Source organism: Pseudomonas sp. PSE14 (assembly GCF_029203285.1).
Lineage (GTDB): Bacteria > Pseudomonadota > Gammaproteobacteria > Pseudomonadales > Pseudomonadaceae > Pseudomonas.
Genome location: NZ_CP115669.1, coordinates 1,632,614 through 1,744,892, shown reverse-complemented (window position 1 = coordinate 1,744,892; position 112,279 = coordinate 1,632,614). Strand labels below are relative to the sequence as shown.

Here is a 112,279-nt window from a genome sequence, read left to right as displayed (position 1 = left end):
GCCCAGGCGGTGGCCGAGAACGACGGCCCCGAGGCCTACACCCGGAAGATCTTCAGCAGCACCATCGCCTCGCTGGACAGCGCCTACAAAATGCTCGATCCGAAGGTGATCGACCGCGCCGTGGACCTGCTGATCCAGGCCCGGCAGATCCACTTCTTCGGCCTCGGCGCTTCGAGTTCAGTGGCACTGGATGCGCAACACAAGTTCTTCCGCTTCAACCTGGCGGTATCGGCCCACAGCGACGTGCTGATGCAGCGGATGATCGCCTCGGTGGCGCACACCGGCGACCTGTTCGTGGTGATTTCCTATACCGGGCGTACCCGCGAGCTGGTGGAAGTGGCGCACCTGGCGCGGCAGAACGGCGCCTCGGTGCTCGGCCTGACCGCCGCTGACTCCCCACTGGCCCGCGCCAGCACCCTGAGTCTGGACATCCCGCTGCCGGAAGACACCGACATCTACATGCCGATGACCTCGCGGATCATCCAGCTCACCGTGCTCGACGTACTCGCCACCGGCGTCACCCTGCGCCGCGGCGTGGACTTCCAGCCGCACCTGCGGCGGATCAAGGAGAGCCTGGTGCCAACGCGTTACCAGCTCGATGAGGAAGATTGAGGGAAGCACTGCTTTCGTAGGAGCGGAGCTTCTCCGCAATGCTCTTGTGCAAGGCTGAACGATTCGCGGACAAGGTCCGCCCCTACAAGAGCTGCCGCTGCGAAGTGTCAGGTGCGTAGGGCGTATAACGTTCGACGTTATACGCCGTTTGACCTTGCTCGCCGGGCGCTTCGAATCCGACGCGGGTGCCGAAGACGGGCCGATGTGAATCGGCGTACAACCGCGAACGGTTGTACGCCCTACGCGCGGCTGATCAGACCAGCCCGGCCCGCAGGTTCAGCAACATCCGCTCGCCCTGCGCCAGGATCAGCCCACCGGCGCGATAGCCAGCAGCGCCAATGCACAGGAAGCGATCCGCCTCAGCCGCCGCCACCTGCTCCACCGTGCGGCTGCCGGGGTGCCAGATCACGCTGCCGGCGCCGACGTTCTTGTCGATGCGCAGGCGGCGTTGCCAACCGGCATCTTCCAGCACCAGGGAACCCGTGTTGTAGAGCACCTGCTTGACAGCACCGCGCGGGGCCCAGGTGTTGGGCAGGCCGGTGGCCTTGCCGTCCAGCTCCATGCCATGGACCACCGAGCGGCGCAGCGAGCCCACGCGCCAGTATGGCTGCAGGGCGAAGCTGAACAGGCAGTCGCTGTCATCCTCGTGATAGCTGGAAAGCTCGATATCCAGGTCCTGGCCCAGACGCGCCTCCAGGCGCACGTGCCAATCCTCGACGTCCAGTTGCCAGCTGACCACCACCTTGCTGTCGTCGGCCCAGGCATCGAGCATTCGCCACTCGCGCTGGCGCGCCCAACCGTGCTGGGGCCAGTCGGGCTCGACCGGATGGCTGCCGAACCAGGGCCAGCAGACCGGGATGCCACCACGGATCGGCGCGGTGCTCAGGCTCGGCCATTGGCTGGAACACCACAGCAGCGGGCGCGCGCCACGAGGCTGGAAGTGCAGCAATTGCGCGCCCTGGCGGCTGAACACCGCCTGGCACTGCGGATGGTCGATCAGCAGCAGGTCGCGACGCTGGAAGCGCACCCAGTCGAAGGGGCGCTTGGCCCGCATGGAATGAAAAAAGCGCTGCAGCGGATGCTCGAGCATTATCCGGATGTCCTGATCCAATCCCTGCCCGGACACTCCGGGGCGTAAAGAGGCTGTAGTTTCACTACATTCGATGAAAAGCGGCGATTCTACTCGCAAAGCCTAGTCACGCGTAGCGCCCGCGCCAATGAAAAAAGGCCCGTCGCACGGACGGGCCAGGTTCGCACCAGGAAGCAATCAGAAGCTGGACTGGATCTTCAGGCCCGCCACCACGGCGTTGTTCACCTCGTCAACGCCACCGGGATGCCTGATGTATTGCAGGTTCGGGCGCACGGTGAGCCAATTGGTCACATGCACGCCGTAGTACAGCTCGGCGTTGTACTCGGTTTCCTGGATGGGCTGGTACAGCGGGTTGTCGTAGTCGTCGATGCCGTTGACCTGGTTCACCAGGCGCTGGCGATCCTGTACATCGTCGTTGACATGGATGCGCGCCACGCCGAAGCCGATGTCGTCCTTGGGCCGCGCATCGAGCGGACCTTTGTAGACCACGCCAAGTTGCTGGTAGTTGTCTACCGTGTTGGTCGCCTCGTCATGCACCGTGAAGTTGGCGAACAGGCTGAGGCCGCGTGAGGCGTCGCCGTCATGCGCGGTGACCTGCTGCTGCGCCACCACCCACCAACCGTGCTTGCTGCTGTGGGACTTGAACGGCTCGCCGGTAAGCGGCTGCGGGTTGCCATTAACGTCCTCGAAGACGTCGTCGGCCTTGGCGGTGCTGTAGTAGTAGCCCAGGCGGTACTCGCCCGGCAGCTGCGCGGCGCCGACCTTGGGCATCCACACCAGCTCCACCGGCAGGATAGTGCCTTCGGTGCCGCTGCCGTTGAGCTTGAAGCCGTTGCCGGTTTCCAGGTTCGACGGGTTCTGGTTGTACGCGCCGATCTGGGCATACCACTGGTCGTTGAAGTTCCACTTCACGCGGGCGGCCCACTGGCTGACCGGCCAGTTGTACCAGATGCCGCCGACCCAGTTGCCCACCTGCGAGCCGCAGAAGGCCAGGTTCTGGAAGTCGCAGGGGAAGCTGTTGAAGTCCTCGCCCTCGCCGAAGCGGCCGACCTTCACGTCCAGCGCGCCGTCGAAGTACTGCTGCTTGATCCACATCTGCGTCAGGCGCCAGGTCTGGCCGCGGCCCCAGACTTCCTGCACGGAGCTGAACTGCCCGGCGCGCGGGTCGCTGATGCGGTCGTTGGAGAGGTTGCGGCCGCTACGCTCGGTGACGGTTAGCTGGAATTCAGTGGCATCCCAGCCAAGGATCTTCTGCAGGTCCAGGTGGGTGCCGAGGGCGAACTGGTCGGAGTAGCGCGCGGTGGTGTGCTGGTCGTAGCCGCCGCCCAGGTTGCTCGCGGCTTCGCCGACGTAGTCGAGCTTGAAGTCGTAGCCCTTCTCCAGCAGTTCGGTGCGCTTGCCGCCCCAGTCGCCCAGGCCCCACTTGGACTCAGATGAGAAGGCGTCGGCGGCATGGGCGACGTTGCCCACGCAGCCCAGTGCGAGCAGGCAGCCCAGGGTTCGTGCGGCAGGCCGGTTCTTGTTGTTCTTGTGCATCTCCAGCGTCCTCGTTGTCTTGGTTTCTAGCGTAGTTGCAGGCAGGGGTACTTCAGGAATGCTTCTGGCGGGCCAGCGGCGTCACCTTGTTCGCGCCGTCGCCGCGCGGCTCGGCGCGCAGGCGCTCGCCACTCTGGGCGTCGAACAGCAGCGCACGGACTGGATCGAAGCGCAGCTGCAGGGACGAGCCCGGCTGCGGCGCCTGGTCCGGCGCAAGACGGCAGCAGACCTTGGCGCCATTGAGCGTGACGAAGGCCAGGGTGTCCGGGCCGGTGGGCTCGACCACCTCTACCTCGGCGCGCAGGTCGCTGGGGCCGTTGGCGCCGTCGGTGGCCAGCTGCACCTGTTCCGGACGCACGCCGAGGATCAGCTCGCGGCCCTCGACCAGTCCGGCGTCCAGCTGCAGCGGCAGCTCGCAGCGGTCCTGGCCGCTGTCCAGCAGGCCGACCAGCCGGCCGCCCTGCTGCTGCACCTTGAGCGGGATGAAGTTCATCGGCGGCGAGCCGATGAAGCTGGCAACGAACAGGTTCGCCGGGTCGTTGTAGATCTGCTGCGGCGTGCCGAACTGCTGGACGATGCCGTCCTTCATCACCGCCACCTTGTCGCCCAGGGTCATGGCCTCGATCTGGTCGTGGGTCACGTACACCGTGGTGGTCTTCAGGCGCTGGTGCATCAGCTTGATCTCGGTGCGCATCTCCACGCGCAGCTTGGCGTCGAGGTTCGACAACGGCTCGTCGAACAGGTAGATCTTCGGCCGCCGCGCCAGCGCCCGGCCCATGGCCACACGCTGCTGCTGGCCGCCGGAGAGCTGCGAGGGCTTGCGTTCGAGCAGGTGCTCGATCTGCAACAGCTTGGAGACGCGGGCGACTTCGGCGTCGATATCGCCCCTGGGCAGCTTGCGGATCTTCAGGCCGAAGGCGATGTTCTCGCGCACGCTCATGGTCGGGTACAGCGCGTAGGACTGGAACACCATGGCGATATCACGATCCTTCGGGCTCATGCCGCTGATGTCCTGGCCGTCCACCAGAATGGCGCCGCCGGTGACGTTCTCAAGCCCCGCGATGCAGTTCATCAGGGTGGATTTGCCGCAGCCGGAGGGGCCGACCAGGATCAGAAACTCGCCCGAATCGATCGACAGGTTGATCGACTTCAGCGTGTCGGCCAGGCCGCTGCCGTAGGACTTGTGCAAGTTGCGAAGTTCGAGTGTGGACATCTGGGGGTTACCTCAACCTTTGACAGCGCCGGCGGTGAGCCCGCGCACGAAGTACTTGCCGGCAAGCACGTAGACCACCAGCGTGGGCAGCGCGGCGATCATCGCGGCCGCCATGTCGACGTTGTATTCCTTGACCCCGGTGCTGATGTTCACCAGGTTGTTCAGCGCCACGGTGATGGGCTGGGCATCGCCGCTGGCGAACACCACGCCGAACAGGAAGTCATTCCAGATCTGGGTGAACTGCCAGATCAGACAGACCATCACGATGGGCGTGGACATCGGCATCAGGATGCGCAGGAAGATGGTGAAGAACCCCGCGCCGTCCAGCCGCGCGGCCTTCACCAGCGCATCGGGGATCGCCACGAAGTAGTTGCGGAAGAACAGCGTGGTGAACGCCAGGCCATAGATGCAGTGCACCATCACCAGGCCCGCGGTGGTGTTGGCCAGGCCCAGCTTGCCCAGAGTGAAGGACATCGGCAGGAGGATCACCTGGAACGGCAGGAAGCAGCCGAACAGCAGCGCGCCGAAGAACAGCTGCGAGCCGCGGAAGCGCCACATCGACAGCACGTAGCCGTTCATGGCGCCGATGAAGGTGGAGATCAGCACGCCGGGTACGGTGATCTTCACCGAGTTCCAGAAGTAGTCGCCCACCGCGCCCCAGGCTTTCACCCAGCCGATCAGGGTGAACACATCCGGCAGCGCCAGCAGGTTGCTGTTTCGGATGTCTTCCGGGGTCTTGAAACTGGTCAGCAGCATCACCAGCAGCGGGATCACGTACAGCGCCACGGCGCCCCAGAGGGTCGCGTGCACCGCCAGGCGGCTCAGGCTGAACGACGGTTTCAGGGTCGAGTCATGCATGGCGCTTGCCCCGCAGTTCGGAGTACAGGTACGGCACGACGATGGCCAGCACGGCGCCGAGCATCAGCATCGCGCTGGCGGCGCCCAGGCCCATCTGGCCGCGGGTGAAGGTGTGGGCGTACATGAACATCGCCGGCAGGTCGGAGGAGTAGCCGGGGCCGCCAGCAGTCATCGCGGCGACCAGGTCAAAGCTCTTGATGGCGATGTGCGCGAGGATCATCAGGGCGCTGAAGAACACCGGACGCAGGCTCGGCAGCACAATGCGCAGGTAGATGGTCGGCAGGCTCGCGCCGTCCACCTGGGCGGCGCGCACGATGGCCGGATCGACCCCGCGCAGGCCGGCGAGGAACAGCGCCATGACGAAGCCCGAGGCCTGCCACACGGCGGCGATCACCAGGCAATAGACGACCCGATCGGGGTCCACCAGCCAATCGAAGCGAAAGCCCGTCCAACCCCAGTCGCGCAGCAGCTTGTCCAGCCCCAGGCCGGGGTTGAGCAACCACTTCCAGGCCGTGCCGGTGACGATCATCGACAGCGCCATGGGGTAGAGGTAAACGGTGCGAATGAAGCCTTCGCGGCGGATGCGCTGGTCCAGCAGCACGGCGAGGAAGACCCCGAGCACCAGGCAAACGCCGATGAACAGGCCGCCGAACAGCAGCAGGTTCTTGCTCGCCACCCACCAGCGGTCGTTGTCCCACAGGCGCAGGTACTGGGTCAGCCCGGCCCAGCTGTAGGCCGGCATGAAGCGCGAATTGGTGAAGGACAGCAGCAGCGTCCAACCGATGTAGCCGTACACGCAGACCAGCACCACGAGCATGCTCGGGGCCAGCACCAGCTTGGGCAGCCAGGCCTGCAGGCCGTCGAGCAGCGAAGCGCGCGGGCGGGCTGCAGGAGTGAAAGTCGGAGATTGGGTCGCCATCTGCTTTCTCGAGGATGAGTGAACCCACCCGGGCTGCGACGGCGGCCCGGAGTCGTTCTATTGGAAGAGAAACCGGCTCCGCTACGGAGCCGGCGAGCGCCTTACTGCGCGGCGGCCTGGATGGCGGCGCCCAGTTGCTGCGCGGCCTTCTGCGGATCGGCGGCGGGGTCGTTGAAGAAGTTGGTGACCACGTCGAAGATCGCGCCCTGCACGTAGCTGGAGGCGGCCATGCTGTGGGCCATGCTCGGCACCAGGTTGTTGCTCGCGGAGGCGGCCTTGAAGTCCTTCATCGATTGCTGGGCACAGGCGTCGAAGGGCGTCATGTCGACGTCCAGCCTTACCGGGATCGAGCCCTTGTTCAGGCTGAAGTCCTTCTGGAAGGACGGGTCGAGTACCGCGCGCGCCAGGTCTTCCTGGGCCTTGCGGTTTTCCTCGTTGCTCAGCTTGAACATCACCAGGGAGTCGATGTTGTAGTCGAATGCCTTCTGTGTTCCGGGGAACGGCAGGCACTGATAATCCTTGCCCGCCACCTTGCCGGCGGCGGTGAACTCGCTCTTGGCCCAGTCACCCATGATCTGCATGCCGGCCTTGCCGTTGATGACCATGCCGGTGGCAACGTTCCACTCGCGGCCGGCGGCGTCCGCATCGACATAGCCGTGCAGCTTCTTCAGCGCAGCGAAGACATCGGCCATCTGCGCGCCGGTGAGGGTTTCCTTGTCCAGTTCGACGAAGGCCTTGCGGTAGCCTTCCGGGCCCATCTTGCTCAGGACCAGGTTCTCGAACAGCGTGCCGTCCTGCCACGGCTGGCTGCCGTGGGCCAGCGGCGTGAAGCCGGCGGCCTTGAGCTTGTCGGCGGCGGCGAAGAGTTCGTCCAGGGTGGTCGGCGGCGTGGCGCCGGCCTTCCTGAAGACCTCCGGATTGATGTACAGCCAGTTCACCCGGTGCACGTTGACCGGCACGGCCACATAGTCGCCCTTGTACTTCATGATCTGCGCCACCTGCGGCGGCAGCAGTTGGTCCCACTTGCCTTCGGCGGCGACATCGTCGAGGTCGGCGAGCAGACCGAGCTCACCCCACTCCTGGATGTCCGGCCCCTTGATCTGCGCGGCGGCCGGCGGGTTGCCGGAAACGGCGCGGGTCTTGAGCACGGTCATGGCCGCTTCGCCACCACCGCCGGCGACGGCGAAGTCCTTCCAGGTATGCCCCTTGGCTTCGACGAGTTTCTTCAGGGTTTCGGCGGCGCGCTTCTCGCCAGGGGAAGTCCACCAGTGCAGCACTTCGACTTCACCGGCGTGGGCCAGCATCGGGGATAGACAGAAGGAGGAAAGACAGATGGCGGCCGACAGGCGACGGATCGCATTCATGGGGAGCACCTTGTTCTTGTTATTGGAGGCAAGTCTGCGCTTGCGATGGTCCGAGTCTATCCAAGGCATTCCGGTCTCCGGGTAACGAAGCGATCTTTGATTGTCACGAGGTGGTGACATTTGGGGTCCGTTGGTGGGTTTAGCGTTGGAGGGTGAAGAAGTGCTTTTGGCCGTCTTCTGGGCGTCTGCAGCTCGGCCCACCACCCTCTCCCCAGCCCTGGCTGCGCGCCCCGCTCCGAAGGGAGAGGGAGCTGTCCTCTGCGATGCCAAGTGGGCAGCTCTCCTGATGCCGTCGCAGCTTCAAACATCAACGAGGAGGCCGGCTCACGCCGACATTTCGCTTCACGCCGAGCGGCCCCCTCTCCCTTCAGGGAGAGGGTTGGGGAGAGGGCAAGGAATCCACATCGAGCACCAGGCGTATCGCCTCCAGCACCGAATCCATCTTCAACAACACATCATGATTCCAGAAGCGCAGTATCGTGAACCCCTTGCTCTTGAGCCATGCGTCTCGTTTCAAGTCTGCATTTGAATCCAGATGCTGCCCACCATCCAGCTCGATGATCAACATCCGTTCGTGACAAACGAAATCGATGATGTAAGCCCCGATGATCTTCTGCCGGCGGAACTTGAGGCCGAGGAAGCGGTGGGCGCGCAGATGGTGCCAGAGGGCTCGCTCGGCTTCGGTCTGGTCATGGCGCAGTTGTTTCGAGAATGGGGTGAGGTGGGAGATCATTGAGCTGGCTCCGGCAGGTGTATGCCTGGAGGCTAGTGCCTCGGCCCACCACCCTCTCCCCAGCCCTGGCTGCGCGCCCCGCTCCGAAGGGAGAGGGAGCTTTCCGAGCTACCTGTAGGCTCCTGCGTTTCAGGTGGCCATGGCTTCAGGCGAGCTCCAGATTGGAGCAGCACGCCGATCCAGTCCCCTCTCCCTTCGGAGCGGGGCGCGTAGCCAGGGTTAGGGAGAGGGCAAAACCTCCCCACACACTCCGAAGTAACCGGCAGAAGCCCCCCCTACTCCACCTCCAACCGCGGCAACCTCAACGTCACCCGCAACCCACCCTCCCGGCGATTCTGCAGGCTGACTTCGCCCCCGTGGGTATGCGCGATGTTGCGCGCGATGCCCAACCCGAGGCCGTAGCCCTGCCCCCGTTCAGACAACCGGAAGCGCGGCTCGAAGACTTTCTCCAGGCGCTGCTCCGGAACACCCGGCCCCTGGTCGTCGACATGCAGAACCACCGCATCAGGATCATCCTCGATGCTCAACTGAGCGCGGCCGCCGTATTTGAGGGCGTTATCCAGCAGGTTGCCGATGCAGCGCTTGAGCGCCAGCGGCTTGCCCGGATAGGGCTCGCTCGCGGCGCCGATCACTTCGACCCGGCCATCGGCGAGGTACGGCCCAGCCACGTACTGCAGCAACTGGTTGAGGTCCACCGGCTCGACGTTCTCGTGGATGTCGGTGTCCTTCACGCATTGCAGCGCGCCCTTCACCAGCAGCTCCAGCTCGTCTAGGTCGTGGCTGAACTTGTCCCGCGCCTGCTCGTCGTCCAGCAGCTCGACGCGCAGGCGCAGGCGGGTGATGGGCGTGCGCAGGTCGTGGGAGATGCCGCTGAACAACTGGGAACGCTCGTTGACGTAGCGGTCGATGCGCTCGCGCATGGTGTTGAAGGCGCGGGAGACCTCCACCAGTTCGCTCGCTCCGCTCTCCTCCAGCGGCTGGTCCTGGCCGCCCAGGGCGATGTCACGGGCGGCGCGGGCCAGGCGCTTGAGCGGGCGGCTCTGCCAGTGCACCAGCAGGCCGGTGAACAGCAAGAGCAGCAGGCTGGTGAAGACGATGGAGATGATCTGCTGCGGCGGCAGGCTTTCGGGCTCCAGCGTCACGTAGGGCGCGGGCATCAGGCTGGCGATGTACAACCATTCGCTCTCGCCGATGCGGATCTGCGTGACCAGCACCGGTGGGTTCACCGGCTCCAGCGTCAGCGCATAGTGCGCCCAGGAGCGCGGCAGCTCCTCCAGCTTCAGCTCGCCGTTGAATAGCCGCAGATCGTCCGGGCTGACGAATTCCACCTGCAATTCCACGTCCTTGCCCAGCTTCTGGTGCAGCACGTCCTGCACGATGTCGATCACCGCCTGCTTGTTGGTGGTATCCGGTAGCGGGCGCATCTCCAGCGGGCGTTCATTGAGCGAGACGAAGAAACGCGTGCCGCCCATGCTCCGCAGCTGGTCGAGCACCAGCGGGCGGTAGCCGATGGGCAGCGAGCGAAAGTAGCTGACGCTGGCGGCCATGGAGTAAGCCAGGCTGCGTGAGCTGGTGAGCAGGCCGTCGCGCTGGCTGCTGCGCAGGTGGGAAATCCAGAACAGGCTCGACAGCCCCTGGGCGATCAGCACCGCCAGCAGGGTGAGCAACAGCATGCGGCCGAGCAGCGAGCGCGGCACCAGGGACCAGCGGCGGCGCTCACTCATGGCCGGCAAGGTGCGGGCGAACCTGGGCGGCCAGCAGGTAGCCGCTGCCGCGCACGGTCTGGATCAGCCGCGCCGGTTTCCCGGTGTCGCGCAGGCGCTGGCGCAGACGCGAGACGGCCATGTCGACGATGCGCTCCAGCGGCATCACCTCGCGGCCACGGGTGGCGCTGGCGATGGTGTCGCGATCGAGTATCTGCCGGGGGTTGTCGAGGAACAGCTTGAGCAGGGCGAAGTCGGCGCCGCTGAGGAAGTGCTCCTCGCCATCTTCGTGGAACAGCCGGTGGCTGATGGTATCCAGCCGCCAGTCGTCGAAAGCAATGACCTCGCCGCCGCGCGCCTGGGTGTACTGCGCGCGGCGCAGCAGCGCCTTGATCCGTGCCAGCAGCTCGCGGGGGCTGAAGGGTTTGCCGAGGTAGTCGTCGGCACCCAGTTCCAGGCCCACCACGCGGTCGGCCTCGTCGGAGCTGGCGGTAAGCATGATCACCGGCATGCAGGCGTGGCGCTGGTGCGAGCGAATCCAGCGGCACAGGCTGAAGCCGTCCTCGTCGGGCAGCATCACGTCGAGGATCGCCAGGGCGGCATCCTCCTCGCACAGCGCGCGGCGGAAGCTCTCGCCATCGGCGACGCTGCGCACCTGGAAGCCGGCGCGGCTGAGGTAGGTTTCCAGCAGCTCGCGGATTTCCTGGTCGTCGTCCACCAACAGGATGGATCTGGCAGGCTGGTTCACTTCGGGCGTCCTTTCTTGTTGTTCTAAGGAATGAAGCGGTGACTCAACCTTCGTTGCGCAGGGCCTGTTCCAGGGCGACACCGGCGCCGAACAGACCGGGGTGCTCCGCCGTCATGACCCACACCGGCACCGGATCGAGGTACGGCCCGCTGGTCTTGCCGCGGGTGCGAAACGCCTCGGCGAAACCGCTGCGCTGGAAGCGCTCGAGGAAGCGCGGGACGATGCCGCCGGTGATGTACACGCCACCCAGCGCGCCGACCGTCAGTACGGCGTTGCCGGCGACCCGCGCCAGCCAGAGGAAGAAGTGCTCCAGCACTGCATCGGCGTAGGCATCGCCAGCCATGGCGCGCTCGCCGATCTCGGCGGCGGTGGCGCATTTCGGCTCCACGCCATCGAGCTGGCAGCTCATGCGGTAGAGGTTTTCCAGGCCGCTACCGGAGAGCACGCGCTCGGCCGAGACGTGGCCGTATTTTTCGCGCAGCAGCTGCCAGAGGGCGAAATCACGCTCGGAAGTTATCGGCAGGTCGACGTGGCCACCTTCGCAGGGCAGCACGTCCCAGCCGCCGCCCGGCAGCGGCATCAGGCTGCCGACCCCCAGGCCGGTGCCCGGGCCGATGATCAGCTTGGCGCGGCCTTCGAGCGCCTTGCCCGGGCGCACCTGCACCAGGTGTTCCTCCGACAACCGCGAAGCCGCCCAGGCCATGGTGCTGAAGTCGTTTACCAGCAGCAGGTGGCTCAGGCCCAACTCGGCGCGGAACGCATCGCGCTTGATCACCCAGTGGTTGTTGGTGAACTTGAAGTCGGCGGCGCCGACAGGACCTGCGCAGGCCAGGCAGACGTTCTCGATGGCGGACAGCGGCTGGCCGACGCGCTGCAGGTAGTCGCGCACCGCGTCTTCCGGGCGCGGGTAGTCGGCGCAGGCCAGGACCTGTATGGATTCGAGGACTTCACCACGCCACAGGGCGAAGCGGGCATTGGTTCCGCCAATGTCGCCAACCAGGGCGAAACCGTTGGAGGAGGACTGAGCATTGTTGGAGTTCATTGCGGGCTCGGGCCTGGAAGATGGGTGAAAGGATGCGGCGCGGGATCATGCCAGCATAGGACAGCGCCGAAAATGCCCCGTGCGACGAACAGGCAGTCCGTCACACGGGAGACCGGTAGGGTCAGCTCGGACCGTTCAGCTCGGCCGTAAAGCTGCAGGCGCCCTGCTCCGCCGGGCTGAAGGCGTTGCGCATGAAGGCGAACAGTTCGCGGCCCATGCCAAGGTTATCGATGGCCGGGGTTTCGACCAGGGGACGGGCTTCCCATTCCGCCGCAGCCACCAGCACACGCAGCTCGCCGGTGGTGCCGTCGACGCGCACCACGTCGCCGTCGCGCAGCTTGGCCAGCGGGCCGCCATTGAGCGCCTCCGGGGATACGTGGATCGCCGCCGGCACCTTACCGGAAGCACCGGACATACGCCCATCGGTGACTAGAGCCACCTTGAAGCCACGGTCCTGCAGCACGCCGAGGAACGGCGTGAGCTTGTGCAGCTCGGGCATGCCGTTGGCGCGCGGGCCCTGGAAGCGCACCACGGCGACCAGGTCGCGCTCCAGCTCGCCGGCCTTGAAGGCGGCCGCCAGGCTCGACTGGTCGTGGAAGATGCGCACCGGCGCCTCGACGATCTGGTGCTCCAGCGCCACGGCGGACACCTTCATCACGCCACGGCCGAGGTTGCCTTCCATCAGGCGCAGGCCGCCTTCCGGGGAGAACGGCCTGTCGATCGGACGCAGGATGTTCTCGTCCAGGCTGGCTGCCGGACCTTCGCGCCAGACCAGCTTGCCTTCTTCGAGAAAAGGCTCCTGCACGTAGCGGCGCAGGCCCTTGCCGACCACGGTCTGCACGTCTTCATGGAGCAGGCCGCCGTCCAGCAGCTGGCGGATCAGGAAGGACATGCCGCCTGCCGCCTGGAAGTGGTTGATGTCGGCCTGGCCGTTGGGATAGATGCGCGCCAGGGTCGGCACGACTTCGGAAAGGTCGGCCATGTCCTGCCAGGTCAGCTGGATGCCGGCGGCCTGGGCGATGGCCAGCAGGTGCAGGGTGTGGTTGGTCGAGCCGCCGGTGGCCAGCAGCGCCACCACGGAGTTGACCATGGCCTTCTCATCGACGATCTCAGCCATGGGCACGAACTGGCCATTTTCCGGCGTCAGGCGCGCGGCCTGGCGGGCGGCTTCGCGGGTCAGCTCGTCGCGCAGCGGGGTGTTCGGGTTGACGAAGGACGCGCCCGGCAGGTGCAGGCCCATCACTTCCACCAGCAGTTGGTTGGTGTTGGCGGTGCCATAGAAGGTGCAGGTACCCGGCGCGTGGTAGGAGGCCATCTCCGAGGCCAGCAGCTCCTCGCGGGTCGCCTTGCCCTCGGCGAACAGCTGGCGCACCGCGGCCTTCTCCTTGTTGGAGATGCCAGTCGGCATCGGGCCGGCCGGCACGAACACCACCGGCAGGTGGCCGAAGCGCAGCGAGCCGATCAGCAGGCCGGGGACGATCTTGTCGCACACGCCCAGGCACAGCGCAGCGTCGAACATATTGTGGGACAGGGCGATGGCGGTGCCCATGGCGATCACGTCGCGGCTGGCCAGGGACAGCTCCATGCCCGGCTCGCCCTGGGTCACGCCGTCGCACATGGCGGGCACGCCGCCGGCGAACTGGCCGACCGAGCCAATCTGCCGCAGGGCGTCCTTGATCAGCTCCGGGAAGCGCTCCAGCGGCTGGTGCGCGGAGAGCATGTCGTTGTAGGCGGAAACGATGGCCACGTTGGCCTGGTTCATCAGCCGCAACGCCTGCTTGTCCGACTCGCCGCAGGCCGCGACACCGTGGGCGAGGTTGCCGCAGGGCAGCGTGCCGCGGTGCGGACCCTTGGTGGCGGCTGCCTTGACCAGGTCGAGGTAGCGCTGGCGGGTTGCCGCGCTGCGGGCCTGGATGCGCTGGGTGACTTCGAGCACACGGGGGTGCATGGCAGCATTCTCCTACAGACTATCAGTTGTTGTTTTTACAACATAATCTTCGAATACAAAGCGTTTACTTTTCTTCGAAGCGGAAATTTAATGTTTTTTACCACAACAAAAGAAAAGAGACGACCTCCATGACTATACGCCTGGCTATCAACGGTTTCGGCCGCATCGGTCGGAACGTTCTCCGTGCACTCTACTCGGGCCCCTATCGCCAGCACCTGCAAGTGGTGGCGATCAATGACCTGGGCGATGCGGCGATCAACGCCCATCTGCTGCAGTACGACAGCGTGCACGGGCGCTTCCCCGGCCAGGTGGAACATGACGCGGAAAGCCTCAGCGTAGAGGGCGACCGCATCGCCGTCACGGCCATCCGCAACCCGGCGGAGCTGCCGTGGAAGGTGCTGGAGGTGGACATCGTGCTGGAATGCACCGGTCTCTTCACCAGCCGCGAGAAGGCCGCCGCGCACCTCGACGCCGGCGCGCGCCAGGTGCTGGTCTCCGCGCCGGGCCAGGGCGTCGACGCCACGGTGGTCTACGGCGTCAACGAACACATCCTGCGGCCGACGCACCGGATCGTCTCCAATGCCTCCTGCACCACCAACTGCCTGGCGCCTGTGGCTCAGGTGCTGCACCACGAACTGGGCATCGAGCATGGGCTGATGACCACCATCCATGCCTACACCAACGACCAGAACCTGTCCGACATCCATCACGACGATCCGTACCGGGCGCGCTCGGCCACCCAGTCAATGATCCCGACCCGCACCGGCGCCGCCGATGCAGTGGGCTTGGTGCTGCCGGAACTGGCCGGCAAGCTGACCGGGCTGGCGGTGCGGGTACCGGTGATCAATGTGTCGCTGGTGGACCTCACGGTACAGGTCGCCCGCGCTGCCCATGTCGAGGAGGTCAACGCGCTGTTCGAGCGCGCCAGCCAGGGTTCGCCGATCCTCGGCTTCAACCGCCAGCCGCTGGTTTCGGTGGACTTCAACCATGACTCGCGCTCCGCCATCTTCGACGCCAGCCACACGCGGGTGAGCGGCCGGTTGGTGAAGGTAATGGCCTGGTACGACAACGAGTGGGGATTCTCCAACCGCATGCTGGATACAGCGCGGGCGATGTATTTGGCGCAGGGATGAAGAAGGTTCGCGAGCAAGCTCGCTCCTACAGGTAGGGAGCGCAGGCTCTTCGTAGGAGCGAGCTTGCTCGCGAACAACCACTGCACCGCACTATCAATCAGCTTGCAGGATGGGCAGGAATCAGCGCGAAACCCATGCCGCCAGTGCTCGGGATCGATGGGGTTCGTTGCGCTCCACGCCATCCTGCATACGCGTGTCGGATTTCTCATCGCCGCCATCGAAGCCGCCAATCGCACCCAACCCCGCTCTTGCTAGAATCCGCCGTCACTTCTTGCTCGCCGCCTTCATGCTCGCCCTCAAGCTCACCCTGGTGCCATTGTTCCTCCTGCTGGTATCCCTCTCCGGACGCTGGTGGGGGCCTGCCGTCGCCGGCTGCCTAGCCACCCTGCCCGCCATCACCGGGCCGATCCTTTATCTAATCACCCTTGAGCACGGCCGCGATTTCGGCGCCCAGGCCGCGCTGCTGGCGCTGGCGGCGATCTTCGCCTCGGAGGCGTTCAACTTCACCTATGCCTGGATCTGCCGACGCCACCCGTGGCCGCTGGCGCTGGGCGGCGCGATGCTGGCCTGGCTGGTCGCCGCCTGGGGACTGACGCAACTGCCCACCCTGCCCGCCTGGGCCTTGGGTGCTGCGGCGCTGGGCACTCTGACCAGCCAGTTGTTCATGCCGCGAGTGGAACTGCCGCCCACCCTATCCCCCATCGGACGCTTCGAACTGGGCCTGCGCATGCTCGCAGGCGCCGCGCTGACGCTGGCCGTCACCGCCCTCGCCGGCTGGGCCGGGCCAAGCTGGAGCGGCCTGCTGGCAGTGTTCCCACTGCTCTCCATCGTGCTCTGCGTATCGTCGCAGCGCCTGAATGGCTCGGGCTTCGTCATCGCCCTGCTGCGCGGCATGGTCACCGGGCGGCCGGCCTTCGGCGCCTTCTGCCTGTGGCTGGCCTTGCGCCTGCCGGAGACCGGCACCGTGCAGAGCTTCGCCGAAGCGGCACTGCTGTCCGTGCTGGTGCAAGGCGCATTGCGCTGGTTGATCGGGCGCCGGGCCAGGAAGCTGGCGAACCCGGCGACCTGAAAAAGAAAAACGCCACGGCTCGATGAGCCGTGGCGTTTTCGTCTGGAACCAGCGCTTGTGGATAACGCTTAAAGCAGCGTGAAGCTCTGCTCCTTCACGTTATCCGAATCCAGGCCGACGTAGACCTTGAACTCGCCCGGCTCCGACGCGTAGCGCAGCTGGCTGTCGTAGAAGCGCAGGTCTTCCTCGCGGATCGGGAACTGCACCACTTTCGACTCGCCCGGCTGCAGCATGATCTTGCTGAAGCCCTTGAGCTCCTTCACCGGACGGCTGATGGAGGCGGCGACGTCGCGCAGGTAGAGCTGCACCACGGTCTCGCCGGCGACCTTGCCGGTGTTCTTCACCGTCACGCTGGCGGTCAGCTGGTCACCCTTCTTCAGCTTGCTGCCGGACATCTTCACCTCCGAGACGCTGAAGTCGGTGTAGCTCAGGCCGAAGCCGAAGGGGTACAGCGGGCCGTTCTGCGAGTCGAAGTAGCGCGAGGTGTACTTGTTCGGGTGCTCGTGGTCGAACGGGCGGCCGGTGTTCAGGTGGTTGTAGTAGATCGGCACCTGGCCCACCGAACGCGGGAAGGTCATGCTCAGCTTGCCCGCCGGGTTGTAGTCGCCGAACAGCACGTCGGCGATGGCGTTGCCGCCCTCGGTACCGCTGAACCAGGTTTCCAGGATGGCGTCGGCGTTCGCGCTTTCCCAGCGCAGGTCCAGCGGGCGGCCGTTCATCAGCACCAGCACCAGTGGCTTGCCGGTGGCCTTGAGGGCCTTGAGCAACTCGATCTGGCTTTGCGCGATGTGCAGGTTGGTCTTGCTCGACGCCTCGTGGGCCATGCCCTGGGCCTCGCCGACCACGGCGACCACCACATCGGCCTGCTTCGCCTTGGCCACGGCCTCGTCGATCATTTCCTTCGGGCTGCGGGAGTCGACACTGACGTCCTCGTTGTACTCGTTGAGGTACTTGATGATCTCCTGGTCGTCGGTGACGTTGGCGCCCTTGGCATAGAGCAGCGCAGCCTTGCCACGGGTCGCCGTGCCCATGCCTTCGAGCACGGTCACCGCCTGGAAGGCCTTGCCGGCGGCGGACCAGCTGCCCATCACGTCGCGCTTGCTGTCGGCCAGCGGGCCGACCAGGGCGATCACGCCGTCACGCTTGAGCGGCAGCACGCCGTTCTGGTTCTTCAGCAGAACCATGCCCTTGCGCGCGATCTCGCGGGCATCGGCACGATGCAGGCGCTCCTCGGCGTCGGTGTCCACCGGGTCCTTGCCCTGCAGGTAGCGGTACGGGTCCTTGAACAGCCCCATGTCCCACTTGGCGGCCAGCACGTCGCGGCAGGCGCGGTCGATCTCGGCCTGGCTGATCAGGCCCGCCTTGAGCAGCTCGGGCATGTGCTTGCCGTAGAGGTCGTCGTTCATGTTCATTTCTACGCCGGCGTTGATCGCCAGGCGGGTGGCGTCGCGCTCGTTGGCGGCGACGCCGTGCTTGATCAGCTCGCCCACCGCGCCGTGGTCGCTCAGGGTCAGGCCCTTGTAGCCCCACTGGCCGCGCAGCAGGTCCTGCAGCAGCCACTGGTTGGCGGTGGCGGGCACGCCGTTGATGCTGTTCAGCGAGACCATCACCGCGCCGGCGCCGGCATCGATGGCGGCGCGGTACGGCGGCAGGTAGTCCTGGAACATGCGCTGCGGGCTCATGTCCACGGTGTTGTAGTCACGGCCGCCTTCGCCGGCGCCGTACAGGGCAAAGTGCTTGACCCCGGCCATGATGGTTTCCGGCTGGTCCAGACCCTTGCCCTGGTAACCCTTGACCACCGCGGCGGCGACCTTGCTGGTCAGCCAGGCGTCTTCGCCGAAGCCCTCGGACACGCGGCCCCAGCGCGGATCGCGGGCGATGTCGACGGTGGGCGAATAGGTCAGGTTGAGGCCGTCGGCGCTGGCCTCGATGGCCGAGACGCGAGCGCTGCGCTCGATGGACGCCAGGTCCCAGCTCGCCGCCAGGCCCAGGCCGATGGGGAACACAGTGCGATGGCCATGGACCACGTCATAGGCGAAGAACAGCGGAATCTTCAGCCGGCTCTTCATGGCCGCGTCCTGCAGGTCGCGGATGCCCGGACGCACCACGGTGTTGAACACCGCGCCGGTGGTGCCGGCGGCGATCTCTTCCAGCAGCACCGGCTTGGGATGGTCGGGACCGACGCTGACCAGGCGCAGCTGGCCGATCTTCTCTTCCTGCGTCATGCGCTGCATCAGGCTGTCGATGAAGGCGTCCTTCGACTGGCCGGGCAGCGGTACGGCGGGCGCCACGGCAGGAGCCTGGGCTGCGGAAAGCGAAGCGCTGCTCAGGCCCAGCAGGAGGCCGAGCCAGGAGATACGGCTGATTGGTGTTGTTTTCATATGGGTACTCAGCAGCCTGCGCGAAGCGCCGGGCCACTGTGGATTGTTATCGAGGGTCGTCGAAGGGACGGGGATTCCGGCGGCTCCCCCGGGTGTTGCCGCCAGCGCCTTTCGAACGCGGCACATAAGGTCGTCGCGCCGAAGACGGAAGTCAATCACCGAACGGCTGGAAAGCGTCGGGGAAATGCCTTTAATGGTCGCGATTGCGGGCGTTGAACTCCATTTCTTCGCGCATGGCTTCGCGCAGGGCGCGCTCTTCGTCCCACTCTTCTTCAGCCGCGGCAGCCGGGGGCGTGACGGCAGGTTCAGGCTCAGGCGCGGCAGGCTCCACATCCGTGTCTTCCGGCGCCGGGTCTTCCGGTTGAACCTCGGGCAAGCCGAAGACACCGCTGAAATCGGCGTCCACGCCGCTGTCCTCGGCTTCCGCCGGCGGCAGGTCGATGAGGTCGTCGAAATCGGTCTTCAGGCCCTGCTCCATCTCGTCCAGCTCGGCGAGCAGGCTGCGGAAGCTGGTCTCCTCGGGCTTTTCCTCCGGCGGCGCGGGCTCCGGCTCCTCGCCGGCATCGCGCAACGCCTGGTCGGCCAGCGCCTGCAGGGACGGCGGAATGTAGTCTTCGTCGTACTCCTCGGGCCCCGGTAGGCTGACCGTCGGCGCCATGTCTTCGAGGATAGGCTGGGGCTCGGGCTCCATCAGCTTCAGCTCGGCCAACGGCGGCAGCTCTTCCAGGCTCTTCAGGTTGAAGTAGTCGAGGAAAGTCCGGGTGGTGGCGAGCATCGCCGGGCGGCCGGGCACTTCGCGGTAGCCGACGATGCGGATCCACTCGCGCTCCATCAGCGTCTTGACGATCTGGGTGTTCACCGCGACACCGCGGATCTCCTCGATCTCGCCACGGGTGATCGGCTGGCGATAGGCGATCAGCGCCAGGGTCTCCAGCAGGGCGCGGGAATAGCGCTGCGGGCGCTCCTCCCACAGGCGGCCGACCCAGGGGGCGAGCTTCTCGCGCACCTGCAGGCGATAGCCGGTGGCCACCTCCTTCAGTTCGAAGGCCCGGCCCGCGCAGGACAGCGACAGCACCGCCAGCGCATCGCGGAACTGCTGCGGCTCCGGCCGCTCGGCCTCCTCGAATAGCTCGCCGAGGCGCTCCAGCGACAGCGGCTTGCCGGCCGCCAGGAGGATGCCTTCGAGCAGGGTCGCCAGTTCTTTGGGGTCGGACAGGTTCATCGAGTCGCTCAGTGGGTCAGCCGAAACGGGTGAAGGCCGGGTGATAGGCCACTTCGCCACGCACCGCCTGGGCCTGCGGAGTCAGGCGCAGGCATTGGCAGTACGGGGCGGGGATACCGGGGAACACCAGGGTGTCATCGGCGACGAAGCCGAAGCGCGAATAGTAAGCCGGATCGCCCACCAGCACACAGCCGGCTATGCCTTCGGCGCGCAGGCGCCGCAGGCAGGCTTCGGCGAGCGCGGCGCCGATGCCGGCCTTCTGCCGCGCCGGCAGCACCGCCAGCGGGCCCAGGCCCAGCCAGCCGATGTCTGCGCCATCGATGGTCACCGGCGAGGCGGCCAGGTAGCCGACCACTTCGCCGGCCTCCTCGGCCACCAGCGCCAGGCTGAGCGCGCCTTCCTCGCGCAGGGCCTGCACCAGCAGGTGCTCGGTCTGCCGACTGTGCGGATGGTCGGCGAACGCCGCGCGCAACAGGGCGTCGATGGCGGCATGGTCGCCAGGTTGTTCAGAGCGAATCTTCAAGGTCATCGAAAGTCGGCTCCGGAGGCACTGCCTCCTCGGGTTCGAAGGCCCCCTCGCCTTCCTCCTGTACGGTTTCCGCGGACGGGGCGCCTTCCGTGGTCTCGGTGCGGGCGCGCACGTGGATCGGCGCGAAGGCGGCGTTCTGCACCAGCTCCACCAGTTGTTCCTTCACCAGTTCGAGCACGGCCATGAAGGTCACCACCACGCCGAGCTTGCCCTCCTCGACGCGGAACAGGCTGATGAAGGGCACGAAGCCCTCGCCCTTCAGGCGCTCCAAAATCTCGCTCATGCGCTCGCGGGTGGAGAGCATCTCACGAGTGACCTGGTGGCTCTCGAACAGATCGGCGCGGCGCAGCACCTCGGCCATGCACAGCATCAGCTCCTGCATGTCGACGTCGGGCAGCAGCTTGCGCGCCCGTGCGTCCGGCGCAGCAACGGCGGGCAGGATGATGTCGCGGCCCAGGCGCGGCAGAGTGTCGAGGTCCTCGGCGGCCTTCTTGAAGCGCTCGTATTCCTGCAGGCGGCGGATCAGCTCGGCGCGCGGGTCTTCCTCTTCCTCCTCGGCCTCTGCCGAGCGCGGCAGCAGCATGCGCGACTTGATCTCGGCGAGCATGGCGGCCATCACCAGGTACTCGGCGGCCAGCTCCAGGCGCACCGACTTCATCAACTCGACGTAGCCCATGTACTGGCGGGTGATTTCCGCCACCGGGATGTCGAGGATGTTGATGTTCTGCTTGCGGATCAGGTAGAGCAGCAGGTCGAGCGGGCCTTCGAAGGCTTCGAGGAAGACTTCCAGGGCGTCCGGCGGGATGTACAGGTCCTGCGGCAGCTCGGTCAGCGCCTCGCCGTAGACCAGCGCCAGCTGCACCGGGGCCCGGTATTCGGTGGCGCTGGAAGGATCGTCCGGCTCGGTCAGGTCACTCATCGGCCACTCGTCAGGCTCTGGGGGATACAGGCGGCATTATCCCTGCTTTTACCCCTCATGGGTGGGGAAATGGCTCAAGGGATGGGCGGTGTCAAATCACGTCGCGCGGCGGTGGGCATTCCTGTAGGAGCGAGCTTGCTCGCGAACCAGGCTCCGCAGCGGGAGCTTGTTCGCGAGCAGGCTCGCTCCTACGAAAAGCGTTTATCAGCGGTAGGACAGCCCCATGGCATGCCGAACCTCCACCAGCGTTTCACGGGCGGTCTCGCGGGCGTGCTCGGCGCCCTCGGCGAGGATGCTGCGCACCAGTTCCGGGTTGTCCTCGTAGTCCAGCGCGCGTTCCTGGATCGGCGCCAGCTCCTGCTGGATCGCCTCGATCAGCGGCCGCTTGCAGTCCAGGCAGCCGATGCCGGCGCTGCGGCAGCCCTCCTGCACCCACTGCCGGCAACCGTCGTCGGAGTAGATCAGGTGCCACTGCCACACCGGGCAAAGGTCCGGATTGCCGGGATCGTTACGGTGCACCCGCGCAGGGTCGGTGGGCATCCGCGCGATCTTTTCCTCCACCTCCGCCGGGCTGTCGCGCAGGGCGATAGTGTTGCCGTGGGACTTGGACATCTTGTGGCCATCCAGCCCCGGCATCTTCGGCGCCTGGCTGACCAGAGTCTGGGGTTCGGGCAACAGCAGCCGGCTGCTGCCTTCGAGGTAGCCCAACAGCCGTTCGCGGTCGCCCAGGGTCAGGCTCTGCTGCTCCTTGAGCAGGGCCTGCGCGGTTTCCAGCGCCTCGGCGTCGCCCTGCTCCTGCCAGGTACGGCGCAGGCTGGAGTAGAGCTTGCCGGTCTTCTTGCCCAGGCGGCCGATGGCGGTCTGCACCCGTTCCTCGAAATCCTCCTCGCCGCCATACAGATGATTGAAGCGGCGGGCGATCTCGCGGCTGAACTCGACGTGGGCGAACTGATCGGAACCCACCGGCACCCAGCCGGCGCGGTAGATCAGGATGTCCGCCGCCTGCAGCAGCGGATAGCCGAGGAAGCCGTAGGTGGAGAGGTCCTTGTGGCTGAGCTTTTCCTGCAATTCCTTGTAGGTCGGCACCCGTTCCAGCCAGGACAGCGGGCAGATCATCGACAGCAGCAGGTGCAACTCGGCGTGCTCGGGCACCTGGGACTGGATGAACATCGTCGCCGCGCTGGGGCTGACGCCCACCGCCAGCCAGTCGATGGCCATGTCGCGCACGTGTTGGCGGATACCTTCGGTTTCGTCGTACTCGGTGGTCAGGGCATGCCAGTCGACGATGGAGAAGAAACACTCATATTCGTGCTGCAGTTTCACCCAGTTCTGCAGCACGCCGTGGTAATGCCCCAGGTGCAGGCGCCCGGTGGGGCGCATGCCGGACAACACGCGGCGCTGGGATTCGACGCTGGCCAAGGATCAACCTCGCGGAGTCAGGAACGAAGTGCGCAGTATAGGTGCCGAGCCAGTTCCCGGACTGCTGCGCGTCGGGTCTGCTGCGTCAGGACAGGCTCAAGTTCAGGAACCGATGCTCAGGCGCTGACCATGAAGGGTTCCGGATCGCCGCAGCCGACGCGCACCACCACCGGGTCCTCGTCGGTCAGCGCGATCACCGTGGACGCCTCGCCGCCGCCGTAGCCGCCATCGATGATCAGGTCAACCTGATGCTCCAGCAGGTCGCGCATCTCGTACGGGTCGTTGAGCGGCTCGGTCTGCCCCGGCAGGATCAGGCTGACGCTCATCAGCGGCTCGCCCAGCTCCTCCAGCAGCGCCAGGGCGATGGGGCAGCTCGGCACGCGCAGGCCGATGGTGCGGCGCTTGGGGTGCAGCAACATGCGCGGCACTTCGCGGGTGGCGTTGAGGATGAAGGTATAGGGGCCGGGGGTGTGCGCCTTGAGCAGACGGAACAGGCCGGTATCGACCTTGGCATAGAGCCCCAGTTCGGAGAGGTCACGGCAGACCAGGGTGAAGTTGTGCTTATCGTCCAGCCGGCGAATGTGGCGGATGCGCTCCACCGCCGACTTTTCACCGATCCGGCAGCCCAGCGCGTAGGAGGAGTCGGTGGGATAGGCGATCACGCCACCCTGCCGGACGATCTCCACCGCCTGCTTGATCAGGCGCGACTGGGGGTTTTCCGGGTGGACCTGAAAGAACTGGCTCATTGAGTCTCCTTGTTCCCTGGGGCGGTGTCCGCATGGGCGAAACGCGGCCACAGCGGCGGCAGATCATCCGGCACCGCGCGGTACAGGCCCAGTTCGGACCAGTCGCTGGGGCCGTGGAAATCGCTGCCAGCGGTGACCATCAGGCCGAACTCGCGGGCGAGGATGCTGAGCACGCCGACCTGCTCCGCCGGCTGCGGGCCGTTGACCACCTCGATGGCATGGCCACCGGCGGCGATGAAGTCGGCGACCAGCTTGCGCCGCTTGGTGCGCGTGAAATCGTATTGGTAGGGATGCGCCAGGCTGATCCAGGCGCCGGCCGCGCGCAGGGTGCCGACCGCATCGGCAAGGGCCGGCCAGTGCTGCTTGACGTCGCCCAGCTTGCCGGCGCCCAGCCACTTGCGGAAGGCTTCGGCGCGGTCCTTGACGTAGCCCTGGCGCAGCAGGAACTCGGCGAAGTGCGGGCGCGCCGGGGCATTCTCGCTGTCGCCCAGCTCGCGTTGTACAGCCTGCGCGCCCTCGAAGGCGCCGGGCATGCCCTTGGCCTCCAGGCGCCGGCCGATCTCCTCGGCACGGGTCCAGCGGGCGCGGTGCAGGTCGTCCAGCGCCTTGACCAGCGATTCGGCGCGCGGATCGAAGCCATAGCCCAGCACGTGGATGGTCGCTCCCCCCCAGGTGCAGGACAGCTCGACCCCGTCGACCAGTTCCATGCCCAACCGACGCGCGGCATCGCGGGCCTCCGGCAGGCCGTCGAGGGTGTCGTGGTCGGTCAGCGCCAGCACGCGCACGCCGCGCCCGTGGGCGCGCTCGACCAGGGCCGTCGGGCTGAGGAGTCCGTCGGACGCGGTGCTGTGGCAGTGCAGGTCAACTCGCATGCAGGGCTTCCGTAGGCTGGGGACGGCTTATTTCTGTATAGACGCTTATGTGCGCCCGCTCTCACGGTAACGGGTTGAAACCATGACCGGGCGCAGCGTTGGGCGGATGAGGCTTTCAGTTCACCGGCAGGTTGGTATTATGCCGGCTCTACCAGGCTCTGGCTGCCGTAATGAAGCAATTCATCGATTTCATCCCCCTCATCCTGTTCTTCATCGTCTACAAGCTCGACCCGCGCAACGTCGAACTCGCTGGCCAGAGCTTCTCGGTCGGCGGCATCTACAGCGCCACCGCCGTGCTGATCGCCACCTCCGTGGTGGTCTACGGCGCCCTGCTGATCAAGCAGCGCAAGCTGGACAAGGGACAGTGGGTGACCCTCGCCGCCTGTCTGCTGTTCGGCGGCATGACCCTGGCCTTCCACAGCGAAACCTTCCTCAAGTGGAAGGCACCGGTGGTGAACTGGCTGTTCGCCCTGGCCTTCGCCGGCAGCCACTTCGTCGGCAACCAGCCGCTGATCCAGCGGATCATGGGCCACGCGGTGCACCTCACCGATTCCCTCTGGGCGAAACTGAACATCGCCTGGGTGCTGTTCTTCCTGATCTGCGGCTGTGTCCAGCTGTTCGTCGCCTTCACCTTCCAGAGCATCTGGGTGGACTTCAAGGTGTTCGGCAGCCTGGGCATGACCCTGCTGTTCCTGATCGGCCAGGGCGTGTTCCTGGCCCGCCACATGCACGATGAACCTACCGGCGAAAAACCCAAGGACTGACATGCTCTACGCGATCATTGCCCGTGATATCACCGCTTCCCAAGAACGTCGCCTGGCCACTCGCCCCGCGCACATCGCCCGCCTGGAGCAACTGAAGGAGGAAGGCCGCCTGGTGCTGGCCGGTCCGCACCCGGCGATCGACAGCAACGACCCGGGCGCCGCGGGCTTCACCGGCAGCCTGATCGTCGCCGAGTTCGAGTCCCTGGCGGCAGCACAGGCCTGGGCCGATGCCGACCCCTACCGCGCCGCCGGCGTCTACGCCGAAGTCGTGGTCAAGCCGTTCAAGAAAGTCCTGCCGTAACCGCTCGCCCCGTTGCAGCCCCGCGGCAGGGACGTTCGCGGGGGATAGCAGCCGGACACCGCCGGGATGGCCGTGAACGGCGGTACATCATCGAACAAGGAGTCCCGATGCACCGTCTGCCCCTGCTCGTCTGTCTCGCCCTGCCCCTGGCCGCCCAGGCCGAAGAACCCGCTCCGGAACAGCCACCGGCCGCCGCTGTCGAAGTCATCGATGCATCGAGCACCGGTGCCCACGGCGACCTCGAACGCCGCCTGGCCGAGAGCGAGCAGCAACGCCAGGCGCTGGCCGCCCAACTGGCCGCGCAATCCGCGGACCAGGACAACAGCCAGGACGAAGCCGTCATCGGCCGTCTGCGTCAGGAGAACCAGCGCCTGAAACTGCAACTGCGCGAAGCCCAGTCGCAACAGCCGCCGCGCCTGCTGACCGAGCAGCAGACCTGGTACGTCAGCGGTGGCGCCACCGCCCTGCTGGCTTTCCTCCTCGGTGCGCTGAGCCGTGGCAGCCGCCGCCGGCATCGCCGCGAATGGATCAACTGAAAGAACCGACTTCATGAGTGAACTGCTGCTGATCGACGACGACCGCGAGCTCTGCGAGCTGCTCGGCACCTGGCTGGTCCAGGAAGGCTTCAGCATCCGCGCCGCCCATGACGGTGCGCAGGCCCGCGCCGCGCTGGCCAGCCGCGCCCCGGACGCGGTGGTACTCGACGTGATGCTGCCCGACGGCAGCGGGCTGGAGCTGCTCAAGCAGCTTCGCGGCGAACATCCGGACCTGCCGGTACTGATGCTCTCCGCCCGCGGCGAACCGCTGGACCGCATCCTCGGCCTGGAACTGGGCGCCGACGACTACCTGGCCAAACCCTGCGACCCCCGTGAACTCACCGCCCGCCTGCGCGCCGTGCTGCGCCGCAGCCACCCGGCGCAGCCCAGCGCACAGCTGGAGCTGGGCGACCTGGCGCTGAACCTAACGCGCGGTGTGGCGAGCATCGGCGAGCAGGAAATCAGCCTCACCCTCTCCGAGAGCCGCATCCTCGAAGCCCTGCTGCGCCAGCCGGGCGAACCGCTGGACAAGCAGGCCCTGGCGCAGCTCGCGCTGGGCCGCAAGCTGACCCTGTACGACCGCAGCCTGGACATGCACGTCAGCAACCTGCGCAAGAAGCTCGGCGGCCACCCCGACGGCCGTCCGCGCATCCTCGCCCTGCGTGGCCGCGGGTATTTCTACGCGCCCTGAAGCGCGCGGGCTGCAAGCCCCCGAGCCGCCCTGGCGCGGGCTTTCGTAAAGTTCGGAGAGGCGCTTCACGTAATCTTTACCGAAGCTTTACCTGTGACTGACCGCCCTTGACCTTGCCGACCCTAGACTGGGCCCATCCGGTAACGACCGGTCCCTGAAAGGAGAAACACCATGCGCAAGACCCTGACCGCCCTGCTGATCGCCGCCGTCCTGCCGACCGTCGCACTGGCGGCCACTCCCGCGCCGACCGACGCCCCGCCGCCGGCCCCGTACATGAAAGATCACGACCACGGCATGATGCACGGCGGACGTGGCGGCATGTTCCGCGACCTGAACCTGACCCAGGAGCAGCGCCAGCAGATCGGCAAGCTGATGGGCGATTCCATGAAGAATCGCCACGAGATCACCGAGAAGTACTGGAACAAGCTGCCCGAAGCCGACCGCAAGGCCATGCAGGCCGAGCTCAAGGCCAACCACGACAAGGCTGAATCCGGCATTCGCGGCATCCTGACGCCCGACCAGCAGAAGAAGTTCGACGAGCTGAAGAAACAGCGCGAACAGCGCAAGGCCGAATGGGCGGAGTTCCAGACCTGGAAGGCCCAGAAGGATGGCGCCAAGGCCAACTGATCGCTCCAGCAGGTACAGGCGCCGGGTAATCCCGGCGCCTTGCCGTGGGGCCCTGACAACGGATAGACCATGCGGCTGAACAGGAAGACCATGCGCTCACTCTTCTGGCGGATCCTCGCCGCCTTCTGGCTCGCCCTGCTGCTGGTGGCCGGACTGTCGATCCTGCTGGGCCGCGCCCTCAACCAGGACACCTGGGTCATCGCCCGCTACCCCGGCCTGCATGACCTCGCCCGGCAGTGGACCCTGCTCTATGAAACCCGTGGTCCGGAAGCCGCCCAAGAGCTGCTGGAAAGCCGCCGGCAGCAGTACGAACTCTCGGTGCAGGTGCTCGACGAGAGCGGCCAGCGCCTGGTCAACGGCACCTACCTGCCACGCCCACCCCGACCGGGCGGCTCGTTCAACCGGGAAAACCTGCCGCGCTTCCCCTGGCGCCAACTGAGCCAGGAATACGTCAGTCCGCGCACCGACCAGACCTTCCTGTTCATCTACCGCATTCCCCACCCGGCGCTACAGGCCTGGCATCGCGGCAGCCTGCTGTGGCCGCTCAGCGCGCTGGGCATCGCCCTGGTGGTGCTGACCGTATTCAGCCTGCTGTTGACGCTCTCCATCACTCGTCCGCTGAACCGCCTGCGCCGCGCCGTGCACGACCTCGGCCAGACCGCCTACCAGCAGGACACCCTGGCGCGCCTGTCACGTCGTGGCGATGAACTGGGCGTACTGGCGCGCGACTTCAACCGCATGGGCGCCCGCCTGCAACGCCTGATCAGCAGCCAGCGCCAGTTGCTGCGGGACGTTTCCCACGAGTTGCGCTCACCGCTGGCGCGGCTGCGCATCGCCCTCGCCCTGGCCGAGCGCGCCACTCCCGAGGAACGCGCCAACATGTGGCCGCGCCTGGAGCAGGAGTGCGATCGCCTGGAGGCCCTGATCGGCGAGATCCTCGCCCTCGCCCGTCTCGATGCCGACCCCGGCCCGGCCAGCCGGATCGCCCTGCTGCCGCTGTTCGAGCGCCTGCGCGACGATGCCCAGCTGCTTTACCCGGACCAGCGAATCCAGCTGGATATCACGCCGGACCTGGCGCTGGACGGCTGGCCCGACATGCTCGAACGCGCCCTCGACAACCTGCTGCGCAATGCCCTGCGCTTCAACCCCGTCGAGCAGCCGCTGGACGTGCACGCCCAGGTCGACGGCGAACGCCTGCACATCAACGTGCGCGACCACGGCCCCGGCGCCGACGAGGAACACCTGGCGCAGCTGGGCGAACCCTTCTTCCGCGCGCCCAACCAGAGCAGCCCCGGCCACGGCCTGGGCCTGGCCATCGCCCGCCGCGCCATCGAACGCCACGGCGGCCGGCTGCGTCTGGGCAACCATCCCGATGGCGGCTTCCAGGCCAGTATCGACCTGCCCCTGCACCGACCGGCCGCTTGAGCGACGCACTATTTTCCGGAGAACCCGAATGAGCCTTCCCGCCCTGGCCACCCCGTTCCCGCATGCTCCCGTGCCGCCCATCGCGCGGTCATTCGGCGCGCCGCCGGACGACCCGCAGAGCCTGGTGCTGGCGGTGGAACTGGCGCGCCTGGCCGAGCAATGGCGCGCGCGCTGGCCCGGCCTGCGCCTGAACCTGCCGCAGTCGGGCACCTGGCCCCTGGAAAGCTGGCCCGAAGCCCTGCGCGGGGCGCTGGATGCGCTGTTGCAGGCCGCGCTGCTGCGACGGCCGAACGCCGCGCTGGAGCTGACGCTCAGCTCAACGCGGGGGCTGTTGAGAGTGGATCTGCAAGGCCACGACCCGCTGGCGCGGGCCTGGCTGCCGGACGCCCTGCGTCCGGCTCAACGCCTTGCCGCCTGGCAGGGCGGACGCCTGCTGTGGCGCGCCCACGGCAAGGGCTGGAAGATTCGCCTGGGGCTGCCGCTCAGCCCTGCCAGGCGCTGACGAAGGCCGCCGGGTCGAGCGGCGCAGGCCGGCGCAGCTCGCCGATCGGCGTGCCCAGGTAGATGAAGCCGACGATGCGCTCGTTGGCCGCCAGGCCCAAACCTTCCCGCACGAACGGATCGAACGCCATGGCGCCGGTGCGCCACATCGCGCCCAGCCCCTGGGCATAGGCAGCCTCGATGATGCCGTAGGCGGCACAGCCGGCAGCCAGCCACTGCTCGATTTCCGGCACCTTCGGGTGCTCCTGCAGGCGCGCCACGGCCACCACCAGGGTCGGCGCGCGCAGCGGCATGGCGCGCGCCTTGTCCAGCGCCTCGGGCGCCGCGTCGGGCTGCTGGGCCTGCAGCGCACGGGCGAACAGATCGCCCAGGCGAGCGCGCGCATCCCCTTCCACGGTCAGGAATCGCCAGGGTCGCAGCTGGCCGTGATCCGGCGCGCGCAGGGCGGCGCGGAACAGGCCGTCCAGCTGTTCGGCGGACGGCGCCGGCTCACCCAGGCGAGCGTGGGATACACGGTTGTGCAACGCGTCGAGAGCCTCCATGGGCTACCTCCAGACAAACTCGAAAGCGCCATTGTAGACGCAAAGGGTTCGCATTTGCCCAGCACTCGCTGCGCCGTCAGAACCTGTTTACGATCTCGCGAGCTAGAGCAGAGCAAGGCGCAACGACCAGCGGGAGTAACAGCCGCAGGCTGGCCCGAAGGGTGAGCGCCAGCGAATCAAACAGGCGAGGACGCGGAGTTTACGCGCTGTAAATGAGCAGTACTCGCTACGCTCGCCCCTCCGGGGCCGCACTGAAGTGCGTTAGCCGCAAGCGGCTTCCGAGCCTGTTTTTAACGCAGTTATGCCGACGCGCAGCAGATCGTAAACAGGTTCTCAGGCCACCCGGTCCGGCGAAAGCGTCGGCATCACCGGTGGCGTCAGCGGCGGCAGCCCATAGGCGGCGCGGGCAGAGTCGCAGTTGGGGTTGTGGACACCGTCGGTCCAGGAGGCCTCGAATTCCCGGCAGGTCGAGGAACGCTGTTCGTACATCGTGCAGCGCACGCCGCAACCGACGTCACCGAGCAGGCCGACGCAGCGCACCGGTCGCACCTCGGTGCCGCGCATGGCGACCATGTAGGGGCTGACCTGGACGACCTGCTCATCCGGGACGACGCCACCGGAGGATTGGCACTCGCCAAAATAGAAGGACACACGGAAATGCGCGCAGCAGGCGCCACAATTCAGACACGGATTGTTATTGGACATGGATGCGAATGCACCAGAGAAACCGGCGAGCGCCGGCGGGCTGCGCAAGATTCTATCCATCCCGTTGCGCTTGTGAAGAGGGCAGATTCACTCGGTTTACACTTGCCCGACGGCAGGTAAAATGGCCGGTTCACCGATACCCGAGCGCCGCCGCATGGCCCTGCCGACACTACGTACCCTTGGATTCATCATCGGCATCTTCGTGATCACCCTGGCCGTCGCCATGCTGATCCCTATGGCCACCCTGCTCTACTACGGCCGCGGCAGCGAACTGCACCCCTACATATGGTCGGCGATCATCACCTTCACCTGCGGGCTGGGCATGGTTCTCCCCGGCCGCCCGGAGCAGGTGCACCTGCGCCCGCGGGACATGTACATGCTCACGGTGTCGAGCTGGGTGATCGTCTGCTTCTTCTCCGCCCTGCCCTTCATGTTCGCCCGGCACATCAGCTTCACCGACGCGATCTTCGAGAGCATGTCCGGCATCACCGCCACCGGTTCCACCGTGCTCAGCGGGCTGGACAGCATGTCGCCGGGCCTGCTGATCTGGCGCTCGCTGCTGCACTGGCTGGGCGGCATCGGCTTCATCGGCATGGCGGTGGCGATCCTGCCGATGCTGCGCATCGGCGGCATGCGCCTGTTCCAGACCGAATCCTCGGACCGCTCCGACAAGGTCATGCCACGCTCGCACATGGTGGCCAAGTACATCGTCGGGGTGTACGTCGGCATCACCATCCTCGGTGCGCTGGCCCTGTGGTGGGCCGGCATGGGCCTGTTCGACGCGGTCAACCACGCCATGTCGGCGATCTCCACCGGCGGCTTTTCCACCTCCGACCAGTCGTTGGCCAAGTGGCACCAGCCGGCGGTGCACTGGGTGGCGGTGGTGATCATGATCCTGGGCAGCATTCCCTTCGTGCTCTACGTGGCCACCCTGCGCGGCCACCGCAAGGCGCTGATCAAGGATCACCAGGTCCATGGCTTCCTCGGCATACTGCTGTTCACCTGGGTGGTGATGGGGACCTGGTATGCGGTGAACTCCGACCTCGCCTGGCAGGATGCCTTCCGCATCGTCGCGGTGAACGTCACCTCGGTGATGACCACCACCGGCTTCGCCCTGGGCGACTACAGCCTGTGGGGCCACTTCTCGATCATGCTGTTCTTCTACCTGGGCTTCATCGGCGGCTGCTCCGGCTCCACTGCCGGCGGCATCAAGATCTTCCGCTTCCAGGTGGCCTTCACCCTGCTGCGCGCCAGCCTCTACCAGTTGATCCACCCGCGCGCGGTGATCAAGCAGAGCTACAACGGCCACCGGCTGGACGAGGAAATCGTCCGCTCGATCCTGACCTTCTCGTTCTTCTTCGGCGGCACCGTGGGCGTACTGGCGCTGGGGCTGTCGTTCCTCGGCCTGGACTGGATGACCGCGCTGACCGGCGCCGCCAGCACCGTGGCCGGCGTAGGGCCGGGCATGGGGCCGATCATCGGCCCGTCGGGCAACTTCGCACCGCTGCCGGACGCTGCCAAATGGCTGCTCAGCGCGGGGATGCTGTTCGGTCGCCTGGAGATCATTACCGTGCTGGTGCTGTTCACCCCGGCGTTCTGGCGGCATTGATCGTCCCTGCCACCCAATTTGCAGGATGAATACGCCGTAGGATGGTATGGAGCGCAGCGATACCCATCATTCCCAGGCGCCGTCTACGCTAGCCCGCTGCGGCAGGCTTCTGTAGGAGCGAGCTTGCTCGCGAACGGCTGGGCACCGGCGTCAAGCTGTTCGCGAGCAAGCTCGCTCCTACGAAGAGCCACCGGAGCGTTGCGCCCGCTTACAACCCTTCCCGATACTCCCCCGGCGTCATCCCGAACCAGCGGCGGAACGCCCGGAAGAAATTGCTCGGCTCGGAAAACCCCAGCAGGTAGGCGATCTCCAGTAGCGTCATGCGCGGCGTGGCCAGGTACTGCTGGGCCAGTTCGCGGCGGGTGTCGTCGAGCAGTTGCTGGTAGCTGGTGCCCTCCTCCTGCAAGCGCCGCTGCAAGGTGCGCTCGGACAGATGCAGTGCCTGCGCCACACTCTCGCGCTTGGGCTCGCCCTGGGGCAGCAGGCGGCACAGCACCTGGCGGGTCTGGTGACTGAAGCGGCTGCTGACGAAACGCGCCAGGTACTCCCCGGCGAAGCGATCGTGAAGGCGCGCCAGTTCCTCGTTGGCGGTGGGCAGCGGCGCGCCCATGTCCTCGTGGGAGAACAGCATGGCGCAGTGCGTCTGGCCGAAAACCAGCGGCGCCTGGAACAGCTCACGGTAGGGCGCGGCATCCAGCGGCGGCTCGCCGGCCAGGTGGACTTCCAGGGGTTTGATCGGGCGTCCGGTGATCCAGCGCAGCATGCTGATCAGGCTGGCCAGCGAGCACTCGGCGCTCTGCCGCGGCACCGGCAGGCGGTCGCCATGCACGGCGATGCTGTACAGGCAGCCCTCGGGCAGGCGGCGGAAGGTCAGGTCGGCGCCCTCGGCGATGATCCGCTGGTAGCGCTCCAGGCGCTCGAAGCCCTCGCCCAGGTTGCGGCTGGACATCAGCGCATAGCCCACCACCGGAAAGGCCGGCGTATGCACACGGGCGATGTTCAGGCCGATGGCCGGGTTGCCGGACAGATCCACCGCGCGGTTCCACAGGCGGCTCATGGCGTCCTGCGGGTAGCGCGCGTCGGGGTTGTCGAGGGCGGCGTAATCCAGCCCCAGCTCGACGAACAATGCACGGCTGTCCAGGCCTTCCAGCTCCAGCGACTGCACGATCCCCCGCACCCAGCTCGACAGGGTTGTACGCTCAGGCATGCTCGATTCTTCTAGTTATGCTGATGACTCGCGCCAGCGGCGCGGCGTAGCGGGATACTAAACTGGCCCCCTATGTCATCCGCAAGTCCGCCGACCCGCGCCTACACTGGGCCACCACAACAACAGGAGGTGCGCCATGAGCACCCGGACCGCCGATCGATTCCAGAGCTTTGCCGAGTTCTACCCCTACTACCTGCAGGAACACAGCAATCCTACCTGCCGCCGCCTGCACTACGTGGGCAGCCTGCTGGTGCTGTCGCTGCTCGCCTACGCCATCGTCAGCGGGCAATGGCTGTGGCTGCTGGCCTTGCCGTTTGCCGGCTACGGCTTCGCCTGGGTCGGGCATTTCGTGTTCGAGAAGAACCGTCCGGCCACCTTCAAGTACCCGCTGTGGTCCTTCATGGGCGACTGGGTGATGCTCAAGGATGCTTTCACCGGGCGCATCCGCTTCTGATCCGATAAGCCCTCAGCGCGCGGCGTTGCGCTGTCCCGCGCGCTCGAACAGCATCGCCTGCACTTCACCGCCGGCATGCTGCGCCACCCGTCGCCAGTTGGCCGGAACATCGGGAATCTCGTTGTCGTTGTAGCGGCTCATCACCAGCCAGACACGGCCCTCGTCCTGCGGCAGATCGGCCAGGCGATCGACGAAGGAATGCCGCCGGTCGTCGATCAGCGAGCCGAAGCCGTAGAGGGTCGGCCGCCCGGACGAGCCATCCTCCGCCGGAGCGGTATACAGCAGCGGCTGGCTGCCGGTGTGGTTGTAGTAACGGAAGGCCAGGTACCAGAGGATGTCGTCCACTACGATGCGATCGCCGCCGCGATAGTGCGCGTTGACGTAGGCGGCCATGCCGTCGAACTGTTCGTCCGGGTCGGCCTCGTAGAGACGCCCGAGGCCCATGCACTCCAGGCCCAGCAGGGTCACCAGCAGCACCGCGCCCAAGGCTCGGCGCGATGCCAGCAGGCGATCCAGCCCCAGCGCCAGGAGCAGCGGCAGGCCGAGGGCGAAGGCCGTCAGGTAGCGCTCGACGAACACCGACGAAACGAACGACACGCCATACAGGATCAGCAGCGGTACGCCGCAGTAGAGCGCCGCCAGCACCCCGACGCGCAGGCGGCTGCGGTCCCGGCGCAGCACCAGCAACAGTACCGCCACCAGCAACACCGGCACGCCCAGCAGCAACGGCCAGGGCAGCTCGTTGCCATCCGACTGCGCCAGCCACTGCCAGAGCATGGAGGGCACCGACAGCGCGTCCACGGGCGGCTCCCAGCCCACGTCGCCGCCCGCCACCAGGTCGGCCATGTGCCGGGCCAGGTCGAGCATCCCCGGAAGCCAGGGCAGGAACAGCACGGCCACGGCCAGATTGGCCAACCACCAGTCGCGCCGCCGCAGCGGGCTGTCCGGCAGCGAAGCCAGCCAGAGCCAGTGCACCAGCAGCCCGAGCACGCTGAAGTAATGGGTGTAGAACGCCGCCGTCATCAGCAGCGCATACGCCACCAGGTGACGGCGGCGCCTCGTGTCCAACCAGTAGAGCAGCGCCAGGGTCGCCGCCAGCAGCCAGCACCCCAGCAGCGAATACATGCGTACCTCCTGGCTGTAGCGCACCGCCGTGGGCAGCAACGCCAGCAGCAAGGTGGCCAGGAAGGCCGCGCGGCGACTGGCGAGCCGCCAGGCCAGCCAGCCGCCGAGGAACACCGCCAGCGAGCCGAATACCGCGCTCAGCAGGCGCAGCGCCAACACGCCTTCACCCAGCACCTGCACCCACAGGTGCAACAGGAAGAAGTACAACGGCGGATGCACGTCATGGGCGGCGTGATGCCAGAGCGCCGAGGGCGAATAGAGGGCCAGGAGCAGGCTGGAGCTTTCATCGCCCCAGATCGCCGATTCGGTCAGTTCGTGCAGGCGCAGGACAGTGGCAAGCACCAGCAGCGGCAGAAACCACCCTTGGCGCAGCAAGGCGGACAGATTCGGCGGCTCGCGGGACGACATCGCAGTCTCATCGAAAAGAAGTGGGTGTCGCTGAGTGTAAGCCAGCCTTGGTCCTGTTACCGGCGGATCAGCAACTCCCGTGCCCGAGCCTGGTCTTCCGGCGCCAGCTCCGCCAGCAGCTCCACCTCGCCGGCGATCAGGGCACCCACTGGCACACCCTCGTGGTAGAGCACCCGGTTGCCGGCCAACGCCGGCACCTTGCGCCCCGGCAGCAGGGTACCGGAGAGGTTCAGCGGGTCCACCGCCGAAACCACCACCCATTCTCCGCCAGCCTCGCGGCGACGCACCTCGCGCAGCAGGCCGACGGCCTCGGGCAGGGCGAACTGCTCGCCGGTGAGCCCGGCGACGAAGCGTCCGCCACGGATTTCCCCTCGCGCCTCCAGGCGGTGATAGACCCGCAGCAGGTCGCGCCACGGCGGCAGCCAGTCGGCCTCGCGGTCGAGCAGGCGCCAGCAGACCACACCGTAGCGGCGCAGCAGGGTCATGGCGACGTGTTCCAGGGTTTCCGCCGGCAACCGTGCGCCCGGATCCAGGGTGGTTCGGCGCAACAGCGCCCAACGCCCGGCGTCGGCCATGCCGAACAGCGGTGTGCGCGAGCGCCGTTGCGGGTGGCGCCGCGCCGCCGGCATCAGCAGCGCACGCAGGCCGGCGAAGCTGTCGGCATTCACCCGCCCGGCCGCCACCAGTTCACCCAGCACGGTTTCCAGCTCGGTACGCAGCAGGTGGCTGTCGCTGGCCAGGTCGTCGAAGAAGGACGCACCGTGCTCCCTGAGCACCTCCAGCACCTTGTTGGCCTTGGCCGACAGCTCGGCCTCCGGCAGCGCCGCGCTCAGCGAGCTCCACAGCGCCATCTGCGCGCGCGGCAGCAGGACGATGGGCGTGCTCTTGAGCGGCCCGCTACGGCCACGCGCCGAGCTGCGGCTGGGCAGGCGCGCCCAGACCAGCCGGCCGGCGCGGCACAGGTCGTCCAGCCAGTTGATGCCATAGTCGGCCACCCGCGCCGGCAGGATGTCGCTCTCCCAGGCGCCGGCGGCGGCCTGGAAGCCCTCCAGCTGGCTGAGCACGCCGGCCAGGGATTCCGCGCCACGCACCCGCGAGCCACTGGAAACCCGCTGCCAGTCGAACAGGAAGCGCATGAAGTCGGCGCGCGGCACCGGCTCGATCTCCCGGCGCAGGCGCTTGACCGTGTAGCGATGGATGCGCGCCAGCAGGTGACGCTCGCACCATTGCTCCTCGCTCACACCCGGCACGAAGCGTCCGCGCAGCACATAGCCCTCGCGCTCCAGGCTGGCCAGGGCGAAGCCTGCATCGCCAGCGGCAATGCCCAGGTCGTCGGCCAACTCGCGCAGCAGACGCGGACCGAAGCCGGTCAGGCGAGCGCGTACCAGTTCGACTTGCGCTTCATCTGCCGCGCACGTCTCGCGCAATGCCGGCGGCAGATCGAGCACAGGCGTCATGGCCACCTGCGGATGCAACGCCTGCCACTGGCTGAGCCGCTCCGCCGCCACCCAAACCTCTCCGACCGGCAAGGACAGACGCGTCGCCCTGCCCGCCGTGGCCAGCGCCTTGAGCAGCTGGGGCCAGCCTTCGTTGGCCTGCGCCTCGCTGTCGCGAATACCACCCAGGCCGGTCAGCGCCTCGTGCATCTCGTCGGCATCGCGGGCTTCCGGCCAGGCTTCGGCGCGCACCGCGGCGATGGCTTCCGCATCCAGCGCGCCCAGGTCGTCGGCGCTTTCCGGATCGGTCCAGCGGCGGCTCTGTACGGCCTGGGTCCGACGCTCCTCCAGCGGCGCGTCGTCGAGGAAGGCGTAGGGGCTGGCCGACAGCACTTCCGCCGCCAGCGGCGAAGGTGCCGGCAGGTCGCGCGCCAGCAAGGTCACCTCGCCGCGCTCCATGCGCCGCAGCAGGGCCAGCCAGCCTTCGCTGTCCATCGCCTCGTGCAGGCAGTCATCGAGGGTCTGCGCCACCAGCGGGTGATCGGGAATCTCGCGCTCGCCGACGATGTTCTCCAGGCAGGCCACCTGGTCGGGGAATACCGAGGCCAGCAGGTCCTCACTGCGCATGCGTTGCAACTGCGGGGCGACCTTGCGCCCGCCGCTGTAGCGCGGCAACGCCAGCGCCGTGGTGGCGTTCCAGCGCCAGCGCACGCCGAACAGCGGCGCATCGAGCAGCGCCTGGATCAGCACCTGCTCGGCGCTGTTGGAATGCAGGTAGCGCCACACTTCATCCAACGGGAAGCTGTGGCTGGTGGAGAGCGAGAGGATGATGGCGTTTTCGGTGGCGGCAGCCTGCAACTCGAAATTGAAGGTGCGGCAGAAGCGCTTGCGCAGCGCCAGGCCCCAGGCGCGATTGAGACGGCTGCCGAAGGGCGAATGGATCACCAGCTGCATGCCGCCGGACTCGTCGAAGAAGCGTTCGAGGATCAGCGTCTTCTGGGTCGGCAGCGCGCCGAGGGCGTGACGGGCGCGGGCCAGGTATTCCACCAGTTGGCGTGCGGCGCCTTCGTCCAGCTCCAGTTCGCCTTGCAGCCAGCCGATGGCTCGGGCCAGGGGCTCGGCATCCTTCTCGCCCTGCCCGAGCAACTCGTCCAGCCGGGCGCGAAGGCGCGCGACGCTGAACGACAACTCATCGCTTCGGCCCGGCGCTTCGCCGAGCCAGAAGGGAATGTTCGGCGGCTGGCCCTGGGCATCCTCGACGCGCACCCGGCCCGGCTCGATGCGTAGGATGCGGTAGGAAATATTGCCCAGCTGGAACACGTCGCCAGCCAGGCTTTCCACCGCGAAGTCCTCGTTCACCGTGCCGACGGTCAGGCCCTGGGGCTCCAGCAGCACGGCGTAGTCGCCGGCATCGGGAATGGTGCCGCCGGAGGTCACCGCTGTCAGCTTGGCTCCTCGCCGCCCACGCAGGCGCTGGTGCACGGCATCGAGATGCAGGTAGGCGCCGCGCTGGCCGATGCGGCTGGTGTAACCCTCGGCGAGGGTACGCAGCAGGGCGTCGAAATGCTCGCGGGTCAGTTCCGCGTAGGGCTGGGCAGCGGTGAACAACTCGAACAGCGCGTCCTCGCCCCACTCACGGCAGGCCACTTCGGCGACAATCTGCTGCGCCAGCACGTCCAGCGGCGCGCGCGGAATCGTCAGCGCGTCCAGCTCATCGCGGCGCACGCTGTCGAGCAGCGCCACGCACTCGATCAGATCGTCCCGCGAGGCCGGGAACAGCCGTCCCTTGGGCGTGCCGCCGACACTGTGTCCGGAACGCCCGACGCGTTGCAGGAAGGCAGCGATGGAGCGCGGCGAACCGAGCTGGCAGACCAGTTCGACGTCACCGATATCGATGCCCAGCTCCAGCGAGGCGGTCGCCACCAGAACCCGCAGCTGACCGGCCTTGAGCCGCCGCTCGGCGCCCAGGCGCAACTCCTTGGACAGGCTGCCGTGGTGCGCCGCGACCCAACCGGCGCCGATGCGCTCGGCCAGGTGCCGGGTGACCCTCTCGGCCTGGCGCCGGGTGTTGACGAACACCAGGGTGGTGCGGTGTTCCGTGGCCAGTTCGGCGAGCCGGTCGTAGACCTTGTCCCAGACGTCATGGGACATCACCGCATCCAGCGGCGCCGACGGGACTTCCAGGTTCAGGTCGCGCTGGCGGCTGTAACCGATGTCGATGATCCGGCAGGCCGCCCGTTGTCCCACCAGGAACGCCGCTACCGCCGAGAGGGGCTTCTGCGTGGCGGACAGGCCGATGCGCACCAGCGGCGCCTCGCACAGCGCCTGCAGACGCTCCAGCGACAGCGCCAGATGGCTGCCACGCTTGCTCGCCGCCAGCGCGTGGATTTCGTCGACGATCACGCTGCGCGCCCCGGCCAGCATGGCGCGGCCGGAGTCGGAGCCGAGCAGCACGTAGAGCGATTCCGGGGTGGTCACCAGGATGTGCGGCACCTGCCGGCGCATCGCCTCGCGCTCGCTGGAGGTGGTGTCGCCGGTACGCACGGCGGTGCGGATGTCCACTTCCGGCAGCCCCATCTCGCCCAGCACGGCGCGGATGCCGGCCAGCGGTTCCTCGAGGTTGATGCGGATGTCGTTGGACAGCGCCTTGAGCGGCGAGACGTAGACCACGGTGGTGCGGTCCGGCAGCGCGCCACCGTTGGCCAGCCCCTCGCGCACCAGCGCATCGATGGCGGCGAGGAAGGCGGTGAGCGTCTTGCCCGAACCGGTGGGCGCGGCCACCAGGGTCGAATCGCCAGCCCGGATCGCCGGCCACGCCAGGACCTGCGCCTGGGTCGGCGCGGCGAAGTGGGCGCGGAACCAGGCGGCCACCGCCGGGTGGAAGGCGGCCAGCGCGTCGTCCCGGCTGCGCGAGGAAAGCGAGGTGGAAGTCATGACCTCAACTATGGTGGCGCGCGATGCCCGTCACAAGGACCGCCGATCGTGGCTCGCCGCCAATCGCGCTTCCCGCTACGCTGCGCAGAACGGCACTCGGACGGACTGACATGAGCGAAAAAGACCGCGACTGGTACTGGCAGCAGGTCAAGCAACAGAACCAGAAGCAAGCTGAGCAGGAAGCGAAATCTCGGCGCAATTGGCGCGTGTGGATCAAGCCGCTGCTCTGGCTGCTCATCCCGCTGCTGCTCATCGCCACGGGTACGGCCCTCTGGCGCGACCCGGCCAGCCAGCTCTGGCTGCAGCAGCGCTGGGTGCTGCTGCAAAGCCGCCTGGGCCTGGCGCCCACGGCGGAGACCGCCGCCCCTGCCCCTTCGCGCTACAGCGACAGCCCGCGCACGCTGGCCCAGTGCATCAAGCCCGGCAATGTGATCGACGATGAAGTGCGGGCGTGTGTGAAGGGGTATCGGCCGAAGACCTGGTGATTCACGACGGCATGGTTTTGTAGGAGCGGACTCCGTCCGCGATGCTCTTTGTAGGGGAAAGTAGCGCCTAAAGTGTTATCCGCCGTCTTGATCGGTGTTTCTGCGTCGCTTCGGTGTGTGTTGGGATATTTTGTTTCGCCCCCTCGGGCGAGTCACTTTCTCAAACGACAGAAAGTAACCAAAGGTCTTTGCCTCATCATCCGGGTCCCGCTTCGCGGGACTTCCCTCGCTCCATCGAAGTTTCAGGGGCTCGCCGCGAAGGGCCATCCCTGGCCCATCGCGGCTCTCGCGGCATCCATGCCGCTCAACCCCTGAAACTCCGATTCCTCTCGGCCTCCTGAAGGGGCGCTTCGGTGCGCGCGGAGATTTCTCTGGAAGTCTGAGCAAAAGCAGAGCGTCCTGCTCCGAGCTGCTTTTGCGCCCATAGGAACGGAGCTTCTCCGCGATCCGCCGGCAGGGCCGGCGTCAGGCGGGTTCGCGAACAAGCTCGCTCCTACCAAGAGCAGTCCTGCATGAAGCAGCCAGAGTCGCAGGCGCGCGCAGAGTCCCGTCAGGAGGCCGAGTGGAGGTATTGCGCAGAGGGGCGAGCGGCATGGATGCCGCGAGAGGCGTAGAGGGCCAGGGATGGCCCTTCTACGCCGACCCTCGGAGTGATACCGGAAGGAGGGGATCCCGGCGAAGCCGGGGCCGGATGCCGGGACGAGACCTTTTGGTTCCTTTTGTGTCGTTTGACAAAAGGGACTCGCCCGAGAGGGCGAAACAAAATCTCCCAGCACACACCGAAGCGGCGCAGAAACACCTACCCCTGATACGGCGGATAACGCCAGAGGCGTTATTCGCCCTACGGTTCGTCGCTCTGCCCTAACCCATGCTGACGCAGCTTATTGGCAATGGTCGTGTGCGACACCCCCAACCGCTTGCCCAACTGCCGGCTGCTCGGATGCTCACGATAGAGCCGCTCCAGCACCGCCTTCTCGAAGCGCCCGACGATGACGTCCAACCCGCCCTCCAGGGAGAAGTCGCCCAACGGGTGTGGCGCACCATAATCCGGCAGGCGGATATGCTCGGGCTTGATGGTGCCGCCCTCGCACAACGAAACCGCCTGGAACAGCACATTCTCCAGCTGCCGCACATTGCCCGGCCAGTGGTAGCGGCCGAGGCGGTCCAGCGCCTGCGGGGCGAGCCTGGGCAGTGGGCAGCCGATCTGCCGGCTGGCCTGGTCGAGGAAGTGCTCCACCAGCGGTTCCAGACCGTCGAGGCATTCGCGCAACGGCGGGATGTGCAGCGACAGCACGTTGAGGCGGTGGTAAAGGTCCTGGCGGAATTCGCCCTTGGTGCAGAGCTCGGACAGGTCGACCTGGGTGGCGCAGATCACCCGCACGTCGAGGTACACCTCCTCGTCGCTGCCTACGCGGCGGAAGCAACCGTCCTGCAGGAAGCGCAACAGCTTGGCCTGCAGACGCGGACTCATCTCCCCCACGCCATCGAGGAACAGCGTGCCGCCAGCGGTCAGTTCCAGCAGGCCGAGCTTGCCCTCCGGGCGCGCGCCTTCGAAGGCGCCGGGGCCGTAACCGAACAGTTCGGTCTCGGCCATGGATTCGGGCAGGCCGGCGCAGTTCAGCGCCATGAACGGCGACTGCCCGCGCGGGCTGGCCAGGTGGCAGGCGCGAGCCAGCAGCTCCTTGCCGGTGCCGGTCTCGCCTTCGATCAGCAGCGGTGCGTCCAACGGCGCCATGCGGCGCGCCTCGCGCACCACGGCGGCCATCACCCGCGAGCTCTGGAAGATGCTGTCGAAGCCGCGCAGCTCCAGGCGCCGCACGTTGTAGATGCGCTCGCCGACACGGTCGGCGCGGTGCAGCGTCAGCACGGCGCCGGCCAGCGCTTCGCTTTCGTCATGCTCGGACTGTAGCGGCGCAATGTCGGCCAGGAATACGTCGCCCTTTACCTTCACCCGCAGGCCATTGATGCGCGCCTTGTTGGCCCGCACCAGCTCCGGCAGGTCGAGGTCCTCCACGTAGCGCGACAGCGGAATGCCCGGCACCTCGTCGACGCGTACGCCCAACAACTGCGCGGCCGCCCGGTTGCCCGCCACGATCTGCCCGGCCATGTCGATCGACAGCACCGGGAAATCCAGCGCCGCCAGCAGCGCGTTCAGTTCCAGGTGACGACGCTCGCTGGGCATCAGGCCGACGCGCTTGACGCCGAATACGCCAGGCACCGCTTCGAGCTTGGGCTTGAGCGACTGGAACTGCAGGTTGATGAGGTTCGGGCAGAGCAGGTAGATGGCGTTGCCCTGCTCGCCGCCGACTTCGCCGCGGTTGACGTTGATGCCGTAGTCGACCAGCAGGTTGAGGATGTCGCGCAGGATGCCGACGCGGTTCTGGCAGTGCACTTTGATACGCATGGCGGGCCCGTGATTGTGGTTCTGATGGGCGTTCCGGCGTGGATTTTCACAAGGCAGCCGGAAATTTCCGTCAAGAATATGTGACACCTGGACGCACCTTCAAGCCGTGCTCGGGTGCTTTTACGCCGAAGCGTAATCATTTCTTTACGGAATCATCGGCTATCCGGGACACCAAGGCTCTATCCGGGGGCTGTGCGCCGACATCGACCGCGCTATTTCTTGGTCCATCACAACAACAAGGCCTCGAAGCCGGAGGACCCATGAAGACAACGCAGTACGTGGCCCGCCAACCTGACGAACACGGTTTCATCCATTACCCCGAAGCCGAACACCAGGTCTGGAACACCCTGATCACCCGCCAACTGAAAGTGATCGAGGGCCGCGCTTGTCAGGAATACCTGGACGGCATCGAACAACTCGGCCTACCCCATGACCGCATCCCGCAACTGGGCGAAATCAACCGGGTGCTGCAATCCACCACCGGCTGGCGCGTGGCGCGGGTGCCGGCGCTGATTCCCTTCCAGACCTTCTTCGAACTGCTGGCCAGCCAGCAATTCCCGGTGGCCACCTTCATCCGCACCCCGGAAGAACTGGACTACCTGCAGGAACCGGACATCTTCCACGAGATCTTCGGCCACTGCCCGCTGCTGACCAACCCCTGGTTCGCCGAATTCACCCACACCTACGGCAAGCTCGGCCTGGCCGCCAGCAAGGAAGAGCGCGTGTACCTCGCCCGCCTGTACTGGATGACCATCGAATTCGGCCTGCTCGACACATCCCAGGGCGTACGCATCTACGGCGGCGGCATCCTTTCCTCGCCGAAAGAGACCGTCTACAGCCTCTCCGACGAGCCCGAGCGCCAGGCGTTCGACCCGCTGGAATGCATGCGCACCCCGTACCGCATCGACATCCTGCAGCCGCTGTACTTCGTCCTGCCGGAGCTCAAGCGCCTGTTCGAACTGGCCCACCAGGACATCATGGCGCTGGTCCGCGAGGCCATGCACCTGGGCCTGCACGCGCCGAAATTTCCGCCCAAGCAAGCCGCCTGATCCGCTGCAAATACCCCCATCTGTGCCTAGGATGAGACGTGCCCGCGAGCCTAAGATGGTCCGCGAGCCCACTCCTATGCCCCCAACAAGGCCCCTATCTAGGAGAACCCCATGACCGCACTCACCCAAGCCCATTGCGAAGCCTGCCGCGCCGACGCCCCGAAGGTCTCCGACGAAGAACTGGCCGTCCTGATCAAGCAGATTCCGGACTGGAACATCGAAGTCCGCGACGGCCACATGGAGCTGGAACGCGTCTTCCTGTTCAAGAACTTCCGCCATGCCCTGGCCTTCACCAACGCCATCGGCGCCATCGCCGAGAAAGAAGGCCACCACCCCGACCTGCTGACCCAGTGGGGCAAGGTCACCGTCACCTGGTGGAGCCATGAGCTCAAGGGCTTGCACCGCAACGACTTCATCATGGCCGCCCGCACCGACGAGGTGGCGCAGACCGCCGAGGGCCGCAAATGAGTCATTTCGCCAAGGTCACCCGCGTGCCGGGCGACCCGATCCTGGGCCTGCTCGACGCCTACCGGGCCGACCCGAACCCGGCGCGGCTCGACCTTGGCGTGGGCGTCTACAAGGACGCCCAGGGCCTGACGCCGATCCCCCGCGCGGTGAAGCTCGCCGAGCAGCGCCTGGTGGAAACCGAGACCACCAAGAGCTACGTCGGCGGCCACGGTGACGCGCTGTTCGCCGCCCGCCTGTGCGAGCTGGTGCTGGGCACCGACTCGCGCCTGCTGGCCACCCAGCGCGCCGACGCCACCCAGACCCCGGGCGGCACCGGCGCCCTGCGTCTGGCGGCGGACTTCATCGCCCACTGCCTGCCGGGCAGGAGCATCTGGCTGAGCGACCCGACCTGGCCGATCCACGAAAGCCTGTTCGCCGCCGCCGGAGTGCGCGTGTCGCATTACCCCTACGTCGATGCCGACAACCGTCTCGACGTGGAAGCCATGCTCAGCGCCCTGGAGCGCGTGCCCCATGGCGACGTGGTGCTGCTGCACGCCTGCTGCCACAACCCCACCGGCTTCGACCTGGCCTACAACGACTGGCAACGCGTGCTGGACGTGGTGCGCCGTCGCGAGCTGTTGCCGTTGCTGGACTTCGCCTACCAGGGCCTGGGCGATGGTCTGGAGGAAGACGCCCGCGCCGTGCGGCTGTTCGCCGACAGCCTGTCGGAAATGCTGATCACCAGTTCCTGCTCGAAGAACTTCGGCCTCTACCGCGAGCGCACCGGCGCGCTGATCGTCTGTGCAGGCAGTGCCGCCAAGCTCACCGACGTGCGCAGCCAACTGGCGCTGATGGCCCGCAACCTCTGGTCCACCCCGCCCGCCCACGGCGCCGAAGTGGTTGCCACCATCCTCGGCGACGCGGACCTCAAGGCGCTCTGGCTGGACGAACTGGACGGCATGCGTGCGCGCATCGCCGACCTGCGCCTGGGGCTGGTGGAGGCACTGCGCCCGCACGGCCTGGCCGAGCGCTTCGCGCACGTCGCCATCCAGCGCGGCATGTTCTCCTACACCGGCCTGACGCCGGAACAGGTGCGCCGCCTGCGTGAAGAGCACAGCGTGTACATGGTCGGCAGCGGCCGCGCCAACATCGCCGGGCTCGACGCCGAACGCCTGGGCGACCTGGCGCTGGCCATTGCCAGCGTCTGCCGCTGATTTATCGTCTCTCCCTGGACCGGCCTTCGGGCCGGTCTTTTTTTTGCCGGGCGGAAAGATTCGGGCGATGTCGATCCGGCCTCTGCGGTCGGCGGAGTTTGCAGACGACGGAACCGCAGGATGGGTTGAGACAGGGACGTATAACGTTCGACGTTATGTGCCGAATGACCTTGGCCGTGCCCCACTCGGGTTCGATCCGGGAATCATTGGCCACGGTCAACCACGAGGTTGGCAATGAGACAGGCGTAACGGCGTACAACCGCGAACGGTTGTACGCCCTACACCAAACTCAACCTGTGCGTAGGGCGTATAACGCTCCGCGTTATACGCCGATTGACCTTGGCCCTGCCCCGCACGGGTTCGATCCGGGAATCATTGGCCACGGTCAACCACGAAGTTGGCGATGAGACAGGCGTAACGGCGTACAACCGCGAACGGTTGTACGCCCTACACCAAGCTCAACCTTGGCGTAGGGCAAGCGCCGCCTGACGCTTCCAGCGTCCCGGCGACTGCCCCGTCCAGCGCTGGAACGCGCGGGAGAAACTGGCCGCCTCAGCATACCCCAGGCACTGGGCGACTTCGTGCAGGTCCATACGCGACTCCTGCAGCAGGCGCTCCGCGAGCCGCTGCTTGATGCCATCGTTGAGCGCCTGCAGGCTCTGCCCCTCCTCCGCCAGGCGCCGCTGCAAGGTGCGTTCGGACAAGCCCAGCCGCCCGGCCACCTCGGCACCGCCCAACAGACTGGCGGATTCGCGCAGCAGCAGTTGCTGCACCTGGCGCGCAGTCGGTGTGACGGCGAGGGTCAGCGCCAGTTCGCCGCATAGCTGCTCGCACAACTGCTCACCACTGTCGCGGGCGCTGATGTGCGCTTGCGGCAGCGGCGCGAGCAGATCCTGCATGGAGAACAGCATCGCGTTGCGTGGCGCGGCGAAGCGCGGAACCAGTCCGAACAGCTCGCGGAACGGCGTGAGGTCCGTCGGCTCAACGCTCTTCAACTCGATGGCCAACGGCTGTATCGAGCGCTGCAACAGCTCCCGCGACAATTGCAGGCACCCGGCGATGCCGCGCTCCACCACGAAGGGCCGTGCATCCTCGGGCAGCACCGTATCGTCGTAGACCAGCCAGACGCCACGTGCCTCGGGCTCGCTGCTCACCGGGCAGAGGGTCAGCGCCAGGCTCTGGAAGCGCCCGAAGGTCTCGAACGCCTCCTGCAGGGTGCGGCTGGCGAGCATGGTGAAGCCCAGGTGGCCCAGGGAAGTCAGGTGGTAGCGCTGCCCGGCGACCAGCCCCAGGCCGGGACGGCCGATGTGCTGCAGCACATTGCGGATCACCGCCAGCTCCTGCCAAGCCTGGATGCGTACCGCGCGCGACTGCAGATCCGCCAGCGCGATGGCGCTGCCCACCAGGCAGGCCTCCGGCGCCAGCCCGCTGTCGCGGGCGGTATCGAGCAGGTAACGCACCCCGGTGATCTCACGGACCTGACGCCAATCCATCGCGGTCTCCCTGGTTGCACTCGCTGGTGGCTCTCGTTGGCGGAGAAAGTCAATTTTTGGCGCTGATCATCATGGAAGAAAGTGTGCGTGCTGACCATCCTTGAATGGCCGATAACACTCACAAGAGGCTTCCCCATGTTCGAGTTCTTCTACGCCTTGCCGAGCCAGAACCGAGCGGCCGAGTACCGCCATTTCAGCATCCTCCCCGCCACCGGAGCCATCGGCGCGGACGTCACCGGCGTCGATCTGCGGCAACTGGACGAGGACGGCTTCGCCGAGCTGCGCCAGGCCCTGCTGGCGCACAAGGTGCTGTTCATCCGCGGCCAGTCGCTCAGCGTGGAAGACCTCGAAGCCGTGACCCTGCACTTCGGCGAGTTCGGCCGGGAACCCTATGTGGTCGGCATGGACGACCATCCCCACGTGGTACGCGTGGTCAAGGAAGCCAACGAGAAGACGCCGGTGGTATTCGGCGGTGCCTGGCACACCGACTGGTCCTTCCAGGAGCGCCCGCCGGCCTTCACCCTGCTCTACGGCCACGACATCCCGCCCTTCGGCGGCGATACCCTCTACGCCAATATGGCGCTGGCCTACGAATGGCTGTCGCCCAAGCTACGCGCGCAACTGGAAACCCTCGACGCCATCCACAGCCCGGAGCGCGCCTACGGCGCCGAGGCCAAGCACAACGACCTGATGGAAAACATGGCGGTGCGCTATGGCAGCCATGACGGCGAAGTGCGCTCCCATCCGCTGGTCACCCGCCATCCGGAAACCGGCAAGAAGATTCTCTTCGTCAATCCCGCCTACACCAGCGGCATCAAGGGCATGCGCCCCGCCGAGTCGCAGCCGCTGCTGGACTACCTGTTCGGCATCGCCACCCAGCCCGCCTTCACCTGCCGCATGCGCTGGACCCAGGGTACCCTGGCGATCTGGGACAACCGCAGCACCTGGCACTACCCGGTGTCGGACTACCACGGCATGCGCCGCGAGATGTACCGCACCACCGTAGTCGGCGACATTCCCTGCCGCTGAGGAGACGCGCCATGAGCACCGACAACCACCACGCCGCCGCCCGCGCCCTGGCCAACGCGCGGGCCTGCCGAACACCCATCGCCGCTCCTGCGGCCGCCTACGCCCTGGCCGGGCTGGACGACGCCTACCGCGTACAGGCACTGGGCATCGACCTGGCGCTGGCCGCCGGTCAACGCCTGGCGGGCGCCAAGGCCGGGCTGATCTCGCCGGTGATGCAGGCCGCGCTGAAGGTCGACGAGCCGGTCTACGGCCGGCTGCTCGCCGACCTGCGCTGCCAGAGCGACGCGCGTATCTCCCGCGAGCGCCTGCTGCAGCCGCGCATCGAAGCGGAAATCGCCCTGCTGGTCGGCCGTGAACTGCCCGAGGGAGAGCCGGACCTGGCCACCCTTCGTGCCTGCCTCGACGGCGCCGTCCCGGCCATCGAGATCAACGACACCGCCGTGGCCAATTGGCAGATCGGCCTGCTCGACTCCATCGCCGACAACCTCTGCGCGGGCCTCTACCTCACCGGCAACCAGCCGGTCGAGCTGGAGAAACTGCAAGGTGCGGCGCTGGCGGTGCAATTGCTGCGCAATGGCGCCCCGGCCTTCCCCCCCACCCAGACGAACATCGCCGCGGTGCTGGACATCGCCCTGTGGCTGGCTCGGCGCATGGCGCGCCTGGGGGCGCCACTGAAGGCCGGCGATGTCCTGCTGTGCGGCGCGCTGGCACCGATGTCGCAGGTCGCGCCGGGGGATGTGTTCGAGCTGGAGATCGAGGGACTGGGGCGGTTGGGTTGCAGCTTCGAGAGCTGACGGTTCTCACCAGCACGCTGCGGTCCTCCATTCCCAGCCTGCTCGCGAACCTCCCCGCGTCGCAGCTACCGGGGAATACAGTTCGCAAGCAAGGGCCAGACGTCCGCCGGCCCTGAAAAAAGCGAACTCACGCACTCGCCTGTCCGGCCATCCAGCGCCGGTACTGGCGGGTGCGTCGTTGCGTGCGCCACTGATCCAGCAGCAACGCGCGCAACGGCGAGGCTTGCGGGTCGGGACGGCGGCTGTCGCCCAGGCGGCGCAACTGCAGCTTCACCAGCGCCATGTAGGCCAGTGCCGCCAGCGGCTTGGAGCGCCAGCGGATCGGCTGCAGCTGCGGTTGTGCGTCGCGCCCGGCGCGCCAGTGTTCGACCAGCCCCGGCTCCAGCGCCAGCGCCGTGCCGATGCCGACCATGTCCAGGCCGCTGTCCAGCACCTGTTCGGCAACCGCCAGGCGGCGGATACCACCGGTGACCATCAGCGGCATCCGCGCGGTATCACGCATCTCGCGGGCGAACTCGAGGAAGTAGGCCTCGCGCGCCAGGGTGCGGCCATCGCGCGCTTCACCCTGCATCGCCGGGGCCTCGTAGCTGCCGCCGGAAAGCTCGACCAGGTCCACCGCCTCGTCGTTCAGCCACTCGATCACCTGGCGGGCGTCATGGGCATCGAAACCGCCGCGCTGGAAGTCCGCCGAATTGAGTTTCACCGCCACGCTGAACGAGGCCGATACCTTGCCCCGCACCGCGCGAACGATCTCCAGCAACAGCCGTGCGCGATTCTCCAGCGCACCGCCCCAGCGGTCTTTGCGACGATTGCTCAACGGCGAAAGGAACTGGCTGAGCAGATAGCCGTGGGCGGCGTGGATCTGCACGCCATTGAAGCCCGCGCGCTCGGCAAGCACCGCGGTGCGGGCGAAACGCTCGATCACCTCGGCGATGTCCGCTTCGCTCATTTCCCGGGGCACGGCGAACATCTTGGAGAAACGCCCCATCTCCAGCGGCACCGCCGACGGCGCCCAGGCGCCCTGCCCCAGACTGGCCTGGACCTGGCGGCCAGGATGATTGATCTGCAACCAGAACTGCGCACCTTGCGAACGCCCGATGCGTGCCCACTGGCGGAAGCGCTCCAGTTGCCGTTCGTCCTCCAGCACCACGCCACCGGGACCGGTCATGGCGCGGCGGTCGACCATCACATTGCCGCTGATCAAGAGGCCGGCGCCACCCTCGGCCCAGGCCTGGTACAGGCGCATCAGCTCCGCCGAGGGCGACTGCTCGGCATCGGCGAGATTTTCCTCCATGGCGGCCTTGGCCACGCGGTTGGGAATTTCACTGCCGTTGGGCAGGCGCAGGGGCTGGAAAGGGGACATGGCGCGACTCCGTGGGTTGTGGTGCCGGCGAGGTTAAGTTTAAAGTTCACTTTAATGTCAAGCCCTTCCGGAGCCCTCCATGAAAATCGGTGAACTGGCCAGTCTCAGCGGGCTCGCCCCTTCGCGCATCCGCTTCTACGAAGCCAGCGGGCTGATCGCCCCGGCACGCCGCCTGGCCAACGGCTACCGCGAATACCCGGCGGAAACGCTGGACCTGCTGGAGATCATCCGCAGCGCCCAGCAGACCGGTTTCAGCCTGGAGGAAATCCGCAACCTGCTGCCCCACTCCACCCCCATCGAGAACGGCCACGGCGAACTGGTCGCTGGTCTGCGTCGCAAGGTCGCCGAGATCGAGGCAATGGAGCGGCAACTGCGGGAGAACCGTGAGCGACTGCTGGCGGTGATCGACGGTATCGAGAACAAGCCCGAAGGCTTGGGTTGCGCGGCGAATGCCGAACGGATGATCGCGGAGATGCGCGAACGCAAGGCGCGCCGCTGACGCGGAACCTGTAGGAGCGAGCTTGCTCGCGAACGGCATTACCAGGCTACTCCGGCGCGAAGCGGTTCGCGAGCAAGCTCGCTCCTACAAAAAGACTCCGCACCCTGCGGTTGCGTCTCACACTCTCCAGTTATTTCCAGCCTTCCAGCCGCAAGGTCGCGCGCACCAGGCGCTGTTCCTCTTGCTCAATCTCCTGCAGGTTGTCCCTTACGCTGTGGATATGTTCGCGGGCGGCGCGTTGGGCCTGTTCGGGCTGGCGCTCGCTGATGGCGCGGTACAGCCGCGCATGCTGACGGTCGATCTGGCGCTTCTGCGGCGGCCGGTTGTAGAGGTTGTTCACCGAGGCGAATACGGTGCTGAGCATCAGCTCGTTGAGCGACTGCAAGGTGTGCACCAGCACCGGGTTGTGCGAGGCCTCGCTGATCGCCTGATGGAAGGCATGATCGCGCCGCGCATGTTCGCGCGGGTCCAGCGGCTGCGGTTCGTCGTAGGCGGCGTGCATTTCCTCGAAGCGTCGGCCGATCAGTATCAGGTCGGCCTCGGTGGCGCGCAGCGCAGCCAGGCGCGCGGACTCCCCTTCCAATAGCGCGCGCACTTCGAGCAGGTCGTAGAGGGTGCGCGGCTGCGAGCGGAACAGGTGCATCAGCGGCGACATGTCGTCGACGCCGGTGAGGTCGGCGACGAACGAACCGCGCCCCTGCTCCGTATCGACGATGCCGCGTCCACGCAGTGCGCGTAGCCCTTCACGCAGCGCCGAGCGCGAGCAGCCGAGCTTCTCCACCAGACGCCGTTCCGAGGGCAATGCCTGGCCGACCTTGAGCACGCCGTCGACGATCAGCCGCTCGATCTTCTCCGCCACCTGGTCGGCGACGCGCTGCTTACCCTGTGCATGAGTCGTCATCGGTACGTACCTTGTCGTTACAAACTGGTCGGACCAGCAGGTATTCACCTGCCTCGCTGCCCAGAACCCTAGCTCTCAGTACCGCGGCTTTCCAATGGACGCTCGTGCAAGATCTGGTAGGACCAGTGCAGAAGGCGATGGACGCGGCCTGAGCGTCGGTCGCACTTTCACGGTGCCGTGGCTCCACGCGCCGCTCGCCGGGCGCGAACAATGACAAGACCAGAGCACCGTGAGCCGATGAACATCCTCTATGACGAGCGCGTCGATGGCGCGCTGCCTGCCGTCGACAAGTCCGCCCTGCTGGCCGAGCTGCGCACCGCCGTGCCGGACCTGGAACTGCTGCACCAACCCGAAGACCTCAAACCCTACGAATGCGACGGCCTCTCCGCCTACCGCACGCTGCCGATGCTGGTAGCGCTGCCCGAGCGCATCGAACAGGTGCAGGCGCTGCTCAGGCTCTGCCACGCGCGCAAGGTGCCGGTGGTGGCGCGCGGCGCGGGCACAGGGCTTTCAGGCGGCGCGCTGCCACTGGAGAAGGGTATCCTGCTGGTGATGGCGCGCTTCAATCGCATCCTCGAAGTGAACCCGCAGGGCCGCTTCGCCCGCGTGCAGCCGGGCGTGCGCAACCTGGCGATCTCCCAGGCCGCCGCGCCGCACGGCCTGTACTACGCGCCCGACCCGTCCTCGCAGATTGCCTGCTCCATCGGCGGCAACGTCGCGGAGAACGCCGGCGGCGTGCATTGCCTGAAGTACGGCCTGACCGTGCACAACCTGCTGAAGGTGGACATCCTCACCGTCGAAGGCGAGCACCTGTCCCTGGGCAGCGACGCCCTCGACAGCCCCGGCTTCGACCTGCTGGCACTGTTCACCGGCTCCGAAGGCATGCTCGGCATCGTCACCGAAGTCACCGTCAAACTACTGCCCCGCCCGCAGGTGGCGCGGGTACTGCTGGCCAGTTTCGACTCGGTGGAAAAGGCCGGCCGCGCGGTGGCCAACATCATCGCCGCCGGCATCATCCCCGGCGGGCTGGAGATGATGGACAACCTGTCGATCCGCGCCGCCGAGGACTTCATCCACGCCGGCTACCCGGTGGACGCGGCGGCCATCCTGCTGTGCGAGCTGGACGGCGTGGAAGCCGACGTGCAGGACGACTGCGAGCGCGTCGACGGCGTGCTGCGCGCGGCCGGCGCCACCGACGTGCGCCTGGCCTGCGACGAGGCCGAGCGCGTGCGCTTCTGGGCCGGGCGCAAGAATGCCTTCCCGGCGGTGGGGCGCATCTCCCCGGACTACTACTGCATGGACGGCACCATCCCGCGTCGCGAGCTGCCACGCGTGCTGCGCGGCATCGCCGAGCTGTCGGAAGAGTTCGGCCTGCGCGTGGCCAACGTGTTCCATGCCGGGGACGGCAACATGCATCCGCTGATCCTCTTCGACGCCAACCTGCCCGGCGAGCTGGAGCGCGCCGAGGCCATCGGCGGAAAAATCCTCGAACTCTGCGTGGCGGTGGGCGGCAGCATCACCGGCGAGCATGGTGTAGGGCGCGAGAAGATCAACCAGATGTGCGCGCAGTTCAACAGCGACGAGCTGACCCTGTTCCATGCGGTGAAGGCGGCGTTCGACCCCGATCGCCTGCTCAACCCCGGCAAGAACATCCCGACCCTGCACCGCTGCGCGGAATTCGGTGCCATGCACGTGCACCACGGCCAGCTGCCCTTCCCCGACCTGGAGCGCTTCTGATGCCCGATGCCAGCACCGACCTGCTCGCCCAGGTGAACCAGGCGATCAGGACACGCACACCGCTGCGCATTCGCGGCAACGACAGCAAGACCTTCCTCGGCCGCCCGGTGAACGGTGTGGAACTCGACACACGCATCCATAGCGGCATCGTCAGCTACGACCCCACCGAACTGGTGCTCACCGCCCGTGCCGGCACGCCGCTGGCGGAGATCGAAGCGGCGCTGGATGAAGCCGGGCAACTGCTGCCCTGCGAACCGCCGCACTTCAACGGTGCCACCTTCGGCGGCATGGTCGCCGCCGGGCTCTCCGGCCCGCGCCGGCCCTGGTCGGGCTCGGTGCGCGACTACGTGCTCGGCACGCGTGTGATCACCGGTCACGGCAAGCTGCTGCGCTTCGGCGGCGAGGTGATGAAGAACGTCGCCGGCTATGACCTGTCCCGTTTGCTCGCCGGCAGTTTCGGCTGTCTGGGCGTGATCACCGAGGTGTCGATGAAAGTGCTGCCCAAGCCCCGGATGTGCGCCAGCCTGCGTCTGGAGATGGATATTCATCAGGCGCTGGGAGAGCTCGCGGAGTGGGGCGCTCAGCCCATCCCGATCACCGCCGCCTGCCATGACGGCGAAGCGCTGCATCTGCGCCTGGAAGGCGGCGAGGGCTCGGTGTGCTCTGCCCGCCTGCGGCTCGGCGGCGAGGAGATCGACAGCGGCTACTGGCAGGACCTGCGCGAACAGCGCCTGGACTTCTTCGCCGGTCCCGGCACTCTCTGGCGGCTATCCTTGCCCAACGCCACGCCATCGTTTTCCCTGCCGGGCGAACAATTGATCGACTGGGGCGGAGCGCAGCGCTGGCTGAAGTCCGACGCGGACGCCGAACGGATCCGCCACAGCGTCGCCGAAGTCGGCGGCCACGCCATCCGCTGCGCACCGGGCGACGACAGCTTCCACCCGCTGCCCGCCGCCCTGCTGCGCTACCACCAGAGCCTCAAGCAGCAGTTGGACCCGCAGGGCATCTTCAACCCTGGCCGAATGTACGCGGAGGTCTGATGCAAACCAATCTGAGCGAACAGGCCAGACTCCTGCCCCGCGCCGAGGAAGCCGAGAGCATCCTGCGCTCCTGCGTACACTGCGGCTTCTGCACCGCCACCTGCCCGACCTACCAGTTGCTGGGCGACGAACTGGATGGCCCGCGCGGGCGCATTTATCTGATCAAGCAGGTGCTCGAAGGCCATGAGCCCGGCGCCAGCACCCGCGAGCACCTGGACCGCTGCCTGAGCTGTCGCAACTGCGAAACCACCTGCCCTTCCGGCGTGGATTACCACAACCTGCTGGACATCGGCCGCGCGGTGGTCGAGGAGCAGGTGCCACGCACCTTCGGCGAGCGCGTGCTGCGTCGGAGCCTGCGCGCCGTGGTGCCGAATGCCGCGCTGTTCGGCGCCCTGGCGAAGGTCGGGCGAACCTTCTACCCGCTGTTGCCGGAGAGCCTGCAAAGCAAGCTGCCGCGCCACCCGCACCCGCCGCTGGAGCGTCCGAAACCGCGCCATGCACGGCGCATGCTGATGCTCGAAGGCTGCGTGCAGCCGGCACTCTCCCCCAACACCAATGCCGCCGCGGCGCGGGTGCTGGATCGCCTGGGTATCAGCGTGATCCCGGCGGCGGACGCCGGCTGCTGCGGCGCCGTGGACTATCACCTGAATGCCCAGGAGCAAGGTCTGGCGCGCGCACGCAGGAACATCGACGCCTGGTGGCCGTCCATCGAAGCCGGCGCCGAGGCCATCGTGCAGACTGCCAGCGGTTGCGGCGCCTTCGTCCGCGATTACGGCCATCTGCTGGAGCGCGATGCGCAGTACGCGGCCAAGGCCCGGCGGGTCAGCGAACTGTCCCGCGACCTGTCCGAAGTACTGCGCGCCGAGCCGCTGGAGGAGCTGAACGTGCACGGCGACCGCCGCCTGGCCTTCCATTGCCCCTGCACCCTGCAGCACGCGCTGAAGCTCGGCGGCGCAGTGGAGAGCGTGCTCACCCGCCTGGGCTTCAGTCTCACCGGCGTGCCGGACAGCCACCTGTGCTGCGGCTCCGCCGGCACCTATTCGCTGACCCAGCCGGAGCTGTCCAGACGCCTGCGCGACAACCGCCTGCAGGCGCTGGAGAGCGGCGGCCCGGAGGTCATCGTCACGGCCAACATCGGCTGCCAGACGCACCTGGGCGGCGCCGGCCGCACGCAGGTACGGCACTGGATCGAACTGGTGGAAGAAGCCCTGGCCGACGCACCGCAACCCCACAACCAAGGCGAGGTGGAAACATGCTCAACAAAGCCGTTCTGACCCAGCAGGAAGTTGGCCGCATCCTTGCCGCGGCGCGCGCCGAGGCGCAGCGCAACCACTGGACGGTCTCCATCGCGGTGGTCGACGACGGCGGCCATCCGCTGGCGCTGGAGCGCCTCGACGGTTGCGCCCCGGCCAGTGCCTACATCGCCATCGAGAAGGCCCGCAGCGCGGCGCTGGGCCGACGCGAAACCAGGGACTACGAGGACATGGTCAACGGCGGACGCGTGGCTTTCGTCAGCGCACCGCTGCTCACCTCGCTCGAAGGCGGCGTACCGGTGGTGGTGGATGGACAGGTGATTGGCGCGGTGGGTGTTTCCGGGGTGAAGTCCGGCGAAGACGCACAGGTCGCCAGCGTCGGAGCGACGGCGCTTTGAAAGCGCTCACACAACGCTGCCGAGAGGTGGCCACAGACCGGGTGATGGTCGCCGCCGGCCACAAGCGAGCCGGCGGCGACACGCCCCAGTCCTTGCCGGAACTCGCTCTCGAAAGCCCCGCTACGCGCCGCGTTCCGGGGCTTTTTCAATGGCTGGCGCCAGGCTCTCGCGTCCATGCGCCACCTAACCATTCACCACCGCTATCGCTCATCCACCGCTGACGCTTTGCCTCCTACAACAACAAGGGACCCTCCCCATGCAAACCTGGCAGCAGCTCTATACCCCGCTTGGCAGCCTCGGGCTGTCGGCCCTGGCGGCCCTCGTGCCGATCATTTTCTTCTTCCTCGCCCTGGCGGTGTTCCGCCTCAAGGGCCATGTCGCCGGGGCCATCACCCTGGCGCTGTCGTTGCTGATCGCCGTGTTCGTCTACCACATGCCGGCGGACAAGGCGCTGGCCTCGGCGGTCTACGGCTTCTTCTACGGGCTATGGCCGATCGCCTGGATCATCGTGGCGGCGGTGTTCCTCTACAAGCTCACGGTGAAGAGCGGACAGTTCGAGATCATCCGCAGCTCGGTGCTATCGATCACCGTCGACCAGCGCCTGCAGGTGGTGCTGATCGGCTTCTCCTTCGGCGCCTTCCTCGAGGGCGCGGCGGGCTTCGGCGCGCCGGTGGCGATCACCGCGGCGCTGCTGGTGGGGCTGGGCTTCAACCCGCTGTATGCAGCCGGCCTGTGTCTGATCGCCAACACCGCGCCGGTGGCCTTTGGCGCGTTGGGCATCCCGATCATCGTCGCCGGGCAGGTTTCGGGCGTGGACGCCTTCAAGATCGGCGCCATGGCCGGACGGCAGTTGCCGATCCTGTCGGTGATCGTGCCCTTCTGGCTGGTGGCGATGATGGACGGCTGGCGCGGCATCCGTGAAACCTGGCCGGCGCTGCTGGTGGCCGGCGGCTCCTTTGCGATCAGCCAGTTCCTCACGTCCAATTTCATCGGTCCGGAGCTGCCGGACATCACCTCCGCACTGCTGAGCATGGTCTGCCTGACGCTGTTCCTGCGCGTGTGGCAACCGGCGAACCTGCGCGAGACGGAGTTCTCGAGTATCAACGCCGACGGCAGCGCGACGCTTGGCGGAGTGGGCGGCGGAGGTGGAGGCCAGCGCGAATCCCAGTACAGCTTCGGGCAAATCTTCAAGGCCTGGTCGCCGTTCCTGATCCTCACGGTGCTGGTGACCATCTGGACCATGAAGCCGTTCAAGGCGCTGTTCCTGCCCGGCGGCGCGCTGGAGAGCTGGGTGGCGGTGATCAAGGTGCCGTACCTCGACCAGTTGGTGCTCAAGGCCGCCCCCATCGTCGCCAACCCGACGCCGATGCCGGCGATCTACAAGTTCGACCTGGTTTCAGCCAGCGGCACGGCGATCTTCCTCGCAGCGCTGATCTCCATGGCCATCCTGCGCATCGGCGTGAAGAGCGGTGCAGCCACCTTCCGCGACACGCTGCTGGAACTGAAGTGGCCGGTGCTGACCATCGGTATGGTGCTGGCCTTCGCCTTCGTCACCAACTACTCGGGCATGTCCACCACCCTGGCGCTGGTGCTGGCCGGGACCGGCGCGGCCTTCCCGTTCTTCTCGCCGTTCCTGGGCTGGCTGGGGGTGTTCCTGACCGGTTCGGATACCTCGTCCAACGCGCTGTTCGGCTCGCTGCAGGCCACCACCGCGCACCAACTCGGGGTCAGCGACACGCTGCTGGTGGCGGCCAATACCACGGGCGGGGTGACCGGCAAGATGATCTCGCCGCAGTCCATCGCCGTGGCCTGCGCGGCCACCGGGATGGTCGGGCGCGAATCGGACCTGTTCCGCTTCACGGTCAAGCACAGCCTGATCTTCGCGGCGTTCATCGGGTTGATCACGCTGGCGCAGGCGTATGTGTTCACAGGGATGCTGGTGCACTGATGGCATTCGGGCACTGGGGGTTCCTGTAGGCGTGAGCTTGCTCGCGAACCGACTCCGCTGCGGGTGCTGGTGCGCGAGCAAGCTCGCTCCTACGAAAAGCAAGTGCCCTTAAGCCCTTTCCGCCCCTCAGTAATCGACCTTCCCCCGCCCCGCCTTGATCGCTCCGCGCTTGCTCTTGCCCTCCAGGCGGCGCGTCTTCGAGCCCAGCGTCGGCTTGGTCGGGCGGCGCTTCTTCTCCACCTTGGCGACGCTGCGGATCAGCTCCGCCAGGCGGTTCAGCGCGTCCTCGCGGTTCTGTTCCTGGGTGCGGTATTGCTGGGCCTTGATCACCACCACACCCTCGCTGGTGATGCGCTGGTCGCTCAGGGCGAGCAGGCGCTCCTTGTAGAACTCCGGCAACGACGAGGCGCGGACGTCGAAGCGCAGGTGCACGGCGCTGGACACCTTGTTGACGTTCTGACCGCCAGCACCCTGGGCGCGGATGGCGTTCAGCTCGATCTCGGCGTCGGGGATCTGCACGGCGTTGGAAATCTGCAGCATGGCGAAGGGTCTGGCGGGAAATATCTGCAGCATATCGCGCCGGGGTGCATCTGTCCCCGGACTATCCAGGCCGCCGCGCAAAGCCCATTCCTGACTTCTGGATCAACTTTTGTATACGAAGTTGTGTACAAGTTTTTCTTGCAATGTCGTCAATTCGCCATTAGAACCCTCTCCTGTCACCGGTCGCAGTGCGAACTGCGGCACGCGGGCCCCATAACAAAAACAAGATGAGGTGCAGCATGTTTCCAACCCTGTTGGCGCCGGCGGCCACTGATGCCGCCCGCCTTCAATCGCGATCCAGCCGCCGCCTGAGCAACGGCCGCTGGCTCGCCCTCGGCACCGCGCTGATCGTCTCCCCCTGGGGCGCGGCGCAGGCCGATGATGGTCGTATCTTCGAGTGGACCAGCAACACCCTCGGGTACCGCTACGGCAAGGACTTCACCAACCCGAACAACCCGAACGACATCAGCAAGAACATCTACAGCTTCAGCCACGCGGACGGTTACCGCTACGGCAGCAACTTCTTCCACCTGGATGTGCTGGAGTCCGACAACAACGACCCGCGCAAGGGCACCAACGAGGGCAGCAGCGAGGTCTACGGGGTGTTCCGCAGCCAGTTGTTCGCCTCGCGGGTGTTCGACCTGCCGCAGGGCAAGGGATTGGTGAAGGATCACGCCTTCACCTTCGGCTTCGACGCCAGCCGCAACAACAACCGCGCCTCGGCGAAGAAGCGCGCCCTGGTGTTCGGCCCTACCATCAAGTTCAACAGCCCCGGCGTGCTGGACCTCTCGCTGTTCTACTACCGCGAGAAGAACCACTCGGGCATTCCCAACGTGAAACACCCGGACCACACCTTCGACGCCACCTACATGGTCAACCTGACCTGGCTGCGGCCGTTCCAGCTGGGCGATCACGGGGCGAAGTTCCAGGGCTTCATGAACTACACCGGGGAAAAGGGCGAGGACTACAACGACAACGACACCGCGCCGGAAACCCTGATCCGCACCTCGCTGATGTTCGCCACCCTGCCGGGCACCAAGCGGCAGCCGAACTTCTGGGTCGGCGTGGGCTACGAGTACTGGCACAACAAGTTCGGCGTGGACGGCGGCCGTGGCAGCCGAACCTCGACGCCGACAGTGAACCTGGAGTTCACCTTCTAAGTTGGAGCGTAGGGCGTATAACGCTCCGTGTTATACGCCGCTTGACCTTGGCTACCGCCCGCTCGGGATCGACCTGGGATTCATTGACCAGGCTCGAATACGAAGCTGGCGATGAGACCGGTGTATCGGCGTACAACCGCAAACGGTTGTACGCCCTACGGAGTCACCTCCTGCCCAGGAGTAGCACCCGCCCAAGAAAAAGCCCGGCATCTGCCGGGCTTTTTCTTGGGGTCGTGGGAGAGAACTTAGTTCTCCTTGCAGGCCACGCCATCGGCGGGCTCACCGCCCTTCCAGTCCTTGTACAGGGTGGCGTCCTGGCCCTTGGTCCACCACACGTACTGGCCGGCGGCGTACTTGGCGCCAGAGGCGGAGATGACGTTGGCGAACACCAGGGTCGAGGTGTCGGTCACCGGCAGCACAGCCAGGCTGTTGTCGCCCTTGTTCAGGTACTGGACGCCAAACTTGCGGCCATCCTCGCACTTGTACGAGACGCTGCGCGAATCCAGCTTGGCGTCGCCGGGCAGAACCAGCGCGTCGACCTGGGGCGCCTTCTTCTCTTCGCCGCCGCAGGCAACGAGCAGGACCGGCACGGCGGCCGCGAGCAGCCAAAGTGCTTTTTTCATGAGTATCCCTCTGACGAAAAATGGCCCGGTCACTCTAGGAAAGGTCGGACCGCACGGTCAATCGCGCACGGTCCGTGCCCAACCGGGGATCGGGTCAGCGCGTCAGTCGGCGAGCACCGCGCTTTGCTCGCTACGCAGCGCCGGCTGGCGCTTGAGGCGATAGCAGCCATACATCACCAGCAGCCACACCGGGATCGCGTAGACCGACACCTGGATGCCCGGGGTGAGCAGCATGACGCCGAGGATGAACACCACGAAGCCCAGGCACAGCCAGTTGGCCGCCGGATACGCCACGGCGCGGAAGGCGGTGCGCTTGCCCTCGGCATCCATGCGTGCGCGGAACTTCAGGTGCGCCAGGCTGATCATCGCCCAGTTGATCACCAGCGCGGCGACCACCAGGGACATCAGCAGCTCCAGGGCGCGGGCCGGGATCAGGTAGTTCACCAGCACGGCGAAGAAGGTCACCGCGGCCGATACCAGTAGCGAGCGCACCGGCACGCCGCGCTCATCCACCTTGGCCAGCGCGCGCGGCGCATCGCCCTGCTCGGCCAGCCCCACCAGCATGCGGCCGTTGCAGTAGGTGCCGCTGTTGTAGACCGACAGCGCGGCGGTCAGCACCACGAAGTTGAGGACGTGGGCGGCGGTGCTGCTGCCGATCATCGAGAAGATCTGCACGAAGGGGCTGCCGCTGTAGGCGTCGCCGGAGGCATTGAGGGTCTGCAGCAGGCTGTCCCAGGGGGTCAGCGAGAGCAGCACGGTGAGCGCGCCGATGTAGAAGATCAGGATGCGGTAGATCACCTGGTTGATCGCCTTGGGGATCACCGTCTTCGGCCGGTCGGCCTCGGCGGCGGTGAAGCCGAGCATCTCCAGGCCACCGAAGGAGAACATGATGATCGCCATGGCCATCACCAGCCCGCTGATGCCATTGGGGAAGAAGCCGCCGTGGCTCCACAGGTTGCTCACCGCCGCCTGCTCGCCGCCCGAGCCGCTGGCCAACAGGTAGCAGCCCAGGACGATCATGCCGACGATGGCGGCGACCTTGATGATGGCGAACCAGAACTCCGCCTCGCCGAAGGCCTTCACGTTGAACAGGTTGATGGCGTTGACCACCACGAAGAACAACGCGGCCGTGGCCCAGGTCGGCACGTCCGGCCACCAGTAGTGGATGTACTTGCCCACCGCGGTGAGCTCCGACATGCCCACCAGGATGTACAGCACCCAGCAGTTCCAGCCCGAGAGGAAGCCGGCGAACCCGCCCCAGTACTTGTGCGCGAAGTGGCTGAAAGAGCCGGCGACGGGCTCCTCGACGATCATCTCGCCGAGCTGGCGCATGATCAGGAAGGCGATGAAGCCGGCGATGGCGTAGCCGAGGATCATCGATGGGCCGGCGGACTTGAGCACCCCGGCCGAGCCAAGGAACAGCCCGGTACCGATGGCGCCGCCGAGGGCGATCAGCTGGATATGGCGATTCTTCAGGCCGCGCTGGAGCTGGCCTGCGTGTTGAGTTTCACGCGTCATGCGTCACCTGTTGTTTTTATCTGTGACGTGAATCGGCCGCCCGGCTCGTGGCTGGGCGGTGCGGGCAAGGCAAGGCTAAAGAGCGGTGGAACGAGGGAACTTACTGGGCGTCCGGCTGCACCTCCGGGGCGGCCTGCTGGAAGGCTTCGAGGGTCTCGCAGCGCGCGGCGATGGCGAGCAGTCGCGGGCAGCCGGAGAGATCGCAGTCGAAGCGGCGGGCGTTGTACAGCTGGGGAATCAGGCAGGCCTCGAAGTACCCGGGGCGCTCGCCGAGGGACAACGGGCCGGGCAGCACGTCCAAACCGGCCTCCACTGCGCGCAGGCCGGTCTCGACCCAATGGCGAATCCAGACACTCTTCGCCTCGTCCGCCACCCCCAGCGGACCGCTGAGGTACTGCAGCACGCGCAGGTTGTTCAGCGGGTGGATGTCGCAGGCGATGTGCAGGGACAGCGCGCGCACCTGGGCGCGTTGCAGCGCATCGCGCGGCAGCAGGCTCGGTTGCGGGTGGGTTTCCTCAAGATATTCGAGGATGGCCAGGGACTGGGCGATGCGCGTCTCGCCGTCCACCAGCAGCGGTACCAGCTCCTGTGGGTTGAGCGCCCTGTAGTCGGCGGCGTGCTGCTGGCCGCCGTCCTTCACCAGGTGCACCGGCACCTGGCGGTAGGCCAGGCCCTTGAGACCGAGGGCGATACGCACCCGGTAGGCGGCGCTGGAACGCCAGTAGGAATAGAGGGTCAGCATGACGGCTCTCCGGCGCCGACCGCGAAAAGCGGCCGGCGCGAGTGACGGTTACTTGGTCTCGGAGATCACGCCACGGCGAATCTGGTCTTCCTCGATGGATTCGAACAGGGCCTTGAAGTTGCCCTCGCCGAAGCCCTGGTTGCCCTTGCGCTGGATGATTTCGAAGAAGATCGGACCGATCACCGTGTTGGTGAAGATCTGCAGCAGGATGCCGTCATCGCCCGGTGCGCCGTCGATCAGGATGTTCAGATCGCGCAGGTCCTTCAGCGACTCGCCGTGACCGGGAACGCGGGTGTCGACCTTCTCGTAGTAGGTGTCCGGAGTGGTCATGAAGTCCACGCCGTTGGCGCGCAGCTTGCGCACGGTTTCGTAGATGTCGTTGGTGGACAGGGCGATATGCTGGATGCCTTCGCCGTGGTATTCGCGGATGAATTCCTCGATCTGCGACTTGTCGTCCGCCGACTCGTTGATCGGGATGCGGATCTTGCCGCAGGGTGCGGTCATCGCGCGCGACAGCAGGCCGGTGAGCTTTCCTTCGATGTCGAAGTAGCGGATCTCGCGGAAGTTGGCGATGCGCTCGTAGAAGCCGGACCAGACGTCCATCTGGCCGCGCTTGACGTTGTGGGTCAGGTGATCGATTGCCAGGAGGCCGACGGCGTTGTCGGAGGCCGAGCGGCCTTCGATGAACTCAAAGTCGACGTCATAGATGCTGTGGCTGCCATAGCGGTCCACGAGGTACAGCAGCGAACCGCCGATACCTTCGACGCAGGGGATATTCAGCTCGCCGAAGTTGGCGTGGCTGCCAACCAGCTTGGCGCCCTGGGACTCGACGTAGGCGGCGGCCTGGGCTGCATTCTTCACCCGGAAGGCCATGGCGCAGGCGCTAGGGCCATGCTTCTTGGCGAACTCGTGGACGTGGCCGGTGGGGCTGCCGTTGAGCACGATGTTGATGTCGTTCTGCTGGAACAGGAAGACTTCCTTGGAACGGTGCTTGGCGGTCTCGGTGAAGCCCATGCCGGTGAACAGCTGGCGCAGTTGCTCGATGCCCTGGGCATCGGGGGCGGTGAATTCGACGAACTCGAAGCCGTCGGTGCCGATGGGATTGTGTTGTTCGATCTTGGTCACGGCGTTCATCCGGCCTCCTCATTGTCGTTATCGGCTGTACGGCGCAGGGCCGTCCAGGCGTCTGGAATGCCTTCATCTCAACCGTCCGCGCCGCTGCGGACAAGCCACCCCGGCACCGCACCGCTCAGCCCGCCCCCGGTTGCGCGGCAAGAAATCCTTACGCCGGGCAAAGCCCCCTGCGGCGGGCTGCCGCATCGTAAAGAATTCGTTACAAGGCGGTGCGCCAGCGTGCCACCGCGTACGGCCCGGCTCGCCAGCGGGAGCGGCCAGCGGCTACCATGCGGCGCATCTCCACCGCCGAATCCCGCCATGGCCCGCGCCGCTCCCCCTGACTTCGACGCCACCAACGCGTCCCTTCGCGCCCTGGCCCGCAGCTACCCGCGCGGCCTGCACATCGAGCCGCACTCCCACGACTGGGGGCAGGTGCTCTACGCGATGTCCGGGGTAATGTGGGTAGAGACCCCACAGGAAGCACTGCTGGTGCCACCCAACCGCGCCGTCTGGCTGCCACCGCAGGTGACCCACGGCATCCGGGTGGTCAGCGAGCTGCAGATGCGCAATATCTACCTGCGCCCCGGCACTGCCGACTCGCTGGGCGAGCAGGTGCAGGCGTTCGAGGTCGGCGGCCTGCTGCGCGAGCTGATCGTGCACCTGGTGGAGCATGAGCGCGAACCGGACACCGACTACTACCAAGCGCTGTCGCAACTGGCCGTGCTGGAGCTGCAGCGCGCCCGCAGCCTGCTGCTGCGCGTGCCGCTACCGGACGAGTCCGACCGTCGCCTGCTCAATCTCTGCCATGCGGTGATGGCCGAACCGTCCCAGGACATCCCCTTCGAGCAGCACGCCGCCGACGCCGGCGCCAGCGTGCGTACCCTCGCCCGCCTGTTCCAGCGCAGCCTGGGCATGGGCTTCGCCCAGTGGCGTCGGCAGGTGCAGTTGGCCACCGCCGTGGCCCAGCTCAACGAGGGTCTGCCAGTGAGCCAGATAGCCCATGCCCTGGGCTATCAGCCGGGGAGCTTCAGCGAGATGTTCCGGAGGGAGTTGGGGATGGCGCCTTCGGAGTATTGCGGGAAGTAGTTGTTCTGCGGGAACGCCTGATGCGTCATCCGTCGTCGTGTTTGGTGTTCATGCGCCGCTTCGGTGTGCTCGGATGTTTCTTGTTTCGCCCCCTCGGGCGACCTACTTTGCCAAACGACGGATGGCCGCCCCACGCAAAGTAGGCAAAAGTCTCGTCCCGGCATCCGGCCCCGGCTTCGCCGGGGGTTATTCGCTTCGCTCACCCGTCGGGCCAGCCTTCGGCTGTTACTTCGCTGCGCTTCGTTTCCCTCGCTCCGGTATCGCTCCGAGGGTCGGCGTAGAAGGGCCATCCCTGGCCCTCTTAGCGGGGACGCCTAGTCCTCTCGCGCAACACCTCCACTCGGCCTCCTGACGGGACTCTGCGCACGCCGGTGACTGTGGGTGTTCTTCGTAGGATGGCGTGGAGCGAAGCGATACCCATCTCGGCGGATAACGCTGCGCGTTATTCGCCCTACGCAAAGCAAGAGCATCGCGGACGGAGTCCGCTCCTACAAGATCAAGGGCCCCTCACCCTGACCCTATCCCTGAGGGAGAGGGCTGGGGTGAGGGGGAAGCGCAGGCAGGGATTAACCCGGTAGAAGACGGTTGCTCCTACGGCCCTCATTGATGCATCCGTGAACCGACGTACAACCGCGAACAGTTGTACGCCCTACACCAGCCCCCTCCGCTTTTGTAGCAGCGAGCTTGCTCGCGGACCCCGGTTGGCGCCGCGGTGCGGGCAGGTTCGTGAGCAAGGACTGGGCGCTCCCTCGATCCTACGAAGAGCCCTCCCCACGCCCACATTTGCGATAAACTTCCGGCCATTCGCTGTTCGGAGTTACCCATGCGCGCAGAACTCAACCAGGGCCTGATCGATTTCCTCGCGGCCTCCCCCACGCCTTTCCACGCCACCCAGACCCTCGCCCGTCGCCTCGACGAGGCCGGCTACCAGCGTCTGGACGAGCGCGAGGCCTGGCGCACCGAGGCCGGTGGTCGTTATTACGTCACCCGCAACGACTCCTCGCTGATCGCCTTCAAGCTCGGCACCGCGCCGCTGCTGGAGCACGGCCTGCGCATGGTCGGCGCACACACTGACAGCCCCTGCCTGCGGGTCAAACCCAACCCCGAGCTGGTGCGCCAGGGTTACTGGCAGTTGGGCGTCGAGGTCTACGGCGGCGCGCTGTTCGCCCCCTGGTTCGACCGCGACCTGTCGCTGGCCGGCCGTGTCACCTTCCGCCTGGCCGGCAAGGTGGAAAGCAAGCTGATCGACTTCAAGGCACCGATCGCCGTGATCCCCAACCTGGCCATCCACCTCAACCGTGAGGCCAACATGGGCTGGGCGATCAACGCGCAGACCGAACTGCCGCCGATCCTCGCCCAGGTCTCCGCCGGCGAAGGCCGCGACTTCCGCGACCTGCTCGGCGAGCAGTTGCAGCTGGAGCACGGCATTACCGCCGACGCCATCCTCGACTACGAGCTGAGCTTCTACGACACCCAGCGCGCCGCCGTGATCGGCCTCGACCAGGCCTTCATCGCCGGCGCCCGCCTGGACAACCTGCTGTCCTGCTACGCCGGCCTGCAGGCCCTGTTGGCCAGCAGCGACGAACAGAGCGGCGTGCTGGTCTGCACCGACCACGAAGAAGTCGGCTCCTGCTCCGCCTGCGGCGCCGACGGCCCGTTCCTCGAGCAGGTGCTGCGCCGTGTGCTGCCCGAGAGCGACGTCTTCACCCGCACCGTGCAGCGCTCGCTGCTGGTTTCCGCCGACAACGCCCACGGCGTGCATCCCAACTATGCCGACAAGCACGACGCCAACCACGGCCCGAAGCTCAACGGCGGCCCGGTGATCAAGATCAACAGCAACCAGCGCTACGCCACCAACAGCGAGACCGCCGGTTTCTTCCGCCACCTGTGCCTGGAAAACGAAGTGCCGGTGCAGAGCTTCGTGACCCGCAGCGACATGGGCTGCGGCTCCACCATCGGCCCGATCACCGCCAGCCAGATCGGCGTGCGCACCGTGGACATCGGCCTGCCGACCTTCGCCATGCACTCCATCCGTGAGCTGGCCGGCAGCCAGGACCTGCACTACCTGACCAAGGTACTCAGCGCCTTCTACGACAGCGCCGACCTGCCATGACCCCGAACGCCCGGCACCCGCCGGGCGTTTTTCTTTCAGGAGATCGAACATGCCCTTCAACGGAAGCTGCCTGTGCGGCGACATCGCCTACCAGATCGATGGCCTGGACATGCCAATCGGCCATTGCCACTGCCAGACCTGCCAGAAAGCGCATTCGGCGGCCTTCGCCACCACCGCCGGGGTGATGCGCGAGCACTTCCGCTGGACGCGCGGCGAGGACAAGGTCGCCGCCTACGAGTCCTCTCCGGGCAAGTTGCGCAAGTTCTGCCCGCGCTGCGGGACGCAACTGATCGCCGAGCGTGACGGACAACCCCATGTCATCGTTCGCGTGGCGAGCCTGGACGACGATCCGGGCTCGCGGCCGGCGCGGCATATCTGGGTATCCCATGACCGACCATGGCTGGCGCAGGACGGGATTCCGGCGTATCCGGAGTGGAACCCGGATCGCTGAACCTCTTTTGCAGCGGCGAGCTTGCCCGCCAACAGATTCAGCTGGCGACTCCGGTGTTGGGTGGTTCGCGAGCAAGCTCGCTCCTACAGGTTCCACCTCATGCCGGCGGTCAGTCCGGCACTTCCACGCTCACGTGAATGGCATCGTGCCGCCAGAACTCCAGGTCGCAATCGATGATCCGTCCGTGCTGGTCGCGATTGATGCGGGTGATGCGCAGCGCCGGACTGCCTTCGGCAACGCGCAGCACGTTGGCCGCCTCGCCGTGCAGGGCCGTGGGCACCATGTCGAAGCGCACGCGGCCGTAACGGATGTCATAGCGACTGCCATACAGCTCGGTCAGCGAGCAGGTCAGGTCGCTGTCGAGGATTCCCGGGAAGTACGCCGGGTTGAGGTAATGCTCGACGTAGAGCACTAGCCGGCCGTCCACCCGCCGCAGGCGACGGATCTGGAACACGCTGGACAACGCTGGCAGCTCCAGCAGCTCGCAGATCGCCGCGCTGGCGGGAATCTGCCGGGCCGACAGGACTTCGGTGGCCGGCACCCGGCCCTGACCTTCCACCATCGCGTGGTAGTGGCTGCGCACCAGTGGGTTGTAGAGCAGGCGCGGTGGCGAGACGAACCAGCCGCGGCGTTCCTCGCGGTAGATCAGCCCCTGTGCCTCCAACTGCCCCAGGGCCTCGCGCAAGGTGATCCGCGTGGTATCGAACAGCTCACTCAACTTGCGCTCGGCCGGCAGCTTGCCACCGGCGCTGAGCAGCCCGCTGTCGATCTGTTCGATCAGTGCCCGGCAGATCGCCGTCACCGTGGGTAGCGCCGTGTCGCGCATGCCAACTCCTCTTTTGGCCTAGTCCAGCCCCAAAACGGGGCATTTCGCCGTCCGTCAGGGGAGACTTCATCCTAGGAAAATCCCGTGACGGTCCCGTGACAGACAGCTTTCAAGCAGCGCCCGTGCCAGCTTCACAAAGCAGCGTAGCCCAATGAAACCGGGGCATTGGCGATGGTCTACGCTTTCCCCGGATGCCCCGCCGGATTGCCTCGCCGCCCGAACCCGCACCAGGCCGGACATCAAACTGTCATCCGGGCCGCATAGATTGGCCTGGGTCTTGCTGATCTAGACCACTCGTTTCCCCGCGTCGGCGGATGCCGGACACGGACCTACCCTCACGATCGAAGGAGCACCGAATGAAACGCTTGCTTGCTTCACTGCTGGGATCGGCCATTGCCATCGGCAGTGGCCTCGCCATGGCGGCCGACGCCAACCTGCAATCGCTGGAAGCCGCCGCCCGCAAGGAAGGCCAGGTCAACAGCGTGGGCATGCCCGACAGCTGGGCGAACTGGAAAGACACCTGGAAGGACCTGGAAAGCAAGTACGGCCTCAAGCACATGGACACCGACATGAGCTCGGCCCAGGAGCTGGCCAAGTTCAAGGCCGAGAAGGAAAACGCCAGCGCCGACATCGGCGACGTCGGCGCCGCCTTCGGCCCCATCGCCATGCAGATGGACGTCAGCCAGCCCTACAAGCCGAGCACCTGGGACCAGGTTCCGGACTGGGCCAAGGACAAGGACGGCCACTGGGCGCTGGCCTACACCGGCACCATCGCCTTCATCGTCAACAAGCAACTGGTCAAGGACGTGCCACACAGCTGGGCCGACCTGCTCAAGGGCAAGTACAAGGTCACCATCGGTGACGTCAGCGCCGCCGCCCAGGCGGTCAACGGCGTGCTCGCCGCGAGCATCGCCAACGGCGGCGACGAGAAGAACATCAAGCCGGGCCTGGAATTCTTCGCGCAGATCGCCAAGCAGGGCCGCCTGTCGCTGACCAACCCGGTGATCAACACCCTGGAGAAGGGTGAAGTGGAAGTCGGCATCGTCTGGGACTTCAACGGCCTGAGCTACCGCGACCAGATCGACCCGTCGCGCTTCGAAGTGCTGATCCCCTCCGACGGCTCGGTGATCTCCGGCTACACCACCATCATCAACAAGTACGCGAAGAACCCGAACGCCGCCAAGCTGGCCCGCGAGTACATCTTCAGCGATGCCGGGCAGATCAACCTGGCCAAGGGCAACGCACGGCCCATCCGCGCCGAGCACCTGACCCTGCCCGCCGAGGTGAAGGCCAAGCTGCTGCCCAACGAGCAGTACGCCAAGGCCCAGCCGATCAAGGATGCCAAGGCCTGGGAAGAGACCTCCAAGCGTCTGCCGCGCATGTGGCAGGAAAACGTCATCATCAACATGCAGTAACGCCCGGCCGCCCCGGTTCGCCGGGGCGGTTTCGCGTTCCGACAAAGGCCCCGCCCCATGCGCCACGACGTCATCCTGGTCGTTCTCGACGGCCTCAACTACAGCGTCGCCCACGACTGCATGGGCCACCTGCAGGCCCTGTGCAACGCCGGCCGCGGCCAGCTCTACCGGCTGGAATGCGAGCTGCCCTCGCTGTCCCGACCGCTCTACGAATGCATCCTCACCGGAGTGCCGCCCATCGACAGCGGCATCCTGCACAACGACGTATCGCGCCTGTCGAACCAGCGCAGCCTGTTCCACTACGCCCGCGCCGCCGGCCTGTCCACTGCCGCAGCGGCGTACCACTGGGTGAGCGAGCTGTACAACCGCACCCCCTTCGACCCGGCCCGCGACCGCCACACCGACGACGAATCCCTGCCGATCCAGTACGGCCACTTCTACTGGACCGACCACTACCCCGACTCGCACCTGTTCACCGACGCCGAGTCGCTGCGCCGCCGCCACACGCCGAACTGCCTGCTGGTGCACCCGATGAACATCGACGACGCCGGGCACAAGCACGGCCTGGGCACACCGCAGTACCGCAACAGCGCGCGACACGTCGACATCATCCTCTCCGAGTACCTGCACCAGTGGCTGGCCGCCGGCTACCAGGTGATGGTCACCGCCGACCACGGCATGAACGACGACCGCAGCCACGGCGGCATCCTGCCGGAGGAGCGCGAAGTGCCGCTGTTCGTCTTCGGCGACGCCTTCAGCCTCGATGACCAGGCGCGCCCACGCCAGGTCGAGCTGTGCGGCACACTGTGCGAAATCCTTGGTGCAGCCCACGACAAACCCGTCTGCCGGGAGCTGCTCAAGGCATGAGATCGAATCGCGGAAAACTCATCGCCCTGCTCTGCCTGCTGCCCTTCGCGGTGTTCTTCATCGCCTTCCAGGTAGCCCCGCTGCTCTGGGTTGCGGTGAACAGCCTGCGCACCAGCGATACCTGGGGCCTGGGCAACTTCACCGAAATCCTCGGCTCGCCCTTCTACCGCCAGGCGATCCGCTACAGCCTGGAAATATCGATCTGGTCGAGCCTGATCGGCCTGCTCATCGCCGTGCTCGGCAGCTATTCGCTGCGCCAGGTGGACAGCAAGCTGCGCGACTTCGTGATGGCCTTCGCCAACATGACCAGCAACTTCGCCGGGGTGCCGCTGGCCTTCGCCTTCATCATCATCCTCGGCTTCAACGGCGCCATCACCCTGCTGCTCAAGCAGTCGGGAATCATCGAGGACTTCAACCTCTACTCGAAGACCGGCCTGATCATCCTCTACACCTACTTCCAGATTCCACTGGGGGTGATGCTGCTCTACCCGGCCTTCGACGCCCTGCGCGAGGACTGGCGCGAATCCGCCGCACTGCTGGGCGCCAGCCACTGGGCGTTCTGGCGGCACATCGGCATCCCGGTGCTGACCCCGGCGCTGCTGGGCACCTTCGTCATCCTCCTGGCCAACGCCCTGGGCGCCTACGCCACGGTGTATTCGCTGACCACCGGCAACTTCAACGTGGTGCCGATCCGTATCGCCGGCCTGGTCTCGGGCGACGTGTTCCTCGATCCGAACATGGCCAGCGCACTGGCGATGTTCCTGGTCGGCCTGATGACCCTGATCACCCTCGCCCATCAGTGGCTGCTGCGCCGGAGCTACCATGTCGCGAAACGCTAACCACATCTACCACCGCGTGGTGGTGTATGCGCTGTTCCTGATCCTGCTGCTGCCGCTGGCCGCCACCCTGCTCTACTCGCTGGCCACCTCCTGGAGCGCCAGCGTACTGCCCGACGGCCTGACCCTGAAGTGGTACTTCACGCTGTGGAGCGACCCGCGCTTCCTCACCGCCTTCGGCCAGTCGCTGCTGGTGTGCTTCGGCTCGCTGGTGCTCAGCGTGGTGCTGGTGCTGCCGCTGATGTTCGTCGTGCACTACTACTTCCCGCGCCTGGACGCACTGATGAACGTGCTGATCCTGCTGCCCTTCGCGGTACCGCCGGTGGTGTCGTCGGTCGGCCTGCTGCAACTCTATGCCGCAGGCCCGCTGCCGTTGATCGGTACGCCCTGGGTGCTGATCGGCTGCTACTTCACCATCGCCCTGCCCTTCATGTACCGGGCGATCAGCAACAACCTGCAGGCGATCAACCTGCACGACCTGATGGACGCCGCCCACCTGCTCGGCGCCAGCACCTGGCAGGCCGCCCTGCTGGTGGTGCTGCCGAACCTGCGCAAGGGCCTGATGGTGGCGCTGTTCCTGTCCTTCAGCTTCCTCATCGGCGAGTTCGTCTTCGCCAACCTGCTGGTGGGCACCCGCTACGAAACGCTGCAGGTGTTCCTCAACAACATGCGCAACAGCAGCGGCCACTACACCAGCGCGGTGGTGGTCTCGTATTTCCTCTTCGTCCTGCTGCTCACCTGGGCGGCGAACCGTCTTAACAAGGACAAGGCATGAGCTTCCTCAACGTCGAGACACTGAACAAGAGCTACAGCAGCACCACGGTGTTCCAGGACATCGACTTCGCCGCCGAGCGCGGCGAGTTCGTCACCCTACTCGGCCCCAGCGGCTGCGGCAAATCCACCCTGCTGCGCTGCATCGCCGGCCTCACTCCGGTGGACAGCGGGCGCATCCTGCTGGACGGCGAGGACATCGTGCCCAAGAGCCCGCAGAAGCGCGGCATCGCCATGGTGTTCCAGAGCTACGCGCTGTTCCCCAACATGACCGTGGAACAGAACGTCGCCTTCGGCCTGCGCATGCAGAAAGTGCCGGCGGCGGAATCCGCCCAGCGGGTGCGCGAGGTACTGGAGATGGTCGAACTCGGCCCGCTGGCCGCGCGCTACCCGCATCAGCTCTCCGGCGGCCAGTGCCAGCGCGTCGCCCTGGCCCGCTCGCTGGTCACCCGCCCGCGCCTGCTGCTGCTCGACGAGCCGCTGTCGGCACTGGACGCCCGTATCCGCAAGCACCTGCGCGAGCAGATCCGACGCATCCAGCAGGAGCTGAAACTGACCACGGTGTTCGTCACCCACGACCAGGAAGAAGCGCTGACGCTGTCCGACCGCATCGTGCTGATGAACGCCGGGCGCATCGTCCAGAGCGGCGACGCCGAAACCCTCTACACCGCGCCGGAAAATGCCTTCGCCGCTGGCTTCATCGGCAACTACAACCTGCTTGACGCCGCCCAGGCGACGAAGCTGCTGGACCGGCCCTTCCGCCAGCAGGTGGCGATCCGCCCCGAGTCCCTGCGCCTGAGCCCCGACGCGGGCGACGGCATCCCGGTTCGGGTACTCTCCCACAGCCTGCTGGGCAACGTGATCCGTTACCGGGTGGACGCCGCCGGCGTCGAACTGACCGTGGACGTCCTCAACCGCAGCGCCGAGCGCCTGTACCCGGCCGGCACCCCGCTCGGCCTGCAAATAGACCTTGAAAGCATTCGGGAGGTGGCCTGATGGCCCTGGTGATTTTCGACCTCGACGACACCCTGATCGACGGCGACTGCGCGAGCCTGTGGAGCCAGCGCATGGCCGATCTCGGTTGGGTCGACGCGGAGTCGTTCCTCAAGCGCGACGCCGAACTCATGGCGCTGTACGCGCAGGGCAAGCTGCCCATGGAGGACTACATGGCCTTCGCCCTGGAGCCGATGGCCGGGCGCAGCGTCGAGGAAATCGAGCGTGAAGTGGAAACCTTCGTCGAGGACGTGATCGAGCCGCTGATCCACAGCGACGCCTGCGCCACCCTCGCCCGCCACCGCGAGGCCGGCGACCGCCCGCTGGTGATCTCGGCCTCCGGCGTGCACCTGGTGCAACCGATCGCCGAGCGCATCGGTATCGACGAGGTGCTGGCGATCGACCTGGAAGTGCTGAACGGCCACTACACCGGCCGCACCGTCGGCGTGCTCACCTACCGCGAGGGCAAGGTCCTGCGCCTGCTCGATTTGCTGGAGGGGGACGACAGCCAGTTGGCCGACGCGCACTTCTACTCCGACTCGCGCAACGACCTGCCGCTGCTCAAGCTGGTCGGCCATCCGCATGTGGTGAACGCCGATCCGGTGCTGCTGGAGCATGCACAGAAGATGGGCTGGGACAGTCTCGCCTGGAGCTGAGCCGACTCAGCCACCCAGGAACCGGAGCATGCCCTGCTGAATGCGCGCCTCCTCTTTCTCCATGGAAAGATCGGGTGACCGCGCGGCATGCTCGAGCCCCCGCGCCAGCTGACGGCGAAGCTCCCCGTCGTCACCGGCCAGCACCGCACGCAGAGCCAGGCAGCGCGCCCAGGTGCTGGTGTATTCCCGTTGCAGCCGGCTCGGCAGCAGTTCGTCGAACAGGCCAACGGCACTCCTGCTGGCCATCGCCCGGGCGAAGGCCAGTTCGGTTTCCATCAACCGCAAGAGATCGTACAACGGACGCAGCATCGCCTCCGGCAGCGCCGAACGCTGCGCCTGGAACATCGCGTCCAGCGCAGCCGCTTCCTCCCAGCGCCCCTGCACCAACAGCCCCCTGAGGCGGATGTACAGGGCCAGCAGTGACATGGGTTGCCCCTGAGCCTCCAGCAATTGCAGATCCGCCGGGTCCGCCTGATCGGCGCACAGCCCCGCACAGGCGGCCCCCATCAGTCGGGCGAAGGCCAGCTTGGGATGAGCGACATCCAGACCACGCCACCAGCGCAACAGCCAGAGCCCATCACTGACCTGCGGCTTGCGCTCCACCGGCAGCAGATTGGCGACGCCGATGCAGGCGTTGCAAGCGGCGAATGCCAGCAGCATTCCGTGGGCGGCGCCGGGAGCCAGCCACGCGCCCAGGGCGCCAGCCAGCACGGCAAGAATCAGATTCGCCAGCGGCCCGCCGGCAACGAAGCCCATATGCTGCCGCCGCCAGGCAGCGCGTGGGTCGGCGAAAGCCATGACGAAGCCCTGCAGGCGCTTTTGCGTGCGCGGCGCAAAGCCCAGTTTCCAGCCTTTGCGCAACAGTCGGACATCCAGGCGTCCGACACGCATGCGCAGGACCGTCATGCCGGCCCAGCGTGCCGCCAGCAAATGGCCCAGTTCATGGACGACGACGGACAGATAAACGATGCAGAGGCCGGCGACTATGCCCGACAGACTCCAGATCGCTCCCCCGGGCAGCCACAACATGGACAGCAGCACCGCCAACGCGCCCGCTGCTGCGCTCAGGCTGAACTGGAGCAGCCAGAGCAGCCCATTGAGCCAGCCCGGCAAGCTCCAGAAGTCACTCGCCGCTTCGCCGTGAACGGCGACCTCCCTTGTCTCCGCCATGCTCGCACTCCCTGCGTCCGGCGCCTGATTACTTCAGGCTCTCGTCGATCAGCACCACCACCTTGCCCTGCACCTGGTTGCTGGCCAGCGCATCGAAGGCCTTCTGTGCCTGGCCGACCGGGTAGGTTCGCTCCAGTTGCGGGCTCAGTTTCGCAGTTTCGAACAATGGCCAGACCTTCTGCCCCAGCTCCGCCATCAGCTGCGCCTTGAAGTCCGCATCGCGCGAACGCAGGGTCGAGCCGATCAACTGGATGCGCTTGCCCAGCAGCAGGGCCAGATCCAGCTCGGCCTTGCGACCACCCATCAGGCCAATGACCACCCATCGGCCATCGCGACCGAGGATTTCCAGGTCCAGGGCGGCGTAGTTGGCCCCCACCGGATCGAGGATCACGTCGAACGGCGCGAAATCCCGAAGCGTTTCGAGACTCTCGCCGCGCAGCGCGCCGCCCTCGGCGCCCAGGCCCTCACAGTAGGCCAGGCGCTCGGCACTGCCGACACTGACCCAGCACGGGTTGCCAAAGGCCTTGCACAATTGGATACCGGCCGAGCCGACGCCGCTGGCGCCGGCATGCAACAACACCTTCTCGCCGGGTTGCAGCGCACCGAGCATGAACAGGTTCAGCCAGGCGGTGGCGTACACCTCGGGCAGGGCTGCGGCGTCAGCCAGGGAAAGGCCTGCCGGCACCGGCAGGGCGTGGCGCTCGTCCACCACCACTTCCTCGGCCATGCCGCCGCCAGCCAGCAGCGCGCAGACCCGGTCGCCCACCTGCCAGGTACTGCCGGCGCCCACCTCGGTGACCACCCCGGAACACTCCAGGCCAATGATGTCGCTGGCCCCCGGCGGCGGCGGGTAGAGCCCGGCCACCTGCAGCAGGTCGGCACGGTTGAGACCGGCGGCAGCGACCTGAATGCGGATCTGCCCCTGTGTGCAGGTCGGAGAGGGACGCTCCCCCCACTCCACCCGCCCTTCGATACCTTGCAATGCTTTCACGCTGCCTCCATAGTGACCTTGCAGGGCCCGATCCGTAAGGTCGGGCCCTTTCTTCGCGCCGAATTCACCAACGATTGAACCCGGCGCCGCCAATTACGGCCTAATATGCGTCATAACTCCGCGATCAGTCGAATCAGCATGAAGCGATTTTTGCCCCGTACCGCCCTGTTGTTCATCCTCGGCGCGACCGCCCTGTCCTCGTTCGCTGCCACCAGCAATCCGAACGTCTGGGATGGCCTGCAGCCGGACCGGGACCAGGTGATCGCCAGCCTCAACATCGTTGAGCTGCTCAAGCGCCATCACTACAACAAGCCGCCGCTGAACGACGATCGCTCGGCGAAGATCTACGACAGCTACCTGAAGATCCTCGACCCGGCGCGCATGTACTTCACTGCCGCCGACATCGACCAGTTCGCCCCCTGGCGCACCCAGTTCGACGACTTCCTGAAAAGCGGCGAGCTGGAGCCCGGCTTCACCATCTACAAGCGTCATCTCGACCGCCTGAAAGAGCGCCTGGACTTCGCCCTGGCGATGCTCGGCAAGGGCGTCGACAAGATCGACTTCACCACCAACGAATCCCTCGAGATCGACCGCGAGAAGTCTCCCTGGGCGAAGAATAGCGCCGAACTGGACGACCTGTGGCGCAAGAAGGTGAAGGACGAAGTCCTGCGCCTGAAGATCGCCGGCAAGGACAACAAGGCCATCCAGGAACAGCTCACCAAGCGCTACAAGAACCAGCTGATGCGTCTGGAACAGACCCGCAGCGAGGACATCTTCCAGGCCTACATCAACGCCTTCGCGCAGACCTACGATCCGCACACCCAGTACCTGTCGCCGGACAGCGCGGAAAACTTCGACATCAACATGAGCCTGTCGCTGGAAGGCATCGGCGCCGTGCTGCAGAGCGACAACGACTACGTGAAGGTCGTGCGCCTGGTGCCGGCAGGCCCGGCCGAGAAGAGCAAGCAGATCGCCACCTCCGACAAGATCGTCGGCGTTGCCCAGGGCAAGGGTGAAATGGTCGACGTGGTCGGCTGGCGCCTGGACGAAGTGGTCAAGCTGATCCGCGGCCCGAAAGGCTCGCAGGTACGCCTGGAAGTGATTCCGGCGAGCAACGCGCCGAACGACCAGACCAGCAAGATCGTCACCATCACCCGCGAAGCGGTGAAGCTGGAAGACCAGGCGGCGAAGAAGTCGGAAATCACCCTCGACCACGAAGGCAAGGCCTATAAGCTGGGCATCATCGACGTGCCGGCCTTCTACCTCGACTTCAAGGCCTACCGCGCGGGCGATCCGGACTACAAGTCCACCACCCGCGACGTGAAGAAGCTGATCGGCGAGCTGCAGAAGGACAACGTCGACGGCATCGTCATCGACCTGCGCAACAACGGCGGCGGCTCCCTGCAGGAAGCCACCGAGCTGACCGGCCTGTTCATCGACCAGGGCCCGACCGTGCTGGTGCGCAACAGCGACGGCCGCGTCGACGTGCTCAACGATGACGAAGGCAAGGCCTTCTACACCGGCCCGATGACCGTGCTGGTCAATCGCCTGTCCGCCTCGGCCTCGGAGATCTTCGCCGGCGCCATGCAGGACTACCACCGCGCACTGATCGTCGGCGGCCAGACCTTCGGCAAGGGCACCGTGCAGACCATCCAGCCGCTGAACCACGGCGAGTTGAAGCTGACCCTGGCCAAGTTCTACCGCGTCTCCGGCCAGAGCACCCAGCACCAGGGCGTGATCCCGGACATCAGCTACCCGTCCATCGTCGACGACAAGGAAATCGGCGAGAGCGCCCTGCCCGACTCCATGCCCTGGGACACCATCAAGCCGGTGCTCAAGGCCCAGGCCGATCCGTTCAAGCCGTTCCTCGACCAGCTGCGCAGCCGGCATGACGCGCGCACCGCGAACAACGCCGACTTCGTCTATGCCCGCGAGCGTCTGGCGCTGGCCCAGGAGCTGATGAAAGAGAAGACCGTCAGCCTCAACGAAGCCAAGCGTCGTGCCCAGCAGACCAGCATCGAGAACCGTCAGCTGGCCATGGAGAACACCCTGCGCAAATCCAAGGGCCAGGAACCGCTCAAGGAACTGAAGAAGGAAGACGAGAACGCCCTGCCGGAGGAAGACAAGACCAAGCCGCAGGACGACGCCTACCTGACCGAGTCCGGACACATCCTGATCGACTACCTGAATCTGGATTCTCAGGTCGCCAAACACTGATCGGATGTAATCAAACAGTCATGACGCTGTCGTGAAATGCACAGGGCCGGGAAACCGGCCCTGTGCATTTTCATCCACCGAGAACCGTCATGACCGTCACCGAGCAGTTGAGCGCGCTGGACCAGATCCTCGCTCACGGCGACCTGCACTGCCTGTTCCAGCCCATCCTGTCGCTCTCCGAACGGCGCCTGGTGGGCTACGAAGCCCTCACCCGCGGGCCCTCCAACGGCCCCCTGCACTCGCCCCTGCCCCTGTTCAGCATCGCCCGCAGCAGCGGCCGCCTGAGCCAGCTCGAACTGCTCTGCCGGCGCCAGGCCTGCGCCCGCTTCCGTGAGCTGAACCTGGACGGCAAGTTGTTTCTCAACGTATCCCCCGAGTCGCTGCTGGAACCCACCCACCAGCCCGGCCGCACCCTGCAATTGCTGCAGACCTTCGGCATCTCGCCCAACGACGTGGTGATTGAGCTCACCGAGCAGACCCCCATCGAGGATTTCAGCCTGCTCGACACCGCGCTGCACCACTACCGGGCGATGGGCTTCTCCATCGCCCTGGACGACCTCGGTGCGGGGTATTCCAGCCTGCGTCTGTGGTCGGAGCTGCGCCCCGACTACGTGAAGATCGACCGCCACTTCATCGAAGGCATCCACCTGGACGCGGTGAAGCGCGAATTCGTCGGCTCCATCCTGAAGATGGCCCACGCCTCGCGCGCCCAGGTCATCGCCGAAGGCATCGAGCTGGCGGAAGAGCTCGCGGTGCTCTCGGAAATGGGTGTCGACCTGGTGCAGGGCTACCTGTTCGGCCGCCCCAGCGAACAGCCGCCGCGCGATGCACGCAACCTGCTGCCGGAGGTGGACTCCACCGGCAGCCTGCTCGCCGACGAGCCCGCCGACCTGCAGCCGCTGCTGCTGGAACAACCGGCGGTACGCGACGACACCCCGACCCATGACGTGCTGGAGGCCTTCCGCGCCCAGGCCAACCTGAACTCTCTGGCAGTACTCGACCCGCACGGCCGGCCGGTGGGCATCGTGCATCGACATGCGCTGTCCGATGCGCTGCTCAAGCCCTTCGCCCCGGAGCTTTACGCGCGCAAGCCGATCAGCCGGCTGATGAGCGGCGACTTCCTCGCCGTCGAGCGCAGCCAATCGTTGCAACAAGTCAGCCGGCTGCTGACCAGCCGTGCCCGGCAGCGCATCGAGGAAGACTTCATCATTACCCTGAACGGCCGCTACCTGGGGCTGGGCCGGGTGATCGACGTGCTTAAGCTGATCACCGAACAGAAGATCCGCCAGGCGCGCCACGCCAACCCGCTGACCCTGCTGCCCGGCAACGTGCCGATCCAGCAGTGCCTGGGCCGGCTGCTGCAACAGGGCCGGGAAGCCGTGGTGTGCTACGTGGACATCGACAGCTTCAAGCCCTTCAACGACCTCTACGGCTATGCGCGCGGCGACGAAGTGCTGCTGTGCCTGGCCCAATGCCTGGGTGAGCGGGTGGACCCGGCACAGGACTTCGTCGGCCATATCGGCGGCGACGATTTCATGCTTGTCCTGGGTACGCGGGACTGGCGCGAACGCCTCAATCACTTGCTGGAAGATTTCCAGGGACAATGCCGGCGCTTCTACAGCCGCGAGCACCTCGAAGCGGGCTGCTTCGTCTCGCACAATCGCCAGGGACAGCGCGAGGAGTTTCCGCTGCTGTCACTGTCGATCGGTGTCGTGCATCTGACGCCCGGCGCCTGCGCGCGCCTGGATGCCGGACAACTGGCGGGACTGGCCTCGGAGGCCAAGCGGCATGCCAAGGCGGTGCCAGGCTACAGCCTGCACATCCTCAGCGCCGACTGAATTCAGAGCCCCAGCTGATGGGCGCGCGCCTCAAAGCGCGCGGCCTGCGCTTCATCGGGCGGCAGACCCGGGCCACCACTGCGGTACAGTTCCATCAGCTGGCGCGCCGCCAGTGGATGGCCAGCCTCTGCAGCCTGCGCCCAGTAGTGCGCGGCTTCCTGCGCATCGGCGGCGTGCCGCGTATCGCCCTTGAGCGACTGCACGCCAACCTGGTAGGCCGCCTTGGCATCGCCTCCGCTGGCGGCCAGGCGCAGCAAGCGCAACCCTTCCTCGCGAGCGCCCAGACCTTGCCCACGGAACAGCAGCAGGTGGCCGTAGAAACTCTGCGCGGCGGTATCGCCCAGGCTGGCCATGCGCGAATACTGCCCCTGCATCCACTGCCAGGCGCGCGGCTGGCGCACCAGCCAGGGCCAGCCCATCAGACGCCGCGCCACGGCGTAGGTCAGCCGCGCGCGCAAGCGCCAGTACAGCTCACGGGGCGTCGCCACCTCAGAGCTCCTCCGGGTACTCGAACTCGAACACCCGCGCCACTTCCGCCGCATGCCAACCCGCCGCGGCAGGACCATCCGGCGCGCCGGAGAAGCGCCCCAGGCGCTCCACGCATTCGAAGAAGCCGGTACGCGGCAGGCGGCTCGCCCCCTGGCTGATCACCAGCGAACTGCGCAGCGGACGCCCTGCGCGGGCATCCAGGGCCGCGAGATGTTCGAGGGCAGCGGTCAGGGTGGTCATTGCCGGCGTCGGCAACTGCAGGCGCTCGATCAGCGCCCGGTAGGTCAACAGATGGCGCTGGCGGCGTGCGTCTTCCAGCTCACCGAGCAGGCCATCCCAGTGTTTGCGGCTGATCTGTACGCTCAAGACCCGGACTCCCCACTGCCCAGGGCACGGCGCAAACCGTGCTGGATGGCGTCGCTGGCCTCGCGCTCGCCGTTTTCGATAAGAGCGAGGTAGGACGGACTGATGCCCACCGCACGCGCCAGCGTCTCGATGGAAAGCCCGCGCGCCTCGCGCAGGGACTTCCAGTTCGGCGCCTCATCGGATACGGGTGCTGTGGCAGGCTGGACCACCTGAGCGGCGCCGCGGCCGGCGGCGGCCAACAGTGCCTGGTACTCGGCCCAGGGAACAACGGCGTATTCCGCCTCGCCGTCACGCATGATGACTTGCACGTTCATGACAACACTCCTTGCAGGCCGCCATCTTAACAGCCTGACCGGCACCTGTGCCGGCTATACTGCTGCTGCCGTCACCTCCCGCCGAACATGGGGACCGACTTGCAGCGTCTTCTCCTGATCTGCCTCTGCCTGACGAGCGCCCTCTGCGGCGCCGAAGAACTGCGCTGGGGCTATTCGCCAAGCAACGGGATGCCCTACGTGGAAAGTATTGACCACGAATTGGCGCATGGTTTCGTCCGCGACCTGGGCGAAAGAGTCGGACAGCTTCTGAACCTCGAGGTTCGCTTCATCGAAACGCCGGACAAGCGCGTAGAAAGCTCCCTGCAACAGGGCAGCATCCAGTTGCTGTGCATCAACAACCCGCAGTGGATGAACGCCCCCGAGAAACTGCACTGGTCGCCCAGCCTGTTCGAGGAAGAAGACGTTCTGGCACAACGCAGCGATGCGCCGCCCCTGAACGACCTCGACGCCCTTCGCGGCCGCACGGTCGGCACCAGCCTCGGCTACGTCTACCTGCCGGCCCTGATGAAGGCCTTCGCCAGCAACACCGTCCGCCGCAGCGACGTGCGCGACCTCGAAACCCGCCTGCACATGCTCGAACACAAGCGCCTGGACGCCATCGTCGACATGCGCCGGTCGCTGGAATTCCTGTTACAGGAGCATCCCAACCTGAGCATCCAGGTCAATCCCGGCGTCCTGCAACGCTATTCGATCCGCTGCTCGTACGGCCCGACACTGCCCATCCCCGCCGAGCGTCTCGACGCGGCGTTGCAGACGCTGGTAGACGACGGCTCCATCCAGCGCATGCTTACCCAGCAGAACCAGCTGTTGCGTCAGCGGCGCTGAACCGGCGCCGGCAGTTGCTTGAGCGCCTCGCGGGTTTCCATACCCTGACCGTCCCGCCACACCTTGAAGGCATCCAGCTCGGACTGCCAACGGCGCACGACCCAGGCCAGCACCGCCAGGTCATCGAGGAACCCCACACCCAGCAGCCAGTCGGGCACCAGATCCACCGGCGCCAGGAAATACAGCAACGCCGCCACGACGGACACCAGCGCCTGGGAACTGACACCGCGATAATCACCGCGCACCCAGGCCACCAGCAGTTCCTGCAGCAGCTTCAGGTCATTGCGGGCCAACTTCAGACGGCCGCTCTTGCGCGCCACCGCGAACAGCAACGCCGGCACCCGGCCACGAGCCAGGAATCGTCCGGCGAGGTCCAGGTAGCGATCGAATCCCGGAGGTTTTTTCATCACTTCACCCCGATAGGAATACTCAGACGGGAATGCTTCAGGTTATCCACCTTTACTGTGGATAACTCTGTTGAAAGAAAGCTTCAACATCGCCCAAAGGCCCGAACCATGAGGGTTCCAGACAGATAGGCGATTTTTTATCCAGCCTGACAAATGCGTTAAAAATCATGCAGTTGCGGCTATTCGATGGCCACCTGGATGTCAAGCCCCTGACATCAGAGCAACTGCGGCAAATATGTGCATAAGCGTAACAACAGGGGGCAGCCTACCCTCAAACAGACCTTCGGGTCAGCCTCCCGTTCCAGAGCTGGTCCCGCAAAAATGAAAACGCCCCGTGGGTAACGGGGCGTTTTCATTGGTACGAAGGTACTCAGTTTTTCTTCGGAGCTTCCTGGGTCGCTTCCGGAGCCTCTTCAGGCTGATTCTGATCCTTGATAGCCAGCAGTTCCAGGTCGAACACCAGCACGGAGTTCGCCGGGATGGTCGGGCTCGGGCTCTGTGCGCCGTAGGCCAGTTCGCTCGGGATGTAGAGCTTGATCTTCTCGCCCACGTGCATCAGTTGCAGGGCTTCGACCCAACCCGGAATCACGCCGCCAACCGGCAGATCGATCGGGCTGCCACGCTGGATGGAGCTGTCGAACACGGTGCCGTCGACCAGCTTGCCTTCGTAGTGAACGGTAACCACGTCGGTAGCCTTGGGCTGCGGGCCGTCGGCCTTCTTCACGACTTCGTACTGCAGGCCGGACTTGGTGGTCACTACGCCTTCGCGCTTGCCGTTGGTCTCGAGGAACTTCTTGCCGGCTTCCAGCGCTTCGGAGTTCTTCTTGGCCAGTTGCTCTTCAGCGCGCTTCTGCAGGAAGGAGAAGGCTTCGGTCAGCTCTTCGTCGGTCAGCTTCTGCTTCTGCTTGCCAACAGCGTCCTCGATGCCCAGGGCCACGGCCTTGGAGTCGAGATCATTCATGCCTTCCTGGGCCAGACTCTTGCCCATGTTCAGGCCGATGCCGTAGGAGGCTTTCTGCGCGGGGGTCTTCAGTTCCACTTCAGCGGCTTGCTTGTCGCAGCCCGCGAGAACCAGGCCGACCAGCGCGATCGCTGCCGCCAACCGATGTTGTTTCATGCTGAATCCTTGTCTTTGCGCCGTCATGGCAGGGTCTTTGAAGCCGCGAGCTTATCAGGCGCTCGTGGCCAGTGGCTATGGGCAATAGGAACCCCTGCCACGGGAGAAGTTCCCACAGCAAACTTATAGGAAAATTAACAGGATATGTTCGGAAAAAAGGTCGAAGGAATACGAAGCAGCGCGGCTTTTTCGAACGCAAAGAAAAAGCCCTCAGGTATTGCTACCTGAGGGCTTTTCGAAATATGGCGCAGCGGACGGGACTCGAACCCGCGACCCCCGGCGTGACAGGCCGGTATTCTAACCGACTGAACTACCGCTGCGTCGGACCTCGAGTTTGGTGGGTGATGACGGGATCGAACCGCCGACCCTCTGCTTGTAAGGCAGATGCTCTCCCAGCTGAGCTAATCACCCTTCACTCTCGAAGTGGGGCGCATTCTACGGAGGAGATTTGCACCTGGCAAGCCCTCGGATGAAAAAAATTTTCAGATGTTCCAAAGGCTTAGATGAAGTGCGTGAAAGACAAAACGGGGTTGGCCTGGAAAGCGCCTGACGGAATAATGGGTTCTTTGTGTCCAGGAGTTCGCCCCTCATGTGGTTCCGCAACCTGCTCGTATACCGCCTCACTCAGGATCTGCAGATCGACGCCGATGCCCTGGAGAAGGCCCTGGCCAGCAAGCCGGCGCGCCCCTGCGCCAGCCAGGAGCTCACCACCTACGGTTTCTCCGCGCCCTTCGGCAAGGGTCCGGACGCGCCGCTGGTCCACGCCAGCGAGGGCTTCTTCCTGATCAGCGCACGCAAGGAAGAGCGCATCCTGCCTGGCAGCGTCGTGCGTGACGCCCTGAAGGACAAGGTCGACGAAATCGAGACCGCGCAGATGCGCAAGGTCTATAAGAAGGAACGCGACCAGCTCAAGGACGAGATCGTCCAGACCCTGCTGCCGCGCGCCTTCATCCGCCGCTCGGCGACCTTCGCCGCTATCGCCCCGAGCCTCGGCCTGATCCTGGTCGACTCCTCCAGCGCGAAGAAGGCCGAAGACCTGCTGTCCACACTGCGCGAAGCCCTGGGCTCGCTGCCAGTACGCCCGTTGACCGTGAAGGTCGCGCCGACCGCCACCCTCACCGAATGGGTCAAGACCCAGGAAGCCGCCGGCGACTTCTTCGTCCTCGACGAGTGCGAACTGCGCGACACCCACGAAGACGGCGGCGTGGTGCGCTGCAAGCGCCAGGACCTGACCAGCGAGGAAATCCAGCTGCACCTGACCTCCGGCAAGCTGGTCACCCAGCTGTCCCTGGCCTGGTCGGACAAGCTGTCCTTCGTTCTCGACGACAAGGTGGTGATCAAACGCCTGCGCTTCGAAGACCTGCTGCAGGAGAAGGCGGAACAGGACGGCGGCGAAGACGCCCTCGGCCAGCTCGATGCCAGCTTCACCCTGATGATGCTGACCTTTGCCGAATTCCTCCCGGCGCTGATCGAAGCCCTGGGCGGCGAGGCGATTCCGGAAGGCATCTGACCCCGGCGGGCGCCGCGCTTGCGGCGCCCGACACAATAAGAAGGAAAGTCCCATGCGTGCCCTCGCCTCCCTCAGCCGCTTCTGCGGCAACACCTTTCCTCTCTGGGTTCTGCTGTTCGCCGTTCTGGCCTTTTTCCAGCCCGCCTGGTTCAAGGGGCTGACGGTGGCCATCGTGCCTCTGCTAGGGCTGGTGATGTTCGGCATGGGACTGACGCTCAAGGCGGAGGACTTCCGTGAAGTCGGACGCCATCCCGGGCGAGTGATCATCGGCGTCCTGGCGCAGTTCATCATCATGCCGGGTACGGCCTGGCTGCTCTGCAAGCTGCTGGCGCTACCCGACGAAATCGCGGTGGGCGTCATTCTGGTTGGTTGCTGTCCCGGCGGTACCGCCTCCAACGTCATGACCTGGCTGTCCCGCGGCGACGTCGCGCTGTCGGTCGCGATCACCTCGGTCACCACACTGCTTGCACCGCTGGTCACTCCCGCGCTGGTATGGCTGCTCGCCTCCGCCTGGCTGCCGGTCTCGTTCAGCGCCATGTTCCTGTCGATCGTGGAGGTCGTCCTGCTGCCAATCGCGCTGGGCTTCATCGTCCAGCGCATGCTCGGAGAGCGCACCCGTGTGGCGGTGGATGTGCTGCCGCTGGTTTCAGTGATCAGCATCGTGGTGATCATTGCCGCCGTGGTAGCTGCCAGCCAGGCGAAGATCGCCGAGTCCGGACTGCTGATACTCGCAGTGGTGATGCTGCATAACGCGCTCGGACTGATGTTGGGCTACCTGACCGGGCGCCTGACCGCCATGCCGCTGGCCCAGCGCAAGGCGCTGGCCATCGAGGTCGGCATGCAGAACTCGGGCCTGGGAGCGGCGTTGGCCAACGCTCACTTCTCCCCTCTGGCCGCTGTACCCAGCGCGCTGTTCAGCGTCTGGCACAACCTCTCCGGCTCCATCCTGGCGGCGGTGTTCCGCCGCATGACCGACGAGCCATCCGTCCAGGAACAAGCCTCGTAACAGGGCCATGCTTCGACGCCGGGTTGCCCGGCGTCGCGCATTTGTGCAAAATAATGCACATTGTGAGGACGACCTCACCACCTTCCGGTGTTCCAGCGGGGACGGCCCTTCAATCCATCCACCGTCTGGAGTCCCGCATGTCCTGGATCATTCTGTTCGTCGCCGGCCTGTTCGAAGTCGCCTGGGCCGTCGGCCTGAAGTACACCGAAGGTTTCACCCGCCTGGTTCCCTCAGTGCTCACCGCCCTGGCAATGGCCGCCAGCGTAGGCCTGCTGGGCCTGGCCATGAAGAACCTGCCGCTGGGCACCGCCTACGCCATCTGGACCGGCATTGGCGCGCTGGGCACCGTTGCCGTTGGCATCTGGCTGTTCGGCGAATCCATGGCGCCGGTCCGTATGCTCAGCGTTGCGCTGATCCTGTTCGGACTGGTTGGCCTGAAACTCAGCCACTGACGCTGCATCGATTTCGATGCCGGCGGGCTGTCGCTTTCCCGAAAATTTGTCGGTATGCTGCGGCCCACTGTGTTTGCTTGCGTCACTGTGGCTCGTGACCTGATGGGGCCATTCCCCATCACCCGGCTTCGACTGCACCTTGCAACTCAGGACGAGCGCGGGCTTTTCCGCACAACAATATTCAATTGTTCAAGGTGTATTTCCATGTCGAATCGTCAGACCGGCACCGTCAAGTGGTTCAACGACGCCAAGGGCTTCGGCTTCATCACTCCGGAAAGCGGCAACGATGTCTTCGTGCACTTCCGCTCCATCCAGGGCACCGGCTTCAAATCGCTGCAGGAAGGCCAGAAGGTCTCCTTCATCGTTGTTGAAGGCCAGAAGGGCCTGCAGGCTGACGAAGTTCAGGTCATCTGAACCGCGACACGCCCATGAAAAAGCCCCGGCACTGCCGGGGCTTTTTCTTTGCGCGAAGGAAAGTCAGCGGGCCGCGCCACGCAAGGCCGCGACCTGCTCCTGCAACGCCAGGCGCTTGGCGTCTTCCGGCGGCACCGGCTGGCCAGCCACCAGGCACACCCGCGACCAGATGCGGCGGAAGAAACCCTTGCTCGGATCGCGGCTGAAGAAGCTGCCCCACAGACCTTGCAAGGCCATCGGGATCACCGGCACCGGGGTCTCCTCGATGATCCGCTCCACGCCGCTACGGAACTCGTTCATCTCGCCGTCCAGGGTCAGCATGCCCTCAGGGAAGATGCACACCACCTCCCCTTCGCGCAGATACTCGGCGACCTTGGCGAAGGCCTTCTCGTAGGTCTCGGCGTCCTCGTTACGCCCGGCGATCGGCACTGCGCCGGCGGTGCGGAAGATGAAGTTGAGCACCGGGATGCGGAAGATCTTGTAGTACATGACGAAGCGCACCGGACGGCGCACGGAGCCGGCGATCAGCAGCGCATCGACGAAGGACACATGGTTGCATACCAGCACTACCGGGCCTTCATCGGGGATGGCTTCGAGGTTGCGGTGGTCGACCCGGTACATCGAGTGAGTCAGCAGCCACACCAGGAAGCGCATGGTGAACTCGGGAACGATCTTGAAGATGTACACGTTCACCGCGACGTTCATCAGCGACAGCACGAGGAACAGCTGGGGGATCGACAGCTTCGCCACCGACAGCAGCAGGATCGAGACGATCGCTGCGACCACCATGAACAACGCGTTGAGGATGTTGTTCGCCGCGATCACCCGCGCTCGCTTGTCTTCCTCGGTCCGCGCCTGGATCAGCGCGTACAGCGGCACGATGTAGAAGCCACCGAAGATGCCGATGCCGAGGATGTCGGCCAGCACCGCCCAGGATTGCGAATGCTCCAGCACCGCCAGCCAGTGGTAGGGCTGTTCCCCCTTGGGGAAATCTCCGGAATGCCACCACAGCAGGATGCCGAACAGGCTCAGGCCGATGGAGCCGAAGGGCACCAGGCCGATTTCCACCTTCTTGCCCGAAAGCTTTTCGCAGAGCATCGAACCCAGCGCGATGCCCACCGAGAACACGGTGAGGATCAGCGTCACCACGCTCTCGTCGCCGTGCAGCAGTTCCTTGGCGTAGGTCGGGATCTGGGTGAGGTAGACCGCGCCAAGGAACCAGAACCAGGAGTTGCCCACCAGCGAGCGCGACACCGCCGGACGCTGGCGCAGGCCGAGCATGAGGATGCTCCAGGACTGGCGGAAGATGTTCCAGTCGATCACCAGCTCCGGCAGCGCAGCCGCCGCGCGGGGAATGTTGCGGCTGGCGAGGTAGCCGCAGGCGGCCACCAGCACCACGGCGATGCCGACGCCGGCGGCATAGTCCTGGCGCGACATCAGCATGCCGGCGCCGATGGTGCCGGCGAGGATGGCGAGGAAGGTGCCCATCTCCACCAGGGCGTTGCCGCCCACCAGCTCGTTCTCCTGCAAGTGCTGCGGCAGGATCGAATACTTCACCGGACCGAACAGCGCCGAGTGGGTGCCCATGGCGAACAGCGCGAGGAACAGCAGCGGCAGGCTGCCCAGCACGAAGCCGGCGGCCCCCACCAGCATGATCCCCACCTCGGCCAGCTTCAGCGCGCGCATCAGCGCGTCCTTGTTGAACTTCTCGCCGAACTGTCCGCCCAGGGCGGAGAACAGGAAGAACGGCAGGATGAACAGCAGCGCGCAGAGGTTGACCAGCAGGTTGCGGTCGCCAGCGACGGTGAGGTGGTAGAGGATCGCCAGGATCAGCGATTGCTTGAAGATGTTGTCGTTGAACGCCCCCAGCAACTGGGTGACGAAGAATGGCAGGAAACGCTTCTTGCCCAGCAGGGCGAATTGCGATTGTTCAGTCATCGTCCTTGTTTACCTGCGTGATGGCCGCGTGGCCGGAATGACAGCACGGATATGACGGCAATGACCTGAAGAAAAGCCACATTTTCCGCACAATTCCACTGCCGCAGGTTACCCATGAAATTCCTGCGGGCAAGAAAAAGCCCGTCACGGGGACGGGCTTTTCGGTCAGGCGAGGAGCGGGTCAGAAACCAACGCTGCCCTGCACGAAGAAGGTGCGCGGCTCGCCCAGGTAGATACCGGCGTTGTTGTCGCTGGAGCGGGTGTAGTTCATCTGGTCGAAGATGTTCTTCACTCCGGCGGCGACCTTCAGGTTCGACGCCTGCGGGCCGAAGTCGTAGCCCACGCGGGCATTCCACAGCACGTAGCCGGGGATGTCGCCGTACTGGCCGTCGGCGGTCGGCTCGGTGATGTAGTCGCCGGTGAAGTTGCCCTTGGAGTCGGTGGTCGGACCGGGCGAACGCTGCTTGGACTGGGCGAAGCCGTCCAGGTTGTAGGTCCAGCGGTCATGCTCGTAGCGCAGGCCGACGGTGGCCACCTGGCGCGAGTACAACGGCAGGTCACGGCCCTCGAAGCTGGGGATATCGCCCTCGTAGGTAGCGCGGGTGTAGGTGAAGGTACCGTAGGCGGTCAGGCCCGACAGCACCGGGTCGAGCGCGGCCATGTCGTAGTGCATCGAGGTCTCGATGCCCTGGTGCTTGGTGGCGCCCAGGTTGGTCCAGCCCACGTCGTTGCTGATGAACTGCAGTTCATCGTCGAAGTCGATGTAGAACAGCGTCACCTCGCCGCCCCACGCGCCGTTGTCGTAGCGGGTTCCCACTTCGTAGGTCTTGGCCTTTTCCGGCTGCAGGCCGTTGGCGGTGTCGTTGCCGCTGCCGCCCTGGCCGAGCTGGAAGTACTGCAGGCTGCCAAAGGAGGTTTCGTAGTTGGCGAACAGCTTCCACTCGTCCGACAGGTGATACATCACTGCCAGCGCTGGCAGCGGCTCGTTGTAGTCCTTGCTGCGCTTCTTCTCCTGGACCGGCTTGCCCTTGTTGTCGATGACCGGGCGATCGTGCCAATCGGTGGAGATGCTTTCGAAGCGGATGCCCGGAGTCACCGTCCAGTTGCCCACGTCGATCTTATCGTCGAGGTAGATGGCGTTGGCCTCGGTGCCGCCGGTGCGGTCCTGGTAAGTGTGGCCATCAGCCCCCGGCTTCACCGTCGGCACGTTGTTCACCAGGGCGACCTGACTGGCGCGCTCGTGCATGGCTTCCTTGAGGTAGCGATAGCCGATGCTGGCTTCCTGGGTGGTCGGGCCGACCATGAAGATCTTCGACACCCGCGGCTCGATGCCGAAGGTGTGGTAGTCGCGCGGATAGGACACCAGGGTCTTGAGGTCACGGCTGGCGATGTTGCTGCCACGGAAGCTGTCGCTGTAGTAGGTCAGCACTTCCACTTGAGTGAGATCGTCGATCTGCCGCTTGTACTTGAGCGAGAAGTCCTTGCGCCGGCCGGTGAAGTTGTCCCAGTCGCGCACGGACTGGTACGGATCATCGTCGAACTGCGCCTGGGTCAGGCCGCCGGGCATGTCGGCGGTGCCGTCGTAGTAGTGGAAGTTGGCGGAGAACTCGTCGACCTCGGTCGGCGCCCAGTGGGTCTTGAGCATCACGTCGTCAATGTCGGTGGAGTCGTTGCTGTCGCGGTAGCCCGCGCCCTTCACACCGGAATACAGCAGCGCGGCGCCGATACCGTTGTCGGCGGTGCCACCCAGGAAGGCGTTGTAGAGGTTCTTCCAGCCACCGTGGGACGCGGTTTCGCTGGTGGTGCCAACGTCGCCGGAGAATTCCTTGGGAATCGCCCGGGTGACGAAGTTGATCACCCCGCCGACGTTCTGCGGGCCATAGCGCACGGAACCGGCGCCACGCACCACATCGACACTGTCGAGGTTGCCCACCGACAGCGGGAACATCGACAGCTGCGGCTGGCCGTAGGGCGCCACGGCGGCCGGCACGCCATCGATGAGCACGGTAGAGCGCGGCGAGAGGCGCGAGGTCAGGCCGCGCACGCCGACGTTGAGGGAGACATCGCTGCCGCCGGTGCCGTTGTTGTCCTGCACCTGCACGCCGGGAATGCCGCGTAGCACGTCGCGCACGTTCTGCGCGCCCTCTTCGATCATTTTCTCGCGACGCACCACGGTGCGCGCGCCGGGGTGGTTCTGCACCACCTGCTGATCCGCATCGCCGAGCCAGTCGCCGACCACGGTGACGGCCTCCAGCGACTGGGGCTCATCCTCGGCCTGGACCGGCAGCAGCGGCGTGGCCAAGGTTACGGCGATCGCCAGGCGCGACCATGAACGAACGGACGACATGCTTCACCCTCCCCCGGGTACTACGTGAAGGAGGCGCAAAGTACGTCAAATCGTAAATTTCGTAAATGAAAATCTATATCAAATGATATATTTTTCCGGATGGATCAGATTCGTCTTTGCACTCCGCGCGGACGCCAAGGCTCACGCCGTCTTGAACGATCGGGCGCAAGCCTGCCGGTATTCGCCGGGGCCTACGCCGTAGGCCTGCTTGAACTGGCGGCTGAGATGGCTCTGGTCGGCGAAGCCCAGGTGCATCGCCACGTTCACCGGCGCGCAGCCCTGCTTGAGCAGGGCGCGAGCCTGCTCCAGGCGACGCTGCTTGAGCCAGGCGTGGGGCGGCAGGCCGGTGGCCTTGCGGAACACCCGGGCGAAATGGAACGGCGACAGAGCGACCGCCGCCGCCAGCTCTTCCAACGATGGCGGATCGATCAGCCGCGCGCCCAGCAGCTCGCGAGCGCGCGCCACCGCCAGGGGTTCGTTGCCGGCGGCCGGCACCTCGGGAATCCGCGCGTGGCGCTGGAACAGCAGCAACAAGGCTTCGCGCCAGCAGGTCTGGCGCTGCAGCACAGTGGCCTCGGACTCCAGCAGGCGATGGGCACCGAGCAACACCTGGACCAGCTCCGGGTCCTGCAACACGCTGGCGGCAAAGGACGGCGTGCCGGAACGACCCAGTTCGAGCTCGTCGAGAATCCCGGAAACCTGCTCCAGCTCCGGGTAGAACCCGCGGTACAGCCAGCCCGCCTCATCGGCCTTGGAGCCGGTGTGCACCTCGTCGGGGTTGATCAGCACCACGCTGCCGGTGGGGGCGAAATGCTCGCTGCCGCGATGGTGGAAGCGCTGCGCGCCCTGCTCGATCATCACGAAGGCGAAGCCCTCGTGGACGTGGGGCGCGAACACCTGCTCGATGTAGCGCGCGTGCAGCAGCTCGACGCCGCCCAGCTCCTGGGCGCGCCAGAAGCGGGTTCTTTCGCCGCTCGCGTGATGTTCCGTCATGATCCTGCCCCGATGTCGCACCGCTGCGCCTGAAAACGAGCGGGTCGATCACCTTACACCGCGCACTCAGCCGTTGAAACCGGCTTCCAGCGCGGCTTTCACCTGCGGCCACTCATGGTCGGTGATGCTGTAGAGAATGGTGTCGTCGAGGCGGCCGCCGGCCAGGCGGCGGTGGTTGCGCAGCACGCCCTCGCGCACCGCGCCGAGCTTCTCGATGGCGCGCTGCGAGCGCAGGTTGCTGGCGGCGGTCTTGATCTGCACGCGGACCATCTTCCAGCTGTCGAAGGCATGGCGCAGCATCAGGTACTTCATGGTGGCGTTCAGGCCGCTGCCGTGCTGCGCCTGGTCCAGCCAAGTGGCGCCGATCTCACAGGCCGGCAGCGCCGGGAGGAAGTCCATGAAGCGCGTGGTGCCGACGATCTCGTTGCCCAGGCGCACCACCAGCGGCAGCGCACGGCCCTCGCGCTGGTCGGCAAGGCCCTGGCGGTACCAGTCTGGACGCCCCGGCGCGCTCATGAACTGCAGCACCTCGCGGTTCGCTTCCGCCAGGCTCACCAGTTCGGGCACGTCGGCCTCCACCATCGGCTCCAGGCGCAAGGCCCCGCGCTGCAAGGTGATCGGTAGCGGTCTGAACATGGCGCCCTCCTTCCTGGGTACGTCGACCTCGACGTGAAATCTTGCTCATTTCAGAGCGTAGCGGCAGCCCGAAGTGCCGTCCCCGCGCAGGGGCTCGACAGACGGGCGACACGCAAAGGCCGGCAAACTATCAGCCCGACCGGCGCGGCTCAAGTGAGAAGCGCGACACAGCGCCACTGAGACATTGGTAGCAGTCGTCTGACACATCCGGACTTTGGTGCGAAACTGCTGCAAGCGCTCCTGCGGGGGAGCCAGTTCATTTCCGGAGTCAGCATGTCGTTGTCCAGTGGGTTGATCGCAACGGTCGCCCTGCTCTACATGGCGGTCCTGTTCGCCATTGCGTTCTATGGCGACCGCCGTCGCGCCCCTCTTTCGCCGCGTCTTCGCGCCTGGGTCTACAGCCTGTCCCTGGCGGTGTACTGCACCAGCTGGACCTTCTTCGGCGCCGTCGGCCAGGCTGCCGACCAGCTCTGGTCGTTCCTGCCGATCTACGTCGGCCCCGTGCTGCTGATGCTCTTCGCGCCCTGGGTGCTGCAGAAGATGATCATGATCAGCAAGCAGGAGAACATCACCTCCATCGCCGACTTCATCGCCGCGCGCTACGGCAAGTCCCAGGCGCTGGCGGTGGTGGTGGCACTGATCTGCGTGGTCTGCGTGCTGCCCTACATCGCCCTGCAGCTCAAGGGCATCGTCCTCGGGGTGAACCTGCTGATCGGCGCCGGGCCCGACTCGGGCGGCATCCGCGCCCAGGACACGGCGCTGATCGTGTCGCTGATCCTCGCCCTGTTCACCATCGTCTTCGGCACCCGCAACCTGGACGTCACCGAGCACCACCGCGGCATGGTGCTGGCGATCGCCTTCGAATCCCTGGTCAAGCTCACCGCCTTCCTCGCCGTGGGCATCTTCGTCACCTACGGCCTCTACGACGGCTTCGGCGACCTGGTGGACAAGGCCCGCGTCGCCCCGCAGCTCAACGAATACTGGAAGGAAACCGTGCACTGGCCGGCGATGCTGCTGCAGACCGGCGTGGCGATGACCGCCATCATGTGCCTACCGCGTCAGTTCCACGTGCTGGTGGTGGAAAACATCGAGCCGCGCGACCTCAACCTGGCGCGCTGGGTATTCCCGATCTACCTGGTGCTGGCTGCGCTGTTCGTGGTGCCCATCGCCCTGGCCGGGCAGATGCACCTGCCCGCCGGCGTGATGCCGGACTCCTTCGTGATCAGCCTGCCCCTGGCCGAAGCCCATCCGGCGCTGGCCCTGCTGGCCTTCATCGGCGGCGCCTCGGCGGCCACCGGCATGGTCATCGTCGCCAGCGTGGCGCTGTCCACCATGGTCTCCAACGACATGCTGCTGCCCTGGCTGCTGCGCCGCAAAGGCGAGGCCGAGCAGCCCTTCGAGGTGTTCCGCCACTGGCTGCTCACCGTGCGCCGGGTGAGCATCGCGCTGATCCTCCTGCTGGCCTACGTCAGCTACCGCCTGCTGGGTTCCACCGCGAGCCTGGCCACCATCGGCCAGATCGCCTTCGCCGCCATCGCCCAGCTGGGCCCGGCCATGATCGGCGCGCTGTACTGGAAGCAAGCCAACCGCCGCGGCGTGTTCGCCGGCCTGGCCGCTGGCTCCTTCCTGTGGGCTTACACCCTGGTGCTGCCGGTGGTTGCCAAGGGCCTGGGCTGGTCGCTGGAAACCTTCCCGGGGCTTTCCTGGCTCGCCGGCCGCCCGTTCGGTCTGATGATCGAGCCGCTGACCCTCGGCGTGCTGCTCTCGCTGATCGGCAACTTCGCCCTGTTCGGGCTGGTCTCGGTGTTCTCCCGCACCCGCGTTTCCGAGCACTGGCAGGCCAGCCGTTTCATCGGTCAGGAAATCTCCCAGAAGCTCAGCTCGCGCTCGATGCTTGCAGTGCAGCTGGAAGACCTGCTGATGCTCGCCGCCCGTTTCGTCGGCGAGGAGCGCGCGCGACAGAGCTTCATCCGTTTCGCCTATCGCCAGGGCAAGGGCTTCAGCCCCAGCCAGAACGCCAACGACGAATGGATCGCCCACACCGAACGCCTGCTCGCTGGCGTGCTCGGCGCCTCCTCCGCGCGTGCCGTGGTGAAGGCCGCCATCGAAGGCCGCGAGATGCAGGTGGAGGACGTGGTGAAGATCGCCGACGAAGCCTCCGAGGTACTGCAGTTCAATCGCGCGCTGCTGCAGGGCGCCATCGAGAACATCACCCAGGGCATCAGCGTGGTCGACCAGTCGCTGCGCCTGGTGGCCTGGAACCACCGCTACCTGGAACTGTTCGAGTACCCGGACGGCCTGATCTACGTCGGCCGCCCCATCGCCGACATCATCCGCTACAACGCCGAGCGCGGCCTGTGCGGGCCGGGCGACCCGGATCTGCACGTCGCCAAGCGCCTGTACTGGATGCGCCAGGGCACCCCGCACACCTCCGAACGGCTGTTCCCCAATGGCCGGGTGATCGAGCTGATCGGCAACCCGATGCCTGGCGGCGGCTTCGTCATGAGCTTCACCGACATCACCGCCTACCGGCATGCCGAGCAGGGCCTGAAAGATGCCAACGAAGGCCTGGAGCAACGCGTGCAGGAGCGCACCTTCGAACTCTCGCAACTGAACCAGGCGCTCACCGAGGCCAAGGGCAACGCCGAAGCGGCCAACCAGTCCAAGTCACGCTTCCTCGCCGCGGTCAGCCACGACCTGATGCAGCCGCTGAACGCCGCGCGACTGTTCTCCGCCGCCCTCGCCCACCAGGAACAGCTGCCCGAGGAAGCCACCGAACTGGTGCGCCACCTGGACTCGTCCCTGCGCTCGGCGGAAGACCTGATCACCGACCTGCTGGACATCTCGCGCCTGGAAGGCGGACGGGTCAGCGCCGATGTCACGGCCTTCCCGTTGAGCAACCTGTACGACACCCTGGGCGTGGAATTCCGCGTGCTGGCCCAGGAGCATGGCATCGACTTCCATGTGCGCGGCAGCAAGCTGCGCATCGAAAGCGACATCAAGCTGCTGCGCCGGGTGCTGCAGAACTTCCTCACCAACGCTTTCCGCTACGCCAAGGGCCATGTGCTGCTGGGCGTGCGCCGCGAGGCCGGGCACCTGCGCCTGGAAGTCTGGGACCACGGTCCGGGTATTCCGCCGGACAAGCTCCACGTCATCTTCGAGGAGTTCAAACGCCTGGACAGCCACCAGACCCGCGCCGAGAAGGGCCTGGGCCTGGGCCTGGCAATCGCCGACCGGCTGTGCAAGGTACTCGGTCACCGCCTGGAAGTGCGCTCCTGGCCGGGCAAGGGCAGCGTGTTCAGCGTCAGCGTGCCGCTGGCCCGCCAGCCCGCGCCGGCGCAGATCAACGGACACAAGCTGGAAACCCCGGAACAGCTCAACGGCGCCCAGGTGCTGTGCGTGGACAACGAGGACAGCATCCTCACCGGCATGAACAGCCTGCTCAGCCGCTGGGGTTGCCGCGTACTCACCGCGCGCAGCCGCGAGGAATGCCAGGCGCTGCTGGACGGCGACGCCCGGCCGCAACTGGCGCTGATCGACTATCACCTGGACGACGGCGAACTGGGCACCGATCTCATGGCCTGGCTACGCACCCGCCTGGGCGAGCCGGTGCCGGGTGTGGTGATCAGCGCCGATGCGCGGCCCGAACTGGTGGCGCAGATTCACGCGGCGGGGTTGGACTTCCTGCCCAAGCCGGTGAAACCGGCGGCGTTGCGGGCGTTGCTGAGTCGGCATCTGAGCCTGAGATAGATCGTACAGCCGTGCTGTGGCAGCGGCGTCGGTTCGCGAGCAAGCTCGCTCCTACACTCCCCCCAGGCTTTTGTAGGAGCGAGCTTGCTCGCGAACCCGCCCAGCGCTCACGGCAGAAGGCAGCTCATGCCACCCTCCCGCGCCACTGCAACAACACTACCCCGGCAATGATCAGCCCAATGGCCAGATAGCCTTCGGGCGACAATCTCCGCACCGAAAAACCCGCCCAGCCGAATTGATCGCACAGCGCCGACATCAGCATCTGCCCCGCCACCACGCAGGCCAGGAAGGTCGCCGCGCCCAGCTGCGGCGCCAGCATCACCGCGACCGTCAGGTAGGCCGCGCCAAAGATCCCGCCCAGCCAGCCCCACCAGGGCGTCGTGGCAATACCGGTGGCCGCCGGCAACGGCACGCGGAAGGCCAGCAGCGCGATGATCACCGCCGCGAGGCTCACACCCAGCGAGGTCAGGCTGGCACTCAGCGGATGACCCAACTGGCGGCCGAGCAACGAGTTGCTGCCCGCCTGCAAGGCCACCAGGGCGCCCACACCGATGGCGGGCAGCAGCAGAAGCAGTTTCGACATCGATAATCCTCCATTGCTTGTCGATGGCATTCAGCTTCTGCTATCCATCTGGCGCATGGAAATGAATGATTGGTACACAGGAAATGCATTCAGTTCATGACTTACGCCGCATCGACCTCAACCTGCTGGTGATCCTCGACGTCCTGCTGGACGAGCGCCACGTCTCCCGTGCCGCCGAGCGCCTGGCCATGACCCAGCCTGCCGTCAGCCATGCGCTGAACCGACTGCGCGACCTGCTGGACGATCCGCTGCTGGTACGCACCGGCAACCAGATGCAGCTGACCCGCCGTGCCTTCGAACTGGCCGGGCCGCTGCGGGAGATTCTTGGCGGCGTACGCCGACTGGTGCTGGGCGACGACTTCGACCCAGCCAGTGCCGAACTGGAGCTGCGTCTGGGCATGTCCGACTACGGCGCCTGGGTGGTGCTGCCGGCACTGCTGCCGATCCTGCGCCGCGAAGCGCCGGGCATTCACCTCGACGTGCGCCAGGCCTCGCGCCTGGGCATGGCCGAACAGGTCGCCAGCGGCGAGCTGGACGGTGCCCTCGGCGTCTTCCCGCTCTTGCCCGAGGGGCTGCGTACGCAACGATTGTTCGAGGAGCGCTTCGTCTGCCTGTGTGCTGTCGACACCCTCGCCGGGCGCCAGCGTATGGACCTCGACGACTACCTCGCCGCGCCACACCTGCGGGTCGCGCTGCAACAGAGTCCGGCGGAAGAAATCGACAGCCATCTGGAAAAGCTCGGTCGCCGCCGTCAGGTCGCCGCCACCGTACCGCACTTCAGTGTTGCGCCGGGACTGCTGGCGGGCACTGATATGGTCCTGACCATCGCTGCACGGATGCTGCCGGACGACCTCGAAGCCCACGGTCTGGCCAGCTTCGAACCGCCGCTGCAACTGGCGCGCTTCGACTTCGTGCAGATCTGGTCCGAGACCAGCGAGGACGACCCGGCGCGGCGTTGGCTACGTGGCAGGCTGGCCCAGGCCGCCGGAAGGACCTGAGCGCTCGTTACTCCGGCGTCTCCAGGCGGCGCAGGATTTCCCCGACACGCTCGCCCAGCATCTCATTGGCCGAGCGCTTCAATCCGCGCGCCAGTTCCACCAGCACCACCTGCTCGGCCACCGGACGCAGGCGCTGGAACACCTCGGCAAGGCGCTCCAGATCGGCCGCGCCGGGCAGCAGGTCGGCACCGGGCTTGTCCACCAGATGGGTTACCACCAGGCGCACGATGCCGGCGGCCAGGTGTTCGGTATCGGTGCGCAGCACGGCCAGGTGATCGAGCAGCGCGGCCAGCGGAATGCCGGCGCGGTACAGCTCGATGCCGGCATTGAACAGGCGCGGGCTGGGGATGCTGATGCGCTCGCCATCGAAGGCCAGCAGGCCCTGCTCCAGCGCCTGGTCGATTACCGCGTCGTTCAACTCGTCACCGAACAGCGCCTGCAGGTCGCCGAACTCGATGGTGCCGGGGGACTCCAGGTTCCACGGGCCGACGATGGCCTCGTCGAGGCCGAGCACGTGGTCCAGGTCATGGCCGCGCTCCCAGCTTTCCAGCAGTTCCTTGATGTTGGCGATGTTGTAGCCGCGTTCCAGCAGGCGGTTGATCAGTCGCAGGCGGCGCAGATGGCTGGCGAAGTACACCCCGGCGCGGCCACGGCGCTCGGGCGGCGGCAGCAGGCCGCGATCCTGGTAGGCGCGCAGGTTGCGCACGGTGCTGCCGGCCTCGCGGGCCAGTTCGTCCACCGTGTACTCGCGCTCGTCCTCAAGCGCCGACGGGGCATCGTCCGGGCGCTGGAGCAGGCGCTGCAGCAGGTTCAGGGGTGTGCTCATGGGCCGGATGATAGCCAGCGAATCAGCCTCCGAACAATCCGAAGGATTAATCCATTCGTGACCGCCCGCTCAGTCACGAAGCCCAACCAAAGGCGGGAACTGCATCGGCCCGAAATCCGGCTCCCGCCCGTAAGCCGCGCCGCCAGCGGCTTGCCGCGACAGTAACACTCCAGGCCCGCCGCGCACGGCATGGCGCAACGGCGGCCGATGGGTCAGCATCGATCGTGACATTGCTTGATGTAACGATAACAACAACCAGCCTGGAGAAAGTCATGTCCCAAGGCGCCTGGGTGCCCACTCCCGAAGACCTGCGGCACTTCCGCGAGATTCAGCAACTGGCCTACCGCTGCTGCGAAACCATTGCCGGCGAACTGCGCCCGGGCATCAGCGAGCGCGAGACCGCCGCCCTGATGAAGACCTGGCTGCTCGATCACGGCGTGCGCGACTGGTTCCACCAGCCCTTCGCCTGGTTCGGCACCCGCACTTCGTTCAAGGGTTTCGACGGCCTGCGCCACCTGGGCGGCTTCAACCTGGCCTTCTACCCCGGCAAGCAGCGCCTGGAGGAAGGCATGCCCTTCATCCTCGACTGCGCGCCAACCCTGGGCGCCTACACCGCCGACGTCGGCTACTCCGGAGCATTGGGCCACAACCTGCTGGTGGAACGGCTGATGGACGACCTGCTGGCGCACCGCAACCTGATCGTCGAGCAGGTGCGCCAACGCCTGCCGCTGGCGGAAGTCAGCCAGTCGGTGGACCGTCTCTGCCATCGCCAGGGCACCCTGCCCCGACACAAGGCCTACCCCTTCGAAGTGCTGGCGCACCGCGTGGAAAAACTCGGCGCGCGTAATACCGGTCCCTCAGTGGCGCGCTTCGGCGTGCGCAACATTGCCACCCTGATGAAGAACGCCCTGGTCACCGGCCGCCGCGAAGGCTGGTCGCCGCTGTGGTCGAGCAACGACCGTTCGCAACACGCGCCAACGCCGGGCCTCTGGGCCGTAGAGCCGCACCTGGGCCTGCGCGGCGTCGGCGCCAAGTTCGAGGAGCTGCTGGTGGTCACCGAGGACGATGCCTACTGGCTCGACGACGACCTGCCCCACGTGCGCCGCTGGGTCGCCCGTGGCCTGACCAGCGCCCCGGCGCGGCGGGAGGTGGCATGAACGCGATGCTGGAGAACCCGCTGCCAACGCCCGAACGCCTGGAGGTGCAGTCCGGCAACGTGCGTCTGGCCGTCTGGCGTTGGGGCGAGGCGCACCTGCCGATGGTGCTGTTCGTCCACGGTTACCCGGACAACCACGAAGTCTGGCTGCCGCTGATCCAGCGCCTGGCCGGGCGCTTCCAGCTGGTCGCCTACGACGTACGCGGCGCCGGCGAGTCGGACAAGCCGCGCAAGACCCGCGACTACCGCCTGGAGCTGCTCAGCCAGGACCTCAAGGCCGTGCTCGACGCGGTCAGCCCGCAACGCGCGGTGCACCTGGTGGCCCACGACTGGGGTTCGATCCAGACCTGGGAGAGCGTCACCGATCCGCAGTTGCGCGCGCGCATCGCTTCCTACACCAGCGTCTCCGGCCCCTGCCTGGACCACGTCGGCTTCTGGATGCGTGACCGCCTGCGCCGCAAGACGCCACGTGCGCTGCTGCAGATGCTCAGTCAGCTGCTGCACTCCTGGTACATCTACTACTTCCACCTGCCGCTGCTGCCGCCGCTGTCCTGGCGCTTCGGCGCGGCGAAAGCGTGGCCGCAATACCTGCGCAAGGTCGAAGGCATTCGCAACCCGGTACGCAACCCGCACCAGGCCAGCGACGGCGAACACGGGGTGAAGCTTTACCGGGCCAACTTCATCACCTCGATCTTCAAGCCGCGCAAACGGCATACCGAGGTGCCGGTGCAACTCATCGTGCCGACCCGCGACCGCTACGTCGGCCAGCAACTGTTCCAGCAGCTCTCGCTGTGGGCACCGCGCCTGTGGCGCCGCGACGTCACCGCCGGACACTGGCAACTGCTGGCCGAACCGGCCCAGCTGGGCAACTGGATCGACGAGTTCGTCAGCCACATCGAGGGCGGCGAAGCCACACCAGAGCTGCAACGCGCCGCACTGAAACCCGGCGCTGGCCCCTTCGCCGGCAAGCTGGTGGTGGTAACCGGCGCGGGCGGCGGTATCGGCCGTTCGACCCTGCTGAGCTTCGCCGAGCGCGGCGCCAGCGTGCTGGCCGCGGACATCGACCCGGCCGCCGCCGAGCGCAGCGCGGAGCTGGCCCGCGCCCTCGGCGCCAGCGCCTACAGCTACTGCGTTGACGTGGGTGACAGCGCCGCCATGGAACGCTTCGCCCTCTGGGTGAAGAACAGCCTCGGCGTGCCCGACGTGGTGGTCAGCAACGCCGGCATCGGCATGGCCGGGCCGATGCTCAAGACCACGCCGCAGGAATGGGATCGCCTGCTGCGCATCAACCTGTGGAGCGTGATCGACGGCTGCCGGCTGTTCGCCCAGCAGATGGTCGAGGCCGGCAAACCGGGGCACCTGGTCAACGTCGCCTCCGGCGTGGCCTTTGCGCCGTCGCGCAACTACCCGGCCTACGCCACCAGCAAGGCGGCGGTATTGATGCTCAGCGAGTGCTTGCGCGCCGAGCTGGCCGGTCACGGCATCGGCGTCAGCGCGGCGTGCCCGGGCTTTGTCGATACCGGCATCGTCCAGGCCACACGCTTCGCCGGCCTGGATGACGAACAACAAGCCAAACACCGCGCGAAAGTGCAGCGCTTCTACCGTCGACGCCGGCTCAGCCCGGACACCGTCGGCGAGCGCATCACCCGTGCCGTGGAGCGCAACCAGCCGGTGGTGAAGGTCGGCAGCGAAGTGCACCTGGGCGCCCTGCAATGGCGCTTCATGCCCTGGCTGTCGCGCCTGTTCGCCCGCCTCAATCTCACTGCCTGAGAACTGCCATGAACGATCATCATCACAAGCTCGTGCAACGCAAGGTGCAGTTCGACTACAGCGACTCGCCCCTGCACTGGATTCCCGGCGAACCCGAGGCGTCCCACGCGATCAACGTCATCCACATGATGTTGCCGGCCGGCGAGCTGTGGTTCTGCCGGCTGTACAACAAGGCCCTGCCCTTCGTGAAGGAAGGCCGCCTGCGCGAGGACGTGCAGGGCTTCATCCGCCAGGAAGCGATGCACGCCCGCGCCCACTCCGGCGCGCTGGAGCGTTACCTGAGCCACCACGGCATCGACTCCACCCGCTACCTGAAGGTCATGGACTACCTGTTCGAACAGCTGCTCAGCGACACGCCGCTGGGCTTCAATCTGTTCAACCGCACGCCCTGGCTCAAGCGCTGGTGGATCGGCCAGCGCTGCGCCATCGTCGCGGCGGTGGAGCACTTCACCTGCATCCTCGGCAAGTGGATTCTCGAGGCTGACGCGCTGGACCGTGCCAAGGCCGACCCGGTGCTGCTCGACCTGTTCCGCTGGCATGGCGCCGAAGAAGTGGAGCACCGCAACGTCGCCCACGACCTGCACGTGCACCTGGGCGGTAGCTTCATCAGCCGCCAGTTGTGGATGTTCGTGGTGTGGCCGCTGATCATCTACCTGTTCGCCTTCGGCACTCGCACCCTGTCGCGGCAAGACCCGACTATCGCCCAGCCGCGCTCCTTCGCTGCCATCTGGCGCGATGGCTCCCGATCCGGTGTGCTGCCGAAGATCAGCTCGCTGGCCACCAGTTTCCTGCGCTACTTCAAACCCTGGTACCACCCGGACCATGAGGCCAATACCCAGGAGGCGCTGGACTACCTGGCCCGCTCGCCGGCCGCCAGCCGGGCCGCGCGCGCTTCGTAGCACCTGCCGGCGTGCCCGCGCAGTGGTCGCGCGGCGCACGCCAATCGCATACTGCGGCATCCGCCACCTACAGGGATGCCGCCGTATGCCGATGGGAACCTACCCGCTTCACCCCGCCCTTTCCTCCCGCGTGGAACGCCTGCCGGAGCAGGTCGACGTGGTCATCGCCGGCAGCGGCATCATGGGCTGCGCCAGCGCCTGGTACCTCGCCGGCCAGGGCATGAGCGTGCTGGTGCTGGACAAGGCCGGCATCGCCAGCCAGCAATCCACCCGTGCCTGGGGCTTCGTCCGCCAGCAGGCGCGCGACCCGGCGGAAGTGCCGCTGATGATGGCCTGTATTCCGCTGTGGGAACGTCTGGAAGAAGACCTGCAACTGCCGCTGGAATGGCGCCAGGGCGGCTGCCTGTACCTCGCCGAAACCCCGGAGCAACGGCAAAAATATGAGGACTGGCTCAAGGTGGCGAACAACTTCGGCCTCGACACCCGCCTGCTCAGCCATGGCGAAGTCGCGAAATTGATGCCTTCGCTGGCCGATCCGGCGCTCGGCGCCCTGTACACCGCCAACGACGGCCAGGCCGAACCGCGCCGGGTCGCTCCCGGCTATGCGCTGCGCGCCATCGAGCGTGGCGCGCTGTTCGTCGAGGGCTGCGGCGTCACCGGCATCGATCGTGCCGCTGGCGCCGTCTGCGGCGTGCAGACCGAGCGTGGCTACGTGAAGACCAAACATTTGCTGATCTCCGCCGGCGCCAGCAGCTGGCGACTGGTGGAAAGCCTCGGCCTGGAGCTGCCGCAACAGGCCGTGCGCTGCACCGTCTCGCGCACCAGCCCCGGCCCGGACGTCGGCGCGCAGAGCTTCATCGGCCACGGCATCGGCTTCCGCCAGCGCGCCGACGGCAGCCTCAACCTCGCCGACGAAACCCAGGCCGATATCGACCTCAGCCTCGACTACCTGCGCGGCGCCAGGCACTACCTGCCGCACCTGCCGGCCAACCGCGCGAGCTTCTCGTTCAAGCTCAATGGCGCACTGCTGCATGACCTGCGCCAGCGCCTGCCCGGCTCCGAGCGCGGTGTGAACGGGCCGGTCCTCGGCGAACGTGATCCGCAGGCAAAGGCGAACACCTCACGCGTGCTCCAGGCGCAGATCAACCTCGCCAAGGCATTCCCCGCGCTACGCGATGTGAAGGTGGTGGAAAGCTGGGCAGGCCTGATCGACGTGCTGCCCGACGGCATCCCGGTGCTCGACGCTCCGCCGGAAATTCCCGGCCTGCTGATCGCCACCGGCTTCTGCGGCCACGGCTTCGCCATGGGGCCCATCGTCGGGCAACTGATGAGCCAGTGGATTCACAAGGGCGAGGCGGGAATGGACCTGCATGCCTTTCGGCTGCGGCGCTTTGCCGATGGAACGGCGGGCAAGCCCTACTCATTGTTCTGACGGATTACTCCTGCAGGAGCGCGCCATGCGCGCGATCGCGGGCATGCCTGCTTGGAAACCACTGCGCGTGGGGGCCCCTCTCCCCACCCTCTCCCTGAAGGGAGAGGGAGCTATCCGTGCCGGCTGAAGCCACTGTTTCAGCCGGCACCGCTCCAGTCCCCTCTCCCTTCAGGGAGAGGGTTAGGGAGAGGGCAAATCCAAGGCACGAACGATCAGAAGAAGACAGTTGCTCCTACAGGGGAATCAGGTATTCGGGCGACACGCAGGCTCGCGCTACTTGCCCTCTTCCACCACCGGCGAATCATCACTCAACGCGCGCTCCAGCCAGTCGGTCGGCAGGTTCTTGCTGGCCCGCGCACCCAGCAACTTCACCTGCTCGGCACGGCTGATCAGATTGCCGCGCCCTTCACAGAGCTTGTTGCGCGCCGCCGCGTACGTCTTGTCCAACTGCTGCAGGCGAGTGCCCATCTCGTCCAGGTCCTGCACGAAGAGCACGAACTTGTCGTACAACGCCCCGGCGCGCTCGGCGATCTCGCGGGCGTTCTGGTTCTGCCGCTCCTGACGCCACAGGCTGTCGATCACCCGTAGCGTCGCCAGCAAGGTGGTCGGGCTGACGATCACAATGTTGCGCTCGAAGGCTTCCTGGAACAGGTTCGGCTCGGCCTGCAACGCCGCCGAGAAGGCGGCTTCCACCGGCATGAACAGCAGCACGAAGTCGAGGCTGTGCAGACCATCCAGGCGCCGGTAGTCCTTGCCGGAAAGCCCCTTCACATGGTTACGCAGGGACAGCACGTGGGCCTTCAGCGCCTGCTGACGGATCACCTCGTCCTCGGCGGCGATGAACTGCTGGTAGGCGGTCAGACTGACCTTGGCATCCACCACCACCTGCTTGTCGCCGGGCAAGCGGATCAGCACGTCGGGCTGGAAGCGCTCGCCATCCGGCGCCCGCAGGCTGACCTGAGTCTCGTACTCGCGGCCCTTCTCCAGCCCGGCGTGCTCCAGCACCCGCTCCAACACCAGTTCGCCCCAGTTGCCCTGGGTCTTCTGGCCTTTCAGCGCGCGGGTCAGGTTGGTGGCTTCCTCGCCCAGGCGCAGGTTCAGCTGCTGCAGGCGCTCCAGCTCCTTGGTCAGGGAGAAACGCTCGCGGGCCTCGGCCTGGTAGCTCTCCTCCACACGCTTCTCGAAGGACTGGATGCGCTCCTTCAGCGGATCAAGCAATTGCCCCAGACGCTGCTGGCTGGACTCGGCGAAGCGCTGCTCGCGCTCGTCGAAGATCTTCCCGGCCAGTTCGGCGAACTGGGCACGCAACTCATCCCGTGCCGATTGCAGATCACCCAGGCGCTGCTGGTGGTTGTCCTGCTGCTCGCGCAGTTCGGCGGACAAGGCCGCGTGCTCGGCGGACAGGCGCCGCAGCTCTGCTTCCTTGTCCGCACGCTCGGCCTGCCAGTCCTGCTCCGCCGCGCCCAGGCGCTCGCGCTCCTGCTTGCCCAACTCGACCTCGCGGCGCAGCGCGGCGGACTCGGCGGACAACTCACCATGCCGGCTGCTCAGGCGCTGGAAAGCTTCGCGATCCGCCTCAGCCTGGGCCGACAAGCCGTCCTGGGCGAGCTGCGCGTTGGCCAGGCGCTCACGCAGCAGGGTCGCCTCCTGCTCCGTGGCGACACGCTGCGACTGCAGGCGCCAGGCCAGCGCCGCCATGGGCAACAGGCCGGCGAGCGCACCGAGCAACAGGGCGGACAGGTCGAGGGGCATGCGGCACTCCGGGGGTGTGACAAACAATCGCGCAATACTAACAGCGGCCACCCGGAGGCGCCTTGTCACCTGTAAAGGCCCTGGAACAGGGCTCCTGAGCAAGCGCTCGGGACAATCCACAGAAGCTGTGGATAACTTAGTGGAAAACGTGATGAAAAAGCGCCCCACCCCCAGTCAGACGGGGGCGCATGACAGATTGGTGATTTTTTCACCAACGAAGATTTTCTTTATTTTTCAATAAGTTAAAAAACGCAAGAGAAACAGGCAAGTGGCTAAATGCAATATTGCAGGGGCTTGACAGCGCGCATCAGCACTGTGCACAAGTGCGCGCCAAGGAGCAGCCGACCGCCCCGTTTCAGGGCAGCGGAAAGAGAAGTACGGAGTGGAAAGCGAAAGACGATCGAATCAGCCAGGCGAGGCCCGCGCCGACATCCGGATCATCCGGTATGAATTCGATGGAGGGAGGATCAGCCGTCTCATGCCCACTCCAGTCGCCGGGAGCGCCGCCGCTCGGAGCGGATGACCTTGGGCGGACTGGGCAGCAGAGCCGTTTGCTGCTCAGCGGCGCAGGCCCGCGCAAAGGCGCGTTCAGCCGCGCTGCGGCTATCGCAATCGAAGAAGAACTGATTCAGGTAGACCCGCCAGCGGCGACTGTCGCTGGGGTGGACAGCTATCCGTATATCCAAGGTTTGGCACTCCCTGCGTGACCATCCCGCACCTTACACCGATGCCGGCAACGGCATGCCGTGGCACGACAAACGGTCAGGCCGGATACGGCAGGTGCCCATCCACCAGGAACTGAGCCCGCGGGAACAGGCGCGGAGTATCCGGCACCTGGGCGTGCTTGAAGGCGACGTACTCCGCCGTGGTCTCGCACAGCCAGGGCATCAGGTTGCGCGGACGCTTCTCGGTGAAGGCCGACGGCGCGAACAACGCCACGTTCACCCCAGCGTGCGGGCAGCGCGCCGAGCGGTACTCGAACGCCTCGACCCCGGCCTCGCGCATGGCGCTGCCCAGCCCCTGGGCAACGCGGTAATCCGACGGATCGCGCAGCGCCGGCTCGTACTCGCGGAACGGCGGCAATTGCAAACGCACGCCGCGCTGCACCTGGAAGCGCGCCTCGAAGGACGCATGTTCGGAGAGAATCCGCCCGCTTGGCGGCGGCGAACTCATCCCCTCCCACAGCACGTAGCGGTAGAAAGCCGATTCCGCCATCGCCGTATCCAGCTTCAGCGCCGCATAGAACAGGCTCGGCTCATGCCGCCGGCCGAAGCGCGAGCCCCAACGCAGCGGTGGATAGCGAAACGGTGTCTTCAATAGATAGTGCAGGTGCTCGGCGGGGGGCGGCACATGCGGCTTGCTGGTTTCCAGCAACTCCTCAAGCAGTGCCTGCTCGGCCAGGGTGTCCACCAGTTGCAGCGTGGCCACCTGCCCCTGACTTTCCACCAGGCGCACCAGGCGTCCACGAATGGGGCTGACGACCGACTCCGGCGCATGCCGTGCCCAGATCTGGGCGCCCGTCTCGAAGGACATTCAGACCTTGCCCCGGATGGCGTCCAGGTACTCGACCACCGCCACCAGTCCCTGCACCTGCTCCATCAACTGCAGCGGCACACCGTTCAAGTGACGGTTCTCGGTACGCAGGAAGTGGCGCATGTCCTCCAGGTTGCCGCCGAACAGGGCGAACAGCGCGCGATAGACCCGCACCAGCAGCAGGGCCAATTCACCGGTCTTGCTGTCCACCCGCAGTCCGCCTTGCTTCCAGCGGCTGACGGCGCTACGTTCCACTCCCACGATCGCCGCCAGCTCCTGCTGGGTCATCGCCAGGTGTTCGCGCGCCGTGAGTACCGCCTTGGCCAGTACGGCATCGGCTGCGGGGCTTTCGCGTAACAGGGCGCTCATGGCGATCTCCTAATCGTGAACTTTCAGCAAATATACCACTGAATGCTGAAAAAACACGAACCCAGCAACCACCCCAACGGCATCTTTCGCCTTACGGTAGTAAAGCCAGCAGAATACACAGCCCGACCGACGACTCCCCCGTGATGAACAAGCAGCAGGTCTACCAACACATTCTCGCCAGGCTCGCGCAGGACCTGGAGATCGCCGTGCGCGCCGCCAGGACCGCTCACGAAACGGCCACCCACGAAGAAAACGTCGCCGAGAACAAGTACGACACCCTCGGCCTCGAAGCGGCCTACCTCGCCGCAGGCCAATCGCGCCGTGTCGAGGAGATCCGCCAGGCGCTGTCGCTGTTCGAGAATCTGCAACTGCGCGACTTCGACGAGCAGTCAGGTATCCAGACCAGCGCCCTGGTGGAACTGGTCAACGAAAGTGGCCAGCACCGCTGGGTCTTCCTCGGCCCCGATGCCGCCGGCCTGAAAGTGCAGCACGAGGGCGCTGAAATCCTCGTCATCACCAGCCGCGCCCCACTGGGCAGCGCCCTGCTCCATCGCCTGCCCGGTGACGAACTGGAAATCGGCCTGGGCAACGCCCGCCAGCGCTACGAAATCCTCGACGCCTACTGATAGCTCCGGGCGGCATGAAAAAAACGAGCGGAACAGACAATACCGAGCCGACCGGCTGACGCAGACTAAGCTTCAAGGCCACACCCTTTTCTTCCGTGGCCTCAAGGAGAAGCACCATGCTGTTCAACTGGTCCGAATACGTCCCCGCCGTGAAAAAAGCCTTCGGCGCCCTGGGCAAGAAACACCCGAAGATGATCGCCGCCTACCAGGCCCTCGACGCCGCAGCGGCCGACGGTGATGCTCTGGATGCCAAGACCCGCGAACTGATCTCCATGGCCGTGGCCATCACCACCCGCTGCGACGGCTGTATCGGCGTCCACGCCGAAGCCGCACGCCGGGCCGGCGCTACCGAAGCCGAAGTCGCCCAGGCCCTGGCTACCGCCATCGCCATGAACGCCGGTGCCGCCTACGTCTACTCCCTGCGCGCCATGGAGGCCTTCGAGTCCTCCGCACAGAAATAAAGCCCCGCCCGCGACGCTAGCACGGCGTCGCGGGCCCGCCTCTTTCCGGATCGGCAACGATGGGGTATCAGTGGGACTCACCCAGCCATCCCCATCCCCCCATGCCCCAGACACCCACCCACCTCAGCGCCTGGAAACTCATCCTCAGCATCGCCGCCGGCATCTTGCTCGGCAGCATGGCCGTGGCGGCCACCGGCTGGCTGATCTATCGCGCGTTTCCACCCATCGTGGCCAGCCATCCCACCACACCGCCAGCGACACCGCCCGCCACTCCCCCTGCTCCACGCAGCAGTGAAGAGATGTTCCAGCAGTACCAGCAACGCCAGCAGACCGTGCAAGAACAGCAGAACCGCGAGATCGAGCAAGCGGAGCAGGACAAGCGCTTCAACAGCACGCCATGCCAATTCTGGCGGCAGCAATATCAGGCGGAACCCACGGAGAGAAATCGGGAGAAGATGGATGGGTATTGCGGGTGATTGAAGCGGCAGGAGGGAAATATCGACGCCAGAAAAGACAAAACCCCTGAAACGCTAAGCATTTCAGGGGGTTTGGCCATTATGTAATGGCGGAGAGATAGGGATTTGAACCCTAGGAGCCATTGCTGACTCAACGGATTTCGAATCCGTCCCGTTCGACCACTCCGGCATCTCTCCGTGCGGCGCGCATGATACCAGCTTGAAGTCCGAAGGCGAAGCCCTGTTTCGGATTTTTTTACGTGGTATCAGGCGCTTGCGTGATTTCGCCGTTTTACAGCGGCACGCCCAGACGGTGAGCCACTTCTTCGTAGGCCTCGATCACGTCACCCAGGCCCTGGCGGAAGCGGTCCTTGTCCATCTTCTTGCGGGTTTCCTTGTCCCACAGGCGGCAGCCGTCCGGGCTGAACTCGTCGCCCAGGACGATCTTGCCGTGGAACAGGCCGAATTCCAGCTTGAAGTCCACCAGCAGCAGGCCGGCGTCGTCGAACAGCTTGCTCAGCACTTCGTTGACCTTGAAGGAGTAGGCCTTCATTTCGGCCAGTTGCTCCAGGGTCGCCCAGCCGAAGGCCTGGACGTGGGATTCGTTGATGAAGGGGTCGCCCAGGGCGTCGTTCTTCAGGAACAGTTCGAAGGTCGGCGGAGTGAGCTGCAGGCCCTCTTCCACGCCCAGGCGGCGCACCAGGCTGCCGGCGGCGTAGTTACGCACGACGCACTCGACCGGGATCATGGCGAGCTTCTTGACCAGCACTTCGTTGTCCGACAGCAGGGCGTCGAACTGGGTCGGGATACCGGCGGCTTCGAGCTTCTGCATGATGAAGGCGTTGAACTTGTTGTTCACCATGCCTTTGCGATCCAGTTGCTCGATGCGCTTGCCGTCGAACGCCGAGGTGTCGTTGCGGAACAGCAGGACGAGGCGGTCGGCGTCATCGGTGGTGTAAACCGACTTGGCTTTGCCGCGATAGAGTTCTTCGCGTTTTTCCATGATGGGCTCCGCTTGCTTGAATGGATGGGCTCAGGCGATGGTGCGCCAGTCGAGTCCCGAATGCTGATCGGCCACCTGCAGCCAGTCCGGGTCGCACCCCAGGGTGTCGACGAAGCTTTGCCGGGCCAGCTGCGGCGAGTTGTTCTTTTCACTGAGATGCGCCAGCACCAGGTGTTGCAGGCTTTCCCAGCCCAGCTGGGCCACCAGTTCGGCGGCCTGCCGGTTGTTCAAATGTCCCCACTGGCCGCCGACGCGGGCTTTGAGTGGGTAGGGATACGGACCGCGGGCCAGCATGTCGGTATCGTGATTTGCCTCGATGATCAACGCATCGAGGCCACGATAGCACTCCAGCACCTGCGCCGTGGCGGCTCCCAGATCGGTGAGCTGGCCAAAGCGCTTCCGGCCATCGGAAAACACGTACTGCAGGGGCTCCCGCGCATCGTGGGAAACGCTCACCGCAGTGACTTCCAGGTCTTTCAGCTGGAGGCGGTCGCCGCCCTTGAGCAGCCCCGCCGGTTCCACCGGCTTGCGCATTCCCTGCAGGGTGCCGGCGCTGAGGTACACGGGTATTCGATGGTGCCGGGCCAGCAGTTCGACGCCGTTGATGTGATCGGAGTGCTCGTGCGTGACCAGAACTGCGTCCAGCTGCCCGGGCTCTACGCCCAGGCGCGCCAGACGGCGGATGGTTTCACGCAGCGGGAAGCCGCAATCGATCAGTATCCGGGTGTCAGAACTGCTCACCAAGGCCGAATTGCCCCGGCTTCCGCTCCCCAGGACCGCGAAGTGCACTGCGCATACTCTCCTGGAGTTTTTCCAGCACGCCCTGCGCGACATCGGCCGGCGCGGAGGTGTTGATGTCTTTGTCGACGGTGATCTGCACCGTGTTGTTCACGCTGGTCAGACGAAGCTGGTAACGCTGCGCCTTGGCGTCTTCCTCTTCCTTGGTCTTCTCGCCGCCGCCGAACATGCGGCTGAAGAAGCCAGGCTTGTCTTCGTCCTTCTTCTTCGCGCCTTCGGCGATGTTGACGTAGTACACGCCCAGGCTGCGGTTGAGGTCGTCGACACGGATGTCGGCGCGATCCAGCGCCCGGCCAACGCTGACCCAGGCACGGTCGAAGTCGGAATCCACGGTGAGTACCGGGTTGCCGCTGCCGTCCTTGCTCAGCTCGGCGGTGCCGGGCGTGTCATAGGCGGAGTGCGCGGCGAGCAGGGAGACCGAACCGCCCTTCTCGGCGCTGGTCGCCATGCTGGCCAGCATTTCGTCGAGCAGTGCGGCGTCCAGGCTCGGCACCATCGGCTTGGCCGGCCAGTCGGCGCTGGCAGTGCTGCCGGCCGGGCGGGTTTCGCTCAGCACATAGACTTCACTGGTGTTGGTTTCCACGCCCGGCTCGATGCGCACGCGCACACGCGCTTCGCTGTCGGGCTCGACGCCGGAGACACGGCTGCTCAGGCGGCGCGCCAGGGGCGCGGAGAGCTGCGAGAGCGGCTGCCAGTTGGTACTGAACTCGCCGGTCTGCGGGCGCTCGTTGGCGATGGAGAAGCCGTTGTCCTGGAAGAACTGGTGGGCCACCGGCCAGACTTCCGCCGGCGGACGCTGGGCGATCAGCCAACGCGAGTCGCCGCTTTTCTGCAGGCTGAAGTCGCTGACCTCACCGGCACCGCCAGCCAGCGGCTGCGGACGCGGCACTTCGAACTCGCCTTCCTTCTCGGTGCTGGTGGCGACGTTCATCGGCACCGGCAGCAGCGGGTCGAGCGGCTTGCTCTGCAGGCCTTCGGGCACCTTCATCGGCGCCGTTTCGCGGGCGTTGAGGTAGTCGTCGCCACGGTCACGGAAATAGCCATCCGGGCCCCACAGCCAGCCGCAGCCGGAGGTGTTGCCGATGACCAGGGCGAGCGCAGTCAGTCCTGCCAGTCGCTTCATGCGAGGGGGCTCCTTAAGCCAGCACGCCGGTCTGGCGCATGGCCTGACGCAGCGGTTCGTGGCAACGCGGGCTCAGCCAGGTCAGGGGCAGGCGAATACCTTCGGGGATCAGCCCCATTTCGTGCAGGGCGAACTTCACCGGAATCGGGTTGGATTCGATGAACAGGGCCTTGTGCAGCGGCATCAGGCGGTCGTTGATGGCGCGGGCTTCGCCGGCATCGCCACGCATGGCGGCGGCGCACAGGTTGCTCATGGCGCGCGGGGCGACGTTGGCGGTCACCGAGATGTTGCCCTTGCCGCCCATCAGCATCAGTTCGACGGCGGTGGCGTCGTCGCCGGAATAGACCAGGAAGTCCTTGCCGACGCGGTCGAGTACTTCCTTGCCGCGCTGCAGGTCACCGGTGGCTTCCTTGATGCCGACGATGTTTGGCACCTTGGACAGGCGCTCGACGGTCTCCGGCAGCATGTCGCAGGCGGTGCGGCCCGGCACGTTGTAGAGGATCTGCGGGATGGCCACGGCTTCGGCGATGTGGCGGAAGTGCTGGTACAGGCCTTCCTGAGTCGGCTTGTTGTAGTACGGGGTCACCAGCAGGCAGGCGTCGGCGC

103 protein-coding genes and 3 tRNA genes (2 of these 106 cut by a window edge) are annotated in these 112,279 nt (G+C 66.1%); 50 read left to right on the top strand and 56 right to left on the bottom strand.

Translation table 11 applies throughout. The features are described 5' to 3' along the window. A protein-coding gene (locus O6P39_RS08235) for a MurR/RpiR family transcriptional regulator (RefSeq protein WP_275610876.1) crosses the window boundary here: on the top strand, window positions 1-612 show its 3' portion. The gene continues 246 nt to the left of window position 1, outside the view; only the last 612 of its 858 coding nucleotides appear in the window; its start codon lies off the left edge, out of view; it ends in the stop codon at window positions 610-612. A gap of 253 nt (window positions 613-865) precedes the next feature. Here O6P39_RS08235 and O6P39_RS08230 read toward each other — a convergent pair whose 3' ends face one another. From O6P39_RS08230 to edd, 11 genes are all read right to left on the bottom strand, one after another. Continuing rightward, complete coding sequence (locus O6P39_RS08230; protein ID WP_275610875.1) at window positions 866-1,702, bottom strand: D-hexose-6-phosphate mutarotase; 837 nt, start codon at window positions 1,700-1,702, stop codon at window positions 866-868. 177 nt (window positions 1,703-1,879) lie between these two features. Beyond that, on the bottom strand, window positions 1,880-3,238 hold the full coding sequence (locus O6P39_RS08225) for a carbohydrate porin (protein WP_275610874.1): 1,359 nt from the start codon (window positions 3,236-3,238) through the stop codon (window positions 1,880-1,882). Between the two features lie 52 nt (window positions 3,239-3,290). After that, window positions 3,291-4,451: an ABC transporter ATP-binding protein gene (locus O6P39_RS08220; protein WP_275610873.1), complete on the bottom strand. Its 1,161-nt coding sequence runs from the start codon at window positions 4,449-4,451 to the stop codon at window positions 3,291-3,293. Between the two features lie 12 nt (window positions 4,452-4,463). Further along, the gene (locus O6P39_RS08215; protein WP_275610872.1) at window positions 4,464-5,309 is read right to left on the bottom strand and encodes a carbohydrate ABC transporter permease; all 846 of its coding nucleotides are present in this window, start codon (window positions 5,307-5,309) and stop codon (window positions 4,464-4,466) included. Next, window positions 5,302-6,228 carry a sugar ABC transporter permease gene (locus O6P39_RS08210; RefSeq protein WP_275610871.1) on the bottom strand — a complete coding sequence of 309 codons (927 nt, stop codon included), beginning with the start codon at window positions 6,226-6,228 and terminating at the stop codon, window positions 5,302-5,304. The genes O6P39_RS08215 and O6P39_RS08210 overlap by 8 nt, the downstream gene beginning before the upstream one ends. A 101-nt stretch (window positions 6,229-6,329) precedes the next feature. After that, window positions 6,330-7,592: an ABC transporter substrate-binding protein gene (locus O6P39_RS08205; protein WP_275610870.1), complete on the bottom strand. Its 1,263-nt coding sequence runs from the start codon at window positions 7,590-7,592 to the stop codon at window positions 6,330-6,332. A 367-nt stretch (window positions 7,593-7,959) separates the two neighbouring features. Further along, complete coding sequence (locus tag O6P39_RS08200) at window positions 7,960-8,325, bottom strand: DUF559 domain-containing protein (RefSeq protein WP_275610869.1); 366 nt, start codon at window positions 8,323-8,325, stop codon at window positions 7,960-7,962. A gap of 275 nt (window positions 8,326-8,600) precedes the next feature. Continuing rightward, window positions 8,601-10,022 carry an ATP-binding protein gene (locus O6P39_RS08195; RefSeq protein WP_275611918.1) on the bottom strand — a complete coding sequence of 474 codons (1,422 nt, stop codon included), beginning with the start codon at window positions 10,020-10,022 and terminating at the stop codon, window positions 8,601-8,603. Between the two features lie 19 nt (window positions 10,023-10,041). Next, a complete protein-coding gene (locus O6P39_RS08190) occupies window positions 10,042-10,776 on the bottom strand; it encodes a response regulator (protein WP_275610868.1) in 735 nt (244 codons plus the stop codon). Window positions 10,777-10,819: 43 nt separating this feature from the next. Then, window positions 10,820-11,818, bottom strand: a complete 999-nt coding sequence (locus O6P39_RS08185) for a glucokinase (protein ID WP_275610867.1) — start codon at window positions 11,816-11,818, stop codon at window positions 10,820-10,822. Window positions 11,819-11,939: 121 nt separating this feature from the next. Next, a complete protein-coding gene (gene edd, locus O6P39_RS08180; RefSeq protein WP_275610866.1) occupies window positions 11,940-13,766 on the bottom strand; it encodes a phosphogluconate dehydratase in 1,827 nt (608 codons plus the stop codon). 128 nt (window positions 13,767-13,894) lie between these two features. On the opposite strand from edd, the gene gap reads away from it, so the two are divergent. Next, complete coding sequence (gene gap, locus O6P39_RS08175) at window positions 13,895-14,899, top strand: type I glyceraldehyde-3-phosphate dehydrogenase (protein ID WP_275610865.1); 1,005 nt, start codon at window positions 13,895-13,897, stop codon at window positions 14,897-14,899. Window positions 14,900-15,185: 286 nt separating this feature from the next. After that, window positions 15,186-15,968: a hypothetical protein gene (locus tag O6P39_RS08170; protein WP_275610864.1), complete on the top strand. Its 783-nt coding sequence runs from the start codon at window positions 15,186-15,188 to the stop codon at window positions 15,966-15,968. Between the two features lie 68 nt (window positions 15,969-16,036). Here O6P39_RS08170 and bglX read toward each other — a convergent pair whose 3' ends face one another. From bglX to O6P39_RS08135, 7 genes are all read right to left on the bottom strand, one after another. Then, entirely contained in the window at window positions 16,037-18,334 is a 2,298-nt protein-coding gene (bglX, locus tag O6P39_RS08165) for a beta-glucosidase BglX (RefSeq protein WP_275611917.1), read from the bottom strand. 205 nt (window positions 18,335-18,539) lie between these two features. Then, window positions 18,540-19,571 (bottom strand): SMC-Scp complex subunit ScpB, encoded by a 1,032-nt coding sequence (gene scpB / locus O6P39_RS08160; protein WP_275610863.1) that lies wholly within the window; start codon window positions 19,569-19,571, stop codon window positions 18,540-18,542. A 16-nt stretch (window positions 19,572-19,587) separates the two neighbouring features. Beyond that, window positions 19,588-20,100, bottom strand: coding sequence for an N-acetyltransferase (locus tag O6P39_RS08155; protein WP_275610862.1), 513 nt, complete (start codon window positions 20,098-20,100; stop codon window positions 19,588-19,590). Further along, window positions 20,078-20,890: a ScpA family protein gene (locus O6P39_RS08150; protein WP_275611916.1), complete on the bottom strand. Its 813-nt coding sequence runs from the start codon at window positions 20,888-20,890 to the stop codon at window positions 20,078-20,080. The genes O6P39_RS08155 and O6P39_RS08150 overlap by 23 nt, the downstream gene beginning before the upstream one ends. A 333-nt stretch (window positions 20,891-21,223) precedes the next feature. Then, window positions 21,224-22,399: a tryptophan--tRNA ligase gene (locus O6P39_RS08145; RefSeq protein ID WP_275611915.1), complete on the bottom strand. Its 1,176-nt coding sequence runs from the start codon at window positions 22,397-22,399 to the stop codon at window positions 21,224-21,226. A 155-nt stretch (window positions 22,400-22,554) separates the two neighbouring features. Next, on the bottom strand, window positions 22,555-23,184 hold the full coding sequence (locus O6P39_RS08140; protein ID WP_275610861.1) for an L-threonylcarbamoyladenylate synthase: 630 nt from the start codon (window positions 23,182-23,184) through the stop codon (window positions 22,555-22,557). Then, a complete protein-coding gene (locus tag O6P39_RS08135; RefSeq protein WP_275610860.1) occupies window positions 23,181-24,056 on the bottom strand; it encodes a PHP domain-containing protein in 876 nt (291 codons plus the stop codon). The genes O6P39_RS08140 and O6P39_RS08135 overlap by 4 nt, the downstream gene beginning before the upstream one ends. Before the next feature lie 170 nt (window positions 24,057-24,226). Between O6P39_RS08135 and O6P39_RS08130 the strand changes: the two genes are divergently transcribed. The 7 genes from O6P39_RS08130 (at window position 24,227) to O6P39_RS08100 (ending at window position 28,902) form a co-directional block, all read left to right on the top strand. Then, a complete protein-coding gene (locus tag O6P39_RS08130) occupies window positions 24,227-24,820 on the top strand; it encodes a septation protein A (RefSeq protein ID WP_275610859.1) in 594 nt (197 codons plus the stop codon). Between the two features lies 1 nt (window position 24,821). Next, window positions 24,822-25,121, top strand: coding sequence for a YciI family protein (locus tag O6P39_RS08125; RefSeq protein ID WP_015478115.1), 300 nt, complete (start codon window positions 24,822-24,824; stop codon window positions 25,119-25,121). 107 nt (window positions 25,122-25,228) lie between these two features. Further along, entirely contained in the window at window positions 25,229-25,657 is a 429-nt protein-coding gene (locus O6P39_RS08120; RefSeq protein WP_275610858.1) for a translation initiation factor 2 (IF-2, GTPase), read from the top strand. A 13-nt stretch (window positions 25,658-25,670) separates the two neighbouring features. Then, window positions 25,671-26,348, top strand: a complete 678-nt coding sequence (locus O6P39_RS08115; protein WP_275610857.1) for a response regulator transcription factor — start codon at window positions 25,671-25,673, stop codon at window positions 26,346-26,348. A 171-nt stretch (window positions 26,349-26,519) separates the two neighbouring features. Continuing rightward, window positions 26,520-26,975, top strand: coding sequence for a Spy/CpxP family protein refolding chaperone (locus tag O6P39_RS08110; RefSeq protein WP_275610856.1), 456 nt, complete (start codon window positions 26,520-26,522; stop codon window positions 26,973-26,975). A 90-nt stretch (window positions 26,976-27,065) separates the two neighbouring features. Beyond that, window positions 27,066-28,400 carry a HAMP domain-containing sensor histidine kinase gene (locus O6P39_RS08105; RefSeq protein WP_275611914.1) on the top strand — a complete coding sequence of 445 codons (1,335 nt, stop codon included), beginning with the start codon at window positions 27,066-27,068 and terminating at the stop codon, window positions 28,398-28,400. Window positions 28,401-28,428: 28 nt separating this feature from the next. Beyond that, window positions 28,429-28,902, top strand: a complete 474-nt coding sequence (locus O6P39_RS08100; RefSeq protein WP_275610855.1) for a hypothetical protein — start codon at window positions 28,429-28,431, stop codon at window positions 28,900-28,902. On the opposite strand, the gene O6P39_RS08095 is transcribed toward O6P39_RS08100, so the two are convergent. Together O6P39_RS08095 and O6P39_RS08090 are read right to left on the bottom strand one after the other, a co-directional pair. Beyond that, on the bottom strand, window positions 28,883-29,443 hold the full coding sequence (locus O6P39_RS08095) for a nitroreductase family protein (RefSeq protein ID WP_275610854.1): 561 nt from the start codon (window positions 29,441-29,443) through the stop codon (window positions 28,883-28,885). The genes O6P39_RS08100 and O6P39_RS08095 overlap by 20 nt on opposite strands. Window positions 29,444-29,776: 333 nt before the next feature. Then, the gene (locus O6P39_RS08090; protein WP_275610853.1) at window positions 29,777-30,148 is read right to left on the bottom strand and encodes a YkgJ family cysteine cluster protein; all 372 of its coding nucleotides are present in this window, start codon (window positions 30,146-30,148) and stop codon (window positions 29,777-29,779) included. A 154-nt stretch (window positions 30,149-30,302) separates the two neighbouring features. Between O6P39_RS08090 and O6P39_RS08085 the strand changes: the two genes are divergently transcribed. After that, window positions 30,303-31,757 (top strand): TrkH family potassium uptake protein, encoded by a 1,455-nt coding sequence (locus tag O6P39_RS08085; protein WP_275611913.1) that lies wholly within the window; start codon window positions 30,303-30,305, stop codon window positions 31,755-31,757. Between the two features lie 208 nt (window positions 31,758-31,965). On the opposite strand, the gene O6P39_RS08080 is transcribed toward O6P39_RS08085, so the two are convergent. Then, on the bottom strand, window positions 31,966-32,964 hold the full coding sequence (locus O6P39_RS08080) for an AraC family transcriptional regulator (RefSeq protein ID WP_275610852.1): 999 nt from the start codon (window positions 32,962-32,964) through the stop codon (window positions 31,966-31,968). 136 nt (window positions 32,965-33,100) lie between these two features. Here O6P39_RS08080 and O6P39_RS08075 point away from each other — a divergent pair, with 136 nt between their 5' ends. Further along, window positions 33,101-33,418 carry an Mpo1-like protein gene (locus O6P39_RS08075; protein ID WP_275610851.1) on the top strand — a complete coding sequence of 106 codons (318 nt, stop codon included), beginning with the start codon at window positions 33,101-33,103 and terminating at the stop codon, window positions 33,416-33,418. 12 nt (window positions 33,419-33,430) lie between these two features. On the opposite strand, the gene O6P39_RS08070 is transcribed toward O6P39_RS08075, so the two are convergent. Continuing rightward, window positions 33,431-34,951, bottom strand: coding sequence for a glycosyltransferase family 39 protein (locus tag O6P39_RS08070; protein WP_275610850.1), 1,521 nt, complete (start codon window positions 34,949-34,951; stop codon window positions 33,431-33,433). Between the two features lie 56 nt (window positions 34,952-35,007). Beyond that, window positions 35,008-39,321 (bottom strand): DEAD/DEAH box helicase, encoded by a 4,314-nt coding sequence (locus O6P39_RS08065; RefSeq protein ID WP_275610849.1) that lies wholly within the window; start codon window positions 39,319-39,321, stop codon window positions 35,008-35,010. A 110-nt stretch (window positions 39,322-39,431) separates the two neighbouring features. On the opposite strand from O6P39_RS08065, the gene O6P39_RS08060 reads away from it, so the two are divergent. Beyond that, window positions 39,432-39,806, top strand: coding sequence for a hypothetical protein (locus O6P39_RS08060; protein ID WP_275610848.1), 375 nt, complete (start codon window positions 39,432-39,434; stop codon window positions 39,804-39,806). An 841-nt stretch (window positions 39,807-40,647) separates the two neighbouring features. Here O6P39_RS08060 and O6P39_RS08055 read toward each other — a convergent pair. Further along, entirely contained in the window at window positions 40,648-42,210 is a 1,563-nt protein-coding gene (locus tag O6P39_RS08055; protein ID WP_275610847.1) for a sigma-54-dependent transcriptional regulator, read from the bottom strand. A 260-nt stretch (window positions 42,211-42,470) separates the two neighbouring features. Here O6P39_RS08055 and phhA point away from each other — a divergent pair, with 260 nt between their 5' ends. The 3 genes from phhA (at window position 42,471) to O6P39_RS08040 (ending at window position 44,920) form a co-directional block, all read left to right on the top strand. After that, window positions 42,471-43,259 carry a phenylalanine 4-monooxygenase gene (gene phhA / locus O6P39_RS08050; protein ID WP_275610846.1) on the top strand — a complete coding sequence of 263 codons (789 nt, stop codon included), beginning with the start codon at window positions 42,471-42,473 and terminating at the stop codon, window positions 43,257-43,259. Window positions 43,260-43,370: 111 nt separating this feature from the next. Continuing rightward, window positions 43,371-43,727 carry a 4a-hydroxytetrahydrobiopterin dehydratase gene (locus tag O6P39_RS08045; protein WP_207885288.1) on the top strand — a complete coding sequence of 119 codons (357 nt, stop codon included), beginning with the start codon at window positions 43,371-43,373 and terminating at the stop codon, window positions 43,725-43,727. Beyond that, the gene (locus tag O6P39_RS08040) at window positions 43,724-44,920 is read left to right on the top strand and encodes an amino acid aminotransferase (RefSeq protein ID WP_275610845.1); all 1,197 of its coding nucleotides are present in this window, start codon (window positions 43,724-43,726) and stop codon (window positions 44,918-44,920) included. Before O6P39_RS08045 ends, O6P39_RS08040 begins: the two co-directional genes overlap by 4 nt. 458 nt (window positions 44,921-45,378) lie before the next feature. On the opposite strand, the gene O6P39_RS08035 is transcribed toward O6P39_RS08040, so the two are convergent. Beyond that, window positions 45,379-46,413 carry an AraC family transcriptional regulator gene (locus O6P39_RS08035; RefSeq protein WP_275610844.1) on the bottom strand — a complete coding sequence of 345 codons (1,035 nt, stop codon included), beginning with the start codon at window positions 46,411-46,413 and terminating at the stop codon, window positions 45,379-45,381. A 135-nt stretch (window positions 46,414-46,548) separates the two neighbouring features. On the opposite strand from O6P39_RS08035, the gene O6P39_RS08030 reads away from it, so the two are divergent. Then, complete coding sequence (locus tag O6P39_RS08030; protein WP_275610843.1) at window positions 46,549-47,442, top strand: TauD/TfdA family dioxygenase; 894 nt, start codon at window positions 46,549-46,551, stop codon at window positions 47,440-47,442. Between the two features lie 11 nt (window positions 47,443-47,453). Continuing rightward, on the top strand, window positions 47,454-48,236 hold the full coding sequence (locus tag O6P39_RS08025; RefSeq protein ID WP_275610842.1) for a fumarylacetoacetate hydrolase family protein: 783 nt from the start codon (window positions 47,454-47,456) through the stop codon (window positions 48,234-48,236). Window positions 48,237-48,363: 127 nt separating this feature from the next. Here the strand turns inward: O6P39_RS08025 and O6P39_RS08020 are convergent, their stop codons facing one another. After that, window positions 48,364-49,599, bottom strand: coding sequence for an NADH:flavin oxidoreductase/NADH oxidase family protein (locus O6P39_RS08020; RefSeq protein WP_275610841.1), 1,236 nt, complete (start codon window positions 49,597-49,599; stop codon window positions 48,364-48,366). Between the two features lie 79 nt (window positions 49,600-49,678). Between O6P39_RS08020 and O6P39_RS08015 the strand changes: the two genes are divergently transcribed. Then, window positions 49,679-50,098 (top strand): MerR family transcriptional regulator, encoded by a 420-nt coding sequence (locus O6P39_RS08015; protein WP_275610840.1) that lies wholly within the window; start codon window positions 49,679-49,681, stop codon window positions 50,096-50,098. Between the two features lie 130 nt (window positions 50,099-50,228). Here the strand turns inward: O6P39_RS08015 and glcC are convergent, their stop codons facing one another. After that, window positions 50,229-50,999: a transcriptional regulator GlcC gene (gene glcC, locus O6P39_RS08010; protein WP_275610839.1), complete on the bottom strand. Its 771-nt coding sequence runs from the start codon at window positions 50,997-50,999 to the stop codon at window positions 50,229-50,231. A 237-nt stretch (window positions 51,000-51,236) separates the two neighbouring features. On the opposite strand from glcC, the gene glcD reads away from it, so the two are divergent. The 5 genes from glcD (at window position 51,237) to O6P39_RS07985 (ending at window position 57,375) form a co-directional block, all read left to right on the top strand. Further along, complete coding sequence (gene glcD / locus O6P39_RS08005) at window positions 51,237-52,736, top strand: glycolate oxidase subunit GlcD (protein WP_275611912.1); 1,500 nt, start codon at window positions 51,237-51,239, stop codon at window positions 52,734-52,736. Then, on the top strand, window positions 52,736-53,776 hold the full coding sequence (gene glcE, locus O6P39_RS08000; RefSeq protein ID WP_275610838.1) for a glycolate oxidase subunit GlcE: 1,041 nt from the start codon (window positions 52,736-52,738) through the stop codon (window positions 53,774-53,776). Before glcD ends, glcE begins: the two co-directional genes overlap by 1 nt. Further along, on the top strand, window positions 53,776-55,050 hold the full coding sequence (glcF, locus tag O6P39_RS07995) for a glycolate oxidase subunit GlcF (RefSeq protein WP_275610837.1): 1,275 nt from the start codon (window positions 53,776-53,778) through the stop codon (window positions 55,048-55,050). Before glcE ends, glcF begins: the two co-directional genes overlap by 1 nt. After that, window positions 55,029-55,427, top strand: coding sequence for a heme-binding protein (locus O6P39_RS07990; RefSeq protein ID WP_275610836.1), 399 nt, complete (start codon window positions 55,029-55,031; stop codon window positions 55,425-55,427). The genes glcF and O6P39_RS07990 overlap by 22 nt, the downstream gene beginning before the upstream one ends. A 256-nt stretch (window positions 55,428-55,683) precedes the next feature. Further along, window positions 55,684-57,375 carry a lactate permease LctP family transporter gene (locus O6P39_RS07985; RefSeq protein WP_275610835.1) on the top strand — a complete coding sequence of 564 codons (1,692 nt, stop codon included), beginning with the start codon at window positions 55,684-55,686 and terminating at the stop codon, window positions 57,373-57,375. A gap of 126 nt (window positions 57,376-57,501) precedes the next feature. Here O6P39_RS07985 and arfB read toward each other — a convergent pair whose 3' ends face one another. Beyond that, a complete protein-coding gene (gene arfB, locus O6P39_RS07980) occupies window positions 57,502-57,915 on the bottom strand; it encodes an alternative ribosome rescue aminoacyl-tRNA hydrolase ArfB (protein ID WP_275610834.1) in 414 nt (137 codons plus the stop codon). A gap of 239 nt (window positions 57,916-58,154) precedes the next feature. On the opposite strand from arfB, the gene O6P39_RS07975 reads away from it, so the two are divergent. Then, a complete protein-coding gene (locus tag O6P39_RS07975) occupies window positions 58,155-59,075 on the top strand; it encodes a nucleoside-binding protein (protein WP_275610833.1) in 921 nt (306 codons plus the stop codon). A 245-nt stretch (window positions 59,076-59,320) separates the two neighbouring features. Here the strand turns inward: O6P39_RS07975 and O6P39_RS07970 are convergent, their stop codons facing one another. The 4 genes from O6P39_RS07970 to hppD form a co-directional block, all read right to left on the bottom strand. After that, window positions 59,321-59,698, bottom strand: coding sequence for an MliC family protein (locus tag O6P39_RS07970; protein WP_275610832.1), 378 nt, complete (start codon window positions 59,696-59,698; stop codon window positions 59,321-59,323). 102 nt (window positions 59,699-59,800) lie between these two features. Next, entirely contained in the window at window positions 59,801-61,216 is a 1,416-nt protein-coding gene (locus O6P39_RS07965; RefSeq protein WP_275610831.1) for an amino acid permease, read from the bottom strand. 100 nt (window positions 61,217-61,316) lie between these two features. Continuing rightward, window positions 61,317-61,958, bottom strand: coding sequence for a maleylacetoacetate isomerase (maiA, locus tag O6P39_RS07960; RefSeq protein ID WP_275610830.1), 642 nt, complete (start codon window positions 61,956-61,958; stop codon window positions 61,317-61,319). 48 nt (window positions 61,959-62,006) lie between these two features. Next, a complete protein-coding gene (gene hppD / locus O6P39_RS07955; protein WP_275610829.1) occupies window positions 62,007-63,092 on the bottom strand; it encodes a 4-hydroxyphenylpyruvate dioxygenase in 1,086 nt (361 codons plus the stop codon). 300 nt (window positions 63,093-63,392) lie between these two features. On the opposite strand from hppD, the gene O6P39_RS07950 reads away from it, so the two are divergent. From O6P39_RS07950 to O6P39_RS07940, 3 genes are all read left to right on the top strand, one after another. Next, window positions 63,393-64,160, top strand: coding sequence for a helix-turn-helix transcriptional regulator (locus O6P39_RS07950; RefSeq protein WP_275610828.1), 768 nt, complete (start codon window positions 63,393-63,395; stop codon window positions 64,158-64,160). A gap of 823 nt (window positions 64,161-64,983) precedes the next feature. Beyond that, window positions 64,984-66,273, top strand: a complete 1,290-nt coding sequence (locus tag O6P39_RS07945; RefSeq protein WP_275610827.1) for a M18 family aminopeptidase — start codon at window positions 64,984-64,986, stop codon at window positions 66,271-66,273. A 49-nt stretch (window positions 66,274-66,322) separates the two neighbouring features. Beyond that, window positions 66,323-66,724 (top strand): GFA family protein, encoded by a 402-nt coding sequence (locus tag O6P39_RS07940; RefSeq protein WP_275610826.1) that lies wholly within the window; start codon window positions 66,323-66,325, stop codon window positions 66,722-66,724. A gap of 109 nt (window positions 66,725-66,833) precedes the next feature. Here O6P39_RS07940 and O6P39_RS07935 read toward each other — a convergent pair whose 3' ends face one another. Beyond that, a complete protein-coding gene (locus O6P39_RS07935) occupies window positions 66,834-67,550 on the bottom strand; it encodes a UTRA domain-containing protein (RefSeq protein WP_275610825.1) in 717 nt (238 codons plus the stop codon). Between the two features lie 356 nt (window positions 67,551-67,906). Here O6P39_RS07935 and O6P39_RS07930 point away from each other — a divergent pair, with 356 nt between their 5' ends. Genes O6P39_RS07930 through O6P39_RS07905 form a run of 6 tightly spaced genes read left to right on the top strand, consistent with a single transcriptional unit; the run spans window position 67,907 to window position 73,088 of the window. Then, on the top strand, window positions 67,907-68,965 hold the full coding sequence (locus O6P39_RS07930) for an ABC transporter substrate-binding protein (RefSeq protein ID WP_275610824.1): 1,059 nt from the start codon (window positions 67,907-67,909) through the stop codon (window positions 68,963-68,965). Between the two features lie 57 nt (window positions 68,966-69,022). Next, entirely contained in the window at window positions 69,023-69,832 is an 810-nt protein-coding gene (locus O6P39_RS07925; RefSeq protein WP_275610823.1) for an alkaline phosphatase family protein, read from the top strand. After that, on the top strand, window positions 69,829-70,671 hold the full coding sequence (locus tag O6P39_RS07920; protein ID WP_275610822.1) for an ABC transporter permease subunit: 843 nt from the start codon (window positions 69,829-69,831) through the stop codon (window positions 70,669-70,671). The genes O6P39_RS07925 and O6P39_RS07920 overlap by 4 nt, the downstream gene beginning before the upstream one ends. Continuing rightward, complete coding sequence (locus O6P39_RS07915) at window positions 70,655-71,443, top strand: ABC transporter permease (protein WP_275610821.1); 789 nt, start codon at window positions 70,655-70,657, stop codon at window positions 71,441-71,443. Before O6P39_RS07920 ends, O6P39_RS07915 begins: the two co-directional genes overlap by 17 nt. Beyond that, window positions 71,440-72,435, top strand: a complete 996-nt coding sequence (locus tag O6P39_RS07910; RefSeq protein WP_275610820.1) for an ABC transporter ATP-binding protein — start codon at window positions 71,440-71,442, stop codon at window positions 72,433-72,435. Before O6P39_RS07915 ends, O6P39_RS07910 begins: the two co-directional genes overlap by 4 nt. Beyond that, window positions 72,435-73,088: an HAD family hydrolase gene (locus O6P39_RS07905; protein ID WP_275610819.1), complete on the top strand. Its 654-nt coding sequence runs from the start codon at window positions 72,435-72,437 to the stop codon at window positions 73,086-73,088. The genes O6P39_RS07910 and O6P39_RS07905 overlap by 1 nt, the downstream gene beginning before the upstream one ends. A gap of 6 nt (window positions 73,089-73,094) precedes the next feature. Here the strand turns inward: O6P39_RS07905 and O6P39_RS07900 are convergent, their stop codons facing one another. Continuing rightward, window positions 73,095-74,258 carry a site-2 protease family protein gene (locus O6P39_RS07900; protein ID WP_275610818.1) on the bottom strand — a complete coding sequence of 388 codons (1,164 nt, stop codon included), beginning with the start codon at window positions 74,256-74,258 and terminating at the stop codon, window positions 73,095-73,097. A gap of 28 nt (window positions 74,259-74,286) precedes the next feature. Continuing rightward, the gene (locus O6P39_RS07895; protein WP_275610817.1) at window positions 74,287-75,249 is read right to left on the bottom strand and encodes an NAD(P)H-quinone oxidoreductase; all 963 of its coding nucleotides are present in this window, start codon (window positions 75,247-75,249) and stop codon (window positions 74,287-74,289) included. A 138-nt stretch (window positions 75,250-75,387) separates the two neighbouring features. On the opposite strand from O6P39_RS07895, the gene O6P39_RS07890 reads away from it, so the two are divergent. Both O6P39_RS07890 and O6P39_RS07885 read left to right on the top strand, forming a co-directional pair. After that, complete coding sequence (locus O6P39_RS07890; RefSeq protein WP_275610816.1) at window positions 75,388-77,466, top strand: carboxy terminal-processing peptidase; 2,079 nt, start codon at window positions 75,388-75,390, stop codon at window positions 77,464-77,466. 89 nt (window positions 77,467-77,555) lie between these two features. Further along, on the top strand, window positions 77,556-79,304 hold the full coding sequence (locus tag O6P39_RS07885; RefSeq protein ID WP_275610815.1) for a GGDEF domain-containing protein: 1,749 nt from the start codon (window positions 77,556-77,558) through the stop codon (window positions 79,302-79,304). A 2-nt stretch (window positions 79,305-79,306) separates the two neighbouring features. Here the strand turns inward: O6P39_RS07885 and O6P39_RS07880 are convergent, their stop codons facing one another. The 3 genes from O6P39_RS07880 to O6P39_RS07870 all read right to left on the bottom strand — a co-directional run bounded on the left by O6P39_RS07880 (window position 79,307) and on the right by O6P39_RS07870 (window position 80,473). Next, window positions 79,307-79,723 carry a sel1 repeat family protein gene (locus O6P39_RS07880; RefSeq protein ID WP_275611911.1) on the bottom strand — a complete coding sequence of 139 codons (417 nt, stop codon included), beginning with the start codon at window positions 79,721-79,723 and terminating at the stop codon, window positions 79,307-79,309. 70 nt (window positions 79,724-79,793) lie between these two features. Beyond that, window positions 79,794-80,159, bottom strand: coding sequence for a hypothetical protein (locus O6P39_RS07875; RefSeq protein ID WP_275610814.1), 366 nt, complete (start codon window positions 80,157-80,159; stop codon window positions 79,794-79,796). Next, window positions 80,156-80,473, bottom strand: a complete 318-nt coding sequence (locus tag O6P39_RS07870; protein WP_275610813.1) for a helix-turn-helix transcriptional regulator — start codon at window positions 80,471-80,473, stop codon at window positions 80,156-80,158. The genes O6P39_RS07875 and O6P39_RS07870 overlap by 4 nt, the downstream gene beginning before the upstream one ends. A gap of 99 nt (window positions 80,474-80,572) precedes the next feature. On the opposite strand from O6P39_RS07870, the gene O6P39_RS07865 reads away from it, so the two are divergent. Then, window positions 80,573-81,319, top strand: coding sequence for a transporter substrate-binding domain-containing protein (locus tag O6P39_RS07865; RefSeq protein WP_275610812.1), 747 nt, complete (start codon window positions 80,573-80,575; stop codon window positions 81,317-81,319). Here the strand turns inward: O6P39_RS07865 and O6P39_RS07860 are convergent. The 4 genes from O6P39_RS07860 to O6P39_RS07845 all read right to left on the bottom strand — a co-directional run bounded on the left by O6P39_RS07860 (window position 81,307) and on the right by O6P39_RS07845 (window position 83,254). Beyond that, complete coding sequence (locus O6P39_RS07860; protein ID WP_275610811.1) at window positions 81,307-81,726, bottom strand: DUF1232 domain-containing protein; 420 nt, start codon at window positions 81,724-81,726, stop codon at window positions 81,307-81,309. The two genes, O6P39_RS07865 and O6P39_RS07860, sit on opposite strands and share 13 nt — an antisense overlap. 370 nt (window positions 81,727-82,096) lie before the next feature. Then, window positions 82,097-82,843: an FKBP-type peptidyl-prolyl cis-trans isomerase gene (locus tag O6P39_RS07855; RefSeq protein ID WP_275610810.1), complete on the bottom strand. Its 747-nt coding sequence runs from the start codon at window positions 82,841-82,843 to the stop codon at window positions 82,097-82,099. A 243-nt stretch (window positions 82,844-83,086) separates the two neighbouring features. Beyond that, window positions 83,087-83,163: transfer RNA gene (locus tag O6P39_RS07850), tRNA-Asp, on the bottom strand. Between the two features lie 15 nt (window positions 83,164-83,178). Next, window positions 83,179-83,254: transfer RNA gene (locus O6P39_RS07845), tRNA-Val, on the bottom strand. Window positions 83,255-83,432: 178 nt separating this feature from the next. Here O6P39_RS07845 and rdgC point away from each other — a divergent pair. The 4 genes from rdgC to O6P39_RS07825 all read left to right on the top strand — a co-directional run bounded on the left by rdgC (window position 83,433) and on the right by O6P39_RS07825 (window position 86,225). Beyond that, window positions 83,433-84,353: a recombination-associated protein RdgC gene (gene rdgC / locus O6P39_RS07840; RefSeq protein WP_275610809.1), complete on the top strand. Its 921-nt coding sequence runs from the start codon at window positions 83,433-83,435 to the stop codon at window positions 84,351-84,353. Between the two features lie 52 nt (window positions 84,354-84,405). Further along, entirely contained in the window at window positions 84,406-85,359 is a 954-nt protein-coding gene (locus O6P39_RS07835; RefSeq protein ID WP_275610808.1) for a bile acid:sodium symporter family protein, read from the top strand. 137 nt (window positions 85,360-85,496) lie between these two features. Next, window positions 85,497-85,811: a quaternary ammonium compound efflux SMR transporter SugE gene (gene sugE / locus O6P39_RS07830; protein ID WP_275610807.1), complete on the top strand. Its 315-nt coding sequence runs from the start codon at window positions 85,497-85,499 to the stop codon at window positions 85,809-85,811. Between the two features lie 204 nt (window positions 85,812-86,015). After that, the gene (locus O6P39_RS07825) at window positions 86,016-86,225 is read left to right on the top strand and encodes a cold-shock protein (RefSeq protein ID WP_024763416.1); all 210 of its coding nucleotides are present in this window, start codon (window positions 86,016-86,018) and stop codon (window positions 86,223-86,225) included. A gap of 63 nt (window positions 86,226-86,288) precedes the next feature. Here O6P39_RS07825 and O6P39_RS07820 read toward each other — a convergent pair whose 3' ends face one another. The 4 genes from O6P39_RS07820 to O6P39_RS07805 all read right to left on the bottom strand — a co-directional run bounded on the left by O6P39_RS07820 (window position 86,289) and on the right by O6P39_RS07805 (window position 92,139). Continuing rightward, window positions 86,289-88,163, bottom strand: coding sequence for an MFS transporter (locus O6P39_RS07820; protein ID WP_275610806.1), 1,875 nt, complete (start codon window positions 88,161-88,163; stop codon window positions 86,289-86,291). 181 nt (window positions 88,164-88,344) lie between these two features. Next, a complete protein-coding gene (locus O6P39_RS07815; protein ID WP_275610805.1) occupies window positions 88,345-90,510 on the bottom strand; it encodes a TonB-dependent receptor family protein in 2,166 nt (721 codons plus the stop codon). A gap of 141 nt (window positions 90,511-90,651) precedes the next feature. Beyond that, window positions 90,652-91,503, bottom strand: a complete 852-nt coding sequence (locus tag O6P39_RS07810) for an AraC family transcriptional regulator (RefSeq protein WP_275610804.1) — start codon at window positions 91,501-91,503, stop codon at window positions 90,652-90,654. A gap of 66 nt (window positions 91,504-91,569) precedes the next feature. Beyond that, window positions 91,570-92,139 (bottom strand): GNAT family protein, encoded by a 570-nt coding sequence (locus O6P39_RS07805; protein ID WP_275610803.1) that lies wholly within the window; start codon window positions 92,137-92,139, stop codon window positions 91,570-91,572. Window positions 92,140-92,412: 273 nt separating this feature from the next. Between O6P39_RS07805 and O6P39_RS07800 the strand changes: the two genes are divergently transcribed. Next, window positions 92,413-95,889, top strand: a complete 3,477-nt coding sequence (locus O6P39_RS07800; RefSeq protein WP_275610802.1) for a PAS domain-containing hybrid sensor histidine kinase/response regulator — start codon at window positions 92,413-92,415, stop codon at window positions 95,887-95,889. 124 nt (window positions 95,890-96,013) lie between these two features. On the opposite strand, the gene O6P39_RS07795 is transcribed toward O6P39_RS07800, so the two are convergent. Beyond that, a complete protein-coding gene (locus tag O6P39_RS07795) occupies window positions 96,014-96,472 on the bottom strand; it encodes a DMT family transporter (protein WP_275610801.1) in 459 nt (152 codons plus the stop codon). Between the two features lie 83 nt (window positions 96,473-96,555). On the opposite strand from O6P39_RS07795, the gene O6P39_RS07790 reads away from it, so the two are divergent. Further along, complete coding sequence (locus O6P39_RS07790) at window positions 96,556-97,470, top strand: LysR family transcriptional regulator (protein ID WP_275610800.1); 915 nt, start codon at window positions 96,556-96,558, stop codon at window positions 97,468-97,470. 7 nt (window positions 97,471-97,477) lie between these two features. Here O6P39_RS07790 and O6P39_RS07785 read toward each other — a convergent pair whose 3' ends face one another. Beyond that, window positions 97,478-98,176, bottom strand: coding sequence for a MerR family transcriptional regulator (locus tag O6P39_RS07785; protein ID WP_275611910.1), 699 nt, complete (start codon window positions 98,174-98,176; stop codon window positions 97,478-97,480). 392 nt (window positions 98,177-98,568) lie between these two features. On the opposite strand from O6P39_RS07785, the gene O6P39_RS07780 reads away from it, so the two are divergent. From O6P39_RS07780 to O6P39_RS07765, 4 genes are all read left to right on the top strand, one after another. After that, window positions 98,569-99,453, top strand: coding sequence for a M24 family metallopeptidase (locus O6P39_RS07780; protein WP_275610799.1), 885 nt, complete (start codon window positions 98,569-98,571; stop codon window positions 99,451-99,453). Next, a complete protein-coding gene (locus O6P39_RS07775; RefSeq protein ID WP_275610798.1) occupies window positions 99,450-101,222 on the top strand; it encodes an SDR family oxidoreductase in 1,773 nt (590 codons plus the stop codon). The genes O6P39_RS07780 and O6P39_RS07775 overlap by 4 nt, the downstream gene beginning before the upstream one ends. Window positions 101,223-101,230: 8 nt before the next feature. Next, window positions 101,231-102,121 carry a metal-dependent hydrolase gene (locus O6P39_RS07770; RefSeq protein ID WP_275610797.1) on the top strand — a complete coding sequence of 297 codons (891 nt, stop codon included), beginning with the start codon at window positions 101,231-101,233 and terminating at the stop codon, window positions 102,119-102,121. 85 nt (window positions 102,122-102,206) lie between these two features. Further along, a complete protein-coding gene (locus tag O6P39_RS07765) occupies window positions 102,207-103,553 on the top strand; it encodes an FAD-binding oxidoreductase (protein ID WP_275610796.1) in 1,347 nt (448 codons plus the stop codon). 273 nt (window positions 103,554-103,826) lie between these two features. Here O6P39_RS07765 and rmuC read toward each other — a convergent pair whose 3' ends face one another. The 3 genes from rmuC to O6P39_RS07750 all read right to left on the bottom strand — a co-directional run bounded on the left by rmuC (window position 103,827) and on the right by O6P39_RS07750 (window position 107,207). Further along, window positions 103,827-105,191 (bottom strand): DNA recombination protein RmuC, encoded by a 1,365-nt coding sequence (rmuC, locus tag O6P39_RS07760; protein ID WP_275611909.1) that lies wholly within the window; start codon window positions 105,189-105,191, stop codon window positions 103,827-103,829. An 876-nt stretch (window positions 105,192-106,067) separates the two neighbouring features. Then, window positions 106,068-106,838 (bottom strand): RES family NAD+ phosphorylase, encoded by a 771-nt coding sequence (locus tag O6P39_RS07755; RefSeq protein ID WP_275610795.1) that lies wholly within the window; start codon window positions 106,836-106,838, stop codon window positions 106,068-106,070. Continuing rightward, on the bottom strand, window positions 106,839-107,207 hold the full coding sequence (locus tag O6P39_RS07750; protein ID WP_275610794.1) for an antitoxin Xre/MbcA/ParS toxin-binding domain-containing protein: 369 nt from the start codon (window positions 107,205-107,207) through the stop codon (window positions 106,839-106,841). It lies immediately after the preceding gene. A 143-nt stretch (window positions 107,208-107,350) separates the two neighbouring features. Here O6P39_RS07750 and O6P39_RS07745 point away from each other — a divergent pair, with 143 nt between their 5' ends. From O6P39_RS07745 to O6P39_RS07735, 3 genes are all read left to right on the top strand, one after another. Further along, window positions 107,351-107,833 carry a transcription elongation factor GreAB gene (locus O6P39_RS07745; protein ID WP_275610793.1) on the top strand — a complete coding sequence of 161 codons (483 nt, stop codon included), beginning with the start codon at window positions 107,351-107,353 and terminating at the stop codon, window positions 107,831-107,833. Between the two features lie 116 nt (window positions 107,834-107,949). Beyond that, window positions 107,950-108,294, top strand: a complete 345-nt coding sequence (locus O6P39_RS07740) for a carboxymuconolactone decarboxylase family protein (protein ID WP_207885013.1) — start codon at window positions 107,950-107,952, stop codon at window positions 108,292-108,294. Window positions 108,295-108,395: 101 nt separating this feature from the next. Further along, window positions 108,396-108,770, top strand: a complete 375-nt coding sequence (locus tag O6P39_RS07735) for a hypothetical protein (RefSeq protein WP_275610792.1) — start codon at window positions 108,396-108,398, stop codon at window positions 108,768-108,770. Window positions 108,771-108,857: 87 nt separating this feature from the next. On the opposite strand, the gene O6P39_RS07730 is transcribed toward O6P39_RS07735, so the two are convergent. From O6P39_RS07730 to dapA, 5 genes are all read right to left on the bottom strand, one after another. After that, window positions 108,858-108,947: transfer RNA gene (locus O6P39_RS07730), tRNA-Ser, on the bottom strand. A 94-nt stretch (window positions 108,948-109,041) separates the two neighbouring features. Further along, window positions 109,042-109,752: a phosphoribosylaminoimidazolesuccinocarboxamide synthase gene (gene purC, locus O6P39_RS07725; protein ID WP_038803299.1), complete on the bottom strand. Its 711-nt coding sequence runs from the start codon at window positions 109,750-109,752 to the stop codon at window positions 109,042-109,044. Between the two features lie 30 nt (window positions 109,753-109,782). Further along, window positions 109,783-110,541 (bottom strand): MBL fold metallo-hydrolase, encoded by a 759-nt coding sequence (locus O6P39_RS07720; RefSeq protein WP_275610791.1) that lies wholly within the window; start codon window positions 110,539-110,541, stop codon window positions 109,783-109,785. Further along, on the bottom strand, window positions 110,480-111,673 hold the full coding sequence (gene bamC / locus O6P39_RS07715) for an outer membrane protein assembly factor BamC (protein WP_275610790.1): 1,194 nt from the start codon (window positions 111,671-111,673) through the stop codon (window positions 110,480-110,482). Before bamC ends, O6P39_RS07720 begins: the two co-directional genes overlap by 62 nt. A gap of 13 nt (window positions 111,674-111,686) precedes the next feature. Continuing rightward, on the bottom strand, window positions 111,687-112,279 hold the 3' portion of the coding sequence (gene dapA / locus O6P39_RS07710; protein WP_152221596.1) for a 4-hydroxy-tetrahydrodipicolinate synthase. The gene runs 286 nt beyond the window's last position; the window shows 593 of its 879 coding nt (coding positions 287-879); its start codon lies beyond the right edge, outside the window; its stop codon occupies window positions 111,687-111,689.

Bases quoted from the DNA above. Each gene is read 5' to 3' on its own strand.
- glcC (WP_275610839.1), bottom strand. From the start codon at position 50,999: ATGACGACTCATGCACAGGGTAAGCAGCGCGTCGCCGACCAGGTGGCG.
- O6P39_RS07975 (WP_275610833.1), top strand. From the start codon at position 58,155: ATGTTTCCAACCCTGTTGGCGCCGGCGGCCACTGATGCCGCCCGCCTT.
- O6P39_RS07740 (WP_207885013.1), top strand. From the start codon at position 107,950: ATGCTGTTCAACTGGTCCGAATACGTCCCCGCCGTGAAAAAAGCCTTC.
- sugE (WP_275610807.1), top strand. From the start codon at position 85,497: ATGTCCTGGATCATTCTGTTCGTCGCCGGCCTGTTCGAAGTCGCCTGG.
- O6P39_RS08170 (WP_275610864.1), top strand. From the start codon at position 15,186: ATGCTCGCCCTCAAGCTCACCCTGGTGCCATTGTTCCTCCTGCTGGTA.
- O6P39_RS08015 (WP_275610840.1), top strand. From the start codon at position 49,679: ATGAAAATCGGTGAACTGGCCAGTCTCAGCGGGCTCGCCCCTTCGCGC.
- hppD (WP_275610829.1), bottom strand. From the start codon at position 63,092: ATGAACGCCGTGACCAAGATCGAACAACACAATCCCATCGGCACCGAC.
- O6P39_RS08125 (WP_015478115.1), top strand. From the start codon at position 24,822: ATGCTCTACGCGATCATTGCCCGTGATATCACCGCTTCCCAAGAACGT.
- O6P39_RS07820 (WP_275610806.1), bottom strand. From the start codon at position 88,163: ATGACTGAACAATCGCAATTCGCCCTGCTGGGCAAGAAGCGTTTCCTG.
- O6P39_RS07930 (WP_275610824.1), top strand. From the start codon at position 67,907: ATGAAACGCTTGCTTGCTTCACTGCTGGGATCGGCCATTGCCATCGGC.
- O6P39_RS07985 (WP_275610835.1), top strand. From the start codon at position 55,684: ATGCAAACCTGGCAGCAGCTCTATACCCCGCTTGGCAGCCTCGGGCTG.
- O6P39_RS07920 (WP_275610822.1), top strand. From the start codon at position 69,829: ATGAGATCGAATCGCGGAAAACTCATCGCCCTGCTCTGCCTGCTGCCC.
- O6P39_RS07805 (WP_275610803.1), bottom strand. From the start codon at position 92,139: ATGTTCAGACCGCTACCGATCACCTTGCAGCGCGGGGCCTTGCGCCTG.
- O6P39_RS08210 (WP_275610871.1), bottom strand. From the start codon at position 6,228: ATGGCGACCCAATCTCCGACTTTCACTCCTGCAGCCCGCCCGCGCGCT.
- O6P39_RS07935 (WP_275610825.1), bottom strand. From the start codon at position 67,550: ATGCGCGACACGGCGCTACCCACGGTGACGGCGATCTGCCGGGCACTG.
- O6P39_RS07885 (WP_275610815.1), top strand. From the start codon at position 77,556: ATGACCGTCACCGAGCAGTTGAGCGCGCTGGACCAGATCCTCGCTCAC.
- gap (WP_275610865.1), top strand. From the start codon at position 13,895: ATGACTATACGCCTGGCTATCAACGGTTTCGGCCGCATCGGTCGGAAC.
- O6P39_RS07890 (WP_275610816.1), top strand. From the start codon at position 75,388: ATGAAGCGATTTTTGCCCCGTACCGCCCTGTTGTTCATCCTCGGCGCG.
- O6P39_RS08220 (WP_275610873.1), bottom strand. From the start codon at position 4,451: ATGTCCACACTCGAACTTCGCAACTTGCACAAGTCCTACGGCAGCGGC.
- O6P39_RS08085 (WP_275611913.1), top strand. From the start codon at position 30,303: ATGGCCCTGCCGACACTACGTACCCTTGGATTCATCATCGGCATCTTC.
- O6P39_RS07815 (WP_275610805.1), bottom strand. From the start codon at position 90,510: ATGTCGTCCGTTCGTTCATGGTCGCGCCTGGCGATCGCCGTAACCTTG.
- O6P39_RS07900 (WP_275610818.1), bottom strand. From the start codon at position 74,258: ATGGCGGAGACAAGGGAGGTCGCCGTTCACGGCGAAGCGGCGAGTGAC.
- O6P39_RS08105 (WP_275611914.1), top strand. From the start codon at position 27,066: ATGCGCTCACTCTTCTGGCGGATCCTCGCCGCCTTCTGGCTCGCCCTG.
- O6P39_RS07835 (WP_275610808.1), top strand. From the start codon at position 84,406: ATGCGTGCCCTCGCCTCCCTCAGCCGCTTCTGCGGCAACACCTTTCCT.
- O6P39_RS08040 (WP_275610845.1), top strand. From the start codon at position 43,724: ATGAGTCATTTCGCCAAGGTCACCCGCGTGCCGGGCGACCCGATCCTG.
- O6P39_RS07810 (WP_275610804.1), bottom strand. From the start codon at position 91,503: ATGACGGAACATCACGCGAGCGGCGAAAGAACCCGCTTCTGGCGCGCC.
- O6P39_RS08075 (WP_275610851.1), top strand. From the start codon at position 33,101: ATGAGCACCCGGACCGCCGATCGATTCCAGAGCTTTGCCGAGTTCTAC.
- O6P39_RS08090 (WP_275610853.1), bottom strand. From the start codon at position 30,148: ATGTCCAATAACAATCCGTGTCTGAATTGTGGCGCCTGCTGCGCGCAT.
- O6P39_RS07910 (WP_275610820.1), top strand. From the start codon at position 71,440: ATGAGCTTCCTCAACGTCGAGACACTGAACAAGAGCTACAGCAGCACC.
- scpB (WP_275610863.1), bottom strand. From the start codon at position 19,571: ATGAACCTGTCCGACCCCAAAGAACTGGCGACCCTGCTCGAAGGCATC.
- O6P39_RS08185 (WP_275610867.1), bottom strand. From the start codon at position 11,818: ATGAACTCCAACAATGCTCAGTCCTCCTCCAACGGTTTCGCCCTGGTT.
- O6P39_RS08205 (WP_275610870.1), bottom strand. From the start codon at position 7,592: ATGAATGCGATCCGTCGCCTGTCGGCCGCCATCTGTCTTTCCTCCTTC.
- O6P39_RS07780 (WP_275610799.1), top strand. From the start codon at position 98,569: ATGTCCCAAGGCGCCTGGGTGCCCACTCCCGAAGACCTGCGGCACTTC.
- O6P39_RS08055 (WP_275610847.1), bottom strand. From the start codon at position 42,210: ATGCGTATCAAAGTGCACTGCCAGAACCGCGTCGGCATCCTGCGCGAC.
- O6P39_RS08135 (WP_275610860.1), bottom strand. From the start codon at position 24,056: ATGCGAGTTGACCTGCACTGCCACAGCACCGCGTCCGACGGACTCCTC.
- O6P39_RS08060 (WP_275610848.1), top strand. From the start codon at position 39,432: ATGAGCGAAAAAGACCGCGACTGGTACTGGCAGCAGGTCAAGCAACAG.
- O6P39_RS08020 (WP_275610841.1), bottom strand. From the start codon at position 49,599: ATGTCCCCTTTCCAGCCCCTGCGCCTGCCCAACGGCAGTGAAATTCCC.
- O6P39_RS08140 (WP_275610861.1), bottom strand. From the start codon at position 23,184: ATGAGCCAGTTCTTTCAGGTCCACCCGGAAAACCCCCAGTCGCGCCTG.
- O6P39_RS07990 (WP_275610836.1), top strand. From the start codon at position 55,029: ATGCTCAACAAAGCCGTTCTGACCCAGCAGGAAGTTGGCCGCATCCTT.
- O6P39_RS07860 (WP_275610811.1), bottom strand. From the start codon at position 81,726: ATGAAAAAACCTCCGGGATTCGATCGCTACCTGGACCTCGCCGGACGA.
- O6P39_RS07970 (WP_275610832.1), bottom strand. From the start codon at position 59,698: ATGAAAAAAGCACTTTGGCTGCTCGCGGCCGCCGTGCCGGTCCTGCTC.
- O6P39_RS07905 (WP_275610819.1), top strand. From the start codon at position 72,435: ATGGCCCTGGTGATTTTCGACCTCGACGACACCCTGATCGACGGCGAC.
- O6P39_RS07765 (WP_275610796.1), top strand. From the start codon at position 102,207: ATGCCGATGGGAACCTACCCGCTTCACCCCGCCCTTTCCTCCCGCGTG.
- O6P39_RS07870 (WP_275610813.1), bottom strand. From the start codon at position 80,473: ATGAACGTGCAAGTCATCATGCGTGACGGCGAGGCGGAATACGCCGTT.
- O6P39_RS07945 (WP_275610827.1), top strand. From the start codon at position 64,984: ATGCGCGCAGAACTCAACCAGGGCCTGATCGATTTCCTCGCGGCCTCC.
- O6P39_RS08215 (WP_275610872.1), bottom strand. From the start codon at position 5,309: ATGCATGACTCGACCCTGAAACCGTCGTTCAGCCTGAGCCGCCTGGCG.
- O6P39_RS08225 (WP_275610874.1), bottom strand. From the start codon at position 3,238: ATGCACAAGAACAACAAGAACCGGCCTGCCGCACGAACCCTGGGCTGC.
- O6P39_RS07915 (WP_275610821.1), top strand. From the start codon at position 70,655: ATGTCGCGAAACGCTAACCACATCTACCACCGCGTGGTGGTGTATGCG.
- O6P39_RS08145 (WP_275611915.1), bottom strand. From the start codon at position 22,399: ATGCGCCCCACCGGGCGCCTGCACCTGGGGCATTACCACGGCGTGCTG.
- O6P39_RS08065 (WP_275610849.1), bottom strand. From the start codon at position 39,321: ATGACTTCCACCTCGCTTTCCTCGCGCAGCCGGGACGACGCGCTGGCC.
- O6P39_RS08095 (WP_275610854.1), bottom strand. From the start codon at position 29,443: ATGGAGGCTCTCGACGCGTTGCACAACCGTGTATCCCACGCTCGCCTG.
- rdgC (WP_275610809.1), top strand. From the start codon at position 83,433: ATGTGGTTCCGCAACCTGCTCGTATACCGCCTCACTCAGGATCTGCAG.
- O6P39_RS08155 (WP_275610862.1), bottom strand. From the start codon at position 20,100: ATGACCTTGAAGATTCGCTCTGAACAACCTGGCGACCATGCCGCCATC.
- O6P39_RS07800 (WP_275610802.1), top strand. From the start codon at position 92,413: ATGTCGTTGTCCAGTGGGTTGATCGCAACGGTCGCCCTGCTCTACATG.
- bamC (WP_275610790.1), bottom strand. From the start codon at position 111,673: ATGAAGCGACTGGCAGGACTGACTGCGCTCGCCCTGGTCATCGGCAAC.
- O6P39_RS07755 (WP_275610795.1), bottom strand. From the start codon at position 106,838: ATGTCCTTCGAGACGGGCGCCCAGATCTGGGCACGGCATGCGCCGGAG.
- O6P39_RS08110 (WP_275610856.1), top strand. From the start codon at position 26,520: ATGCGCAAGACCCTGACCGCCCTGCTGATCGCCGCCGTCCTGCCGACC.
- O6P39_RS07775 (WP_275610798.1), top strand. From the start codon at position 99,450: ATGAACGCGATGCTGGAGAACCCGCTGCCAACGCCCGAACGCCTGGAG.
- edd (WP_275610866.1), bottom strand. From the start codon at position 13,766: ATGCACCCCCGTGTGCTCGAAGTCACCCAGCGCATCCAGGCCCGCAGC.
- O6P39_RS07795 (WP_275610801.1), bottom strand. From the start codon at position 96,472: ATGTCGAAACTGCTTCTGCTGCTGCCCGCCATCGGTGTGGGCGCCCTG.
- maiA (WP_275610830.1), bottom strand. From the start codon at position 61,958: ATGCTGACCCTCTATTCCTACTGGCGTTCCAGCGCCGCCTACCGGGTG.
- O6P39_RS08200 (WP_275610869.1), bottom strand. From the start codon at position 8,325: ATGATCTCCCACCTCACCCCATTCTCGAAACAACTGCGCCATGACCAG.
- O6P39_RS08230 (WP_275610875.1), bottom strand. From the start codon at position 1,702: ATGCTCGAGCATCCGCTGCAGCGCTTTTTTCATTCCATGCGGGCCAAG.
- O6P39_RS08070 (WP_275610850.1), bottom strand. From the start codon at position 34,951: ATGTCGTCCCGCGAGCCGCCGAATCTGTCCGCCTTGCTGCGCCAAGGG.
- O6P39_RS08035 (WP_275610844.1), bottom strand. From the start codon at position 46,413: ATGGATTGGCGTCAGGTCCGTGAGATCACCGGGGTGCGTTACCTGCTC.
- O6P39_RS07940 (WP_275610826.1), top strand. From the start codon at position 66,323: ATGCCCTTCAACGGAAGCTGCCTGTGCGGCGACATCGCCTACCAGATC.
- glcE (WP_275610838.1), top strand. From the start codon at position 52,736: ATGCCCGATGCCAGCACCGACCTGCTCGCCCAGGTGAACCAGGCGATC.
- O6P39_RS08130 (WP_275610859.1), top strand. From the start codon at position 24,227: ATGAAGCAATTCATCGATTTCATCCCCCTCATCCTGTTCTTCATCGTC.
- O6P39_RS07770 (WP_275610797.1), top strand. From the start codon at position 101,231: ATGAACGATCATCATCACAAGCTCGTGCAACGCAAGGTGCAGTTCGAC.
- O6P39_RS07750 (WP_275610794.1), bottom strand. From the start codon at position 107,207: ATGAGCGCCCTGTTACGCGAAAGCCCCGCAGCCGATGCCGTACTGGCC.
- O6P39_RS08120 (WP_275610858.1), top strand. From the start codon at position 25,229: ATGCACCGTCTGCCCCTGCTCGTCTGTCTCGCCCTGCCCCTGGCCGCC.
- O6P39_RS07965 (WP_275610831.1), bottom strand. From the start codon at position 61,216: ATGACGCGTGAAACTCAACACGCAGGCCAGCTCCAGCGCGGCCTGAAG.
- O6P39_RS07855 (WP_275610810.1), bottom strand. From the start codon at position 82,843: ATGAAACAACATCGGTTGGCGGCAGCGATCGCGCTGGTCGGCCTGGTT.
- glcD (WP_275611912.1), top strand. From the start codon at position 51,237: ATGAACATCCTCTATGACGAGCGCGTCGATGGCGCGCTGCCTGCCGTC.
- O6P39_RS08115 (WP_275610857.1), top strand. From the start codon at position 25,671: ATGAGTGAACTGCTGCTGATCGACGACGACCGCGAGCTCTGCGAGCTG.
- O6P39_RS08025 (WP_275610842.1), top strand. From the start codon at position 47,454: ATGAGCACCGACAACCACCACGCCGCCGCCCGCGCCCTGGCCAACGCG.
- glcF (WP_275610837.1), top strand. From the start codon at position 53,776: ATGCAAACCAATCTGAGCGAACAGGCCAGACTCCTGCCCCGCGCCGAG.
- O6P39_RS08030 (WP_275610843.1), top strand. From the start codon at position 46,549: ATGTTCGAGTTCTTCTACGCCTTGCCGAGCCAGAACCGAGCGGCCGAG.
- O6P39_RS07745 (WP_275610793.1), top strand. From the start codon at position 107,351: ATGAACAAGCAGCAGGTCTACCAACACATTCTCGCCAGGCTCGCGCAG.
- O6P39_RS07825 (WP_024763416.1), top strand. From the start codon at position 86,016: ATGTCGAATCGTCAGACCGGCACCGTCAAGTGGTTCAACGACGCCAAG.
- arfB (WP_275610834.1), bottom strand. From the start codon at position 57,915: ATGCTGCAGATTTCCAACGCCGTGCAGATCCCCGACGCCGAGATCGAG.
- O6P39_RS07880 (WP_275611911.1), bottom strand. From the start codon at position 79,723: ATGGGCTGGCCCTGGCTGGTGCGCCAGCCGCGCGCCTGGCAGTGGATG.
- O6P39_RS07790 (WP_275610800.1), top strand. From the start codon at position 96,556: ATGCATTCAGTTCATGACTTACGCCGCATCGACCTCAACCTGCTGGTG.
- O6P39_RS07925 (WP_275610823.1), top strand. From the start codon at position 69,023: ATGCGCCACGACGTCATCCTGGTCGTTCTCGACGGCCTCAACTACAGC.
- O6P39_RS08100 (WP_275610855.1), top strand. From the start codon at position 28,429: ATGAGCCTTCCCGCCCTGGCCACCCCGTTCCCGCATGCTCCCGTGCCG.
- O6P39_RS07950 (WP_275610828.1), top strand. From the start codon at position 63,393: ATGGCCCGCGCCGCTCCCCCTGACTTCGACGCCACCAACGCGTCCCTT.
- purC (WP_038803299.1), bottom strand. From the start codon at position 109,752: ATGGAAAAACGCGAAGAACTCTATCGCGGCAAAGCCAAGTCGGTTTAC.
- O6P39_RS08080 (WP_275610852.1), bottom strand. From the start codon at position 32,964: ATGCCTGAGCGTACAACCCTGTCGAGCTGGGTGCGGGGGATCGTGCAG.
- O6P39_RS08045 (WP_207885288.1), top strand. From the start codon at position 43,371: ATGACCGCACTCACCCAAGCCCATTGCGAAGCCTGCCGCGCCGACGCC.
- O6P39_RS07735 (WP_275610792.1), top strand. From the start codon at position 108,396: ATGCCCCAGACACCCACCCACCTCAGCGCCTGGAAACTCATCCTCAGC.
- phhA (WP_275610846.1), top strand. From the start codon at position 42,471: ATGAAGACAACGCAGTACGTGGCCCGCCAACCTGACGAACACGGTTTC.